This window comes from Lichenicola cladoniae (genome assembly GCF_013201075.1).
Lineage (GTDB): Bacteria > Pseudomonadota > Alphaproteobacteria > Acetobacterales > Acetobacteraceae > Lichenicola > Lichenicola cladoniae.
In genome coordinates, this window is the sequence record NZ_CP053709.1 from 286558 (window position 1) to 400644 (window position 114087).

Consider the following 114087-nt stretch of genomic DNA (forward strand, 5'->3'; position numbering starts at 1 on the left):
ACGCATAAGATCTTGAAGGCACGTGAAGTCGCTCATATAAGTTTCGGGGATATTATAGTATCGCGCGTTCGTGACCGGGTTTCAGATGGAGATACGGCTGTGGCATCACCCATTGATGACGGCTCAGATAAGCATCTGGATCAAGCGGCCAATCTTACCGATACATCTACAGCTTCTGCCTTACTAGAAACCTGTCAGCCGATTACGCACGCGGAGATTACAGAAAAGCTGAAGGACAGCGGGAAAGTCCGAAGCGTCATCCTTGAGGCACAGGATGATAGCAAGCAGCCAAAATATGCGGTTTTCCTCCTGACAAATTGGCGCAAAGGATACTGCGTACTCCACGTCTATTGGCCGGCTAGAGCACGGCTGTTTCGAGATTTGGATCGACTGCTTGTGCTGCTGAGATTCGAATATGGGTTTACTGGTACAATCGCACTCAAACGCGCGAGTGATGTTTCGGAAGGGAAGCGGCACTGGCGCGTGACCCTTTAGTTCAAATCCGAGGACCGACTTGAGACGCCTGCAATCATAACCGCCTGACCTGCCTCGCGGATGGCCTGGCGCACATGGAGTAAGACCGCGATGCGTGAGAGCACAAACCAGGACGGCCGTAAGGTGGGAAATTTGGGCGGCTACAACACGTCGCTGCTGAGCGACTGTGACGAACTTGTTGGTCTCATCGCCGCAAGCAATTCGATCGATGGCCCGTACAACAGCATTGAGGCAAAACGCGGCTCAGAGACAGACCATGATCTAGCCCAGGTGCAGCAATCCAGGCTTATTGACCGCCTTGAAGCACTGGCTTTGCAGATCACGGACAGAGTAGCCGTAAGCGAGAACGAGATCGAAGGAAAGACTCAGGCCCTTAATGCACTGGCGAGTGTGGATGCCTGGGAACGAGACTCGTTGCTCGCGTTACGTCGGTCAATCGATCGCGACAGGGTAGATGTCGTCAAGGTTCTCCACTCCCCGTTACCGACCCGCCCACAGCCTAGTTGGGTAAGTCGATGCTTCGGCTTGGGGCGTCGGCATTCTGGCTGAATATGCAACCTTAGCTGATCCCCGTTCGCACCACTGAGCCATAAGCTCTCCACGGTCTTGATGGTGGAGGGTTTATGCGTTCAGTTCTTCTAGCGACCACCTTGGTCGTCTTTCCCCTGGTGGCGATGGCGCAGTCACATTGCGCATTGCCTGGGCCAAGCTCATCGGCGCTCGAGCCTACGATACAGCTACCGCCGGCGATTACCGTTGGCGGACAGCCGGTTCCATTGATGCCGACGGCAGGCGGGGGTGGTATCATTCCCCCTGCATCGACCGTCATTCACGCCGATCTGGGGATGACCGACGCGGCCAGCCCGCTGCCCAGTGCCGCGATAGCCTCGGGCAAGACCCTACATCCGACGATGACCGCGGACGAAATCAAGCAACTTCCAGTCTTGGTGCATATTGCGACGGCCGGTGCGAGCCTGTTCGACCTGGGGTCATCGCATGGGCTGCGGACGATCTACGCCCGCAATGGCGGACAGGTCATGGTGTTCGAGGTGACGCCGGATGGCCAGGCCACAGTGGCGGGGCTGATGACGGACATCTCGGTCGAGCAGTTGCAGATGATGGGTGCGGCCGATGTTACCGAGCTGCCGAGCCTGCATGGCCTTCGAGGCTTCTTTCTGCACAACGGCGCGCATTATCAGGTGTTCTATGCCAGTCCGGATCGTCAGCGGGTGATCCCTGGCGTGATGTGGGATGCTGGTGGCAAAAACCTGACGCAGGATCAGATCGCCGCGATCCCCGGCACCGTGCCCACGGTGACGATCGGCGACACGTCAGCGGACACCACGGGCACAACTACTGCGGCGCCGATCCTCGGCGGGCCGGCGCTGCTCGCGGTTGCCCAGGGAACCACGCATGGCAGCATCGGAAACCCCTCAGCACCCGAGTTGTGGATGTTCATCGATCCGCAATGCTCCTTCTCGGTGCGCGCGATGCAACAGCTCGAGCCCGCCATCGCAGCGGGGAAGGTGCGGCTGAACCTCATCCCGCTGTCGTTCCTGGATGCCGAAGACAATGGGCTGAGCACGCGCAATGCGCTGAGCCTGGTCAGTGAGCCGACCGACCGCATGGTCACCGCTTGGGAGACAGGCCGCTCCACGGGTGCGGCAGTACCGAATGCCGGCGCCCGGTTAGGGGCGAACATGGCAGCGGCGGCATCCATTCAGCTCAAGGGAACGCCAACCTTCGTCTGGCGGAAAATGGATGGAACGGTCGGCCGCCTGGATGGCGTGCCGCCGGACGTCAACGCGCTGATCGCCTCGGTCGGGAGTTAGGGCCATGGATCTGTATCCGCCGCAAAAGCCCGCGAAGAAGGAGGGCGGCTCGAAGCCGTCCTTCTTCAGGCGGAACTGGCGCCGGGCTCGGTTCGTCGCCGGCGGCCCCATTGCCACGATCGGCCTGCAGGAGATATCCGGCGGCGCGAAGTTGATCGACACGCTCTTCGGCGTCGTGCGTGGCGGCCCGCAGGCCGATGGAAGGTTGAAGACGAACGCTGATGGCACGATCGACCTGATCGCGACTGCCTTCTGCTTCGGTGTCAGTGTCGAGGAGATGGTGCAACGGGTGCGGGCGAGGCGGGAGCAGACGGTCCGAGCAGCCTACACGATGTTCGGGTTGGGCTGCCTATCGTTGCTACTTTGGCTTTATGGGGTGCTGCAAATCAGGATGAACAGCGGCCGTATCCTGTCCGCCGTCGAGTTTTTACCGTTCTGCGTGCTGTTCTTTTTATTGGCCTTCAAGTCGGGCTGGATGAACTGGCAATTGCGGACGCTGCGCATGGGCTCGGCCATCGCTTACCTGCAGACGACCGAGCCTTTCCTGCCGCAGTAGATTCAGAAGGTGCCGGGGGGAGCCAGTGCGCTGCCCCCGGCCGCGCCGGTCGCCCATTCCGCATGTTCATAATCTGGCCGTCCCTGATCGACGGAGGGATCGACGGGCCGGACGATGGTTCCGGCCCGGTCAAACACGGGTGGCCGCCACGTGGCGTTCGCCTGACCATAGGGAGCATACGGATCATACAGGGGATGCTTAATCGGCGGCGCAGACGGAGCGTTATAGTCGCTGGCTGATTTGAGGTTTGGTGGCGTTGCACAGGCGGTGAGCCCGAGCAACAGGAGCCCGACAAGGGCAGAAGACGATCGCATGGCGCTCTCCAAAGTGAACGCGGGCACCATGCGATAGACCGGAGCGAACCGACCTGAAGTTTACGAGCGGTTCCGGTTGTTTTCTCTAAGTTCTGCTTGAGCTTGGTCAGCCCAAGCATCAAGAGCATTATAATTACGTTCGCTCACCGCCAGCTTTTTCTTCAGATGAAGAATTTCGTCTGCAAGCGCTTGATTTTGGGTAGCTAGGGCTTGGATTGCCGCTTGGTAATCAGCAAGGCTTGCTTGCGGATTACGACGGTTCGCAAACCACGCGAGTGTGTCATCAGTCGATCGCTCATGCTCGGCCCACATTCGACCAAGGGTAACTCCTGCCCAGCCGCTTAGCCCACTGTTTGGCTCGTCGTCAGTCATTTACCCCTCCGTTTCAGAAGACGGTCCTAGATCGGTAGCTGCTCTTAGGGTGGTATCCATACCACTGCTGGCCCGGTTGCTGGAAGCTTTCCCTGTTGCTGTATTTGCAATCGAGCTGTTAGCTGGGCCTGAAATTTGAGGTTGCGTGCCTGCTCCATTCTCAACCTGTGCCTGACCCGAAGCCTTCATCCCAGCTCTTAAGCCACTGTTGATAGTCGCCAGAGTTCCGCCAACCCCAACAACTGCGGCGTCTCGGCTGAACTGATCCATATCCACACGGCCAGCGCCGGTGAAGCCGAGCAGCCGAGGAACGTGATGCGGGATCAGAGAGATCATCCGGAATGACATCATGGCAGCCACCACATGGGTCATGACAAAGATCGATAGCAAGACGACAACACCGAGTACGTTGGTGACGATCCAGCCATGTTCGAGCACAAAGCCAGCGGCGATGCCGAAGGTCTGCCGGATCAGGAAGGACATCGACGAGAAAATGAAGTAGCCGAGAAACAGTCCAAAAAGCATCAGCGTTGGCCGGAAAAGCACGTTGAAGAGCAGCCCATAGCCCTCGTTCGCCTTTCCATGCAGCCCTTCACCTTGCATGGTCATGTGCGCCAGCATCCAGAGTGGTACAGCGATCACGGCTTCGCACACGAGGATCAGCCATCCCATCACGCCGGCCATCCACATAACCCAAGGAATCATTGGCAGCACGAATGCGATGGTGAGGCCCGGGATAAGCAGTGCTAGCAGTAATGCGAAGATAGGCGTGCCCAGGAAGCTCATTAGAAAGTGCGCCGCAACGGTCATGCCGGCGCCGGCGAAGTTAAAGGTGAGGAGCTGGAAGGCGGTTGTCGCGGTCGATGCCGTGCCCGAAGCGGCCAGGGCGGCCAAACCCATGGCAGCCACAGCGATGGTGATCATCGTGTTGCCGAGGCTCATGAGGCTGGAAAATGGATCGGTCCAGTTGTTGCCATTTGGCGCGATCGCGGTCTGGATCAGCTGCAGCATGTAGTCATTGAGATGCAGTCGACGGAAGACTTGCTCGATCACCCCAGAGCCGTCCTGGCCTGGGGTGGCACCTGAGAACAGATCGCCTTGGCCGCCAGGTGCGCTTAGACCGTCCTGGGTGGTGACATAGTTCGATAGCGTCGTCATGAACGCCTGCGATGATTGGATCAACGGCGCCAGGTCGCTGGATAGAGAAGGGCCAAAACCATCGTAGCTTGGAGGTGTAATCTGCGGTACGCCGCTGAGCAGCGACAAAGTTTGCCCGTTGAGGCGGGCGAATTCAAGGTAATACGCTCCCGCGCAAGTCCAGCCACAGGCGGTTAGTTGCGTCTGGTTCGCACTGCTGTTCGCCAGTGCAGCAGCGCCACCTGTCTGCAGGGATGCGCGCAGCTGCTTCGTGATATTTTCTGACGCAGTGGTCAGTTGCGTTGTGTAGTCACGGGTTGCGCTGGTCAGGATACCCATGAGGCCATTGAGCTCGGATGCCTTTCGGGTTTTGAAAAAGCTGCCCGCGATCTGTTCAACTTGAGTTTTGATGTCGTTGTTGAGGACGGTTGTCAGGGCCTGTTGCTGGATAGCGCTTTGATCGACGGCAACCCCGGCAAGGTTCACCGAACCCGTTAGCGGAGCGGCAATTGTCACTGTTCCGCAGGCTGGCGCCGAGCCAATGTTGCCGACCGATAAGGTATATCCCAAAATTGTCATGGGTCCTGTTGCACCGCCGATCTGCACTGGTGTCGGTTCTGGCACGAGTTGTGTCGGTGCAAAGGTCGTGTTCGAGGCTGCGTTGACTAATGATCGACACAGCTCGTTTTGGATCAAGCCCTGCACAATGGTCTCAGTCCCCGGCACCATGGGCTGGGCAACGACGAGGGCGTCCGGTCCGATCGCCTGCACCGCGTTGGTGTAGACGGCCTTGGCCATTCCGACGCCCCAAAGCGATACCTTCACCACGGCGGCCTGACCGACGCTGAAGCCGAGGGTCGGCACCGGGAACATCATGATCGCGGCAAAGCCCAGCCGGACAATGAACATGCCGGTCATATTATTGCCCAGGAGACGCGATGTTTCCGCGCCCCTATGGATCTGCATGATCGTCGCGTAGCAAAGGTAGGCCATGGCGATCGCGGCGACGAAGCCGGTGAGCTGGCCGATCATCTGACTGATCACGGTGGTCTGCGTGCTCGAGACGCCGTTGGTGCCTGAGATCGGGAAGACGTTTTGAATGACCTGGGCCGCCCAATCGGAGCCGGGATCGAGCGCGCTCCAACTCAGGTTGAAGCCGCTGCCGGTTGGGGTCTGGGCGAGGGCCGGCATGGCGACCGTGACGAGCAAGGCGACAAGCAGGGCAGGCCAGGAACGACGCATGACATCCTCGCAGGAAGTGGTTCCTGCGAGGATGCGTCGAGCCGGAGCGAACGGGTTACTAAGTTGGGGACGGGCCGGCGGAGGCGCGGGCGTTTCGGTCAGCTGACGGTGTGAACGCGGCTTTGACGGCGCTGACGGCGCGATCGAGGACTTCCTTCAGCTTCTCGCCAAGGTCGTCCAGGACGCTTTTGCCGTCCTGCTTGCCGGGAATGGCGGAGGTGGCCTTGCTGATCTCGGCGTCGAGCTTCTCGAAGCGGCCTTCCAGTGCCGCGGCATTGTTCTGTCGCGCACCGATAGCCGTGACCGCGGCGCGATCGGCGCCGTATTGTTGGAGCCCGCCGGCCATTCTCTCCCACGCGGCGGCGGCGCCGCGTTCCATCACCAGGTCGGCGTTGAACTGGGAGCGCAGTCCGGCATAGCGTCCGCCTTCGCGCATCTCGGACAAGACGGCTTGCATGCCGCCGGGCTCGGACTTCGCTGCATCCTGGATCTTGGTCAGGATGCTGGAGCCGGGACCATTGGCGAACGCCTGTACGGCGTCCAAAGCCGTGCGCTGGGATTTCTCCGCTCCCTGGATGGTCGCCTCGTCACGGCGTTGCTGGAAGACGTTCTCGTGGCGCTCCGACCGATCGGCAACGGAGGTCGGTTGCCGCTCCCAGTTCGGACTCTCTTGCTGCGCATGGCGCGCCAACGACGCGAGGGCCTGAGCCACGATACCGGGTCCGCGACCTGTAACCGTTGCCTGGGGCGAAGCTGGAGGGGCTGAGTTTCCTGCTGCGGGCTCCCGGGTTTCAGTCTCTCGTGAAGGCCTATTATCTGCAACCGTTTGGCTGCCTGGGGACCGTGCGGCGTGTTGTGGCCCGCCAGAAGCGCCTTCGGTCGGGTTAGGGCGCGAAGCCTGTGCAGGAGATGGGTCTGTCGCCGGAGCCGTGGTCGGACCTGCGGCGGTAAGTCGAACCCGGTTTTCCAAGGTCTCGACACGATCGCGGACCTCGGGGCTGTTTTGGTCGCCGGCACGGGTTGCGACATTGATGGCAAGCTTGCGTATGTCACCGACCAGGCGGGCATCATCCATCGAGGGTGTGGCGCGCATCATGTCCTGCAGGCGGTCGTTCTGCAGTCCGGGTGCGGTGACAGCCAGGCGTCCCATCTCTTCCCGCAAGCCCTGCGGCACGGACGAGATCGGGCCGCCAAGCTTTTCCATATCCTGCAGGGCGTAGGCAACGCGGGTGCGGAACGCCGCATCCTGCGCCCGCTCGGGCTGCTTGCCCACGGTTTCGGCCAGTTGGTTGATCGTCCGGCTCAGGTCGGGATCCTTGGCCGCCACGGTCGCGGCCACGCGGTCGAGCCGCGTCACAAGATCATGGATCGGATCGCGGCTGTTGGCTTTATCGGACCCAGGGGGTGGAACCGGGATCGTGCTTCCATCGGGCATGGTAGTCTCCTGTCAGTTTGCAGCCATGGAGGGGGAGGGCATCGGCGTGGTGGACTTGAACCGAGCTTCTTCGTTGCTTGCGAGTTGGGCGGCCGAAATGGTCGCGTTGAGCAAGGTCACTCGGTAGTTCTGCAGCGCCAGGTAGTTGCTGAGTGCCAGCTCGGTGGCGACCTCGCGCTCGACCGAGGCCGGCGGCATGGCCTGCAGGCCGGCAGCCCAGCTGACATCGCTGATGCGCCGGGTGACCTCGAGGCTGAGCGCCTGCAGCCATGAGCCGCTGGCCGGTACCGGCAGGCCCTCGTTGGTGAGCACCGCTTGCTGCTGCGCGGTCAGGGTGACGCCGGGGGTTTGCTGGCCGATCGCCATGTTGATGGCGCTGCGAGCGAGCGACATGCGGGCGTTGTACGAGCGGCGACGGGCTGCTGCATCCTGGCCGTTGATCGACGTAAGCTGATCCCCGCGCAGCGCGGCGGGAACGATGGGCTGGATCAGGTTGGTGCCGAAGTCGTTGGCGGCATTGACCCCGGCCTGGTCGGTCAGGTTGTCGGCGCCGAACAGGCTGGAGACGCGCTGATCGGCATTCTGCTGTGCGGTTACACCGCCCGAGCACAGGCCCGCCTCGTTCTCGGTGGCGGAGCAGTAGCGGCTGAGATGCATCATGCCGGACGCCTGCATGGCTTGCCCGGCGCCGTAATAGGCCGGGGTGCCGGGCAGCGCCTCCCCGCGGGGATCCATCACTGCCTCGATGGTCTGGCCGGTGCGCCACCCCTGCAAAGCGGCGGCGGTGACCACCTGTCCACTGTCGATGGTCGTGCAGTTCTGCACGTTCGGTGTCTGCTGGTCGCGGATCTCGCTGTTGCGCATGTCCCGTCCAAACCGGGCCATGGCGGTGTTGGACGCGTCGGTGATCTGCTGTTGCGCCCCGACCTGGGCCTTGGAGTAGTTGGCGTTCTGGGTGAATCCCTGCAGCAACAGGGTGTTGGTATCGCCATAGGTGGTGTTGCCGATGGCGGTGTTGATGTCCTTCATCGTGCTGGAGACGGTGTTCTGAACCGTGTTCATGGCATTGAGCACGTCGAGAATACCGGTCTCCTGCGCCAGCGATTTGATTTGCTGGGTGATCGAGGCGATATCGATCGTGGGTAAATCCGCCAGGGCTGGAACAGCGCCGAACAGTACTCCACCGAGGACGACGCCGGATGCCGTGGCAGACAGGGTTTTTCGGGTCATTCCCGGCTCCCTAGTACAGGCCGCCGGACCGGGCGACCGGGTAGCCGGTCGGCGCGGTCGGCGCACCATTCATGTAGAGGCCATAGCCCTGCTGGGTGTTGTAACCGGTGGCGACAGAGCCAAGCGGCGGACCGCCGCCGCCGAAGCTGAGCTTCGGGCACATGATGCCGCTCCCGAGCCCAAGCCCGAACCCCATGTTGAACCCGGTCACCGTCAGCCCGCACTGGGCGGTGCCGAGTGAGTTCTGCCAGGCGGTATTGACGGCCTGGCAAAGCTGACCTTCGACCGCGGTCAGCAGGTTGCTCGGATTGAGCAGGTTGGTGATGACGTTCAGGCCGACGCCGCTGAAGAAGTTCTGCAAGCAGGAGAGTTTGGTGACGCTCTGCGGCGGGTTGATGCTGGCGTCGTCGGCGGCTATGCGCGCCGTGACACCGTTGGCCGCGGCTTGGACGAGAGTGGCGCACGCCTGGCTGCCTGTGGTGCTGGTCGCAGCCTGGGCCATGGCGACGGCAGGGCAGAGGGATGCAGCGAAGACCAGGCCGGGGATGATCTTGCGCATCATGCGGCCTCCTGCGCCCGAACGGCCGGCTGGCAGGCGCCTAGCAAAAGAGCCAATCGCTCTGGGGCATAAAGCCGCTCCAGCAAAGACGGGCGCGCAACGGCGCACAGGCTCGCTTGCAGGAACTGGCCGGCGCCGGCCAGATCAGCCTCCAGCACGGCCGCCAGCACGGCATCACGATCCTGCGGCCCATCCTGCAGGATCCAGTGGATAATCCGCAGGCAGCGCGGTAGGCCGATCTGACCCATGATCGTCCGCAGCTCCTGGCGTCCTGGATCGCTGGTCAGGAGTGCCGGCAATACCTCGGACGTCTTGGCGACGGCCTGATCCAGGCTGTGTCCCAACCGGACCAGAGCCTCCTCCACACCGGGTGCTGCTTCCACCACGCTGACAAGACTGGCGGCAAGCGCCGGTTTGTCGGGTTCAGCGGCTTTTAGCCAGTCGAGCACGGATGTCATGGCCAGGTCGGGCACGGTCGGGTCCTCCATCGCACTAGGGTGGCGGGAGGGTGGCCTAAGCTGGCGCGAACGGAGGAAACCTTATTCGGTGACCCTGACCGTGTGCCCGGATTGCGCCGCGTGGATGCCGAGAGGCGAGACGGTGTTCTGCAGCACCTTCCGCCACGGCAGACCGCCAGTCCAACTGACCCGAACGTCTTGGTCGACCGCGCCACTGTACTGCACATGCAGCGTCATTGGCACGATCTGCCTGATCGCGAAGGCCAGGGGCACGTCGCGGCCAAAACCTCGAGCCAGCACCGGACGCACCACAGCCTGAGGCGGTAATGGGGCGCCGTGCAAGACCACGGGTCCTGGCGCATCCAAGGCAAGCGGTTGCCCGTTTACTGCCTGGGCCGCCGGTGCAGCGGCTGGCGCCTGAGAGGAACCGTCCATTTTGAAGTCAATTGGAACTGGTTGTAATACCAGCATCATACCACTCAACCCTAAGGCGACCCCAATTGCCATGCCATCCTCCGCTTTAAAGAGTGTATTCGCTGGTGGTGCGAACGGGATGGAGGAGTCGATTTTGGTTAAAGTGCAGAGTGACATGACCCAGTGGCACGTGTTGTTCGACGCACCAATGAAAATCAGAGTGCGACCGGACATAGTACAAAGGAACAGAGTAGTGCGCGACCTGGCAGGGCAACATGGTTAAGGTTACGAAGACTCCTCCCATGCCATTGAGTGACCGAGAGCCCAAAGCTGGTAAAACTGAGTCGCCTTTAGCGACATCCATGGCGAAGAATAAGGATAGCGGGAAGACAACATCGAATGGGGATGTAGAACCGGATCCCTTGTTACTTTATATGGCAAGGGCCGTGTTGAAACGGCGCAAGGAAATGGGTCTCACTCAACTTGAGTTGTCTCGGAAAGCGGGATGCAATTCGACTGCTATTTTTATGGTCGAGGCCGCGAAGCATAATATGACGATCAAGAGCGTCATGTTGCTTGCCGATGCGATGGACCTACAGGTCAGCGACTTTTTTCCGCGCAGTACACCGCGCAACGCTGCAAAGATGGCAGAGGTGTCGGAAGTGCTGACCGACATGGCTGGCAGGTTCGCGATCCAGGTTAGATCGCTTGAGCGCCTCGCTTCCGAATTGAGAGACGACGCCAAGCAGTAGTAGCTGGGATGCTCCGATGCAGCTGCCATCTGCGTCGGAGCAACCAATAAGAGGCCCGCACCAAGACATCGTGACGTGCCTTCCACGCCTTTTATGGCGGCGAAGTTTTTTCTCGTTCGCACCAGATCGCGCTAGACATACCGCAGTCGGCTATGGCTAAACTCGGTCTTTCATACGAAGTGGCCTACTGAAGGCAGTCGTGTTGTTGGCGGCCGAATTACAACTCTATGACTTTCGATACGCAAGCATTGGCTTCAGGCCTGCCGTTTGCCGTATCAGAGGTTTTGTAATCTCGGTGCGTTGAGCATACTTACCACCCAACTTTTTTTGAGAGGCTGTTAGTTTCCTATGGACAAACCATAGTTAAGACTGGTTATAGTCCGTCCCGCAAGCGCGGGGGTGTTCGATGCGCGATATGGAAGCAGGCGGTTCACCGCCGGTATCGCAATGCTCGTTTCAAGCAATGGGGGTCTTCCCCAAGTATAATGACCGTACATCGGCAGGTCCGTTAACAACCTCGCAATACCGGCAGCTGCTGACCGGTATGATGGGGCAGGGACACGGGATCGAGGCGATCTGCCTCTTCTTGACCTTGACGCGTGAGGTCCTGCTCGATCTCGTGGTGCTACTGGATCTGCCTCGGCCGCATGACGCGACCCTCCGGCGCGCCGGAGGGTCGCAGGCCTGGTTGGCGCAGGATTACTCCGTTTTGCTGGCCGGCTGGATGGGGAATTGGCCCACCTTATGTATTGCCGAGCAGATCGGACGAAGCCGCGGCAGCATCTGGGCCAAGACCCGACGCATGGGGCTGCCGCGGCGCGAGCGCAGATCGCTGGTCTGGCCAATCCTGATCCCGGCCATGGCGCAAGACTGGCCTATCGAACCGGTTGTCCCGGAGCGGCTTCCTGACGAATGGATGACCCGCGGCACGCAGACCCCGATTAGGATGCAATCGAAGCGTGGCGGCAGCGAGGTCGATTGGGCCGGTAGTTCTGGGGCGCTGATCGATATCGGGATGCGGTGCTGGTCTGGACAACGGCCACGCAAGATCGCCGAGGATTACGGCGTGTCGTATCGGACCATCACATCGCAACTGCACTGGCTGCAGATCCCGACGATGCCGAGGACGCAGCAGGTCGATCACTTCGATCCGGACATCGGCAATGCCCGCATGACCGAAGCCAAATACAAGATGATGACCTGCGTATCCGATGAGCGGTTTCCTTATTGGACGCACCGGATGCGCCGGGAGAAGAGCCGGCGCGACGTGAAGGCCAAGCTGTATGATGCAGCCTTTATATAATTGAGTCTGTCGTTCGCACCGGTAGCGGCAACACTTGCTCGACTGCCAAATCAGGACACGCCGATGCAGAACCAGACCGAAGCCATCAGCCGCAGATTATCCGACCCGGACTTTCAAGGCTGGGTGGTACGCAACAGCATGCTGCTGGTGCTGGTCTTGTCTAGTCTGCTGGGCGTGTTCGTCATTCATGACGGTTACGTCTGGACCCATCCGGCGCAGCCCGTATACTTCTTTGTCGATGGGCATAATCCGCCGATGCCCGCAGTGCCGCTGGACAGCCCGATCGTCGATGACACGCAGTTGCTGGATTGGTCGGTCAAGTGGGTGCTGGCGCCCTACAACGTCAACTACCACGATTTTCCGCAGCAGCTGAACACCGCCGGGCAGCACTACACCCGTAACGGCTGGAGCAGTTTCGGCTCGGCCTATATCGCCGCTGGTAACTTCCAGGCAATGCAACACGCACGTATGACCTGTTATGCGCAGGCGCAACGCAGTGCGGTCATTCGCCAAACCTCGATCATTGGCGGGCATCTCGCCTATGAGATTCAGTTTCCGATGGTGCAGACCTGCGAGAACGTCAATCAGCAAAGCACTTCGAACCTGATGATGACGGCGACGGTCATCCGCATGAACGATCAGAATCATCCGGACGGTCTGGCCATCGAACAACTCAATGCCAAGGGCTTTTGAAAGCGAGATCACCATGCGTCGGAATACCCTGTTGACGACGGTGCTGCTCGTAGCGCTGACACCCAGCGCGGTCTTGGGGCAAACCGGACCTGGCTCGACGCTCGCGTCCGATACATCTGCACAGACGCCGGGCAGCCAAGGGCTGGATGGACTTGATTCCGCCGGCCAACGGGCCGTGCGCAACGCCATCCCATTCACGCCGGAGATGATCCAGGAGTTGCAGCGTCGCTATGGCGCGGCCCAGCAAGCTCAGGAGCAGGGGACGCAGCTGGTAGCGTCGCCGGTCAGCCGCATGGTCAGCGTGGCCTTTGCACCCGGTCAGGCGACGAACATCGTCCAGACCGTGCGCGGCTATCCGACCGCGATTAGTTTCTTCGACGCGACGGGACAGCCCTGGCCGATCGGCTGGAACACCAACAGTAACGCCGCCAATGTCGCCGGCGGCACCAACTGCAACTCGTCGCAGTCCGGCTCAGGCGGCGATGGCAGTCCCTCCGTCAATGCGGTCGGCTTCTACGTCTGCGTGCCGGTCAAGGGCAGCAACACCATCGAGATCACGCCGATGTCCATGGTCCCCCGTGGCGGTCTGGTGGTGAACCTGCAGAATGCCCCCAAGCCGTTGTCGTTTCTGCTGATTTCCGGACGCGATCGCTACGACGCGGACATGAGCATCCACGTTTCGGATCGCGGGCCGAATGCCAAGGTGATGGTGGATACCCGGCCCGGTGCGCCGATCACCGGCGCCCCCTACCTGAACTCGATGCTGGCCGGGATCGCCCCGGCGGACGCGGTGCCCCTGGATGTGTCGGGGGTGTCGCCGGATGAAGTCCGAGCCTGGCGCCTCGGCGGCGAGACCTACATCCGCACCCGCTACACCTTGATGTCGCCGGCCTGGGACGCTTCGCAGAGTGGCGAAGGCGGCACCACGATCTACGCCATTCCCAGCACGCCGGTTGTGTTGCTGTCGGCCAACTCCCGCACCGTATCCGCCGAATTGAAGGAGGCCCGCTAATGTCCGGCTTTGCCAGCAAGCTGCAGATGGGCAGCATCTTCAATCGCTCCGCATACGCCGGCCCGCGGCGATTTCTCGTCATCGGCGGCTGCATCGTTAGTGTGGCCGGGGTGATCGCCTATGTCTCGATGTCGGGCTCGACCGCGCCGCTGGTATCGCAGACGGCGCGTCTGCCGACGGTCGACCCACTGCCCGGAGGGCTGAACAGCAATCCACAGCAGAACAAGCTGGCGCTGCGGACCAACCAGGAGCAGGCCGACCAGGCGGCTCGAGCCGGTCTGTCCTACACCCCGCCGATCGCAGCGAGCCACACGACGGCACCACTGCCTGTGCCGAGTGTGACACCGCCGGCAGCGTTGGCCGAGACCCCCGCTCCGGCTTTCCACCCGGTGTCCCCGGCGCCGCCAACGGCGGTATCGCAGCCGATCCGCTATACCCCGGACCCTATGGTTCGTCCGGTCGCGCAGGTGTCGCCCACGGTGCAGAACGATCCCCAGGAGCAACAAGCCTATGCCGATGCCGTCAGCCGCTTGCTGCGCGGTTGGAACGGCCGGTCACCGCGCACCGAGGTCGTGGTCGACCCGTCGATAGGGTCTGCGGAGGCGGCATCCGGGCGCGACACTGGCACCGGGCAGTCGGGAAGTGAGGGCCGTGCCACCCGAAACGCATCATACGCCACACGCCTGGACGGCGGTGGCAGCGGCACGGCGGGTCGTCTGTTGATGCCCGCCGGGCGCGGCATCTTTGCCCATACCGTGCTGGCGGTGTCGTCGGACTCCGAGGGGCCGGTCGTGCTGCAGGCGGATTCCGGGCCGCTCAACGGCGACCGGATGATCGGCACCTTCGGTAAGGCCAGCTCCAACGGCGCCGGCTCGTCCGATCGCCTGGTGATCCGGGTCAACTCGATCGAGCACCGTGGGCAGACGATTGGCGTCAATGCCATCGTCACCGCACCGGACACGATGGAGACCACGGTGGCGAGCAGCGTGGATGAGCACTATCTCGCCCGCTTCGCCCTCCCGGCCGCGGCGGCGTTCGTCTCGGGGCTCGGTCAGGCGTTGGCGACCACCTCCAACACGAACAGTGTTTTGAGCCCCCTCGGTGGTACTTCCTATGCGACACAGCTGAACTTTCCGCAACAACTCGGGGTTGGTGCCGGTGTCGCCGCCCAGCAACTCAGCAACACGCTCAACCAGCAGGCGCCGCGCTCCCCCACGATCCATGTGGATGCCAATGTGAACGTCGGCGTCATGTTCCTGGCGGCGGTCACGGAAAATAGCCGGTAGTGCAATTCTTTCGTGACCGTTCGCGCCAACTTGCCCGATCCTGGCATAAGTTTCAGCAAGCGGGATCGCCATGGACACGCACATCACGGGCCGGCCTGAACTCCAGGACGACAGGACCGAGGCCGGTTTCAGTCATGTACACGGCGATAGGATCGCGCCTGAGAATAAGATCGAAGGTGCCGACGAGGGTTCACCGGCTCAGCACGACACCACGTCGCGCCCGGAGATCGTAGTCGACGGTATCGACGAGGTCTTCGATCACGGACACGAGGGTGTGGTGCGGCATGCCCCCGGCGCGATGGGGCCGTTCGTTCCTGTAAAACGGCACCGCAACGGCTTGATGATCACCGCCTGCACGATCGCCGTGCTCGTGGTCGGCGGCGGCGTGTTCTGGATCTCACCGTATAACCATTCCAGTGTCGCCGATCTGACCCGCCGGGCGGGCGGCGCTGGAGCGGCACTCAACCCGAACCAAACCATGCTTGGGCACAATCCAGCTCCGGTCGCACCTGCAGCCCGCCTGGCTCGTGCGCCCGAGCCGTCCGGAGGCGTGGCAGCGTTGCCGAGGCCAACCCCCGTCACGGCTGCGCCGCATCCGGGTGGCGACGAGATGGCGGAGTTTCTCCGCCTCGGCGGGCAGACGCCCGCAGCGCCGCACGGTTCGGAGAAGCGGGTGGACGCCCCGGCGGTCGCAAGCGCGCCCGCCGCTGACCCGCATTTGCCACCCGCCGCCTCGGATCCGCCGAAGCCGTCGAGCCCTGTCAGCGTTGCCGTGGTCGCGCCAGAACCCGTGCAACATCCGGCTGCAACTGCCGCCGCACCAAAGGATGCGGTGGCGGCGATCGCCGCGCTGCGGCCCGCGCCGATGACCGACGCACAGCAAGTGCAGGTCCTCGACCTGGTAACGCAACTCGGCACCTTGGTGCGGGATCAGCGCGCCCAGATTGCCCAACTGCGACAGGACCAGCAGAACCTGGGGGAGCGGGTCGATGGCTCGCTTAGTGACTTCACCCGGCGGATCTCGCTGTCCGAGGCGCGTGGCGCCCTTGGCGCCGCCTCCGGAGAGGCAAGGGTCCCACCGGCTGCAGCGCCACCGCCAAGCGTCGCACCGGTCGTGGCCCGAGTGCCGGTGCCAGTCGCGGCGACGACACCGGCCGACACCGGCCCGCATCGTTATCATGTGCAGGCGGCGTCTCCGGGCCTCGCGATGTTGTCGGAACTGGATGCGTCGGGGGGCGAGGCACGGCAGCTGCCGATCTCGCCCGGTGATACCGTTCCGGGTTGGGGCAAGGTCGTCAGCATCGCCCAGCGTGGTACGGCCTGGGTGGTGAAGACCGACCGCGGCGTGATCCAGTAGGGCATGGGCGATGCAAGGTTTGGTCAACTTCGCGCAGCAGGTGGCGCTCGTCCTCGCCGTCCTGCTGCCAACCTTTCTTTATCTCAGCGCGATCGGCTTGTTCCTGTTCGCGGCCTGGGGGCTGTGGCAGCAGGCGCAGCCGCATAATCCTTTCCGTGGCAAACCCTGGATTCCCTGGGTATCGCTGATCCTCAGTGGAGCCTGCGCGTCGTTCCCGGCGATCCTCAACAAGGTCAACATCAGCGGCGGTTCAACCGTCACCATGTCAGTTGTCGCCGGCCTGACCAGCTACACCGCCGTCGATACCACCAACATCCTGGGCGCCACCCCCGGCGCCACGGTGCTCAACATCGTGCAGGCGTTCCAGGGCTTCTTTCAGGTGTTCGGTGCGATGACCTGCTTTTTTGCGATGATGGCCTGGCGGGCGGCGGTCAGTGGCCGCAGCAATCGGCAGTGGGGCGGCTGCGGCGTGCAGTTCGTCTTCGGCGCGATGCTGATGAACATCTACACCGTGTCGCAGTGGCTGGTTGGCATTTTCACGGTCTAGCTGAAATTTCCTCCATCCGTTCGCTCCGGGCCCAGTCAGTCTCAGTGCAGAGGGATCGTCCCTCGGCAAGGAGAGCATTCGAAGTGAACATCAACCACAATAACTCGATCGTGCCGGCGGGGGTCCAGCCGCGTGGCATTCGTCTTCCGTCGGCCCGCATGCGCAACTTCGCCGCAGGAGTCGTGTCGGCGGGGCTGACGTCGCTGGCTCTCGTCGGCCCGGCGCTCGCCCAGGCGGCAACACCGAGCACCGCCGGCATCGGCGCCCAGATGCAGCAGATGGCGCAGGAAGGCTCGACTACGGGCGGCTTCATCGGCTCCATGGCGATGTATGGCGCGGCCCTGATCTGCATGGTTGGCGGCGCCTGGGCGCTGTGGCAGTCGCGCCAGCCGCAGAACCGTGAGGGTGGCCGTGTCGGGATGGGCCTCGCTGGCCTGGTACTGGCGGGCCTGTTCGCGACCGGCGGCACCTGGATCAACAAGGCCGCCAACACGGCCTCGGGCGGCAACTCCACCGTCACCAGCACCGCCGGCACCGTCACCTTCGGCGCGGGCGGCTAATCGATGGCTCGCCCTCAGCTTGTCCTCTCGGCGCACCCCTCGGCCTGGACCGCCGAAGCCGTGTCGGGCGAGTGGAAGGCGGGCGCCTCCGCTTCGGCCGCCTGCCAGTTCTGCGGTCAGCCGACCGCAGGCTGGCAGGTGCCGTATCATCTCAACGACGACCATGCCGACAATCGCCCCGGCAATGTCGTGATGAGCTGTCCGCTCTGCCACTTACCGCAGCATCTCAACCGGCCGCAGATCGACCGCGAGGCGGTCCTGGTCTGGCTGCCGGAGATGGCGCAGGGCGCCGTCAACGTCCTCGCCCGCCACATCCATCTGGCTTGCACCGCAGCAGGCTACCCGCCGGTCGAGGCGCAATCCGCCCGTGCGCCGGCAACGCGGGCACTGGCCGGCTACCACGCCTATCGCGCTTTGTATGAGCGCCGCACCGCTGCCGAACTCAGGCTGGGCACCACGTCCCCGCTCCAACTCGGCGCGGCCTTGCTGGAGCTGTCGGCGGCCGACTATGCGCGCCGTGCCGCGTTGCTTGGCGGCATCCGTCTGCTGCCGATCGGCCGCCTGTATGAAGACGGCCACGATATCTACCCCGAGATGCTCCGGGACTGGACGCCGCCGCGCCCCGCGACGCCGCCCAACCCGTCGTCTGCAGCGTCCTAAACAGCCAAGAGGTCATCCATGATCGGCACCCTTGCCAAGATGCTTGCTGGGCTCTCGTTGACCCTGCGTCAGCCGCTCTACAGCTTCTGCGATGTCGAGACCACGCATGGCGATGCGTTGGTCAGCAAACATAGCGACTATATCTCGTTCGTCCGCTTAGACGGTATGCGCAAGATGGCGACCCGTCAGGATGTCGCCCGCATGGCGCTGGCCCAGCGCGTCGATCTTGCCGCGTCGCTGGAGAATAAGGGTCATGCGATCCTGGGCTGGTTTGCCTCCGATCCGGAGTTGTCGGCGGTCGAGATCGACCGGCTGAACATGGATAGCTGTCGTGCTGTGGCACGTGAGTTGAACATGGACCTGACCGACATTCTCGATGAGCGGGCGCGGCTGTGGCCGAAAATCATGCGTTGGGAGGCGGCGTACTACGTGCTGTTCACCCGCCGCTCGGTGCTGACCAAGGAAGAGCGCAAGCAGATGAAGGAGGAGCAGGACGCCATGGCGCGGGAACTCCCCCGCGTCGGCGACAGCCAGCGCTTCTATCTGCGCTCCGAGATCATGGCGGCGCGGCATGCCGCTTTCGTCGCACGTGTCATTGCCTCCCTGCGCAACGCCGACGTCGCCACGGTTGAACTCGACGCCCACGCATCGCTGACCCTGGCCCGCGAGGCGCTGTATCGCGAGACGGCGGGCTCGGCTTGGCGGCCGGTGCTGCTCGGCGACCGCGCCATGCCGCGCTGTCCGGAAGACGGTGAGAAGGCACGGCCGGAGCATCTGCTGTGGCCGTCAATCCGCAGTCAGATCTTCCATGCGGACGCCGTCACCCAGGGCGGGCAGCGGGTGCAGATCGGCGATTACGAGTATGCGCCGATCGACATGGCCGTGGGGCCGGAGGATCCGCGCCCGTTCATCGAGTTGGCCGCAGCCCTGGGCAGGGACCGCATCCCCTGGCGCGGCGCCATCCTGATCGAGGGCGGCGGCAAATCATCGATGGCGATGAAAGAGGTCGGCGCCAGCTTCCTGGCCATGTTCCCGAGCAACGGCGATCTGCGCCGCGCCTTCGCCGCCTTGCGGCAGGAGCGCATCGACAACAACCACATCTCGGTCAAGTTGCGGGCCTCGTTCGCGACCTGGGCGCCGATCGAAGACAAGCGCAAGCTGCGTCGCCGCGCCTCGACGTTGAGCCAGCGCATCGAGGGCTGGGGCAACTGCCGCGCCACCAGTGTCAGCGGTGATCCCCTGGAAGGGGCGATGAGCAGCGTGCCCGGGCTGGCGCTGGCGTCGACCGGAACGGCGTCACTGGCTCTGCTGGGTGATGCGCTGTCGATGATGCCGTGGAACCGGACCGCTTCGCCCTGGGAGCATGGCTCCGTGGTGTTTCGCCGGCCGGATGGGGCGATCTGGCCGTATGACCCGGCTGGCGGCTCCATGCGTCCGCAGGTGCTCGATATCTTCGTGGCACCTCCACGCTCGGGCAAATCAGTGCTGGCCAACTCGATTAACCTCGGGCTCTGCCTCAGCACCGCCGTCATGGGCTCCAAGGGCGCCAAGCTGCCGCTGATCGGCAAGGTCGATATCGGCCCGTCCGTGCAAGGCTTCATCCGTCTGCTGCAGGAGGCGCTCGGTCCGGAGCGCCGGCACGAGGCGATCTTCGTCACCATGCAGTTCGGCCGCGGCTACGAGGTCAACATCTTCGATCTGCAGGTCGGCTGTGAGTATCCGCTGCCGCTGGAGAAAGCCTTCCTGCAGAACTTCATGGCGCTGGCAACCTTGCCGCCGGAGACCACCACCCCGTTCGAGGGCATCAACCAGATGATTGGCTTGGTGCTCGATGAAGCCTACCGGCTGTGCACCGATGTGCCGGGCGGCTCACCCAAGCGCTACCGCGTCGGCGTCGAACCCGACGTCGATGCCATGCTGCAGAACCGCAACGTCGATCTCGAGCATGAAGAACCATGGTGGCGTGATGTGGTCAACGCCCTGATCGGCCTGGGCGAGTATCGTCTGGCCGAGGTGGCGCAGCGCTACGCAGTGCCGACGATGCAGGACCTGATTAGCGCCGCGCGCACCGACCAGGTACGCGATATGTTCAACAAGCTCAAGATCGACGCGACGCATGAGGATTCATGCTCGCTATTCGAGCGCTACATCTACGACATCATCCGCAAGTATCCGACGCTGAACAGCCCGACCAAGCTGGACTTCGGCCCGGCGCGGGTGATCGGTCTTGATCTGGCGGCTGTGGCGCCAACCGGCTCGGCCTCGGCCAACCGGCAGACCGAGATGATGTACATGCTGGCCCGGCATCTGCTGGCGCGCAATTTCTTCCTGCATCCGGACTACGCGCAATACGTGCCAGTCGCCGTGCGCGACTACCACCTGGCGCGCTTTCAGGACGTTATGGAAAGCGTCAAGCGCCTCGACTACGACGAGTGGCACCGCACCGAACGCAGCCCACAGGTGCGTGCCCAGGCTGAACTCGATGTGCGGGAAGGTCCCAAGCACAACATCCAGTTGGGCTTTGCCTCGCAGCGCCTGCAGGACATGGGCGACGGGATCACCTCGCAGGCGACCGGCCGCTTCATTCTCAAGGCTGGTGATGAGAAGGAAGCGGACGAGATCATCAACCGCTTCAACCTGACCGAGGCCAGCGCTGGGATTGTTCGATATGGTCTGAATGGTCCGGGTCCTGAAGGCGCGCCCTTCCTCGCCATCCTCACAGCGGGTGGGGAGAAATACGAGCAGATGCTGGTCAATTCGCTTGGGCCGATCGAGTTGTGGGCGCTGAGCACAACCCCGGGCGACACCGGCTTGCGCAACCGACTGTATGATCGGGTGGGCTTCAGCGAGGGGCTTCGACGGCTTTCCAAGGTGTTTCCGTACGGCTCGGCACTCAAGGAGATCGATCGGCGCAAGAAGGACCGGCTGATCCGTGGCGAACTCGACACCAAGGCTGAGCTTGGGGTTATCGACGAACTGGCTGGCGAGCTGCTCAACGGTCATGGCATCGGCATGAAGCTGCGCGACCCGGATGTCGAAGGACCGGAGCCGATACTGTTGGCTGCTGAGTAGCAGCCAATCTCCGCAAGTACCGAAAACGCGCTTGTAAAAAACTATGCCCCGTTCGCTCCACCACCACCGATCATCCATGGACCAACATGGAGGGCGTGATGAAAGTCGATAGGGCTAAGGTCTTCGAGACCACGTCACCATCATCGGGTATATCGACAGTCGGGGCATTGCTGGCGCTGGGGCTGCTTGCGGGCTGTGCGTCGACCGTCGTTCCGACTGACGTGTCGATGACCGGAATGCCAAACGCCGAACTAGCTTTGCGTCGTACCCTCGACCAGGTGAACGGCGACATGACGCAGATCGGCGGCATGCGGCCGTCCGGCTATGCCGAGGCAGCGGCCAACGCGCCGGTGCTTCCGGGCGAATTGCAGAAGCCGGTGCAGTTCGTCTGGACCGGTTCGCTCGACGCCGGCGTGCGAAAGCTCGCCACCAGCATCGGCTACACGGTTGTGGTCTCGGCACCGGACGATGCCCAGGCGATCAGCGTGGCGATTAATATCGACGGCCAGGTGATCAGTGCCTTCCGCGCACTCGGCGACCAGGCAGGCACGACCGCGACCGTGCAGGTCGATCCGCAGCACCGTCAGGTTCAGGTGATCCACCATGTTTAAGCTCCGGGCGCTGCTGTGCGCGGCCACGGTGTTGTCGTCGCTGACGATCAGCCAAGCCGGGCGGGCGGAGGGCGGGATCTACCCGAATGCAGTCCCCCCACTGCCGTCCGCCCTCCAGGTCGATCAGGCGACGCAGACTCTTGGCAATTCGACGAACCAGCCTGTGACCGGGGCCGCCGAGGCTCCGGCGATCGTTGGGGGACAGGCGCCGCCCTCGCTTGAGGCGCTGCAGGCGACCCGCCCCGGTGATCAGCATGGCGACGGTCTCAAGCCCGGCCGGGCTGAGGAGCTACGCCAATCGGCGATGGTGTATGGCGCGCAAGGCGGCTTGGCCGGTCGTGCCTTCGCGTTGAACGAGATGCTGCGCCGCTATGAGCCGGTGCTGGATACGACGTTCGACTTCCGCTCCCTGGTGTTGCCCGTTGGAAGCGGCCAGACGCTGATGCGGCCGCCGATCATCACCCAGGCGCAGCTGGCCTTTGCTTTGGGCGAGGGTGGTCAGGTCGCCCGCGAGACCGCCTGCATCTACGAGATCACCCGGGAAGCGCAGCTGACTTCAGCGCCGCCGAACTGGCGGGAGTATCTGGTCCGCAGCTGGGCCGCGCCGCAGCGGCCGGCCGACGCTGCGTTGCCGCGCACGGATGACGAAGTGGCCTACTGGAACAAATGGGTCGCGGAAGGCTGGGGCCACGGCGAGAAGCAGGCCGTGGATATTTTCCTGTCCGATCTGAGCCGGCTGCAGCGCGACATTACCGGCATGGCACGATACCGGGTGCTGTTGCGCTCGGGCCTGGTCGAGCAGCCACGTGTCGTGTTCCAGACCCGGGCGACGCAGGGCGGCCGTGACACGCTGCACGTCGGCGACAAGGTGGTGCGGATCACCGATCAGCCAGGATTGCAGGGTAGGCGGGCCGGCGCCGGGTATGGCTGCCAATGAGCCCGCTCAGCGCGCTGGGCGCATCCGACACCTACAAGGGGATGGTCATCGTCAGCGGAGCTGTTGGTGTCATGCGCTCGTATCGGCTCGATGTCGGTCTGCCCGACCTGGCTTGTTCCTGGGTCACCTTCGATCCGGCGGTCATCGAATTTCCATCGCTGCAGACGTCATCGCTCGGAAGGCGTAATCCATGAACGCCGTTACTCCGATCGAACTATCGTCCGCTCCGGCTGAATTCTGGCCGGATGAAGGCACGGTTTGGGTCAGCGATCCGCGCAAGGCCGCGCCCGGCCTGGATTCCTTGCTATCCTGGGCCTACGACCTGGGCGCCTCGCGCATCGGCTTCACGACCGGGCATCCGGTCTGGTTGCGCATCCATGGCCGCAACCGCCGCGCCACCCAGCACTCGCTGGACGAGGCGGAGATCGCGCAGATCGCCAACCATCTCTACGGCGCCGATGGCACGGCGCGCCTTCAGGGCGGGCAGGATTTCGACGTCTCGTATGAGATCGCGCGCACGCGGACCAAGCGGTTGCGTTTTCGTCTTAACGCCACGCCGATCCGCACCAGCCGGCGCGACGGCGCCAATGTGGTGCTACGGCCAATCCCTGACATGCCGCCAACCCTGGCGGCGCAACTGGTCGAGCCCGGGATCATGGCCGCGTTCCGGCCGCGAGAAGGGATGGTCATTGTCAGTGGTGCTACAGGCTCAGGCAAATCGACGCTGATCGCCGGCTTCACCATGGCCAAGCTGGAGGATCCAGCAGGCCACTACAATATTGCCGAGGGCGCAGCCCCGATCGAGTTTTTGCTCGACCGGGTGAAAAGTCCGTCGAGCACCATCAACCAGACCGAGATCCCCCGCGATCTGCCGACCTTTGAGGCGTTCATCCGTGGCTGCATGCGCCGCGAGCCGACTGACATCATCGTCGGCGAATGTCGGGATGGCGCGACAATGAGCGCGGCGGTGCAGGCTGCGATATCCGGGCATGTGCTACTCTCAACAATTCATGCACCTGATGTAGCGTTGACGATGCAGCGCATCGCTAGCCTCTGTCCGGCGGATGAACGCGACAACCTCGTCAGCGCCGTCGCGCAATCGCTGCGCCTGGTGATCAATCAGCGGCTGGCCATCTCGACCGACGGCCGCCGCACGGCGTTGCGCGAGTATCTCGTCTTCGATGCGAAACTACGCACCAAGTTCCTGCAGACCAACCCCTCCGACTGGCCGAGCCTGACCCGTAAGGCAGTCGATGAGCAGGGGCAATCCTACCCCGTGGCGATCCGTCGCGCGGTGGAAGAGGGGCGGATAACGCCACAGACAGCGGCGGTCGAACTCAAGGAGATTGGCTGATGTGGCGTTACACGGCTTTGCCGGTCAAGGTCGCGGTACTCGATGCACGAGCCTGCATTCCGGTGTTGGTGTTCGTGCTCTACTGGAGCTGGACGACGGCCTATATCGCCATCGCCGGGGTGGTGTTCTTCACGGTGATCTCGTGGTTCGGGCTGACCGTCCCGGCCGTGGTGCGGGTCATCCGGCGCGGGCTCGTCGGCAGCATCCGCCCGGCGGTCCCGGCCTGGAAACGGCGGCGGCTCGCATGAGCAACGGCGTCGACCTCGGCCTGGTCAGCCCCACCCTGCAGCGCCTACTGGAGCAAGGCGAGCGGGCTATCCTCTATGATTGCAAGGCTTCGCATCGGACCTTGATCTATGCGGCCGACAGCGCCGCTGCGCCGACTGGATTGTTGCCGGCCTTCCTGAGTGCCGCCGATGCCATCTGGCGGGAGGCGACCGGGAAGAGCCTGGGGATCGAGATCGCCACCCACCCGAATACGGTGCTTGGCTACACCGTGGTCTGCATACACGGCGGCACCTTCGCGACCGTCATGCTGGCGGTGATCGAGGCGATCGAGCAGATCGCACAACCGAAGACGCTGCTGGTCAACGATCTGAGTGGCGTCTGGCATGGGGCGGAAGATCGCATCGCCCGTTCTGCGCGCGCTCCGGTGCCCGTATGAAGGTTTGGGCGGGGCTGGCACTCGCCATCGCGTTGTCGCCAATCGCCGGGCATGCGGCAGAGCCAACGCTGCCCCCGGTCGTCCGCTGCATCGAGTCCGCCGCGGCGGTACACCGCGTTCCGCCTGCCGTGGTGGTGATCCTGCTATCCGTCGAAGGCGGCACGCTCGGCCATGTCAGCCAGAATACGAACGGTACAGTGGATATCGGCCCGATGCAGGTCAACACGATCTGGGTATCTATCGTGGCCAAACATTGGGGCGCCACCTCAGCTGAAACCTACGCGGCTTTGCGCGATAATTTCTGCGCCAACGTCGAAGCTGGAACCTGGATCCTGCGCCAAGCCATGGATCAGGCGCATGGCGACTTTTGGGAAGGGGTCGGCCTCTACCACTCCCACGACCCCGGCTACAAAGCCGACTACCTGCGCAAGGTGCTGCGGCAAGCGCTGCGCTTGCAAACCCAGGCACAACGCCAGGCCGCGCTGACACCCACCAATCGAACAGGAAGTTAACGACATGCCCGGCGGTCAAGGCAATCGGTCTGCATGGCCCTCCAACGATGACTTCACCTTTCTTAGCCTCGCGGTGGTGGTAATCGGTCTCGGCTTCTTCGGTTGGCTTGGTTGGACGAACTACCATACCGAAGTCTCGGGCGTGGTGGCCCACGTCGCGCGCTGGCAGATTCGCCTTGTCAGCATATTCACGCCGGCCCTGAATGGATTGGACCAGACTGTCGGGAACGCCAACCTCGATGCCGTGACGGTCCCCGAAATCCTCGGCGTGCTGAACCAGATCGGCCTCTACCTGCGGATCCCCGTCATCGTCTTCATCCTGGTCCTTGCCGGGCTTTGCTTCACCCGGGCGGCCCCGTCCAAGTTCACCCGCGCCCTCGATCTCAACGGCTTGATCGAGGAGCTAACCCCGACCTTCGGTTCGATCGCCGCCTTCGCCAAGCGCAATTTGCGGTTGGTGCCACTGCAGCCTGCTGCGCTGCGGCCAAGCGATCCGGCCCTGCATGCCGCGGAGTGGGTGCAGCGTTTCGCCCGCTCGACTGGAAAGCGCGGATCATCGGATGCCATTGCGCTCGACGAAGTGCGCGCCACGCAGGCTTTTACCGACCAGCTCGGACCGATGTGGCGCGGCGTCGAACAGGCGCCGGGCCATGTGCGGGTTCTTTATGCGGCGTTTGCCTTGCACCTCGAGCAGCGTCGGGAAGAGGCTCGCGATCTGCTGACGGCATTCTCGATCGCATTGCCACCCGGCGATCAGGCGGACACGACCGGACCGGCCCAATCCTATGCGGTGCCGCCCGAAGTGATCGGCGACGCCAATAAGGCTTTGCAGGCCAAGGAAATGCTGGTGCAGGCAGGGCGGATTGCCGCTGGACACGCCTACACCGCTCCGGTGCTCATGAGCCTGCTGACCGCGGCACGTCGGCGGTCCGGCGTTCTGGCGCCGGCTCAGTTCGCCTGCCTGAAGCTGGTCGATCGCAACCTCTGGTATGCGCTGCACTCCCTCGGCTTCGAGGGCGATGGCCCCGGCCAAACGACGCATCCGAACCCCAGGGTCGAGGCGGCGGGAGCGCGCGATCATTGGGCGGCGGAACGTACCGCCTGCCGTCCGCTGGTGATTCCATCGGTCGGCCGGGCGGTCAGCGCCGTTCGCGCCGCGATCGGCCAGGATGAGGTCAGCAGCAACCTCCCGGAGGCCGTATGACCCAGACACCGCTTCGCCTCGTGTTCGATGAAGCTCATTCCGCCCAGCCCCGGGCGATCGATATACCGTCCAGCACCACCACGCTGCACATCCACCTGCATCTCGGCAGCGAGGTGTCGCATCAAGGTCCCGTGCCGGTCGCAGATCGGCAACCAAGCCAAGCAAGCGGGCGATCGGGGAGGAGGCTTACGAGACCCCTCCTTCTCGGCCTGGCCGGCGTGGCGATCGTGATCGGTGCCTACGACTTTGGCGCCCGGACCGGCGAGGGACATGCCCGGGACATGTTGGCGAGGATCCAAGCTGGACCAAGCAGGCTGGCCTCGGAAGCGGCGCAATCGCCGCAAGCCCGTATGGCAGCGCCAGTCTCGAACGAGCTTCCCCCCAGCATTCGCCAGCAACTCGCCCAACCGCCGACGGTCATCGCGCCGCCTGGCATGGCTAATCCAGCCGGATCACCAGACCCGTTTGGCTTGCAGCATTGATTAAGAGAACACGAGAAAAGCATGAAAATAACCAGACCGTTCAGGATCAAGTCCGCCCTTACGGCCGCTAGCCTCGCCGTGGTGGTGACACTGGCCTCGCATCCGGCGCCGGCCCGTGCCGAGGCTCGTGATGTTCCGAAACCTGTTTCGCCATTTACGTCGAGAGTTGCCGAACCAAGTGACGTTCGCACCTCAATCACCGCGGTACGAGCGGCCTGCAGCGCCTGGCCAAGAGTAGTCAATGCCCCGCTAGCCGTCCCCCAAACGGGCGGCCCGGACATGGCTGCCATAAGCGATGGTAATCTCTGCGACTTCATCGACAATCCCGAAAGCGTTACATGGTCGGTGGGTATGTTTGCCGCCATTCTGACAACGATTGGGTTTGTTGTTGCAGCTGCGGTAATCGGTTTGCTGCGTATGATCCTTATTGCAGCGTGGTCTTGGCGGCCGCGCCGCAACATCGTCCCGTGGGCCTGATATGATCCGCCGTGAAATCACAGGCCCGCAGGCGCAATACGAGCGCGCCGGCGGCGAAGCCTTCCGAGACGTCAGGCCAACCACGGTCCGGCTCTCCGATGCACTGCGTAGCTCGGCGTCGGGACTCGTTCTGTGCGGAATGGCTGGCGCGACCTGGTTCTATCCGGCAGCACTGAACCTGACTCTGCCGATTTCTACACTGTATTCGGCCTGGGTGCTGACCCGGCGCGTCATGCTGCCGCTGCGCCTGCCGCGCAGCGCGAAAAGACGAGACTATAATTATCCCGACCCGGCGACGCGGAAGCCGCAAATGGCGGACGGCCGCTTCTTTGTCGGCACGGATGCCGTCACCGGGCAGGAACTATGGCTGACCAATGCCGACATGCGACAGCATGCCGCTATTCCCGGCACCACGGGTGCTGGTAAGACCACCTCGATACTCAGCATGCTGGCAAACGCCCTGGCCCAAGGCAGCGGCTTCGTGTTGGTCGACGGCAAGGCGGACAACACGCTCTATGGGCAAGTCCTGGCCTTGGCCCGGCGCTTCGGCCGCGAGGACGACGTGCTGGCCCTGAACTTCCTGGTCGCCTCCGGGATCAAGGAATCGAACACCTTTAATCCATTCGCAACCGGCAATGCCGATGCTATCCGCGAGATGCTGGCAAGCCAGCTCGGTGAACAGCGTCCCGATGACTCGAACGGTCTGTTCCGTGGCCGCGCCGTTGGCCTGATCGGCACCCTGGCGCCGGTTCTCGTCTGGATGCGCGACAACAAGGGCGTTACAATCAACATCGAGAAGATCCGCTTCTCGCTGGAGATGCCCTGGATCTACACGCTGGCCAAAAACCGGATTTTCCTGGTACGCGATCCGAGGACCGGCACGGTGAGCGAGATCCCTGTGCCGGACATGCCGATCGACATCGTGTATCCGTTGCTGGCCTATCTGGGTGACTTGCCAGGTTACGACATCAGCGTTCCCTACAATGAGCAACGCAGCGACAAGCCGTCCGAGCAGCATGGCTACGCGGTTCTATACTTCCTCAGCACCTTTGCGCAGATGTCGATCAGCCTCGGCCACATCTTCAAGGTTGAGAGTGGCGATGTGGAGATGCGCGACGTCGTGCTCAATCGTCGCATCCTCGTGGTCAACCTGCCGGCTCTGGAGAACTCGGACGATACCCTGGCAGCCTTGGGCAAGATTGTCGTGGCCGGATTGCGCGGGATGCTGGCGCAGTTGCTGGGCGCCCGGCTGGAAGGCAAGGCGGATGAGATATTCGCCCTGAAGCCGACCGCCGGCGATAGTCCGTTCTACATCGTGTTCGACGAGGTGGCGTATTACGCCACGAGCGGCATGGATCGCATGCTGGCGATGGGACGGGGCTTGAACGTGGTGTTCTGGCTCGCCTTTCAGGAGGTGTCCGGCATTTGGGCGCGGTTGGGCGAGAAGACGCAAAGCCTGCTCGGCAATGCCAACCTGACCATCGCCATGCGCCAGCAGGACGCGGAGCGTACCCGCGACTGGCTGCAGAAGACGGCTGGCGAGGTCTCCGTCACCCAGGCGACCAGCTACCAGGGCGGCAGCGTCGGGCAATATCGTGAGGCCCAGCACGCCGAGGTTAAGCAGGTCTCCCGCATCGACTGGCGTGACCTGCAGAGCCTGCTCGAGGGCGAGGCGATCGTCATGTTCGGCGGCCGGCGCATCTACGCCAAGGTGTTCTACGCCAAATTGGACACGTCGGGACCGACCCGGCTCAACCGCCCCATCATGCTGGCGGCACCAAAGCCCGACGACATCAGCGCCGACGTCGGCACCACACGGACGATCATCGACACCTTAACGTCTGGCTCGACCGCAGTGACAGACGGGGTGGAGGAAACGCCGATACTAGCTGCGATGCTGGATGCCCTTGCGCTGGGAATGAATGCGCGCCGTCCGATGTCGCAATGCGCCGGTGCCGCGATCCTCGCCGCGGCCGAGGCGCACATCACCCTGCTTCGGTCGGGCCACGCCAACCCCGAGGGCGGTGCAGCGGCCGAGCCGCCTGTGACCGACCTGTTGCCAATGCTCGAGGCGGCCGGGAGCACGCCCCGTCGCGAAGCCGTCGATCCAGGCATGCCCGCCAATCCGATCAGCGCCGACGCCATGCGAATCTTGATGGCGATCGAGCTGCACGCGTCCGGCAGTCCCCAGCACGCCCGTCGGGCAGCCTTGGCGGCTCTGGCCGAGCGGGATCGGGCCAGGGATGGCCATGCGGCTCCTGTCCGGCCGAAGGCCATGGCGCCGCACGAGTTGGTGGCGCTGATCGATCAATTCACCGACCGCCTGGCGGCTTGACGCCCTGCTGCCTGGATCACTGCAGATGAGCATGGAAGATCGCGACTGGTATCGGGAAGACTTCCAGCAGCGCCGCGCTCAGGCTGAGAGTCAGGCCAGGCCCGGTTGGAATAAGGCCGAAGGACGGGCTAACGGGGAGCGGGAGCCGATTCCGCTCAATCTGACACCGCTGCCAATGGCCCTGCCGCTCAAGCCGCTCGGCTTGGTTTTGGTGTTCGGGGTTTTGGCGTTGACCGTCATACGAAGCGAGCACGGCCAGATAGCATGGCCGACGGTTCATCGGGCGTCGAGGCCGCCACCCCAAGAGGAGGGCATCGTGCCCGTCGCCTTTCCGGAGAACGGCTCGACAACTCTGACCACCCCCCGTTTAGCGGCTGCGTCAGCGCCACTCACGCTGCAGACTTCAGCTGTGGATGCAGATGTCCGGTACGTTGCGACGGCGCGAGATTGGATCACGAACCGCCTCATTGCGACAATCTACCTCGAAGCAAACTCGGTCACGACCGTACCGCTTCCCGCAGGTGATTACCGGTTGATCGTCGCGTCCGGTCACGTTTGGGCCGGTGACGCGGTGCTCTTCGGGCAAACGACACAGGTGATGAGCGCCACTAAGCCGGTCAGGCTGGTCAGTTACTTGGATCATTCGGTGGGGCAGGTGATCTACCTGATGGCGACTGCGAACCCAAACTATCCAACGGAACCAGTCAGTAGCCGGGGATTTTTTGCGCGTTAATGTCGCGGGCCTGTACAATCCCGCATCGCATAAGGGTGGCGCAACTGATGGACTTGGATGGCAAAGTGGCTGTGGATAATTTACCTGAGACGCAGCGCCGTGGTGCCAGCGAGGGCAAAGGTTGGTCGACACCGGAAGAGCAACGGCTGCACGAGGCGTTTACCGGGTTGGAGGATCTGGTCGATCTTTCGGTTCGGCATGCTCGGACCCGGGGTGCCATTCGGTCGCGCCTGATCCTGCTGGGACTGCTTGATGCAGAGGGACAGGTCGTCCTGCCCAAACCGCCCTTCAGGCCCTCCAAGGCCAGCTTGACCAGGGCTGTAATACACGCCGAACGATCGAGCGCGGCTTCCCAGCCGATCACTCCGGCCACGCAGTTACTGCAGCTTTTCATGCAGCTCCCGCCTGAGCGGCAGGAAGTTGCCTTACAGGTTGTCCGTGGACTTGTAGCACTCGGTTAGTGGAAGAAACCTGTGTTTGATACCTGTCCGGTAGGGCGGATAATGGTGGAAAGCAGACTCTCGGCAGCGGCGCCGACAGCGTGCCCAGACGAACTATGTCGGCGGCAACTCGAGGCCGTTCGGCAGCGAGATCCAGATGACAGTCTGAGCTTCTGGGGAATGGCGTGACAGATGGCCCTTGCCGTGTGTGTCCTCCACTAACACGAAGGTGCCCGCCGGAACGTGGCGTACTTCTCCGTCGCTCGTCTCGTATTCAACCGAACCATCCAGTCTGATCGTAAAATTCGGGTCTGGAACCGTATGCCAAGAGACCTCACGCATGCCCGCCGGGATGTGGGTGAGACGGACGCGGGACGCCGGGTAGCTGGTCGTAACGTCAAACGGCACGGCATCGGGGTGCACCGACATCTTCGTCGTTGGCAGTTCAATTTCGTCGAAATGAGACTCGCCATCCGAGGTGGCATAGATGCGCAGACACTTCATTGAGTTTGAGTCCTTCTGGCCCGCATGCCTACCATGGAAGAAGTCGGGTAACACCACGGGTCTGGTGCGAGTGTCGTGTGTGTCGAAAGCGGTGAAGCCGGCGCACCGAGCGTCAGACAGTAGTCACTAATTCGCGGTCTCACGTCCCAGGCGAGGGCGATTGGCGGGCGACAGCTTTCTCGATTTCACGACGTGCGAGCTCTGTATCAACGCGTATACCCCGCAGATGCATCTCCCGGTCAGACATGGGCCCGGTCAAGCTGTTCTCTGAAGCGACGATCGCGCGATCCAAAGAAGCGATGAGGCTTGGGATGCTGCTCCGCACGGCTTCGGCCTGCAGCCTATCCCGCACCTCACGGCCAAGGTTGCGGCCTTCGAGATCCATAGTTTCCAGCTTGTGGCCGCTCTGCATGAAGGCGCGGACGGCCAGGTCGCGATCCTCACGCACGCCCTCGAGGAGGTCCATGCCAAGTGCCTTGTAGGGTTTGGCGGCCATATCTTCGGCAACCTTGGACCACATATCCTCGGCTTTGACCGGGGCCAGATCGCCAAGAGCCCGTTTACTGCGGACCGCATCAAACGTGGCTTCATCCGAAATCATGGTCCACGTCGTGCCACGGGCGCGGCTTTCCGCCACGTAAGCGGTAAAGCCGGTCATGCCAGCCGTGCCCCGCGGCAGAGCGTTGATGTGCTCATCGGAGGTGATGCCCTGCGCTGCGTCGACAGTCATGGCGTGCCCGAACCCGACCAGCAGCCTTCCGGTCTTCTTGTCTTCCAGCCGGTGCCATTCCACCTCGCCGGTGCGCCCATCCTTGTCACGGAGGATCAGGCCTTTGGCCATCTGGCCGACCACTTCCACGATGTCGCCGTTGTTGCCGATCGAGCCGCCCTTGCCGTCGATCTTGGCCCAGGTGCGCCGGAACAGGCGCAGCTTGTCCCCCGTGGCGATCGGCAACTGATACTGGTCGCCACGCTGGTCCACGGCGTCATGAACCCGCTCGTCGTCGCGCAGCTCTCCGCGGACTTTCATGCGGTCGCGAATGGCCCGGCTCAAGTCAGCCGTGTCGGCGTTGGTCAGAGCGGACACGGTAATGCCACGCTTGGCCCCGGCCAGCTTGAGGGCGTCGCGGCGCTCCATGTAGAAGTCCGCAATTCGGCCGATCACCTGATCCTGGTCACCGCCAACGAAACGGGCGGTGCCGTCCTGCCGTTTCAGGGCGAGGGCCTTCTGCACCTCCTGCAGGTGGTGGTTCTGGCGATCGACCGCCTCTGCGTCAGCGTTGGCGTTGGCGACCCGTGGACCGTTGATCTTCCGGCCGCGCTGCCTGCTAGGAAGGTTGGCCACTGAATCCGGATCGGGCTCGGTGCCGCGAAACAAGCCGGCGATGGTGCGGAGGTGGCGGGTCTCCGCCGCATTGCGCCCGGTCTGCCGCACGGTGCTGAGCAATTCCGCCATCGCCTCCTTGGGTAGCACCCGGCGCATGATCTCGATGGCGTCCCCAGCCTCGACCGACTGCGCCTGTTCGCGGTCGCCCAGGGCCTTGATGGTGAGGCCGGTCTGCCGCTGCAGCTGCAGCAAGGACAGCATCGCCCGGGGGGCCACCTGGCTGATCTCGTCGATGACCAGGACGGTGTTGCGACTGGCCTGGAACTCTCCGCTTTCGATGGCGCGCAGCAGCGGCTCCATGGCGAGGGTTCGATCGACGCCGGCGTCCTTCAGCGCGTCGGCTTGCTTCCAGCCGGTGGCAAGCCCGATCACCTCCCGGCCGCCCGCATCCATGCGGGTGTCCGCCTTCCAGGCGGCGACCAGGGGCTTCAGCAAGGTGGTTTTGCCGGCGCCTGCCACGCCGGTCAGCAGGGACAATGCCCCGCCTTGGCCAAGGGCGTAGATCGCCGCCTGCTGAGCGGCCCCGTGGTCGGGTTCGGAGGTAAAGTCGAGGCCGGAGGCAGCGATCGCGGCGCGGATGGCGGCGTGGGGCAAGGCACCAGACTTGTCCATTGCCGCCCGGCTGGCTTCAGCGGACAAGCTCTGCTCGATCCGAAGCTGGGCGGTGTTGGTCACGCGCACCTTGTCGGCGGACATGCCGACGACAAGAGCGACGTGCTCGCCCTTCAGCTTTAGCCCACGCTCCTCGATCAAGGCCACGACGCGATCGATGTCATAAACGCCGCCGCCAATGCCGGCGCCGATCAAGCCACGCGCTGCATAGGTTCGCAGCTTGTCGTGGTCGATCACGGCCGCCGTATGAAATTCCTGGGCAAGATGCCGGGCGGCGAACCGGTAGGCTTGGTCCAACCGATCGGTATCCGAGAGAGCCTCATGCCGGGTCTCGCCCAAGACCGTTTTGTGATTCCAGCCAATGGCGGCGGCCTGCTCGCGCCAGATTTCATGGTCGTTCTTATCGCCATGCTTTTTCAGGCGTGCGGCAAGTCCAGCCGTGGACAGGATCTTGAACTTGCCCTCGGCCGACATCTGATCCCAATCGAGACCCTGTGTTGCGGCATAGGCTTTGGCGGAGCCCAGCACCTGCCGCCTGCCCTTGCTGAAGGTGTCCACGGCAAGCTCAGGAATCGCTTCCAGCACAACTGCCTGCTGGTTTTTGTCGTAACCAATGCGCGCTCCGAGCAACCGCAACTCGTCCGCCAACCGTGCCTGGAAGAAGGCACCGAATTCGTGAACACGGTTCGAACTTAGTGCTTTTGTATCGAGTGATCCAACACGGCCCTCAGCAGTCACAACGGCATTAAAAAGGGCATGATGGATGTGGTCGTGGGGGTCACCCCCAACGGGCGAGTGCCCAATGTAAGTCGCACCGAGCGGGCCGTCCTGAACAGGGAGAGTAGGCCGGGCCGTGTGATGGCGAAAGCTGACCCATGCCACAGCTCCAGGCTCTGCTCCTTCCTCGCCGCCTTTGCCTTTGCGGGCCCAGCCCAGCTCACGCGCGACGTAGCGCATGGTAGCGTCGCTGGCGCGGTCGACGGCGTGCCGGATCATCGCGCTTTCCGCCGCCGTCTCAGCAAATTCGGCGGCTAGAGTGACCGACTTATGTGGCGCCAACGTCAGATCAAAAGCACTGATCTTCCGCTTATGTTCAGACCACGCCCGCCCTGTGTCGCCCCGTTTAGCCTCGAACAGACGATCGAGTTCCTCGTCCTTCGGTATGAGGTGAGGGTTGATACCAAGGGCCTTGGCAACTTCGGGCGCCATGTCAGATCGCCAAGCAGCCCGGCTATCCCGCCCAGTGTAATACGAGGTCAGGCGTCCGCCGCTGTCGGCTTCCTGGCCAAGGTCGGTACTGAAGTCATGGGTGGGCTGCGGCGAATTCTCGGTGAAGTAGGCGCGGATCAGCTTGCCGGCAGAGTCAGCGGCAAGCTTGCGGAAGGTCATCATGACGCGGTGCGTCCGCCCGGAGTGTGACCGTTTGAGCCATTCCCGTTCGCGCCGGGTGCCTCCTTCATGGCGCGAACGACGTCGTCCGGCAGGCTCATTGCCATGCTCTCGGTTCGGCGGTCGATACGACGAAGGAGGGCCGCATTATCTCCAACCCGCGTCACCAACTCGGCCAGCAGCTCCTGCATGGTGGGGCCTTCGCTGACCGCCGGGGTGAGCTTCTCGATGATAACACCCAGCCGCTCGGCGATCAGCCGCAGCACCTGGGCCTGGGTGTTGAGGGTCTCGATGATCTCCGTCTGGCCGGCTTGCAGGTCGGTTTGACCGGCCGCCAGTTGGGCCAATATCTCGCTGGAAGTCGTCGCCATGATGCTCTCCGTTCATCGGTCGAGCATTGCAGGGGCCGGAGCGAACCGAGCCGGTCTTTGTTTGCGACCCTCGAAAAGAGGGTGCGCGTCGCACGGCAGGTGCATTGGTGTATGGAAACCTCTTTTTGGTCGTGCAGTCCTCGTGCTTTGGTCGTGCAGTCCTCGTGCTTTGGTCGTGCTTTGGTCGTGCAGTCCTCGTGCAGTGGTCGTGCTAACGGCTCCGCCGAAAAAGTGCGCTTTAGCGAAAAAACCGGGTGTCCGTTCGCTCCGCCCTCGGCGACCCTTGCGGGCATGAGAACGAGCAAACGCGAGCTGAGAGCTATGCAACAGGAGGTCCAGCAAGGGCCTTACCGTTCGACTCTGTTCTGTTGGATGGTCGAGCATCACGCGGAGCTACTTGCACAAGGTAATGGCGGCCGGATGCCTTGGCTCAAGCTCTGCGAGCGCTTTGTAAAGCGGGGCCTGACGGACGGTGTGGGAAAGGTTCCTACGCCACTCCGCGCGAGCCGAACCTGGCGCGAGGCCTGTATCGAAGTGCAGGCGCGCTCGGACCGCAAAGCTGCGGCCACGGCTGCTCGCGAATCATCCTCTCACCGTCGACGCCCGCCGGATTGGCAGCCGCCACTGGCTCAACTGTCACATGGGGAGACGGCTCGCCGGGCGACACAGCCACCACCACGATCACGACCAAAAGCGACAGCAGCGCCTACGGCTGAAACGCAACAAGGCTCCGCACACGTGGAAGCTCAACTGGCGGCGCTTGACCGGCAGTTTGCCTACATCGACCGCCACATCGTTCAACAACCAGACGAGGAATAGAAGATGTCGAAAACTGCGAAGACCACGCCTTCGGCAGCCGAACACCGGCCGGTCCTGTTCATCACGGTCGGGCGTCAGAGGGTTGGTAAAACAACCTTTATGAATGTGCTGATCCAGGCGCTGCGTCAGCAGGGTGCCAACATTACGATCTGGAACGCCGATCAGTTGAACACCACCCACAATCTGGCGGTGTTCCATGCCGACGCGCTACAGCCGAGATCCTCAGATTTTGAAGACGGTAAGGCGTGGCTGGAGGAGCAAATCGAGGATCAGATGGAGGGACAGTATGATGTCATGCTCGATGTTGGTGGAGGTGAGACGCCACTAAGCCGTCTCGTTCGCGAGGTCCCAATCGTGAAGAGTGCGGCGCGCCAAGGCATTCGGGTGGTTCTGGCGCATGTCATCGGGCCAGACCAAGCCGACGTGGACTATCTCAAGCACTACATGAAGAACGACTTGTTTGCACCTGAAGCGACGCTGATCGTGTTGAACGGCGGACTTGTCCTGTCAGGCCGCTCGATTGCCGGGGCATTCGCGGAAGTGAGAGAACACACGGTCATCAAGGAAGCGATTGCTCGGAGAGCCCGATTGGCCGTCATGCCGGCATTGAGCTGCATGGCCAAAGTGACCGATCGTGGACTGACGTTCGACGAAGCGGCTGAAGGCGTATCAAAAGGAAAGCTCGGCAGGATGTCCTTCCTTGACCAGGAGCGTGTGGCAATCTGGTGGGAGCGAGCCATTCCTGAGTTCATTTCCACGATCCCTGCCGAGTGGCTACCAGCGACAGCGACGAGCCTCAACAGCGAAGAGGCACCGCTGGATGGCATGGAGACGGTCCGTGCCGGATAGTGCTGTCGGACATCCGGGTAGCGATCGAGAGGTCGCGAAGCGAACCGGCGCTGAGCTACAGCAGGCGATTGCCAACATGCGAGGCGAGTTTACCGCCCGGACGCAGGCCGTGGAGGCGGCTGCAAAAGAATGGGGCATTCGTCCGGATTATCCAGAAGGCGTTTTCGTCTCGGCGATGATCCGAACGCAGTCGGGTTTTTCCGAGTTGGCCTTATCTCTCGCGGACGCGCTCCAGACCGTGGTGTCGGATGCACGGGCGGCGGCGGCTGACGAATTGGGACGGCAGCGGGTTCTAACCCAGCAGACCCGGGTGGCGCTGGAGAATGCAAATGGCGCGATCATCAATATGGAGGCTGGGGCGCGCGTTGTTATCGGCAAGCTCGACCAGGAAAAGGCGCAGGTAACGGCGAGGCTGATCGAGGAAATTGTCCCGGAGATGATCCGGGGGGTGAAGGAGGCGCTGGTCATCAAGGAGCGCCGGCGCGACAAAAACATGGAGTTGACCCGCGCCCTTGGTGCAGCCGGCCTTGCTCTAGCGCTGGTGATTTCCGGCTATGTGTGGGGCACCTGGTCGGACTGGGGTTTGTCGAGCCGGATCGAGAGTGTCGGTGCGGCGATCCAGCGCTGCCAGAGTTCGTCGAGGTGGGCCGACGACAAAGGGCATCGGCTCTGCGAAATGAGCGATTTCGTGCAAAATTGAGGGTGTCGGTTCGCTCCGGAGACCTGAACGATCAGGGTTCACAAAACTGGAGGGTGAACCGTGGATGTATATCTTCGTAGACCGGAGGGTCGGCTTTCCCAGCCCTCCCGATTTGGTTGGCTCCTAAGCGCATCGGCGGTTGCTATGGGGCTCTGGGCAACCGCCGCGCTGGCTGACGTTACACCGCAGACGATGAATGGTGTGCCGCAGCAAATTGTACCGGAAGTCGCCGAAGTGGGACTACCCGCCTTCACAATGCCGACCGGGACCGTATCTTTATACGGGGGAGGCAGTGGAACCGGGGGATCGAGTGGAGGCACGGGCACGTCGACGGACAGTAGCGCCCTCGATACCATGCTTGGCACGTCATGGGGCGCATCAGCGCAGCAGAGTGCCCAGGCGCTCGGGGTCAATGGCTCAGCACTGGCGGCGACGTGCGTGATGGAGAGTGGCTGCCAGAATCTCCCCGGCACCGGCACGATCACCGGAGCCTTCCAGATGACGGCCGCGACTTACACGGCCAGTCTTGCGGCTGCTCTCGCTGAAGACCCAAACTTGGCGGCTAATATCGTACCCGGGCTTGCGGGACAGAATGACCCGGCGACGCAGGCTATCGCAGCAGCAGCCTATCTTAAGCAAGGTGCTCAATATTTGCAGGCGCAAGGAGACGCAAACCCCACGGTGTTAGATGTCCGAGGTTACTACAATTTCGGTCCACAAGGCGGGGCACAGTTGGCACAGGCGCAACCGACGGCGTTGATGTCCGACACTTTGACAGGGTACTCTGCGGCAACTTTAGCGAAGAACGGAATTACAGCCGGTGAGACAGTCGGCCAATGGCAAAGCTCAGTTGCCGCAAAGATCGGCAACGCCGCCACTGCATCGGTGTTAACCACCTAACGGAACGGAGATACGAATGTCCAAGTCTTCGGGGCTGGTTCTAGCCCTTATTCTTATGTGCGGTGTGAACCAAGCCCATGCAGAACCAGTTCATACGCTTAACACACTGTCAGGCTATCAGTGCATGGTCTTGGCTAAGCAATGGAATGGAGAAGGCCCGATGCCGCCACCAGTCCTTGTATACGCCGGGCCTCAAGCAAATGCAGCACAAGTCGGTGTGGCTGGTGGCTCAATTATCGTGCCTGATCCTGTGCATCCAACTGACGGCCGGACGCAAATGATTTTCGCTAACGGCCGAACTGTGTGGATTGCAATCGATGCGATCGCGCCCTGGCACGCCGCAAGTAATCCAAATGCGAGATGTTTGCCAGTTCTGCTATCTAACGGCCGCTATGGGTTTGAGACAAAGCACTAGGCTTTCACTATAAGAGAAGCCGGGCGGTGGATACTCCCGCCCGGCTTGACTACACGCTATGTGGTGGCAACGAGGCCGATCTTGGTGTCTGCACCGCGCGTCACGATGCCACGCTCCTGAAGCTTCAGTAATGAATGTTGTAGCTTGGATCGGGACTGGCCGGTCTTTTGAAGCAAATCGTCTAACGTCCGGGGTTTTGTCAGGTGCCTTAGCACCATCTCCTGCGCCGGGCAGTTGCGCTGGATGTTGGCAGGATCGGGAGCGTTCTGGCAGCGGTCCCGTCGCACCCAAACTCCCCAGCTTACACGGACCGCAAGCCCTTTGGCCTCCATGGCGCGTAGATGACCTGTGGCGATCGAGGTCCTCCGGTCGATATGTTCAGCGACCTGCTTGACGGTGTGAGGCTTGGTCAGCAGGTCGAGGATGGCATCGCGAATGGGTTGTGGCCGACTGGTTGCGACCGGCGGTTCTCGGCGGGTTTTAGGGGACTGTCGATCTCGTGCTGGCAGATCGAATAGTAGGTTGCCTCCGTCCATAGGCGTCACTCCTGGTCACTCGTCGTATCGAGCAGGATCGCATCGATGGGATCAGGGTAGAAAAGGACGGCGCGAACGAGCGGTGTTTGCGGGAAAGATTCTGGGCGCGCAGTCACGAACTTTGTGCGGCACCGAAGCCGACGGAAAGCATGTCCTGGATCAGCACGCGAGGAGGCCGGATCCTTTCGGACCCGGCCGCTCCGTCAGAAGGGTAGTTCGTGCTCGGGGATCTCCACCCGGGGTGTGCGTGTGTAAGGAAGGGGGGTCTCGTAGTATTCTTCGGCGAACTCTTCGTAGGACATCCATCCGGCCGTGGACGTGATCGCCAGGGTGTCGTGCGTGAGGGTCTGATCCATCGTCTTGCGTCCTGCTCTATCTGCAGCCCGATTGCTGCTGAGCGGCGGCAATGCCGGGGGTCGGACTGGGTCAACGGCGCGCCTCTTGGCGCGGGACCGGAGCCGCGCGCAGCCACGCGCAGGCGCTCTTTGCGCTGAGCATGGCGAGCACGGCGAGGACCCACCCGTTGACGCGGGCCGAGCCTCCCCCGGCATTAAACTAGAGGAGCAGCGGAGGCTTTTTCTCTCCGGCGAGCGGCCTAGGCTGGCCACCCGAACCATCGTGCCCTGGGAGCCTCAAGACTGCGCCGGGCTACGTGCGGGCCGGCTATTGTGCTCGCCGGAGATCGGTCAGCGCGGCGAGGCTTCCTGCCGCGCGACCATTAAAAATGAAACCAGTTTGCGCCGCGGCCCTGGGTTCGCCACGTGGACCGCCATCAAAACCTCGAGCCAACTGGCGACCTCCGGGTCGATGGCGCTGTCTCCCAAGAGCCAGCGGCGCACGGTGTTGCGATGTTCGCCGATGCGGCGGGCCAGCTCGCGTTCCGACCAGCCGAGGGTCAGCAAGCATAAGGACAGGCGATAAGCTGACATGAAGGTTGGCGGCGGTGGCATGTGTCCATTTTGGACACAGGGCCTGTCTTCGATCATCGCGCGGGCCAAGTGAGTATGCCGTGCCGCGGCGGGCGGGTCCAGTGTGCTGATCGGTTCCATGCAGGCAGGGTCACGCTTATTGGCGCGAACGGCGATAATGCTCTCGTAGTTCGCACCAAATAAATGGAGCCTCTCCCGCAACAGCAACTCTGTATGGGTGTGACGATGGGAGATGAAACAACTGCCCGCAGCCGCAAACGACGGACCACGTTTGTGGATGAGCGGGCGTGGAGTGCGTTCAGCGAGTTTAAGGCTGGCATCATCGGCCGCAAAGGTGAAAGTGCCGTAGTGCGCGAGGTGCGTGCGCTGGGTTTTCCGGCGCTGCACGACGCAATCCTGGCCGATCTATTCGGGCTGACGCAGATCGATCATCTGGTGAAGAGCTCGGACGCGATCATCGTCATCGAGACCAAGACCTTCGGCGGCCACATCACCGGTAGCCGGCATGGCAACGAGTGGGTGCAGCACCTCGTCGGCGGGGAAATCCGGCATCCGTTCCAGAACCCGGTGCATCAGAACCATCGGCATCGTCAGGCCGTCGAGGCGGCGGTGGCGGGATATGACGTGCCGATCATCGGTTATGTGGTGTCGGCTGGTTCGGCGACGTTCGCCGAGGATCTCATGGGGCTTGTGGTGCCGGTCGACCGGCTCGGCGAGATGTTTCGCGACAATCCGCCACGGCCTCATGATCCGCGCATGCTCGATCGCGCCTGGCAGCGCCTGGTCGATGCCGTGGCGGCGGGGGAGCCACGGCGCGAGGAGCATCAGGACTTGCTCCGAGTCCGCCGCAACATCGATTCACATTAGTTTAGAAGGATTTGCTGAAGTGTCGGCTTCATCAAAATCAGGTAAAGCGCAGCGGCATGGCTGCATCGGGAGTGAGAGTGTTACGCTGGAGACGACCTGGATGAGTGGAGCCTTGTCCACGGATTCTGCCGTGGCGGTCATGTGCTGGGATAACGGTGGCAATCATTTGCTGGGCTTGATGATCGTGCGCCGGTCCGATTCATATGCGAGCTTCGTGGATCTTCCCCCGGAGCTGGAACAGCGCCTGGCGAAGCTGGACCGGCAGTATGTAGAAGATAACGCTGAGCAATTGCTGGCCATCGCGCATGCGAAACTTCATGAATGCGAGTTCGACGAGGACCGGGTGATCTCGCCGGAGTTTCTGCTGCAGGGTCATAATCCGGCCGTAGCGGGAACGATGCGCCACATCCCGGCCGAACTGGTTGCGAGCATGGCACCCGGAATGGAGACGTGGCAGGCGGCAGGGTTCATCGTCGATGTTGGCGAGATCGACCTGGCACGCTTTGGGCGCAAACGGTTCGTTCACTAAAGAACAAATCCAGCAGTCGCACCGATACCCGGCTTCGCCGCCCGCCCTGACCTTGCTCAAACCGGCAGCCCCCCATGCTCATGGGGGGCGCAGACGGAAGGGGGGTCGTGGGGCAAGACACCGCTCTATCCGTTGAACACAACCCGTTGTGCCGGCTCTTGCTTGCTTCGATGGCCGACACGCGGATGGACGCCGCGGTGTGCGGCGCCCGTTGCAGTTCGCGGGTAGGGTGGAGGCGGGGCCGAAGCCCCGCCGGGTTTCAGCCCCCGAAGGCGCCCATTTGGGCGGTGGCGCTGGCGCGGCTGACGGTCGGGGCCTGGCTCGGAGCCTCGTAGGGCTTCCACTCGCTGCCGGTCAGGTGGGCGTAGGTGGAGACGGCACCCTCGGCGGCGGCCACCAGGGCGTGTGCCTGCAGGCCCATCTCGGCGGCGAAGATGCGGGCGCGTTCGGCCCGGCTCTCGAACCCGCTCACTCCGTCGCGGTCCTCGTCGCGATCCTCGTTGGCGAGCTTCATGGTGAGTTCGCGGGCCTGGGTGACCTTGTTGGAGTAGAACTGCCCGGCCCCGTGGGCGGAGCTGACGTAGGCGCCGACGATCCGCTGCAGGTGCATCTCGAGGGCCTTCTCGGAAAGTGGCAGGCTCTTGGCGGCGAGCGCTAGGTGCTCTTCGGTGGCCTCCCGGATGCCGGCGGTGTCGACGGGCTCGAGGCCGAAGGTGCGGGAGAGGTTGTCAGCCAGGCCGCTGTTGGGGCAGACGGCGATGGCGAGTTCCAGGGTGATGGACTGACGGACCTGAGCGGTGCGGGTGGCGGGCTTCGCGGCAGTCTGGGTGCGGGTCTTGTTGGCCATGATTCCGATCTCTCTTTTCGCCCGTGAGGTTCGCCTGCCCTGTGCTGGCTCTCCCCCTCGGGTGTGGTCGACCAGGACCGGGCAAGGCGCGACCGGAAACCCCTGAGGACGGCAGTGGTGCGGAAGTTGCGCTTGCAACTTCACGGTGCCGTCCGAACCGCAGGCGCTTTGCCGCTTGGCAAAGCGGGGGTTGAAGGGAGGGACGCCCGGTTCAGACCACGCACAACCCGAGCGGTGAGCCGGACCAGGGCTGACAGGCGGACCGTGGGTGAAAGCGATCGAGACGCATCATGGCCAGCAAGGCCCGCTTTGCCGCCAAAGCCTGCCGCCCGCACAAGACCGCTGCCTCCGCAGTCACCCGGTGGATCCGCCCCCACGACTGCCCGCGGCCCCGCGCAGCCTCGGAGCCCTCTCTCGGCCGTCCCGCCGACACAGGTATCCGGACTGGCCCGGGCTGGAGCACCTGGCGCTCGTCGCGCCGGATGACCGCTCGAAGGGCCCGGCGGCACCGCTTGATCGTTGGCCCGTTCCCGTGACGCAGGGGCTGGGCTGTCTGGGACGGGCACGCTGGCTGGGCACGTACGCTTGCTCGACGGCGTTCGCGGCGGGGACTCTAGCGGGAGAACGGGTGGTGCCAGGCAGCGGCGTTGCATGGTTGACGTGATGGGCCGGGCTGGATGACCGGCTGCCGCTGAGGGTGTTGGATCTGCCCTGCCGACACGGGTGAAGGGGATGACCGTAGGGGCGGGCCGCTGACCCGATCTGCCGCTCCTGCAGCTCCACAACAGGGCTTTCGGGTAGAGAAACGGGGCATCGGCCTGCCGCCCGCCCGCACAGGACGGAGGGGTTGTCCGCCGTGGCCTCCATTTGGAGGCCGCGTTTGAGGCGCGTCTGCGCCGACATGATTGCCTCAGAGCGCAGGCGCAGCCGGAGCGTGGATCGTTACCCACAGGGCCGAGACGCTACTTAGCGGCTCGGGGAGCGTAGCGAGTAGAGCCCGTCCCGAAGGGGACGCCCACGTCTAAAACTAGGCTGAGACTGCGTAAAAGGGTTTGTAGCATCGATTAGGACACGGTTGCCGCAATCCGGTAGCCCGTTGAGCGTTTCTTTAACCGCGTCTCAAGGAACGGCCAAAGCGACGTAATCCTTCCGCGCTGCATCCCACAGAGACGTGGTCGATGCTTCGGCCCCGAGGCTTCAACATTCTGTTTCGGTTCCGTTGTCTAAACACTTGGATGGGCTAGATACGGCGATGAATTAAGAGGGTCTGTAGTCGACCCTCTCTTCAGAGAACATGGCGACCGTTTTTGTGGTGTCGAGAAAGAGCCGGTCGTCTTCAGCGACGATTGATGCCCAGTTCTTAGACGTCATGACTCTGATCGCTGCCTCCTTGCTGTCGAACCACACTTCCGCGATGCCATCGTACGGTGCGGGGGATACAGCACTCGGTAAACCGTCAATATTATGAAGCTGAACATAGTGGCGCGTCGCCTCCATAACTTCAGGAACGGTTTGTACGATCGGCCAATGTTTGTTCATCCAGTGTTCACTAAACGCCTCCCTGGTGAGGTCCGCGCGACGCGTGAGAAAAAGGCTGACCTTAATCATGATTTAATCCTTCTTTGGCGGGTCAGACCGTCAGACGGTCTTTATAGTGAGAGGCCACAGGTCCATGATTGGCGGCTGTGTCAGCAGGCTACGCAACATTGTGAGCTCACCACGTTCCTCTCGCCACGCAAGGTATCTCTGATTAGCCTCGATGCTGTCGAACTCGTCGATGAAGAGAACCCTATTGCTCCCGTCGTCCATTCGAACCGCACGCGCAGAACGTACGCCCTCAAACCCTCGCGTTTGTTGCAACAGTTCGGGGAGCAAACTGTCACAAAAACGTTCGACTTCATCGGGCTTTAGTGTGAGCTGCACGGTAAACGTAACGCTTGGCGTCATGGACGTATTCCCAAAGCTAGATGAACGACGATCCGCCGAAATTTTCGACGCTTTTCCCTTAATCCAGTCGCCACTGTGTGAAGCGAGCGCGTACGGACCATGTAGCTCGTTCCCATAGTCTTTGATAGCGACCGCTATCTAAGCTGCTTTATTAGTAGCGAGCTCTATGATAAGGTCAAGCCGAATTCGAGGAGACTTGGCTTGAGAGTGACCAAGGAAAAGGCCGCTGAGCACCGCACTGCCTTGATCGCCGCAGCGGCGAAGCTTCTTCAGGAAGGCGGTTTTGATGGGACGGGCGTCGCAGAGATCAGTGCCAGAGCGGGCCTAACTCAAGGTGCGCTCTACGGTCAGTTTGCGTCGAAAAGTGCATTGGCAGCTGAGGCGTGCCATCGCTCCTTCGAAAACGGGCTTGATGCATGGGTTGATCGGCGCGGCCAAACCGGTAGCGACGCTGCGGCTTACATTAACCAATACCTTCAGCCCGAGCACATCGCCAATGCTGGCGACGGGTGTCCGATGGCGGCGTACGCCTCGGAGGTCAGCCGACAGGAGCCGGAGGTAAAGGAAGTCTTCAAGAATGGCTTCATAGACATGGTTCGGCTCATGCAGGACGCCCTGCCCGGGGACGACCGAAAAGTTGCCAGAAAGCGCGCCCTGCTGCTGATTTCGGCATTAGCTGGAAGCGTTGCTATGGCGCGGGCGACTGAGGAACTAGACCCCGGCTTATCTGCAGAGATCGTGGCATCTGCTCGAGAGGTGCTCGAACTCCTCACACAGCAAGACACGAAAGCTGAGCGACCAAGCAGGAAGCAGCGATAGTTAGCTGCCGAATGGCAGTGTAGCAGTGGAGTTAATAAATCGCAGAGTGTTGCAAACAGACTCGAACACAAATCGAGCCTCGGCCTTATCTATAAGACTGTTATCGTGTGCGAATGTGCGCTTATTTCTAATATCATTGAACTGGTCGAATATGGGACCAAAGCTCTTCATGATTGAGTACGACACCGGGTGATGTTCTTTAGCTTGCTGTTTTAGGGCGTTCATATATTGGCCAACTCTAGTGCTGAGTGAATCGCCCGGGGTAACGGAAGGATCGTCCTCAACTATCAGGTGAGCAAATCGCTTCATGCAGTAAGTGTGCAGTCGGTCTAAGGCAACCTGAGGCTTATCGGCCTGAATTTCTCTTTGGATCGACGCAATCAGTTCTCCTAGAGTCTCATCCTGTTTCAACTGCTTGATAGGCTCTAAATCGATCCCGTGACCATCCGGCTCTAACCCCTCGACAATCATTCTGAATTTCGCTAGTAGTTCGCCGTCTTCATTGAGTGGCTGAAAACTGATACTGGTTCGATAGTCATCGAGTGCCCGGAGCACCTTGGCGGCTTTTGAAGCGTCGGCCACCTGTAGGTAACAGCGAAGGCGATTGGCTTTCGAAGTTCCGTTTTCGGTCCAGACATTTGCATCGATATCAACGCCCATTTCAGCATCGAAAAACTCTGCAAATGTCTTGTTTGAGAAATCGAGCACATAGCCTTCACCCATGCGCAGGACGCGCTCGATAATGCGAAGCTCTCCGGGCTTCAATGTACTCATGATAGCGGGTGTCCTTAGGCTGGATGCTCGAACGTGAGCTTTAGGGTGATGAGGGTTCCCGACCCACCTAGTGTCAAGTTGTTGCCTGGTCAGAGCGCTGACTGATTCGGGCTATGCCGGCATCTAGCCGTGCGCGTTGCTCCGGAGTTCGCGCAGGGGCACGCTCTCCGCCAGCCTGCAAGCAAGGCGTTAGCCGAGCCCGCCATGAAGGCGGGCTCGGCCATGGCCGTCAGGCCACCTGGCGGGGCCGGCGATGAGCCGGCTTCGCCTTCTTCGGTTCGGTCTTGATCTCCAGCTTGACAAAAGGTGGGAAGCTGATGGCCAACGTGGCGCTGGCGACGGTAACGCGGTGGAGGGTGCGCTCGACGGTGCGACGCAGGTGAACGAGCAGGGCGCGGATGGTTTTGGATACGGTCATTTGAGTGTCTCCTGGATGGGATGTGCGAAAATCGCGCGGGCTAAAGACGGCACCGCTAAGGCGGGGTTTGCACCCGTAGGGGCGCAACAGCGTGGAGCACCCGGCTTGCCGGGTTGTTGACCCTGCCGCGGTGCCGTAGCCCTCGCAGACTAGATTTTCGTTCATCGCTTTCAGGAGACATGGCTGGCTGTTGACCGTTCGCATGGGCGGCTTCGCCTGTGTCGTGGCTTCGAGCGTTTGCAGCAGCCTCGATGGCCGGCTCGATGGCTCTACAAGTCTGACCTTCGCCAAGCTGCCGATGCTAGGAGGCGACGGCACTTGATCGTGCTCACGCGATTGGGAGGTGCTGAGAGCGTAAAATGCGGGCAGTTGCGGTTCCCGTTCGCGCCGCCGGACGCCAAGCTGTCAGCCTAAGGTGGTTTGGGAGGTAACATGAAAACGTGTTTGGCCGCTTCGGTTGGTGCCCTGCTTATGCTGGCGGGTTGTACGGTGCCGTCCACGCCTGGCCAGGCCGGCTACAGTGGCACGCATCCTGTCATCTCGAATTCCGATCCGACGCCGAACTATCGAGCCACGATGACGGACATCGGCAACGAATATGCCGCCGACCTGTCATGGCACGATCCGAGCCGGGTCAGCAGTGATGTCCAAAGCTGCTATATGACTACAGGCAACGGTTCGATACAGGGCATCTACGGTATACAAAACACGCGTATGTGCCTGGCGCTGGACTATCTGGCTTACAAAGATAACCAGATCGCAACGCACAACTATCAGCTTGCCGGTAACCCGTATTTTACCCGAGAGGCGGCGGAAAAGCGCTGGGTGATTTACGGTCCACGTGCTGGTTTCGACGATCCTGACGCAATGTTCGGCTACATGCGCGGGACGTATGCGTTCACGAAGCCAGCGCAGCTGAACACGACAAACTCGATACGGCCCATGGCGCGGCTACCTGGGCCGGGTGATCACCTACCGTCCTTCATGGGGCATTAGCGTTTCAACTCGTACTCCAGGGGCCGCTGGTGCCACGGACAGGATTGGCACGATCAGGTCGCGCCATGCTTGGCGCGACCAGGCGTTTATCGCCTTCGCTACGGTGCGCAAGGCAGGTCCAGACGTCATCGGTGCGGGTGGTAAAGCCAAAGCCGGCATCCTTACCGCACACAAAACAGGTGTGGGTTTGGTTTGGCTGGGAATCAGGTTCCATGGTCATACCGTTTTCTTGAGGGTTGGGCTGGCCTTGAAGCGGACGGTCTTGCCGGCCTTTACCTTCACCGGCCCGCCGGTGCGTGGATTAAGAGCTTTGCGGGCCTTGGTTTTGGCGACGCGAACGGTACCGAAGGACGGGAGGGTAAACCCTCCATCCTTTTTGATGGCGCCGACGATGGCGGCGATCAGGTCGCCCGCTGCTGCAGTGGCGACGACGCCGGTGCAGCCGGTCGAGTCCTGAATGATCTCGGCGATAAAGGCTTTGCTCACGGTGCAACCTCGACAGTGTGGATCAATAAGCCCAGCTCTGGGCGCAACGCACGGAATCGTACTCGTCTACCATGCCGTGGCAACGAGCATTTCCTTGAGGGACGTCGTATAGCGCGGGGACAGGCGATCATGGCGGGTCGACCAGGTGCGTTCGATGCCGGTCGCGAGCGGCCGCAGGGTGCCGCGGCCATAGCGCGCGTTGACGGCATCGAGCGCGGTCATGATCTTGGCCGATTTCACCGGATCGGTGACGGCAAACAGCATAGCCGGCTGGTCACGCGCCAGCACCAGGTCGCTGAGGATCACACCAGCCTTGAAGTAGCGATGTCCGCCGCGCCAGAGCGGGCGGAGCATACGCAGGGCTTCGCGGATCAGGGTCATGCTGTCCGATGTCGGCTCGATCCGGCCGGCGCGCTGGCCGGAATGCCAGTTCTCGTCTGGCTTGTGCGGGTTGGTCTGCAGGAACACAGCCATATGGCAGGCTTGGAGGCCCTCGGTGCGGAGCTTCTCGCCCGCCCGCGAAGCGTAGGCGGCGACGGCTTCGCGTAGCTCCTGCCACGTCGTTACCGGATGCCCGAAACTGCGAGTGACGGCGATCCCCTTGCGGGTCGGCGCCATAAGGCTGAGCGGCAGGCATGAGACACCGAGAAGTTCAGCCTGGATCCTGGCGCCGACGACGGTGAGGAGATCGCGCAAGGTTTTCGAGTCCATCGCCACGAAGTCGGCGATGGTCGTCACCCCGGCCCGCTCGAGCTTCTCGGCGGTGCGGCTGCCGATGCCCCAAACCTCGGCGGCAGGCAGGCGCGCATAATAGGCTGCGCGTACGGCAGGGTTGGTCAGATCGCACAGGCCGAGCAAGCCGGGTTCATGCTTGGCAATACTGTTGGCGAGTTTGGCGATGGTCTTGGTTGGCCCCCAGCCAAGACAGGTCGGGATTTTTGCGATGCGCAGCACATCGGCGCGGATCTGCCGGCAGCGCTCGAAGAGGTTGCCGGGCAGGGCGGTCAGGTCCAGAAACATCTCGTCGATGCTGTAAGGTTCGACACGCGGAACGCGGTCGGTCAGGACCTGATAAATCCGTCGAGAGAGATCGGCGTACAGCGGGTAATTCGAAGAGAACCAATGCACGCCACAGAGTTCGCGTTTCGAGCGAACGAGATGCCAAGGATCACCCATCTTGATCCCAAGCGCTTTGGCGCCAGCCGAGCGCGCGATGGCGCAGCCATCATTGTTAGACAGCACCACAACAGCCTGTCCAAACAAGGTGGGATCGAAGGCGGCTTCGCAGGAACAGTAAAACGAGTTGCCGTCGATAAGTCCGAATATCGGCATAGTGCCTACACGCTGGTTCGGACCAGGGCGGCGACAACGGCCCATATCTCAGCCTCGTCCGCGACAGGCTGCGGCTCTTTGTCCGCGCCACTCGGCTTGAGCCACCACTGACCGCAGCGATAAGCCAGCTGACATACCAGCACGTCGCCGTGGATCATGGCGATGACAACCTGGCCGGCGGCCGGCGAAGCCGCCGCGTCGGCGATCAGGATATCACCGTGCTGGATGCCGCGTTCGAGCAGGGCGTCGCCCTTGACCCGCACCGGGTAGCGATGGGGACGGCGCAGGTCGAGGACCTCGGACAGGTCGATCGGCCCTTCCAGGCTGTCACCGGCGGGGCTGACGAAGCCCGTGGTATTGCCGCCGTCGTACTCCCGGGCCACGTCAGGCAACCTGGGCATGACGAGACGTGTGGAACGGCTGATGCTGCTGCGGCGAAGCGGCGGCAGATCGCTGAGCAACCACGTCGAGTTGGCCGTCATGTCCTGGGGCATCCACCAACCACGTCCGCGGCAAGCCGCCACGCGCACGCTGCAGTTCCAGGCGCCAACGCGGTCGGCTCAGGCCGGGGACTTCGGGGGCACTTGGGATAGGCGGCGGTGACAGGGTTGCGACGATGCGCCAGCGCGTGAGCGCGGCGGACGGCTCGCGCAAAGCCGGGTCGTCATGGATCTGGCTGCGGCGCAGCGCGAAGGCGGTGACGCCCGCGCCCTCCGCCGCTAGCTGCAGCCGGCGTGAAGTCGTAAGACTAAAGCGGCCGGAGACCTCGCCGACTACAGCCGCCAGGCCACCATGCCGCAGGCCATCCTCCATCACGCCGAGCACAGCTTTGCCGGCCTGCGCGAAGATGATGCGGTCCGGGCAAAGCCCGCAGCCCGCCAGGCCTGCGGCAAAGGGTAGGGTTCGATCGACGATCCAGAGCACCGGCCCTGGCAGGCGCCCGGCCAAGGCTGCGATCAACTGCGCTGGAAAGGCGCCGAATTCCGTGTCGGCTCCGGCGCCGATGAACTCGTGCAGTGCCCCCACCATCAACCCATGGCCGGGAATTGCCTCGTCGATATCGGGCTGGCCGAAGGTCAGTCTCGGCTCCCGCTCGGCGCTGGCGGCAGGCCAGTGGCCTTCAAGCCGGGCGATCTGGGCGCGTAGCGCGCCGATCGACACTAATTCCGGCACGTTGATCACCCTGATGGTTGAAAGCCGGTTCAATGAGAACATAATAGGAACATCTGAAGGCCTTTGCCAACCAAGATCGTCGCGGGCGTGATCCGACCCAAAATCCTTGGTCGTTCCAGGCCGCCGCAGTTGGAAGAAAGACCTTCGTTCGCACCGCTGGACGCTACGACCAGGGCAGGCACCCTGGAGATCGTCATGTCAGCATCCGTTTCCGTCACGGCTTCATCCCCAAGCCGGGCATCGCTCGATGCGGTGCCTTGGGTCGATGTCGCCGGCAATGCCCGCGCGGCGTTGTTCGCCGGCAAGCGTTTCACGACGATGCTGCGCGAAGTCATTGCGCTGCGTCGTGGTCCCGGTCAGCTGACCATGGCGGAGTACTTCTATTACCGTCTGTGGGACCGGCCGTTATCGCTGAAAGAGAAGACTCGCTACGTCGGCAAGACGGCTCTGCATGGGATCCACTTGGCCTGTAACGACCATGCTTGGTACGCCGTGACCCAGGACAAGCTCTTGTTCCACGCGGCAGCCACAGGTGCCGGCCTGCCGGTGCCTGAGCTGCTGGCCGTGGTCCATTCTAGCCGGGAGGCTGTCGGCAAGCCGGCTCTGGCGACCGTCGAAGCGACGGCGAGCGTGCTTCGCGACCCGGCGCTGTACCCGTTCTTCGCCAAGCCGATCGCCGGCATTTATAGCCTCGGCGCGATCAGCGCCGACCGCCTGGATACGCGGGCGAGGGCCTACCTTGGCGATGGCACAGATTGCAGCATCACGGACCTTGCTGCCGACCTGACGGCCGACGACGGCGGCATGTTGATCCAGCGCCGGCTCCGGCCGGCGGTGAGCATCGCCCGAGATTTCGGCGATCGACTGTGGTCGATCCGATTGCTCGTCCTCCTGACGGACGATGGGCCGCAGGTCACCCGGGCCGTGGCCAAGATCCCGGCACCCGGCAACGTGGCGGATAACTTCTGGCGCCCCGGCAACATGATCGCTGCAGTCAACGTCGGAACGGGCACGACCGAACGCGTGGTGCGGGGAACCGGCATGGAAATGGAGGTCGACTTCGACCATCCGGAGACGGGCAAGCGGCTGGTGGGTGCCGTGCTGCCCGATTGGCCGCAACTGCTGGATGTGGTGCAACGGGCGGCCAGAACCTTCCCCGGGGTGCGAACGCAGTCCTGGGACGTGGCGTTGACGGATAACGGGCCGGTGTTGCTCGAGGTGAACTGGGGCGGCGATCTCAATCTGGCGCAGCTGGCCTATGGGTATGGCGTGCTCGACGAACGGTACGCGGCGCATTTACGCATGAACGCGTATCAGAAAAGCAAAGCGCAGCGGCGGCTCGGCCGCCTGCGCGAAGCTATACGCCGTGATTAGGCCGGACCGGTGGTGATCAAGATCCCGTCGTCGGTTTCCTCGATCAGCAGTCGCGTGCCGGGGGCCCATCGTTGCCGTTCCAGGAGCAGCTTCGGCACAGTGATGCTGCCATCGGCGCCGACGACTGCCTCGAACTGATCCACGTCCTCGAACATTGTTTATCCCCATGAGTATCTGAGCTGGTCTGACGGCACGGTTGTCGAAGGCGTAACGCGGTGCTGCTTGGTCAGTCGCACATTGACTTAACCACGCGCCTCCTTGCCGCACGCTTGCTCCACCAGATGCACTCGGAATTGCGTGACAAAGAAATGTGTTTGTTATCAACGATTTAGCTTGTTACCGTCGAGATTAGCGCGTAGCGTGCCGCGCAGAAGAGGAGAGTAAAGATGCGTATCGAATTAGTGGCTGGCACAAGCAACGTCGTCCGCTTTCCGGTCGAGCGTCGTGCTTGTCCGACGCTTGATCTTTTGCGGGACATCGCCCCGGACGTGCGCGAGGTACTGCAGCTGGTCGAGAGTTTCGATCTCGATTATCCGGGTCATGACGTTCGGGACGTGGCCGATGCCGAGATGGCCGACTATGTGGTGAACCACGTCAGGCCGGAGCCTGGCTGCGAGCGTCGGACAGAACTGGAAGGCTTGCTGGCGCCAATCGTGGTGCGTGGCGTCCAGGCGTGCCGGGTCGCCCATGACGCAGCACTCGTTGCCAGCGAAGTGCAACAGCGTTTGGTCAATGCCCAGACGGACGGCGGCTACTGGCTGGCGCCGATGGAAGAGCGGGCGGAACGCCTGACCACGGACGCGGCGCGTTTGCTGGTCAAGGCGCATGTGCGAGCCGAGGAAGCCGAAGGTGCGGCTCGGGCAATCGGGATGGCTCTACGCGGTGAGACATGGACACCCTTCGACCTGCAGGCCGCAGCCGAGGCGCTGTTCTTCCCAGATCGAAGGTCAGCCTGAAGGGTACACGGTGGTGCTGGTGAACGGGGCTTCCTGAGCGATGTGTGGCCGCTTCGCCAGCACCATCCCGCCAGAGCTGGTCGCAAAGCTCTTTGCGACCAGCAACGCGGTACCGAACCTCGGTTCGAATTGGAACACCGCGCCGACCCAACAAGCGTTGGTGGTGCGTCGTCATCCCGAAACGGCGGAACGCCACCTTGATGCGCTGAAATGGGGCCTGCTCCCGGCTTGGACCAAGGATCCCGACCACGCGAGGCGGCCGATCAACGCCCGCGCCGAGACGGTAGCCCAGCTGCCGACCTTTCGGGGCGCTTTTGCAAAGCGGCGGGCCATCGTCGTGATGGAGGCGTTCTACGAGTGGCGACGACCGGAAAAACAGCCAAAGCAGCCCTTTGCGATTGCGCGTGCCGACGGCTCGCCGCTTGCCCTGGCCGGGTTATGGGAAGGATTTAAGGAGGCGTCCGGAGAAATAATACGGACGTTCTGTCTTCTGACGACATCGAGTAACGAGCTTATGGGAACGGTGCATGACCGAATGCCGGTTGTCTTGCAACCGGCCGACTGGCCGCTGTGGCTGGGAGAAACCGAAGGCGATCCGGCGACGCTGCTGCGCTCGGCGGATGAGGATGTGCTGAAGCTATGGCCGATCAGCACAGCCGTGAATGCGGTCCGCAACAACGGTCCTGAGTTGTTGGCTCCCCTGCAAGCGCCGGATGCGCCGCCGCCAAGCGGCGCCCCCGCTGGGGCCAACCCGGCCTAGAGATCAGGGGCTTGGATCTCGGCTGGGGCGATACTCTGCCGATTTTCGTTCCGGTGCGGCTTCGGTGACTGATTTTCCAGCAGGGGCAATCGGAAGAGAAGACGTGGAAGGCGGCGGCAAATGGGTTCGATCGGCAACCGACGTATACGGCGCGGGCGCAGCAGACCCATCGATCGCGGCTTGGTGGCGTGACAGGGCAGCGAGGGCCATGCCGGCTATGCCCAATGGCTTTCCTGCCGGTGCTGCTACGGCTGATGCCTCGATCGCGGGTGTGGACTCTTGTTGCACCGGGGTGATCGGGGTCAGGCCCTCGCGGATGATGGCCTCGAGCGATGCGCCTGGTGCACGCCGGAGAGCCGGCAGCGCAAGCGAGGCTTCAAACTCCGCGCGATTGTTCGTCTCCATGCCGCGTTGTGGCGTCAGACCTGGAAAGGCGCGCTCGAGCACGGCGATATCGCGTGCTACATAAAGCCGGTTGCGTTCAGCGGCATCGACGCTGCTGGACGTCCAGTTGAGGTCATAGCCGGCTTCCTGCGCGAGCGAACGGGTCAGTTCCCGCAGCGTGCGGCTATTACCTTCATGGAACGAATGCACGTGATCGAGATCGCCATAAAGTCGTGCCATGCGAGAGGTGAAAGCATCCGGCGCTAAGCCGGTGATGGCGGCCGGACCACCAAGATCGCGCAGGATGGTTGCTGCGCGCTGCTCGATATGATCGTGGGCGTAGTGGACTTCATGCACGCTGACTTGGCCCTCCAGCGCCCGGAACTTGCTCCAGCCGGAGGTGTCGCTGCGCATCTCGCCTGGGCGATGATGCGGGAGGTCCTGGAAGATGTAGGCGTGGATCGCCTTGAGGTGGTCCACGTCGAATGCGCCGCGGATCGGGGTTTCGGCAAGTTCGCCGATGCGGTTGGCGGTAAGTGCGCCTTCGCGCCGTTCGACGGCAGGATCCGCCGCCATTCAGCCCACGGCGTGCTTGATCGCCGCGGTCAGCTCGGCGCGGGACAATTCGCCGGCCACGTAGCGTTGATTAAGGGCCTCGATGTCCGGGTCGAGGGTGAAACCCTCGAGGCGGACACTGCCGCGGGCATAGTCGATCGCCTTCTGGCGACGGCGGCGCTCGTCGTCCGAGATGAGGTGGGCGGAGGGTGTAATCTGATCCATCACTGTCTCCTGGGTTTGGGCAGTATACACCGGGTGGTGGCTACTGTGGACGGCTAGGTGCTTCAACAATGGGAATTTCCTGGATTTCGCGGCCCTGATCGTCCAGCAGCAGCAGGCTGCGTGACCGGGCGATCACGGTTTCGACTTCGATGAACTTGGTCTGACCGTCGGCAAGCATCACCATTCCACTTCCACTTTCCAGGCATCGATCGTGCGCACTGGCCACCAGGCTGGCAGCATCGGCGGCTGTTGCCGCCTGCATTCTGAAGTCGGCGGAGCCTTGCTCAGTGGTCCGTTCAACAAGCCTGATGGTGAAGATCGGCATGGGGGCGGTCTCCGGTTCAACGACGGGGGCGGGTGCGCGGGTCGCTGTGCGAGGCGAGCGGTGCTTTGTTGAGCGGCATTGTGTTGGGGAGCGGTGCATCATTTGCGCCTTGCTGCTTGGTGTGGAACAAGTATTACTTTAACGACTTGGCGCAAAAGTACAAGGCACAACTCTATGCTTGCGGTCAATTAAGGTAAGAAAAGCGTGAGCGTCATCTATTACTTATCTATGCTTCGGTGCGAACGAGTTTTACCTATTCGCACCGTTACTGCTGGCGCTGTACGAGACGGACAGCGCCGTTTCGGTTCGCTGATGCGCGGCGGTCATGCCGGAAACTCCTGGGCGTGGCAGTCCGACCACCAATCGGCCTGGCGGTCGGCCGCTTCGGCTTCCCGCATCAGGGTGGCCCGTTGGCTGGAATGAAGGTGGCCGCCGGTGGCGGCTTCGCGCAGGTTTATCGCGGCATTGCGCCACTGGCAGACGGCGTCGAGGACGCCGGCCTCGGACAGGCGTTGGATGGTCATCTCCATAAACAGCTCCGGACTCACCGCAGCCCGCACGGCGAAGCCGGCGGGCGCACAGAAAAGGGTGGGAATGAGGTTACCGGCCGCCCCCGGGGGACGGCCGGCTAGGCTATCAAGCCGCGGCTACTGCCAGCACGCCGCAAACGGTATGTCGTCATCGAGATCGCCGCCGCCCAGGCCGCCGCCTGTGGCACCCGCCGCAGCGGGTTCGCGGCGGCGCTGCGCCGGCCGGGCTTCCTCGCCGTTACCGCGTGCATCGCCCAGCAGGGTCAGTTCCCCACGGAATCGTGCCAGCACGATCTCGGTGCTGTAGCGCTCGACGCCGGCATTGTCGGTCCATTTGCGGGTCTGCAGCGCGCCCTCGAGATAGACCATGCTGCCCTTGAGCAGAAACCGTTCGGCAATGCTTGCCAGCTGCTCGTTGAAGATCACCACGCGGTGCCACTCGGTGCGCTCCTGGCGTTCGCCCGAGGCCTTGTCGGTCCACTGGTCGCTGGTCGCGAGGCTGAAGCTCACGATCTTGCTGCCTGCCTGGCTGTTACGAACCTCCGGGTCTTTGCCCAGACGGCCCAGCAAAGTCACCTTGTTCACGCTACCGGCCATTGTCGTATTCCTCATCTCTCCTCAAAAGGCGGTTCGACCCAGTGTCGGCACGTCCTTTCGGGTGCGGCCCCTGGGAACCGGGCCGGCCCGCGGCGCAATGGCGCGCTCTTGGGCGCGGGACCAAAGCCACGCACAAGCGCAGCGAGCATGGCGAGGACCCACCCGTTGCGGCGCGGGACGGTTCGGTTCAGGCCGCAGCAAACCCGAGAGGACGTGTCGACACAGGGTGCTCCGATCCATCTCTCCGATTCATTCCTCTCCATTTCAATTCCATATCTCTTCAATCTCGGTCAGGTCCTTTACCCACTGTCCTGTCATGTCATTCCCCGCAAAATCCCGGAGCGTTCGGCAGCGCATGAGCAAGGCACGAGCATGCCGAAAGGCCGGCCCTGGCGGGCCGGCGGTCGCTCAGGCGGCAAAGGCGGTGTAGGCGGCTTCCCAGGACCAGGAGGGAAGCCGGGGGCGGATGTCGTAGGCGATTTGGCTGTCGTTGAGGGCGGCGCGGTAGGCGTCGTAGAAGGCAGGGGCGTCGCGGCGGGTTGCCAGTTCGGTCAGGGTGCGGATCGCCTGGCGGCTTGTTTCGGTCATGGGATGCTCCTGCGTTGCCAGCGTCATTGCTGATGAACAGCGAGGAAATCAGGGTTCGGCCGGGTCAAAGGCGCGCTTGCGCGGCACCGGAGGCGAGCGGAGCCACGCGCAGGCGGCTTGCGGCCGAGCATGGCGAGCACGGCGAGGAGCCACCCTTTGAGGCGGCTGAACGCTCGGTTTCAAACTTGCAGACCCAGCAAAGGGTGTGGTTTGGCTCGCGGTAACGGGTGCCCCGGCCGGGATCGAGCCCAGCCGGAAAGGCACTAGATATGTTAGGGCGGTGTCATTTCATCGTGGGCATGGAGGGAAGACTTCAGATTTCCTCGTCGGCCAGATGCTGCGCGATCGCGTCGAGAGGCGCCAGCTTGGCTTCGTAATACTTGCGCCACTCGTTAGGCTCGATGACAAAGGTGACGGTTTGCTGGATCTCATCAACCCAAGTCTCGGACTTCATCATTCTATCGCGGTCCCAGCACTTGGAATAATTTCCGTGCTTGATCTACCCGGTTACGCTGCATTCATTCAACGCGCGTCGTTGCTCGGCAATTCACCTGGTTGTTTTACGCTAAGAGCCACAGCCATGGGCTGAACCCAGATCGGCAGGTTGGACAACATAAAACCGGTGCCGCTCCAGGCCATCAGTAGTGTGCGCCCCATCGTCTCGGCGATCGCTTGGGCCGCGTCGGGCGGCACGGCGTTGCCGATCCGCTCTCTCCATCCGGCATCGGATAAGCCTTCGAGCTCCAAATGCTCCTCGGGATCGACGAGCGACTGCAGCGCCGCCAGCTCCAAGGTGGTGAATGGGCGGTGCCAGGTGCCGTCCAAAGCCTGGATGACGGCGACGAGCCGATCGGATTGCCCGGGCAATCGCGGATCGGCAACGGACCAATGGCCGTTGTCGTAGCCAGCCGCGGCAGAGACGGCGCCACTCGATCCTGTCCAGGGCAGAACGCCGAAATGCCCGCCGCCATACCAGTCATCGCCCTTGCCGCGATCGAGCCCGGGCCGGGGGTCGGCAACGCACATCGCGCCATTCGTCGGCGCGTGTTGCCCGGTGATCGCCTGGGACGGGGCTTGCCACGGCACGGTGCGATAAGCGTTGTGGAACATCGCCTCGCGAGCGCGGGGATCGGCGACAGCCAGATCCTTGCCGCCGGTCACGGTCGGCCCGGTCGCGGACCATGGCACGACCTTATAAATGTTGTTGAATTTCGGTGCTCCGGCATGGCGTGGGTCGGCCACGGCGAACTGCCCCGCTCCAACCGCAGCCTTGCCGATGACGACCTGGGAGGGTTGGTCCCAGGTCTTCACGCCATACTGGCCGAACTCGGCCCGACCTTCCTCGCGGCGCGGATCGGCGACGCTGAAGGCACCCTGCCCGACCCGGCCGCCCGCGGTTACGGTGCCGGATGCCTCGTCCCACGGCGTCACCCCGAGTGCGCCGCCATGCCATGACGTCTCGGGTGCCAGGGCGTAATCCGCCAGTTTGCCGTCCTCTACCCGTAGCTGCGCGAGGCTGCGCCAGTCCGATCCTGCCTTTACAAAGGCCAGCCGCACCCAGGTCTGCCACTGCAGCGATGGCACCCGGTGCGTCGGCCCAGCGCGCAAATCGCCGGGAAGCAGCAGGCGACCGAGTACGTCGCCGACGCCGTGCAGCGCCCGCTTGGGCGGCTCGTAGAGGAAGGGCGGTACGCTCGCCATGTGCCGCGCAACGAGCAGGAAACGCTTTCGGCTCTGCGCCAGCCCGCCCAATTCGCCACAGTCGTGCGTGGTCTCGGCGACGGCGTAGCCGTACGACCGCAGCAGCGCGGTGATGCGGTCGAGCAGCGCTCTGCCGCGCGTGGCGATCCGGGGCACGTTCTCGAACAGAATCAGCGGGATCGGTGTCGTGTGCGCGTAGGCTTCCAGCGTCAGCCACACACCGCGCAACGTAAGGCGGTTCAGCGCCTGATACTTGGCGGTCTTGCTCTTGGTTTCCGACAACAGCCCGCTGAAACCTTTGCAGGGCGCCGACAGGAACACGATGTCCGGGTTCTCATGGCCGAAGGCCGCATGAATGTCGGCCGTGGTCGCTTCCCGCCAGTCGGCTGGCGGCTCGCAGCCATGGAACGCGACATATTGCTCGCGATCGAACAGATCGAGGCAAGTGCCCGGTACGCCGGCCAAGCGGGAGAAGTCACGGATGGCGGCGGCATCGACGTCGATGCCGCCAAGGCAGCGGAAATCGGCCTCTATCGAACCGACCCGGGCCGTCGCCCGGTTGAAGCCCCGGGCGCCGCCGCCCAGGCCGCAAAACAGATGGGCGTGCTTGATCGTCCGGTGATCCGGGGTGCTGATGTGCATGAGGGTGCTCCAGTTGTTTGGGGAAAGCGGTTACGAAGTTTGCGGAAGGCGTCAGGCGAAAGCGGCTTCCCAGACCCGGCTCGGGGTCAAATCGGTCCACTCGATTTCGCCGGCCTCGTAGAGGGCGCGAAGCTCTTCAGCCGTCTCGGCGAGCCGAGCCGCCAAGGCGGGAGGTAAAGGCCCCGGGTCGTCGCCCGGAGCAAAGGCGACGGGATGCAGCGGCGATCGGAACGGCATGGCAGGCCGGGCGAGGATCGCCTGCTGCTGGCGATACCAGCCGGTCATCACCCGAGCGAGGTAAGCATTGCTCTTGGAAAAACCGCCCTGGTGGGCGGCTTTGCGGGCGGCGACGCCATACGCCTGGGAGTCCACGCTGGCGATCCTGGGGTGGCCGCTCAGCTCGGCCATTCCGGTCGTCTTCAGGCCGAACAGATGAAGCCGGACGGGTGAAGATCCGAGGGCGCGATCGAGCACGTCGACCACGCGCAGGATGCCGGTATCGCCTTCGACGTGGCGGCGGCACATGCTGCCGACCCCCAGGATGGGGAATCCTGAAATGTCCGGCATCCGGTCCAGGCAGCGGAGATAGTCGTGCGGGTGCCAACCCTGCAAGACCGGGGTGAAGCGATCGGCGATGCCACGCTGCCGCGCCTCGATCAGGCACTCCCGGTTCAATCGGGCGGTGCCGGAGATGCGGTCGAACACCTCTGTGCGGTTCTGCGCCACCTCTGGTTCGACGCACATATCGGCGCTGGCGAACCACTGCCATGGTGCTGCTTCGCACAGGTCCATGTAGTGCGTGACGGTCCAGGGATAGCCACGGTACAGGACCGCGTTGACGAAGCCGCCACTGTCCAGATATACCGGGTGCTGCCAGGCCAGATGTAGCTTCCGCCGGTCGAAGCACAGCCATTGCCGCAAGCCCGGGCCATCCTGTCGCCAGAGCGACAAGGCGTTGGCGCTGATCAGGACGGGCGCGTCCAGCGCTTTTGCCGCCTGCCAGAGCGGCCCGTCCGTGAGGACGGGAAGCCCGAGCAGGAAGGTGAGGGAATGGCTCATCACCAAACCCCTCAACTGATCGCAAAGGCGAGTTGCTCCACAGGCGCGGCCTTCCGGCCGCCCCGGCTTGCAGGGGTGGCGGGCGGCGAGATCGGGACCGGCAGAAGCGCCACCATCTCGCCGGGCTCAAACCGGGCTTTCAAGCGCGTGAACTCGGCCCGCTCCGCAGCGTCGGCGATCGGCCTGACCGCGCTCGCGGTAGAGGTCGAGCAGCCTCACCTGCCGCAGCCGACGCGCGATCTCGCGCTCGACGTCGCTGAAGGTGTGTGTCGGATCGCCGTAGCAGGGGTGATGAACGGCCTGCTCGATGAACTCGATCTTGCCCGTCGTGCTGGTGAAGAACTCGGCCCAGTAGCCGGCGGCGTTATAATGCGCGATGTGCCCGAACGTATGCATCACCTGGCGATAGAACCGCAGGGTGAAGTGATGTTTCGGAAAGTCAGAGGATAAGAAACGCAGAAAGTGATTCGCGAACCAGGCTTTGGTGTCAGCCGGGGTGAACTTCATCGGGGTGAAGTCGGCGGCGGTCAGCACCGGCTCGCGCAGGGCGCGGATGGTGGCGGGCGGCAACGTGAATGGCATCTGGCGTCTCCGGGTTCCGTCCTCCATCTGCTTGGAAGACCTCTCCCGGCGACCGCGGACGGGCAGCGGATGCAAAGGCGCGGCGCTTGCCGCGGGACCGCCGCCGCCTAGCGCAGCGGCGGCTCGGACCCACCCTTTGCGTCCGATGATCCGGCCGTGGTGTTATTCCCTTTCTCTATATTCCCTGTCCTGGTCTTCAATCTGTTTCACGGGTCGTACCGTTGATCCGTGCAAGCCGTTCGAGCTGGGCGGCTTCCTGGCGCAGACCATCCAGTTCAGTGCAGTGGGCATGAGCCTGGCGCACCGCTTCGGCGAGGTAACGCGCCCAGGCGCGCTTGTCCCATGCGGCCCTGTTTAGAACAGACAGACGGCGATGGCCGCCGAGGGCGGCGATTTCGCAGGCATGGTCGATATCGTCTTCAATGGCGCGGGCGCGGGCGCGGCGTGTCGCGGCGCCATAAGCCAGGGCCTCGCGTTCGAGGCGGGCGTGATAGCGCGAACCATGACGGCTCGCGTTCAAGTCTTGTGCCGGTGACATGGCGATCATTTCGGGAATGTCCTTGATGAGGTCGATGAAGACGGTCCGGCGCACGGTGCCGGACCGCGAGCGATGTCTCAGGTTGAGTGGCTACCCGGCGTGTGCGGTCCGCTCCGCGTAAGCGGCTTCATCGAGTGTGGCGGCGGCCAGGGAGCCGTCGATCTCGCCGCCCTCATCGTTCGCATCATCCGGCCCGGCTCGCGCATCGTCCGGATCATGTTCCGCCATTTCCAGGCCCTCGGCGGTCTCACCATCCTCCAAGACGTCAGCCTCATCGTCACCCCCGATAAGGCTGGCGGGGTTGCGCCGCGCTTCCAGCTCGGCAGCCGTGGGTGCAAAGCGGGCGTCCGGATAGATGAATGTCCCGGACGCAAAGCGCGCGACCACGGCGGCGCGGGTGTCTTTCACCCGGCCCTGCGGCGCGATGTCGTTCGCGACCGCGCATTTCTCCAAAGCGCCGCGTGACAGGGCGGGCAGGAACTCCTCGGTCGCCATGTTCGGCAGGAAGACGTCGGCGTCGATCGCGGTGCCGGCGTAGCGGGCAACCATGCCGCTGGCGGAGTGGTTCTCCCGGCAGGACAGCACCTCGACCAGGGTTTCGCGGGCGGCATGGCGGATCGTGGTCAGGTCGCGGGTGAGGACGCCGCCCTCGGTGAGCGTCTCGGCCAGCACCGCCAGGTGGCTGGCACGGTGACGCCCGGTGACGCCGCTCAACACGGTGACGTTGCGGCCCGCCAGGGCCATGACCAGCATGGCGATCAGCTGGTCGTCGTCGACCGGCTGCTCACGCAGCGCCTGATGCAGCGCGTCGGTGCGCAGGTCGCCGACCATGGCCGCACCCTTGGCGGTCAGGTCGGGACGCGGCTTGCGGACGGGTTCATTGTCTGCGGCCTGACCGGACGATCCTGTCCGGCTCGCCGGCATGGTGTAGTGCGTTTCGCGGATGATGCCGCTGCGCGCCTCGATGTAGTGCGCGGTGAACACTCCGTCGCCAGCCCGCCCATAATGCTGCTGCGCGCCGCGCGGCAGCTTGGGACGGTAATACTCGTCCATCTCGATGATGCAGTCGCCTTCGCCGAGATTGGCTTCCAGCCAAGCGGTCTGCGCCGCCAGGAAGGCATCGACCTGGGTGGTGCTGCGGCTGTCCTCGTCGGCCGGTGCGAACAGGTCTTCCTCCCAGAGGATGCCGAACGCCTGCGCTTCGGCCTCGCCGAACTTGGCGTTCTTGGCCGGCAAGCGAACCTTGCTGAGCGCGTGAGTGATCTCGCCCCACGACGCCTCATGGCCGCGCTTCGGCTTGAAGCGCTTCCAGACTTCCGTCTGTTCCTCCTTGGTGGCGCTGGCGATCACGCGCAGTTCGCGCTGATCCGGCAGGTCGTTCTTGGCCATCTGGTCCAGCATCGCCGGGCAGATGTTGGCCAGCAGCCGAGCCTGGGCGATGTTGCGCGGCGACATGCCGAGCGCCTCGGCGATCGCGGCGTCGTTCCAGCCGGCCGCGGATAGGGCTTCCATACTGCGCCACCTGTCCACCTGGCCCATTTCGGCGCGCACGAGGTTCTCAGAGACGGCGCGCATCGGATCGATGGTAGTGTCGGCCTCCGGCTGCACCAGCACCTGGATCTCTGGCAGCCCGGCGGCGATGCAGCCGGCCACGCGGCGATGACCGGCGATGATGATGAGCTTCTTGCCGTCCTCCTTGACCAGTGGCGGCTGCACCAGCCCGATTGACTTGATCGAGGCGGCCATCTGGGCGTCGAGAAACTCGCCGGCGCTCGAGCGGCGCGGGTTGTTCGGGTTGGCTTTCAGCTTGCGGGGATCGACGGTCCTGAGTTCCATGCGGGTGTGCTCCTGTGGGTTGCCGTCCTCCATTTTCTGGAAGACCCCTCCCGCGCACGCGGGACGGGTTTCTCCGACACCATTGCGGGCGGGCGGCCCTGCTCCGTGCCGCGCGCGGCCCGCGTGAGCGGGTTGCGTGTCAGCGGGGCCGGGCTGCTGTAGCGGGCGATGGCGCGAAGCGTTGACGGAGAACCCGGCCTGCGAGCCCTCTCGTCATTCAATTCGCGTCTTCAGGCTGCCTCTGGATCCTCGTCTTCCAGTTCGGCGTCACAGGAGGATCCGCGCAGCCTCGGCATGATACCGTCGAGGTCATCGGCATCCGCGTCGGCCTGTTCCGCCGTGGCAGCGAGGCTGACCTCGAGTGCCGCCATGTCCGCCGACTTGCTGGCAAGCTCGGCCGCCAGAGCAAAACCGCCGCCGATGCGGGGCTCGTAATCCGCCACCCGGCGGGTGTTCTCGACGATGTTGCGGCGGTGTTCGGCCAGTTCGGCGTCGAAGTGGTCGAGCGCATGCTCCAGCCGCGAGATCAGCCCCAGGGCGGTCAGGTCGGCCGAGAACGGGATCTCGGTCTCTTCCCCGGTGCGGTCGAGTGTCACCAGCACCTGCAGCTCCTTGCTGCGCCAGGTCTTCACCACCTGTGCCGACACCCGGAACCCGCCAAGGCTGGCCACCACCCACTCGCCCTGCTTCTGCTCGACGTCGAGGTTGCGCAGCAGATTGAGAAGCGCGCCGCCGGCCTTCGACCGCTCGGTGTAGCTGGTCTTGTTCACCGTCATGGCGAACAGGTCGCCCTTGGTCGGCGTGCGGGTAGCGATATCCCGCTCGATCTCGCCGATCCGGCGTTCGGAGGTGGTCATCGCCCGCCTGGCTGCGGCCAACTGGCTACGCACCGCGTGCTGATCGTCGAAATGAGCGGATTCCTGCCGCTGCAGGCGGGCGATCTCGGCTTCCAGCCCGGCCTTTTGCATCAGGCGCGGGTCGCCAGACGCGATGGCCTTGGCCATGGCGAACTGGCTGACCTGTGAACCGGCATCCTCGATGCGGCGCACCGAGCGGTCACCGGACAGGGCGGCATTGATGAAGCGCTGCTTGCGCTCGTTGTTCTGCCACATGGTGGCGTCGGTGCTGCCGAGCGTGGCGTAGGCATAGACGCCGATCTCCTCGTTCTGATTGCCCTGGCGCTCGATGCGACCGTCGCGCTGCTCGATCTGGCTCGGCAGCCACGGCACATCGAGGTGGTGCAACGCCTTCAAGCGGAGTTGAGCGTTGACGCCGGTGCCCATGGTCTCCGACGAGCCGATCAGCACGGTGATGCGGCCGGCATTCACGTCGGCGAACAGGCGCTGCTTGGCGGCCGACTTCTTGTAATCCTGCATATAAGCGATCTGCTCGGCCGGGATGCCGCGCGCCACCAGGCTGTCGCGGATCCAGCGATAGGCGGAGAAGCCGCGGCGTGCTTCCACGTTCAGCGTGCCGAGATCGGAGAAGATCATCTGCGCCGCACCGCGGATCGGGAACGGCGTGCCGTCCGGCCGGATGTAGAGGATGTCGCGATTATCCCGCCACACCGCATGCACCTTGGCGACGAGCGCGTTCAGCTTGTTGGCTTCCTCGTCCTGGTAGCCTTCCAGCACGAACCGCAGGTCGATCGCGGCATGGCGGCCGTCAGTGATGACGGAGAGCAGGATATCGTCGCCTTTCTCGGGGCGGCGTTTACGCTCCTCGATCTGCTTGATGCGTCGCGCCAGCACACGCTGATACCATTTGAAGGTGCGGCTGGGCTCGGCGGTGATGATCTGTCGCTGCCCGCCTTCGATACGCGGCAGTTTCAGATAACCGCGCAGGTCGGTCTTCGACACTACATCGGCGAAGGAGCGGAACATTGCCATCAGGTCGGCCACGTTGACGAACTCGGCAAACCGGGTGACGGGCTTGTAGGTGCCCGACGGCTGTAACTCCAACTCGGTCTTGCTGTCGCCGAAGGTCGCGGCCCAGGCGTCGAACTCATGCAGCCCGCGCTCGCCGAGCGTGTCCGGCTGCATGAAACGCTGCAGCGTGAACATCTCCGCCAGGGTGTTGGTATTATGTCGAGCTCGACATAACACAAATTATCTGCAGCAGATATTTATGTAGAGGACGCCAAATAAGTTCGTGTCTTTTCAAATAAAAGACACGAACTTACTCCAGATAATTAAAGCCGATGAAAAACTGAAGGCACCTCGCTCCCCGAGCTACGCTCGCTTCCGAGCGTCATCGAGCATTGCAACCAAAGGATCGGTGGGTGGTTTGAACCGACCCGGCTTGACCCCCGGTGTGGAATGTACCGCCAGTATCTGTAACTTCTCTTCGGGATCAGCGCGCAAATATGCTTCGGTACTTTGCAAACTAGCGTGACCTAGCCAAAGTGCCACTTTCCGAATGTCACCGGTAGCGGCGAGCGTATGCATCGCGCAGGAGTGTCGGAGCACATGTGGTGTGACCCGTTTGGTCAATAGGCTTGGTTGCTTCTGGGCCGCGGTCGCCACGTGCTTCGCCAGCCTGAACGCGAACCCGTCCCGTGTCATCGGCTGTCCGTTGGAGTTGAGAAATATTTCGGTCGTCTGGCACGTAGGCCTTGCGGTCAACCAGCTGCGCAACGCGACCTGTGTTTCTCGCCACAACGGTAGAATTCGTTCGCGGCGGCCTTTTCCCATGATGTGTACCGTGGCAAGGGAACGCTCTGGGAAGTCCTGCAGCTGCAGCGACAGGAGTTCAGCGGCACGCAGGCCGCCAGCATATGCGAGATGCAGCATGGCCCGGTCACGGATTCCTAGACGGGATCGCGGGTCCGGCGCATCCAAGACTGCAACGATCTCATCTCTGGTCAGATAATCGATCAAGGTAAGGTCTGTACGCTTGCTCGGCAGGGAACGAACCCTAAGCGCTAGATCAAGGCAGGCTGGCACACGGTATTCGGTATAGCGGAAGAATGCGCGAATGGCGGCCAACCGGCTGTTGCGTGTACGAGCACTATTACCTCGTTCCGTTTCCGTGTGTTCGAGGAATGCCACAATCAGATCGAGGTCAAGTTCCTCGATCGTCAAGTCGCTGGGACGGTGCTTGAGCCGGGTGGCCGCAAAACGAACGAGGAGTGCGAAGGATGTCGCATAAGCTGCAATCGTATGGTGGCTGACATTGCGCTCGCGGCGGAGATGATCCCGGAGGAAGGCGGAAAGATGAGGGGCGAGAGCTGTCACACTAAGCCTCCAATAAAAAGCTTTTCTCCGACGGTAGCGATTTCTCGAAGTAGAATAGGCGTTGCCTCGAGATACCAGTAGGTGTTTGCGATGTCGGCGTGCCCGAGATAGGCACTCAAGCCCACCATGTGATGAGAAATTGCTTCCCTGTTGCAAGGACAGGACTCGAGTGATCGAACAGCAAAGGTATGACGCAAGTCGTGCAATCGTATGCCTCGCGTACCAGTTGGTCCGCGAAAGCCAAGCATGCGTGCTAGCCTGATGAACACGGAGCAGACGCGGGAGCGATCAGGCGCTCGCCCCCTAGCCCGGACAAAAAGATTCTCGCCCTCAGCACCGAGTCTGCCCTTTATCGCTAGATAGGTTATCAAAGCCTGCCGAGTAGAATCCTGAAGCGGAAGAAGGCGTTGCTTGCCGAACTTTCCGTTTCGAATGATCAAGCCATCGTCAACCAGGTCATTACGCTGAATAGCGAGCGCCTCAGAAATTCGCAGGCCTGATGCTGCCAGTAATCCGAAGAGATAATAGTATGTGTATGGCGTAATCAGCTCTTTGGAGGGGAAGTTGAGTGCTGCTTGCATTATCGCTCGCAGCTGTTCTGGTTCGATGATATGTGGGGTTGGCCGTGGTCGCCTACCTTGACCGAACATGCCGCTCGCCGGAATCTGGTGCCCTTGATCTTCGGAATGAGCGTAGAGGCTGAAGCGACGGACCATATCAAACCTATTCCTCGCCGCGTTCTGCGTAGGTGCTTTACTACACCAGTCATAGAGCCGAATGGCGACGACGTGTTGATCGCCAAAAGCTTCGGCATATTTAGCAAAAAGTTGAAGCATGCGTTCCTGGTCGGCAAATTTGCGCCCTAGGTTACGATGGAGAGCGACGTACCGTGAAATTTGATCACTCAACATGACACCTCTCCCGGCCAGGATTGTGCGATTTTCTCCAGCATGGGGACATTGACCTTGGCATAAATGGCGGTCGTCGCCGGAGAACGATGCCTTAGGATGGTCCCGATTGACTCTAAGCCAGCGCCGGATTGGAGCATTCGTGTAGCGAGGGAATGGCGAAACAGATGTGACCCGGTTGGCAAACCCGTAATACCAGCTCGATTGTATACACGAGATACAATTCCGCAAATCTCGGCGGAAGACTTGAATGGTGTGAATGGTGCCAGCGTGCGAAGGAACAGCCGATCTTCCCCAACCGTAGGGCGCGCCTGCTCCAGATACGCGAGCACCGCGTCGCCTGCATCCTGAGGAAGCGGCAAACGATCTAGTCGTTTGCTCTTGCCGCTGACTTGAATGTAACCGCGGTTCCAGTCGATATCGCTTAGCCGTAGGTGACAGATATCGCCGGCACGCAGACCTAATCTCGCTAATAGGAGGATGATGGCCCTGTCACGGATTTGTACTGGCGTCTCGGCTCCGCAGGAATCAACGATCTTCTCAATTGTCGGGGTATCCAAATAGCGAGGCAAAGTTCCCGACTGATACCGCCGGACCGGTGGGATTGCGTGAAGAAGGGCAGCCGAACACTCTCCGCGGAAAATGAGAAAGCGCAGGTAACTACGCATGATTGTGACAACCAGAGCTGCAGACCCGGGTGCCTTAGTGAGACGGTGGCTAATAGTGTTGCGGATGCTGCCAGCGTCAAAATCTGAAGGCTGACCCAGGAGAGGCAGGCAGAACTTGATCTCTGCACAGAAGCGCGTGATGGTAGTATCAGCGCTTCCACGGTAATGCTTGAGCCAGTAGCTATAAGCATGAAGATGCTTATCCTCGCAGTCCAGCCCGCGGATGTCGGGGAGGATATTCCGGTCGCGAAGAAAGCTGAGGAAACGGCGTGCGCCTCGCGCGCGGCGAAGGGGGCCGTGGTGGCCCACGAGCCGACTATGCTTGCGACGCACCGGACAACGACAATCATGGTGGGCGTAACACTCGACCTGTTCGTTACCAGTTTCCGCCCAACGCTGTCGCGTGAGACGTACCCACGCCGCGAAATGGGCTGCCTCGGATCGGTAGCTTCTGACGATTGTGGCGCAGTACCGCTGTTGCTTGAGGAACAGGTCATAGTCAGTCAGCAGGTGAGCCAAATTATCGATGTCACCAGCCAGTTCGATGGCTCCGTGGTCCTCCAAGAAACTTACAAAACGACGAACCCGCCCCACGAACTCTGGTCTGCCCGCCCCCTGCCGCGAGAAGGAGTGACAACGACATCGATGTCCCTCGAACTGCCGAACGACAGTGTCGTCGATGGCAGATGCCGCGATACCCTTTTGGTCTATCCAGTAGAGGAAGTGACGCGCGGCCGCTTTATGGTTCGCCACTGTGCGTGAAGCCTCATTCGGAAATGAAGATAGGAAGGCCGTGATAAGTGCGTCTGCAGGCCTGGGAGCCTCGCTCTTGTCATGAACGTGACACAATGAAGCGATCGTCCTTGGTGACATGGTAGTTTCTCCAGTTTCATTAGGCCGCCCGATGCCCCTAATTATCCGGAGTAAAGTTCATGTCTTATGCTTGAAACGCCACGCCTTTGTTCGGCGTCCTCTACATAAATATCTGCTGCAGATAATTGGTGATCGGCGTGCCCGATGCCATCACCAGGGCGCGGCCGGGGTTGAAGGTGTCGATGAAGCGGGTCTTCACATAGAGATCCCAGGCGCGCTGTGAGCCATCCGGTTGCACGCCCTTCAGGTTGGCCATGTTGGTGGCGAAGGACAACTTCCTGAACTCCTGCGCTTCGTCGACGATGATCTGATCCACGCCCATCTCGGCAATGGTCAGCATGTCGTCTTTATGCGAGGCCAGCCCTTCAAGCTTGGCCTCCAGCTTTTCCTTCATGTTCTCGATACGCTTGCGGGTGATGCGGTCGTCGCCGTCCACCCGCTCCAGCAACTCGGAATAGGTGGCGATCTGCGCCTGCACCATGCCGTGCTCGAACTCGGCCGGAGCGGCGATGAACTTGAAAGCAGAATGCGTGATGATAATGCAGTCCCAATTCGCCGTGGCGGCACGGGCGATGAAGCGCCCGCGCTTGTCCTTGGCGAAGTTCTGCTCGTCCGCGACCAGGATGCGGGCGGTCGGGTAAAGCTGCAGGAATTCCCGGCTGGCCTGTGCCAGGCAGTGGCCCGGGACGGTCATCATGGCCTTGGAAATTAAGCCGAGGCGGCGTTGTTCCATGATCGCGGCTGCGATCGAGAAGGTCTTGCCGGCGCCGACCGCGTGCGCGACGTAGGTCGCACCCGAGGCGATGATGCGCCAGATCACCCGCTTCTGGTGCTCATAGAACCGAATGACCGAACTGGCGCCCGGTAGCTGCAGGTGGGCGCCGTCGAAGTGACGCGGCACCAGATTGTTATAGGCGTCGTTATAGAGGCGGGCGAGCCGGTCGGTGCGCTCCGGATCGGTCCAGATCCAGGTCTCGAACGCGCCCTTGATCTTCGCCAGCTTCTCCTTGGCCGCCTCGGTCTCGGCGGCGTTGATCTCGCGGTGCTCACCGTCTGCGTCGCGCCAGATATCCCAAATGGTCGGGATCGAGGAATGCAGCGCGTCGTCCAGCAGCTCACCGGCATGCCGGCGGGCGGTGCCCCACTCCGACGTGGCAGCGGCCTGGCCGGCAAACACCCGCTTGTCCACGGTCCAGGCGGCGATCTCCACGGTATGGCGCACGGTCGTAGCGACGCCGATCACCTCGGCGCTGAACAACTCTACCACCTCGGCCGGGACCCAAGGTGCGCCTAGCCGTGCGGTGATGTCGGAGGGCGAGAGGTCCTTCGGCTGCACCCGCTGCAGGGCATCGACGTTGCGGGCGTAGCGCGGGTCGGTCAGGGCAGCGGCCTGGGCGCGCACCAGTTTGCCGCGAACGGCACCGGACAGGTAGGCGTCGGCCGTCTGCCAACCCTTGATTCCTTCCCCATCCGCGCGGTCCGGGTCGAGGAACACCGCGTCGCCCAGTTCGGCCACGGTGTCGTCGCGGCTGCGACCGAGCAACTCGGCGATGCGGTCCATATCGGCGTGGCCGACATCGGCCAGGGTCACGGCCAGGGCGTCGGCGGCGGTGACGATCACCGGCTCGGCCGGCGGGTGGATCACCCTCTCGCTGAACACCGGCCCCTTCTTGGCGGTGCCGCTCTCCGGATCGTAGTCCTCGATCGAGGCCACCAGCCAGCAATCCGGGTCGTCAGTGAACGGCGCCAGGTTCGGGCGGCGCTGCGTCTCCGTCACCGTGCCGGTCTCGGCATCGGTGTTGCGTGTCGTGCTGGTCAGGTTGATCGGCCCGAACAAGCGCACGAAGGTGCCGTAGGCGACGCGCAGGCGCAGTTGGGCGGCACCCCAGGGCTGGTTGTCCATCTGGGCGCGCAGCACGTCGCGCAAGGCGTCACGCACCGGGATCATCCCGCGGATGATGCGGGCGTGCTTGGCGAATATCCCCTCGCTGCCCCGGCCCGATTTGACCACAACGGCGACCGGGCTGCCGTCGATGATCTGCATCAGGTCGTTGCCGATGAGGACGTAGCTGCCTTCCTTGATGGTGGCGCCCTGCGCCGCGGTGCCGACCTGCAGCCGCGCCGCCTCTTTCGGTCGTGCCGCCGGCGTCTCTCCGGATGGGCGGTGGATGCCACGCGGCAGGCGGTCGATCGCCGCCACCAGAGCCGCCTGCAGATCCTCGCCGCGAGCGCGGCAGGTATAGACGGGACCGTAGGAGCTGGTTGTCCAGGCGTGCGTGCCCAACACCATTTCAGGATGTTCGGCGAAGTAGCGGTTGGCGTGCAGGGCACCCTCGCCGTCTGTCGCCGGCAAAACCTCGGCCAAGGCGTCCCAGGCAGCGCCGCCCGGCTGCTGGCCCGGCGCACGGCGCTGGAAGAACAGCAGGTCCACGACAACCTCGGTGCCGCTCGCCGCCAGCATCGCCGCCTGCGGCATGCGGATCGCGCCCACCAGGTCGGCCATGCCGGCGATATGCGCTCGGCTCTTCGGCTCGAGGCGGTCCATGGCGTAGCGCGAGCACACAAACGCCGCCAAGCCGCCCGGCTTCAGGCGCTCGATCGAGCGTGCCATGAAATACTCATGCAGCGACAAACTCAGCTTGCCGGACGCGTCCTCGCTGCGCACCGTACGATCGCTGAACGGCGGATTGCCGATCGCCAGATCGAACGTCTCGGCCAGCCTCGCCTTGGTGAAATCCTCCTGCCGCACCCAGGCTTCCGGGTAGAGCAGCTTGGCGATGCGCGCCGTCGATGGATCCATCTCGATCGCGGTGATCGCCGCCTTGGCGCCGATCGGCTCCGGCATCAGCGCCAGGAACAGGCCGGTGCCGCACCCGGGCTCCAGCACCGTGCCGCCGGCGAACCCCATGGCCTGCACTGCACGCCAGATCGCCCGGACCATGAACTCCGGGGTGTAATGCGCATACTGCACCGAGCGCGCCAGCGCCGACAATTCCTCGGCCGAGACCAGCTGCTCCAGTTCGTGGCCCAGATCCTCCCACCCTGGACGGAACGCTTCGCCTGCACGGCGGAAGAAGCTGTTCGCCAGGTCGCTGGCGCCGAAGCCTGTGAACTTTGCCAGCCGCTCCTGCTCACCTGCCGTGGCGGGCCGGGCGGCGTCTTCGATCTCCCGCGCCAGGCGGATGGCGGCGATGGTATCGGCGGCGCGCGCCTTCCACCCCGTAGCCAGGGCACGATCGCCGGTCAGGCGATAGGTCAGGGCCGGGACGTGCGGTGCCGCCGGCGCAGCGGTGCTGCCTGCACGATCGTCTTCATCCGTGCTCTCGCGAAACCGGCTGGTGCCGGTCGAGCCGCCTTGCCCGAGGTCGAACCCCCAGCCAAGGCTGGTGCTGTCGAACAGGCCGAGTTGCGAAGGGCTGGTTTTGCTCATGGTGGGGATTCCTTTGCTGAAGGCACAAAAAAGCCCGCGCCCTGCTGGCGGCAGGGGCGGGCTCACGGGGAGAAAAGGCGTTCGGGGAAAGGCGATCAGGCGGTCGGTGTCAGGCTCTCGAGTGTCAGCCGCCGCGTCATCGGCGCTTTGGCTTATGCACTGGCACTGTCTTCAGGTTTGGCCTGCGGATCGGATCTTCCTCTGCAGGATTTTTCTCAAGACCCTTCCCCCGAAGCTGCGCGGCGGCGCGCCGGGCAAGGGCGCATTTTGCGCCCGGCCCGACCCTTGCGCGGTGTGACGCCGGGCTGCAGCCCTTCATGTCCTCCTATCGTTTCTCAGGTCTTCATCCGGCGCTTGTTCCGGTCTCCTGCGATGGCTCAGCGCGCCGCACGTACGCCTTGCATGCATGCTCCAGGCAGTAAGGCGTTCGAGATTCGACCGCAGCATCGCAGAAGCGGAATGTCTTCGTTCCTGGCTCGCCAATGGGCCAGCAGCACGTTCGACTTGCACGCCGAGTGACCGAACGGAACACGTCCTCCGGCTGCGGCAGGACGACGCTCACGGGCGGTTTGGGGGGAACCGTATTCGTGGCAGCTACAGTGACGTGAACCGGTGATGGCGTGGGACGAGGAGGCAGCGGCTCGGTGACACTGACTGGAACGATGTCTATCAGCCGCGGCACAGTCGCAGGCTTCGAGGGACGCTTTGGTTGCTCGGTGTCCTGGGCGATCGGGGACGGACGGCCAGGAAGGTTAAGGCGATGGGCCTTGCCGACGACGGCGTTCTTCGAGGCTCCGATCCGGCGCCCTATCTCGGCCGTCGAGTGTCCGTCAGCCCAAAGCTCGCGGAGGCTGTGTACAACTTCGTCGCTCCACTCGAAATTATTGCCGCTCATGATTCTCTCCTTCCTGCCTGGGTTTGTAAGGTCCGGGGTGTCCATGTGATGGAATTTGCGCCCGTGGCGTTGTGGATTTGCTGGCGCGGCGGCCGAACCAGTCACCGGAAACTGGTTTCGGTTTCCCAAAGGCGGCGATGGCTTCACTGACCGGGATGACGACACGGTGCGCGACGATCACCCCGTTCAGCAGCACGAGACGGCCGTGATCGAAGCCATGCAGCACGTCGAGCAGGTAGCTGGGATCACCGGGCAACCATCGGTGCCCGTTCCAGTACGTCAGCAATGCGTGTCGAACACCCGGATCGCGGGCAGCGATATCGCGACGGGCCGTGCGCCATTGCACAGCGCGACGGTCACGGTTGGCTTGCTCGGTGACGATCCAGCTTTGCACGCGCTTATCCATCACGTCGTCGATGCTGGGTTGCGTCTCCGCGATCAGCGATCCCAGGAGCGGAAGGGACTCCCGCTGTCGTCGCTGCCAACGCGTGGCTGCCAGCCGTTTACGGTTGGTGACGATGTACTCGCACCGGGGCCGACGAGAGAACCTCATGATCCCGGATCCTGCAGGACAGCGGCAACCCTTCGTGCCTCTTCCCAACACTCCGCGTCCGGTTCGCCAGACTGGGCAGCCCAGTCGAGCAATTCCGTCAGCACCGCGCGCAATCGAGGCGCCGTCGCAAACAGCCTGGCATTACGAAAGTCCTGCTCGTCCAGGTGACGGACGAACTCATGCTCCTCAGTGCAGTACAGTAGCTTGCCCGGAACCAGGCAGACCGTGCGGCCTTCGGCACCGTCCTCGCGATCCACGATCAGGATTTGGCCATCGTCACCAGGGAGGCGGTTCGCAGGAATGATCTCCCAGAATGTTTTGGAAGCGCCGGCCATCACGCCGCCTCCGCATCTGCTGCAGAGGCGGACTTATCGTCGGCATCATCCTGGCGGTCGTGCAGCGTTTCCGCGTAGGCCGGGTGAAACGCGAGCAGGTAATCGGCAATGCGCTGAGCGTCGGCAGCGGCGCGGAATATCTCGCGTTTGTCCTCTTTCAGCTTTGCGGCCCAGGACGCGATGTAGTTGACGTGATTCGGAATGTCGCAGGGCAGGTCAAGGACACCGCCGATGAAGACCGATGCCAGTTCTGCCCGAAGTTCCTCCTGCGCGTAGCCAGCCGAGCCGAAGCGGTTGGTGAGGTCCCGGTCGAGGCGGCTTTTCGCACCTGTCCAGTGCGATGCCTCGTGCAACGCCGTAGCCGCAAAGGCTTCGGGCGAGTGGAACGATTTTGGCTCTGGCAACTGGATGAAGTCGAGCGACGGACTATAGAACGCGCGATCGCCGCCAACCCGGATCACCGCCCTGCTGTTCGTCAGGATGACGTCGGCGGCTTCCGGCCGCTGCCACGGGGCTTCGGTCGTGTCCGGGGCGATGTAGTCGGGGATGCCCTCGATCTGGGATCCGTTGAACACGGTATAGGCGCGCAACATGGGGATCGCCCTGGTGCGGTCCTCGGCATCCGGGGCAGCACCGCGATCTTCGACCAGCATACGCTTGAAAAAGAAGATGGTAGTGCCGCGCTCGCCTTTGCGTACCTGCCAGCCACGATCCGACGCTTGTTTATACGAGCAGAACCGTGGATCGCCGCCGAGTGCGAACGATGTCATCGCCAACAGCAGCACGTTGATGCCGTGGTAGCGGCGCCCGGTCGTGGCATTGATCGGCATACCCGGAGCGCCATTCTTCCATGGTTGCTGCCAGGGCTTGCTGCCGGTCTCCAGGGCCGCGACAATCCGATCCGTCACCTCCTGGTAATGGTCGCGCCGGTCGGTGAACGGCTTGCCGCTGCGGTGCTTCATCATCGGGGATTTATCCTCTCAGGGTTCTCTCAACCCCATCCCCGCCCCGCCTGGAGGCTGCCGGTGCAAAGGCGCGCTTGCGCGGGACCGCAGGCGCTTGCGCCGAGGCCTACCCTTTGTCGCCGGCGGACGCCATGCGGTAGCTCGTCCCTCTTCCTCTGTTCAGTTCATCGATTGGATCTTCAACTTCTGCATTGTCATCTCAGCAGTTGCTCAAAGCGCAATGCCGCCGAGTGACGATCGAGGTGCAGCGAGCCAGCTATGATCTGTCCCGAGGTGCGATTTCAGCCGGGCACCAACCGCGGGCTTTGGCCGCAAGGCGCGTGACCATCGTTCCTTGGCGATCCACGCATTCCGGTTCGACCGGGCACGGCGCCGGCTATGCCAGCCTCGCCCGCCGGCGGGACCGTCGCAGACCCATCCACTTGCACGCAGGCTAGTGCCTGCTTCATCAGCACGGATGTAGGTGATGATGCGCTTGAAACCGCGGCGCTCGGCTTCGGCGGCAGCGTGCGCGTACAGCTTGGAGCAACATTCCAGCGCAGCATCGGGTCGAGGTCGCCACGGATGCAGAGGCGGTTCACCTCGACGATTCCACGTCCGTTGAAAGCGGGCGCTACGGGGTTGCCGACGGTGACGACGCCCATCAGCGAGGAACCGTTCATCACGCCGCTGCCAAACCGCCACGCATGCGGTGGTCCGCAGTGTCGATGGTGGCGAGCGATGAAGGCGCGGGCGGCGGGGAAAGAAATCGGTGTCAGACGAAGCTTGAAGTCGAGCACCGGGGCGTTGCCCTGCCCGTCACTGACGCGGCGCAGACTATGGCCGGTCAGTTCCTCAGCGCCAAGATGGCGCAGCAGGGCCCGGCCCCAGGCCGGGTCGGCGTCGATCTCGGACGCAATCTGCTCCAGCAGACCGGTGCAGCAGGTCACAAGCTGGAAATTGCCGTCCGTCCAGATGTCGTGGATCGATAATTCTTCAGGTTCGCCGCACAGAAGGCAGGTTGAACTGTCATCGGTCATGGTCAGCCTCCAGAAACGCGAAAGGCCCGCGCGATGGCGGGCCCTTCGGGTCGGCGGATAAAGCGGTTAAGCTACGCGACGGCAGGGTAGCCGGGCCGGCTCGGGTCGGCCTTGTCGATCGTCCTCATCCAGGTCTCCTGGCCAAGCCCGTTGCGGCTGTTTGCGAGATCGAAGCCATTCGGCTTGCGCGACCCTTTGACCACGCTCACGGACACCATGAACGAGACGTCCGGGTGCTGCTTTGCCACGTCGTCGCCGAAGGTCTTAATCAACGGGATGATATCGACGATGCTCTTCGCCTCGATGCGGCTGCGTCCGAGGCAACTGCCGAGGAGTTCAATGACCATGCTTTCGTAAGGACGGCCAGGTGTCTGTTCGTGATGACCAGGCAGTGCCGTCAGGGTGAAAGTTGCCAAGGGACGTCTCCGGGTATGCGACATCCGTCCCCGGCATCCCATGATGCCGGGCGAGATGGATGCGGGTGAACTGAGCAAGCGTCTGAACCTCAGACGGGGGTGTCGGCATCCTGAAAGCCGGGATGCACGACAGGCAGACGGGCTGCCTGGGTGGCTGTGACGAGAGCCGCGGCGTGCGTTTCGCAAATGGCAGCCATCTGGTCGTGCCGGGCGGCCTGGACCTCCCATCCTGGGCCGCGCAGCCGCACCTCAGCTGCACGGCTGTGATGGGATGCCGCGATGTTCAAAGCCTCGTTCGGGTCATGGACTCTCCAGCGCAACGCCTTGCAGAACGCGGTGTCGGCGATCTCAGGATGCGTGGGGTCGGTGCAAATGGTCATGACACTCTCCAGAAATGCGAAAGGCCCGCACGGTGGCGGCCCTCTCGATGGTGGACGGGATTGGGTGGGACGGATCAGGCGGCGAGCCGTCCCATCCTCTGCACACAGGCACGGTGCAGGTCGCCCACAAGGGCATCGATCGACCGGATGGCCTCGCCATAGTGGCTGGGCTCGATCGACCGCGTGACCTCCAGGTCATCACAGAAACTGCCTGTCTGGCTGGTTTCCAGCAGGACGATGGCGTCTAGCTTCAGCACCCTGGCGAGCCGAACCACGAAGCGGCCGACCCCTTCCGCAGCCCCATCCTCGCGGTAGGACCGGTCGAGGCCGCGATTGATCGCCGCGATCGACGGACCGTAGAGCTCCATGTCGCGCGGCCCGAAGATGCTGCCGTTCGCCGGCTGGTAGCCCCACTGCCAGGCGTATGATTCTTCACGCCGCCCGTCGATCTGGCACTGGAAGCGAAACCGGTCGAGCCGGAGGGTCTTGCGGCCGTCATCGCCTTGTCCGAGCACCCGGTAGTCTCCATACCGGATGGATCGCCGCTCCGCGTCCTGCATGACGAGCGTGTCGAAGTGCGCGTAGACGTCGCCGCCGCTGACAGTGCTGACCCATGGCCGCAGCACGAGGGCGTAGCGAGGGGGGAGCTGTTGAACCATTGGCCTGAGTCCTCTCGATGAACCGGAGCATCCGGCGGGTGCTGGGAAAGAGGTGTTATGGGTTCGCGCCGTCATGGGACGCCCGCAGCGTCGAGGGCCTTGCGGGCGCGCAAGCGCCATTGTGCAAACCAGTCCACCAGGTCGGCGCCGGAGACCGACAGGTCCTGGTCGTCGGGTCCGTTGAATTGCTCGATCCACGCCTTGGTGGCTTCGTCCAGCACGTCGGCCATCAGCTTGCTGGCGGCAAACAGGCCAGCATTGGCGTGCGCCTCGGCACAATGCGCTGTGCCCTCACCGATCGGGTGAACCTTGCCGATCCACTGCGACGTGGCTGCGACCTGAACGCCCCAGGTGGCAATGACCGATCCGTCATGCATGATCTGCTGTGTCGCCACCCATCTCCAATCCCCTGGCGTGGGATCGGCGAGGCGGGTTCCCGGCCGGCTCAACGCCGCACCGTCGCGAACTGGCTGTGCAGGCTGACCGTTGAAGCTTCATCCGCGAGCAAACCGGGTGCTGCCAAAACCGCATAGCATGCGATTCCGAACAGCAAGCTTCCTGTCACGAGTATCACGTATTTCATCATCGTCATCCGCCTGTCCTCCTGATGTCGTCTTCTTGTCGAAGACCTCATCCGGCAGGCGCGGCGGCGAAGGCGGGGCAAGGGCGCGAAGCGGGCCAAGGGCCGAACCCTTGCGGCGTCAAGGCCGACCGCGGCAGCCCTCTCCCCCCCCTCTCAACATCCTAATTGATCTCAGGACGCAGCAGTGGTGTTCCTAAATCGAAATAGTAAGTGTCCGAGCCTGACACGCTGACACCCGCCGATTGATATGCTGGTTGTTCCGAGCAAGGTTGGAGCGATTGTGGCGTGCGATATGAGCGTGAGTCTTCGCGTCGCCATGTGCTGGCGCATCGGCAGTCGGGTTCAACCCAGGTGTCATACTGCCTGCGCCATGGCCCAAACCGATCAGGCGTCGAACATTTGCACAGTGCAAAGATCACATTTATATGGCCTGACTAACATATGCACTTGACGGCATATGTCTTCTATAAGATAATAATGGCATGAAGGCGGCGCTAATCCAGTCGGAAAAACAGCTATTTGAGGACGGGGCAATTCGTCAGGTTAGGATTTGGCTGGTATCCGAGCCGGTTCCCCCTTCAACACATCGCCTCAAATACAGCCTAGTCTACGTGGTGCACGGCGTTCGAGTGATCGGCTTCGACAATGAGCGGGGTAAAGGTGATCACTACCACTTGCATGGGACCGAGACGCCTTACGACTTCCAGGGTATCGGCAAGCTACTAGCAGACTTCAGAACGCTTATCGGTCAGGAGAGGGGGGAATGAACATGGCGAGCAAGTTAATTTTCCGAGTGGGCGTGAGCCTTGAGGAGATCGACCGCGAGATCGCTGCAAATGTCGATGCTGCCGTTGCCGCCGCCGAACGGGGCAAAAACATCGAGACAAAGCGCACGATCAGCTTTGAGAATTGGGCTACGTTCTTTCGTTCTATGACGCCGAACCGCATTGCAATCCTTGAGCACGTCTCCGCGCATGACATGATTGCGAGCACGCGCGCCCTGTCGGTTGCGTTAGGCCGGGACTATTCCGGCGTTCATGCTGACGTTGCAGAACTGGTGAAACTCGGACTTCTCGAACGCGATGGTAACGCGCTCCGCTGTGAGATCGGGCCAGACGTTGCGGAGCTGGTAGCGGCGTGATGAACGAATACTCTGCCCATCTGGGGGACGTATGAAGCCTTATACCCGCTCAATAATTGAGCTATTTGATGGCAAGAAGCGATTTCTGATTCCTCTGTATCAGCGTCAATATGCTTGGAAAGTCAAACCACAGCTCAACCTTCTTTGGGAAGATGTCGAGCGGGCTATAAGCCGCTTAACTACCGACAGAGCATCACTATCGCCACACTTCATGGGTGCGATAGTTATAGCTCAAATAAAGACATTCGGTAAACAGGTACAAGCATTTGAGATTATCGATGGACAGCAACGTTTAACAACGTTTCAGTTACTCCTGTCGGCCTTACGAGACGTGGCAATCTCTGTGGGCTCCAAGTATGCTGACGAAACGCAAAAATACCTTTTGAACGATGGAGTGATGGAGAACCCTTTAACCGAGAGGTTCAAGCTCTGGCCTTCCCTGACGGATCGCCGCTCGTTTGTAGAGATAATTGATCGCAATACTGATCTCGATGCGATTGCTCTTCGTCCGGTTGATGAGGATGGATTGGTCCGACAGTCGGTGGCAGCTCATGCCTACTTCAAAGACGTTATTACCAAGCACGTCATGCATGGGGGTGAGTTTGACGAGTATCGTCTCGAAATCCTTTTCGAGGCCTTGAAGGATGGCTTGGCGGTGGTGTCCATCGAGCTTGAAGGTGGCGACGATCCACAGACGATCTTCGAGACACTCAATAGCCGAGGGGTTGATCTTACCCCAGGCGACCTAATGAGGAATTTCATCTTCCAAAGGGCGAAAGGGCTTGGCCAAACTGATGATGGTTCCCTGATTGTCGACAAGCTCTATGAAAAGCACTGGCTTCCGTTAGACCGCCTGTTCTGGAACCATATAGAACCCCGTGGGCGTCAGTCGCGCAGGCGGCTCGATTGGATGTTGACAGATCACCTTGCTATGCAGATCGGCAACCTGGTCTCAGTCGAAACTCTGTTCGAGGACTACCGGCGCTGGATCCTGGATACCAAGCCATACACCACGATTGAGGCAGAACTAGAGTCGATCACAGCGACGGCCCTTGTCGAAAAACGTTTATTCGACAAGCAGAGGGGTGACCCACTGGGTGATTTCGGGCGGTTCGCGGATGACTTCGACGTTTCCACGGCCATGCCCCTGGTTATCTATCTCGCAACCGAGGCACAGGTAGGTGCCAAGCTTAAGCTGGCGCTGGCTGTGTTGGAGAGTTTCATTCTAAGGCGCGACATATGCGCGCTCGATATCAAAAACTATAATAAGCTATTTGTAGGTCTCATTGCTCGGCTTCGAGCTGCGGAAGGCTGCAAAGTAGATGCCTTGATAGCTGATCTTTCAAGCCGTGTGCTCGAAATCGATCGCTGGCCAGACAATCATGAATGGCGGCAGGGGTGGATTGGCCGAGATCAATACAAGCCAAGACGACAGCCCCGCCTCCGGTATCTTTTCGAAGCCATCGAGCAACAAAAACGTACAGCCTTGAATGAGAACATTGAAATAAAATCTGCTCTGACCATCGAGCACATCATGCCACAGGGATGGACAGATTACTGGCCGATACCAGGATTTGATCATCTTGAAGATGATGACCTAGACCCTGAGCATGTTGCCCGGCAGACTGAACGTCACGGCACAATCAACAAGCTGGGCAATCTAACCCTGTTGACGCAGAACTTGAACGCCACCGTCTCGAACGGGCCATTCTCAGTGAAGATGCCAGCCGTTCGCGCTCATTCGAGTCTTGCGCTCAATCGCGAGCTGAATGCCTATGATCATTGGGACGAGGAGACTATCGCTGAAAGAGCCGCCGGACTTTTTCAAGTTGCGTGTGCAATTTGGGTTGCGCCCTCAAGAGATAAGCCTCTTGTGATATCGACCGACTTAGGTGACGTGGCTGCCCTACAGCGGGCAAGCCTTCCACCTCATGGGACGGTCTGTCACTTCACCTATGGTGGCACCAAATACACGGGCCGGATTGATGGCGAAACGCTCCTGGTGAATAATATACCCGGCGCTTTTAGTTCTTTCTCTGCCGCGTCCAAGGCCATCAGTCAGACTAGTCGTAACGGTTGGAATGACTGGCACTTAGAAGATGGGCAAGGGCACCTCGTCCTTGCCGATGATTGGCGGAAGCAGCAAACAAAGTAGTGGGTTCGGGCCTAACGAGAGCTTCCACCTGATTCGGCTGGCTTAGTGTCAGGACCTTGCTCACCAGGCAGCTCGCCATATCGTCCTCCAGGAAAATAGCCGTATAGCGTAGAGGGAGCGACACCGACGCGCCGAGCGATTTCGACAAACGGTGTGCTTCCTTCGCCCAAAAGCACCGTGGCATGTGCCAGATCCTTTTTCCCGAACGTGCGTGGTCTGCCTCCCCTTCTCCCCCTCGCCCAAGCTGCTGCTAGTCAAATCCCCGTACGATCGCGGATCACATCACGCTCTAACTCTGCCAATGCTGCGAACAGGTGGAAGGCAAGCCAATCGGTCCGACAATCAATCTGTCCGTCTTCTCATTTGCCTACATCGATTCCTGACAAATGGCACATGACCGCTCAATGATCGTTTGACGGATAGGAGTGCCAAACTAAGCGGGGCGCCGTGTTGGCGCGTTTTGAGCCGTAAGCTGCCCTTCCACTTTGGAGAAGGAAGCCGAGGTAAGCTGACGTGGATCGACGGAGGTTATGTTCAGCTGCTGTCGATCGATCTCCTCGGTCAGACCCCGGGTTGCTTGGCATCCAGCAAGAGACCCCAACGCTGATGAGGGGTCCTGGACCACGCCGACTGCCATCAGGAGTAAAGAACTTCAGCCTATAGTCATTTGGATCGTAGTCCGAGATTAGTCTGATGATTGTCGGGAGCGGCCAACGTCATCCCGCGCCTCGGTCGTCGCGGACGCGCGGCCGAGATATCGGTATAGGGTAGTACGACCCACGCCCAGCTCCCTAGCCACGGACGCCCGGCTCGCGCCTGGACGTCCGAGCATGGCCATTATCTGGTCGGGCGAGGAGTTCGCCAATTTTGGCTGGACCCCGGGGCGGATTCGACGTTCGGCCATGGTGTCGCCTCGGTGCTGGGCCCGAAGCCCCTCCCAGCGGTCCATGCAGCTTGACAACGCGTCCACGACCCGCGCCTGCGCGCGGCCCTCCGGCGTCGTATCGATGTCGATGCCTTCTTCGAGGCAACGGATATGCACGCCTGCCGCTCGGAAACGTGACAGGGACCGCAACACCCGGCCCAGTGGCCGGCCGAGCCTGTTGAGCGCCACGATCACGAGGACGATATCCCCTCCCGTCATCTTGACGATCCCGCGCAGGACCGGGCGGCGTGTCACGTCAGTCTCATGGTGTATTCTTACCGCGCCGGCCTGCCTGAGGCGTGCCGCGTCAATACAGCCCGCTTCGGTTTCCGCCGGTTGGTCCACGTAACCCTCGACTGAGTTCCCTGTAGTTGTGATCACCATCCCTCCGACATCGCGTCGATCACGTCCTGTCGGGCGAGCACGGCCGAACAGCTCTCCCAATCGAGATCGTCGATGCTGGACTGATATCGCAGCCTGAACCTGTCCGCCTGGTCCGGTAGGCGGCGCAGAAAGGTTCTGGCCTCGTCGCGCCCCTGCAGGATCGCCCTAGTCCATTCATCGTCCAACGCGTCGGGAAACTGGCGGAACATCGTCCATATGTTCTGGAATCGCTCTGACAGCACAGCGAAGACGTCATCCTCCACGCTGTCGCCATAGCGAAGGTTCAGGACGTCGATGGTGTCCCTGGACTGCCCAATGCGCTGGACCCGTCCTTTCCGCTGTTCGAGCTTTGCGGGATTCCAGGGCAGGTCAAGGTTGGCCAGCGTACCCAGGGCTTGGAGGTTGAGGCCCTCGCACGCGGCGTCGGTCGCGATTAGCAACTTGATCCGCCGCTTGGCGACCTCGCCCTTAATGAGTTCGCGATCAGCCTTGATGCTCGTACCTTCCTGGAAGATCATCGACTTGCCCAACCCGCCGTAGAGACCGATCCGCTCCTGTGGGAACACGGCTGCCAGTGTCCGCGCCAGCCAGTACGCCGAATCGTAGTACTGACTGAATACGATGCAGCCGTGCTCCAGCCACCCGGATCGCAAATAATCAGCCACAATGCCGCCCTTGGGATCGGCGCCTTGATCCCTTGTGAGGGCATCCAGGCGGCCGATAACCCTGGTCAGCGCATTGCGCTCGTCCGCCGTCAGGTTCCGGATGCTCTCCTTCTCCTCCGCCGTGGCGGGAACGTCGGATTCCTCCCCATCGTCCGGCGCCGGGTCGCCCCTCAGCAGCTTCTTGGCGGTGCTCAGCCCGGCCTCGACGGTGGAGCCGATACGGCGCAGCAGGATAGTCTTGAGGAAACCCGAACCGCGGACCCGCTGGCCTACAAGGTCGCAAAACTCGCGCGCGTCGTCGTACGCCTGGCGGAGGAGGAGCGGCATCAGGATCGCGCCCTCCACGAATCCCGGCGCGTCCGGCCGCGGATGGGTCGCAACTTCCACGCGCCGGATGTAGGGCTCCCCCGTCCTTGGATCGATGACTCGTTCGATCATCTCCCGCTTCCGCAGCACCACGTGACGGACGATGGGGTTGGATGACCAGAATGCTTCCTCGAACCCGTTCGCCAGGCGACGCTTCGAGGGACCGGTGAGATGCCGGAACTTGCCCTTGGCGGACGACACATCGTCCGGGAGGTCCAGTTCGGTGCGGATCGCCTTGAACAGGGAGGCCGGCGGTTCCCCGGACGGCGCCAGCGGGTTCGCGATCAATTCGAACCGTTCGACCGGATCCTCTGGCAGCGCGTTCCTCGAGAGCAGCAGGTCAAGGACGCGAGCGGGGTCGCCCTTCCACGGACTATTGCCATCGCCCAGAACGTGCGGCGCTTCACGGCCCAGCACGTCCACCAGGTCCCATAGCTCTATCGGATCGAGCTGTATGGGCGTGGCCGTCCCGAGCAGGACGTGGCGGCTGCGGGACGCCACCACGCGCATGAATTCCAGGAGGTTGTTCCCTTCGGCCGACCTCGATCGATCCTTCAGGTCCTGGCGCCGCGCCTTGTGCGCTTCATCCAGCACCACGCAGGCGAACCTAGCCTTCTCCAAAGCGGCCCGTTCGACCGAGGGCTGTACGATCAGCCCCGTGGAGACGATTCCGATCCGGTAGGGGCAGCGCGTCACGTCCTGTGCGTCCCTGCCGGGGATCAGGTGGCCCATGTGGTCCAGCCAGCAGTCCCGCTGCGTCCAGACCGCCGACGGGATACTCAGCCTGTCCCACAGTTCGATTTGCCATTGCATGGTCAGTGTCGCCGGCACCAACAGGAGGACAGGCCCGGGATCGAGCAGGGCCAGTACGAGCGCGGACATGCCTAACGACATCGTCTTGCCGAGGCCGACTTCGTCGGCCAGCAGCAAGCGAGCCTTCCCGTGGCGATGCCGGTGCTGCTGCACAAGGGCGACGAAGTTCTTCTGCCAGGGATACAGGCGCTCACCGTCCCGGTAGACAGGCGCCTCGACGGCGACGGCGGCGGCCGCGTTCTCGACCTCACCCGCCCCCACCTTCGTGCGCCACTCGGCCACATCCCTATACTCGGACCGCTCCGCGACCCGGCCGATCTCGGTGATGACGGCATCGGGCAGCTCGTCGCCCCTGGCCCATAGGTCGTCGAACTCGGCTTGGACCCAGTCGACGCCCTCCGCGCTGTGGTCCTCCCAGACGATCTCGTAGTTCAGGCTCCATCCCGAAGCGGTCTCGTTGACGGAACCCATGAAAGCCATGGCAGTCCCATCTACCTTGCGGATCACGCCCGCCTTGCCGTGCACGAACGGGGCACTGTCACGCGCCAGGACCCTGACCTGCAGCTTTCCGCTTCTCAGCAGGTCGAACAGGCGGCGATAGCGAGGGCGATTTAGGAGGCCGTCCAGTTCCGGCGGGACGTCCATCCACTCCTTGACGATTGCCGCCGCCCGCGCCGCCCGGATGTCTTCAGGATTCAGTTCGGCGTTGCACACGACCCGCACAGTGCCAGCGACGGCTTCGATCTCCTCGCCCGCCACCTCAAGGACAGAGGAGCGGAAGTAGCCGGCGATGCGGTCGTAGGCCGACGCTCCACGCAGTTGGTCACGCAGGACCGAATGGCCGAGATTTTCCCGGCGGGATGAGAACCGCCGCAGCCATGTCCTGTCATCGGAGGGAGCGGCGGGTATGTCCATCGGTGGTCAGGCCATGATGCGGTCGATTGCCACGGCCCCCGCGAGGACCTCCGCCGCCGTGCATTCTGCCTCCTTGCCCGGCGCCTTCCTGGCGGCCAGAAAGCGGGCGATCTCGATGATCGTCTGCCGCCGCTTCCAGTAGTCGGGTACCTCCTGCTGGAGGTAGCCGATCGCCTTGCGGGCGTTGTCTTCCCCCATAACGGTGTAGATTCCAAAAAGGACGTGGCGCACCAGCGTGGAGCCGAAGTCGCCCTCGCCGAGATCCTGGCCCCTGAAGTCGGCCGCCCATTTCAGGCGGGCATCGTTTGCATCGCCTCGTGCCAGCAATCGACGATGGTCGTCGAGGCCGAATGCACGGGCGAACTCCGCGTATGAGCTGAGTTCCTTGCCGCCGCCCGCCTCCACTTCGATCATCTTGAGGTAGAACCGGGCTTCGCGGGGCATGGCGTCCCAAGTGGCCTTCGATAGCCCGTCGGGCACGAGGTAGTTGTTAGCAATACCGACGGCGCGCTCGATGAATGACTGAATCTCGGTCTTCTCGCCCTTCTTCCTCTCGCGCAGGACCTCGGCGCCCACGTCCTTGCCCTCGATGGTCCCGTAGCCGGTGACAACGCGGAGCGCGGCTGCGTACGCCGCTAACTGCAGGTCCGCATCGGTGAAGTGCCTGGTTCCACCTTCGCCAACCGCGTCATCCAAGGCGTGCATGCCGCGGATCTGTGCCACGACTTCGTCCTCGACCTCCGCGAGGACATCCTCGGCCCACCCGTTGCGCGCGTCGAGCCGCTTGCGCAGGACGAGGATCACCGTTCCCTGCACATAACTTCCCGCTGTAACGAACTTTTCCGTCTCGGTGACGACGCACCAAGCGGCTGTAACTCGTAGGCCGGCCGCCCAGAGGATCATTGCCAAGTCGGCCCATACCGAAGCATCTTGATGGGTAAACATAACGATCTGCTGACCGTCATCAGCCATCATCTTCGTCATGGCGCGATATGCGCTGATCATCGAACGACGGAACTCAGTACTCTTGCCTTGGATTGCCAATGCGCGGCGGCTGTCCCATGGCCATCTTGCGAACGCACGCGGAGGATCGCGACGAAGCCATGCAATGAAGAACTCTGTTATCTCGTGGTAATGGATTGCATCCGCGTAGGGTGGATCAGTAATGTATAAGTCGCTGATAGTATGAACGTCATGTGCTGGCTCGACCCCTACAGATTTCCCAGTCTCGATGAATGATGGCCTTCGATAGCCCTCAGCCATGATATCTTGCAGGTAGCTGAATGTACGGCAGCCATAGTTGTAGAATGTTGTGAATGCCATGTTGTCGAACAACTGGGTGGGCTTGGCCCTGCCGGGATCCATCCTGCTCAGCCGCGTGCTGTGGTCCGCCATCTTGCAGAATACGACTGCCAACCCGGCCTGTACATCCTGCTCTGCCTCCTTGATCACCTCCTGCCGGTATAGGGCGAGCAGCAGTAGTTGCCTTGGATGGAACAAGTGATGCCAATGTGTCCAGCCCCGGCCGCGTATTACTTCAGTGGTCTTCGCGCCGGGCATGATCTCCATATCCGGAACAAATCCTTCGGCCTGCCAAGCCATCAGGTTTGTCCGGACGTAGTCCGCAACTTGTCGCTCCCGCTGCCAGTCAGAATTGTCCGGTGCGGTGTAGAGATCGGAGCCGTCCCTCGCACCGATCCAACGGATGCAGGCAAGCCGTTCTTGATAGATGTCTCCAAGCTGCGGCTCAATATCTTCAAGGGTCCATTGACGAAGCCCGTTAGTTCGCTCGCGTCCCACGCGGACGTCTCCGCGGACAGATTTTAGCGAACGCCGGTAGGTGACACCTGCGATGGTGTAAACTAGGTCATCGCCCTGACACGTGCCTGTTGCCGCCGATGCCATCTGCTCGTCGGTTGCTCCTACAATGCAGCACAAGTCGAAGCGCTTTTCGGCGTTGTCCTCAACTAGCTGGAGAACGACCTTCTTCCACTTGTGCACGATCCAGGTCGGTGACATCGGCACCATCCACCCGGTCGTGGGGCAGCGCGTCTCCAGGCAGTAAAGGAACGCCTTGGCGCGGTTGCGGTCGGCGTCGTGCTCAACCTCCATCTCGGTCAGGCGCCTGTCCACGGCCTTGCTCACGCGGTCCTGCGCCGCCGCCAGGCGTGACCTGTATTCGTCGGTTCCGCCCACGACATTCAGCGCCGCCCAGGTCAACATCGCGGCGATCGGGTTCAGGTCGGTTGCCTCGACCTCGCAGCCCATGCGGGCGGCCTCGAACGGGATGCTCCCGCCGCCGGAGAACCGGTCGCTGACCCGGGGACGGTGCCCAAACCTCTTGATGCCTAGCTGTTCAACAAACTCGGGGGTCGAAGCCGCGGTCGTATCATAGTAAATGTTGATTTCAGCCCAAGCGGCGGGGTCGACCCACTCGTCCAGTTCCTCGGGTCGGAGGCAAAAGTCTAACTTCTGCCTGTAGGTCATTCGCCTGAACGCGAGCGCGTCGCCCTGCTTCCGCAGCGCCCGCCGGGCCGCGACCATTGGCGACCATCGGCGCGTGCCGCCGTCCGCGTCTTCATCCTCCTCGCAGACATCACCTACCACAGCTCTAAGAACCTCGATCGGCACTGAGCGCCAAGTTGGCTTCCCGTCCAGATCCTCGATCAGGGTATCGGAGATGGGCCCTGGTAGGTGCCTTAGAGCGTAGTCGGCCGTGATAGATGACCGCCATTTCGCCTTAAGCCCATCCTCGAAGTGAACGGTCTTCTCATCGGCGCTGAGGAAGGGGGCGGCCTCGTCGGCTTTCATCGTCGTGGTATGGCGGCGCCATAGGCTGGCGTCGTCCATGGCCATCAGGCGGAGGAACATCGCCATGTCGCGCGCGCGGCTGGCATCGTCGTCACCCGTGGCGGGCAGCAAGGAGGCCAGGACGCAGGCGTGGACCAAGATCAGCGGCTTGCGGCCTTTCCAGTAAGAACTGGTGGCGGTCAGCGTCTGATTGCCCTTGGAATCGCGTTCCACAAAGCTCTCGCTTGACAGCCGCGAAACGGGGAACACCGTCTCGATCAGCGACGGTGCCAGCGCGGACCATCCGGTCATGCCGGCGAGTGCCGAGGACAGGTCATGGGGCATGGCTCCCTCCCGCATTGGCGGCTAGGTCGATCCGCCCGGCTTTCGCTTGACTGCGAAACAGCCCCTGCGACTCGCGGTCACCCTCCCGGTCCTTGTCGCGGACGCGCCGTCCGGCCTTCGTCACTTGGCCCACTGGTCCCGAGACCGGGTTCTCCGTCATCGCTATCATTAGAGCCCGGCGCCACCCCATGTCCCTGTGGAGGAGTGCATCACCGGTCGCAGCCGCGGCGAGGCTATATAGCGACCATCGTTGTTCCTGCGAGAGGCCGAGCCAGTTCGCTAGCGCTACAGGGATCTTCTCGACGGGTGCATTCTCGATCGACCACGCCAGGAGGACCAGTTCTTTGCCCAGCAGCCGGTCGATCGGGATGTCCCCCGATGTCCATCTTCCCGTCCGCATCCCCCGTGGCTTCAGGCGCCGGTTAAACTCCGCCCGGACGGCGTCGGACACCTCGTTCCACCGGGAGCGCTCGACGATCGCGCGTACCACCCGGTCTCCCTCGGACTCGGATGTGCCCTGCGCGCCGTAATCCTCGATGATCGTGACCGGGTCTCTGACAGCCCGCGAGATGCTCACTACGAACCGGTGCTCCTCGGCCGATCCAGAACCGCCGAAGCCGGCGCCGGACCCGCTCACTGGACCACGTCCTTAACGTCGTACGCCTGGCCGATCGCGTTCGAGAACCCGTTCAGGTCAGTGCCGGTTTCGAAACTGACGACGGGCGCGGCTAGCGTCACCTCCCCACCTGGGACCCTGGCCTGGAGGTCTGCAAGCACGCCCTCCATGTCCGACGCGGGCAGGCCCAAGCCTTCACCCATGACCAGGCTCGCGAATGCTTCCGAATCCTCCCTGCTGGTCACGTTGATCTCAAGTCCCATGATTGTCGCCTGGGCGTCCTTCGCCGCCTTGACAGCGTTGTAGGTGTCTTCAGTCGTCCGGAACTTGAGCCGCGCCTTCCATTTGGCGGGCCGGTTCGGATCGATTTCTGGCGCTTCGGCACCTCCACCTGTCCCGCTCCTTGGGGGGAAGCGGTAGGTTACCTTCTCCGACCTGACGCCCTCTCTCTCGGCAATCGCAGCGAAAGTGCATCCGCCGTCGCCGATTTCGATAGGCCCCGTGTACGGCGTGCCCGAGGAGGCCGGCTCGCTGTCATCCATCGTGAAGCGGATTGCGGCGCCTGGCGGTATTGAGGAGAGCGCCATCCGGCGGGTCGTGGCCCCGGATTGGGGGTCGATCTTCACCTCGATCTTGCCGGTCCAGTGCACGGGGTCCCCGGTCTCGTGATGGCCTTCCGTGCCGACGGTGTGCTTAGTGTCCACGCATAGGAACCACAGGGACACCTTGTCGCTGTCCAGGACCTCCCCCGTCACGATGGGCGAGGCCGCCGAGACGCTGGAGGTCGGTGCCCAATGCACCCGGTCGCCATGGACGGCCTTGACCTCCAAGCTCGTCTTTCCTGTCGTCTCATCCCGTGTCCGTGTCCTGCAGATGACCCCGGTCCGATCGGGCGGGAACGGGGGCTTCTCCACGTAGCCGCCGGGGTGGACGCGCCAAAGCTTTCGCACCTCGACGCACTGGTCGCGGATATGATCCAGGCCACGCGGCGGCAGCATCACGAAGCCCTGCTGCATCGCGGCGGCGCGCTTCACGTCGACCCAGGGCACGCGCTTGGCCGAGAACAGGTCGGATTCAATGCGCGTCCGCAGGCCGTCGAACTCGTCATCCACCTTAGGTCGGAACTTCCGGGCGTCGGTGAGGACCTTCTTGATCTGCTCTTCGCCATCGTAGTGGTTGGCGGCAAACGTCATCCGAACCGCGGCCGCGCGCAGGCCCCTGGCCTGGGGGTAGTAGACGGCCTTGAAGGTCTCGATGACATGCGTGCTGAAGGCGGCACTCTTGTCCTCCAGCAGGCGGCGCGCTTCCACAGCCTGCGGTGAACCCTCCGCCAGGCGTTGGCGGTCGATGATGTCCTTCACGACGTCCTCGGCCGCCTTCAACTCGCGGGCCGCCATGTTAAGGTCCGTCATTCCTCCCGCGTCGCCAGTCAGAAACAACAGTCGGTTCTTATATTCCGCCTCTTCCCAAACCTTCTGCGCGACTGGGTTCAGGCCGTCCTGGTGCGGCTCGATGATGACGAGCAGCACCGCGTCCTGTTCGAGGACGATGCGGTCGGGGCTGGGAAGGGGGAGGACCCGCTGGTAAAGGTCGCGTTCAGTCGGCCCGAACATCGCCTCCAACTTATCGCGCAACGTTCTCGTGACGACGTCGATGGTGTATCCGCCGGCCAGCGCGTTCAGCTTTGCCTGCACGTTCTCCGTTGGCGAGAAGTACCACCGGCCATCGCGGTCTCGGTGGAGATGGTTCGCCTTGGAGCGCAGCGCGTCCAGAGCTTCGCGGACGCCTTCCACCTTAGATCCCGGCGTGACCAGGCATTCCGTCAATTCCGGCTCAGTGAGTCCCACGACCGGGTTCGCAGCTGTAGACAAGGACGACATCAGCAGCAGGGTGGCCGCGGGTACCACGACATGGTGTCCGGAGGCGCCGTCCAGCGCCTCCGCCTTCGCGCCGCCGTTCGAGGCCACGTCGGTGGCAATCGCATTGCTGAGAGCGTCGTTAATCCGGCGCACCGCATTGACAGTCTGCGGATCGTTCAGGTCCGCGTGCTGGAAGCCGATGAGGAACGGGGCATCCTTCCGCCCGGGCTTTAGCACGGCGCGGGTGATCAGCCGCATCAGCGTGATCAGGTCGCGGGTCTGCTGGTAGCCCGGGTTCTCCCTGAATCTCGCTGCGATGTCCCGCAGCGATGGATGGAACGGATAGGAGGCGTGTATCCGTTCCTTGATGCTCTCCGGAGTGCCGACCACGACATCCATCGCCTTGGCCCGCTTCAGGGATTCGACGTACGCCTCGGCGACGTCCTCGACCTCCTGGCTCTGTGGTTGCGGGCATGATGCGAATATCCGCTTGCGGAGGATTTGGTAGATCTCGTCAGTGTTGAGGCGCACTGGGGAGACATCGACAGCCTGTCGGTTGGCCTCGCCTTCCATGTTCACCAGTGCCTCGGAGAGAAGTGCGGAGCCGCGCTGGTAGGTGTTCGTGAGGTCGGTGATAATCACCATCGCCCTGGGAAGCCCCGCCACGGCCACCATCAAGTTCGCGATCGCGCGCACCGTGACGCGAGCGAGATTGCTACTCCCGATGGAGGTCGACTCGGCGTTATCCAGATAGGTCGGCAATTCGTCGAAGGCGATCACGACTGGGGCGTCGCCGATGAGCCTCTGCCAGTCGTTCGGCGATGGGGCGCTGGCGACCGGTCTATAGAATGGTTCGAAGATAGCGGCCTTCCTGAGACGCTCCGCGATATACCCCCAGAGGTACGTAGGGTAGTTCTCCCGGCCATCGACCGCGACGACGTCGGCATCGCCAAACCCGTCGGCAAACGGGCTATCGGGGACTATGCTGAGCCGCGTCTCCGCCGAAGCCGCTAGGAGTCCAAACGCGATGACGGTGTGGGTCTTGCCTCCGCCCATGCCCTGGGTGAGCTTGAAGACGCACTTGCCGGACTTCCCGGCCAGGCGTTCGAATCCTTGGTCGAACAGCCCCTGCATTCCGCCGGTGGTATGGTTGTTCGCGAAGAAGTCGGCCGGGGCGATGTTGTTGCTGATGAAGTCCTGGAGGTTCTCCACGCGGTCCAGCAGACTGTCGTCGTCGACGGTCTCGTTCGCCTTGCAGAGGTCCTTGACCGTCCCGACCATACCCGTCTCCCGGCGCGGCCGCCTCGATGACGGTGTTCCACTATCCTACATTAATGATAAATGTGGAACAGTGACTTGACAAGTCCAGCCGCGCGGTCGGATTCACCGACGGAGGCAGTGGGCGCTCTGGGTCAGGCGGCTGCGCCGATGCGCCAGCACGTGCTGCTGCCAGTATTTACGATCATGTTGCACGTGCGGGCTGCTCCACCCAAAGTCGGAACCATCACCACAGCAGCCAGCTACGTCAGCGTGTCAGCCCCGAACGCATACTCGAAATATGCAAAAACTTACATTTACCATTCCAAAGACCTGAGGTCTCCGGTCAGGCAAACGGGTTGGCAACCACCTTCGGCGTTTCAGGAGGCGGTATGGCCTGTGGTAGATCTTTCTGAGCCTCGAGGGTCTGCACCACCCGATCGAGCACAGCCTTCAGGGCCTTGGCGTGTGCCAGGCCCTGCTGATCCCTGCTGAGATCCAGACTGCCGTAGAGCGCAATCCGATCACTGCCGTTCTCAATCGTCAGCTTGCCGACGGAGATAGACACGGCATCGTCGGCATAAGGCGTGAGCTGGGTCATAACGGATCCTATGGATTCAGTAATTGCTGGAGAAAGCTGCGTTCCTGGCGGCGGTAACGCGTGCGACCTTTGGGGGCATACGGGCTGTCCTCAGGCGGCGGCAGCGTCATGGTCACCTGCTTGACGCTGTCAGAGAGAGCCGGAAATGGGTCGACGTGGACCGCCTGGATCAAGACCGCAACTGAAACCGCGTCGCAGGTCGGGGTTTTGGTGTTCTTGCATACATAAACGCCTGCTTCTCCAATCCGCGGATCGTAGATCGCCTTCCACGTCGAACTGGGCACGAGGACGCCCCCAGGGCCGATCGATTGAAGTTGCTCGCCATAGAAGGCCGGGCCTGTCACCACGTAGAGTTCACCGTCCCTGCCGGCGAGATCACGAACGGCGGTCTCCACGCCCTCCCACACGCCACGATTAAGCTCGGCCGTCTGCGGCACGACATTGGCGAGGGAGAAAGTTTGCTGCTGCGCCATCTCATCCGGCGCATCCCCAGATGGTGTCATATGCCCGCGGTCGAATCCGCTTCGACGATAATCGGCAAGTTGCGCCTGGTCGCCCGGGGGCAGCCGGTCTTCCGTATGAAACTCACCCCGACGACGCATCTGGCGGGCCTGTTCGAGCGAAGCTCGGGTCAGGTGCTCCGCCGACCAGAGTGGGCCGTGAGTAACGCCCGACGCCAGCACGGCATAAGCATCGTTGCACAGCATCGTCGTCCGCTGCTCAAGTTTTGAGTTGGTAAGCGCCGGAGCTTGCCCGCCTAGAAACGAAAGCGCGCAGCTGGCGTCCTGGGCCATAGCGGCAACCGGGTTCAGGTAAGCCAGAAGGGCGAACGGCAAGAAAATAAGGGTTTTCATGCGCAAACGGTCCCGCGCAGATGTAACGATGGTCTGGTATGGGTTATTTCCAAGATTGATCTGCTCACAATTCATGATTGACGGTCACTCGACTTAGAAACGGCGCAACAGTTCCAGAGTGTCCAGTTCAGCGAACGCCCTGGATGAAATGCCAACCGGACGGGGCGACTTCATGCTTTGGCTATGCAGCCAGCCCATGACCCGGTTTGCCGCCGGAATGTCGTCGATGAAGCATGACGGCCTGGTGAAGCCGCGGCGATATTCGACATGCGTGATGCTGACGCGCTGCATGCCCCGCGTCAGTGCCACGTACGCAAGCCGTCTTTCCTCGTCATGGTCGCCGTACGTGCTGGGAAACGTCGAGGCGTCCCATCCCGGCAGGAACACGTGCGGAAACTCCAACCCCTTGCCTTTGTGCAGCGTCATGAGTTGCACACGGCCCTCGGTCGCCTCGCCGGGTGCAGCGCTTGCCAGGGCGGCATGATCCAGCAGGTCGGCCGCATTGTGAAAGCTTCCTGCCAGGGTGACCAGTTCCTGCAGGTTTTCCATGCGATCTTCGGTCTCTTCGGCCCGGCTGGCACGGAGCATCTCGCGATATCCAGTGCGGTCGAGCAGCAGAGAGATTTGGTCTGCCAATGTGCCGGTGTCGTTGCGGCCGACCGAACGGATCGCATCGACAAAGCTCAGGATGGCCACTCTTGCTTTGGGCGGTAGTTTGGCGGTCTCGACTGACTGCAGCAGGGACACCCCGCGGAACGCGGCTTCCAGATGGATTTCCTCAAGCGCCTTCGGGCCGATCCCGCGCGGCGGTGTGTTGCAGACGCGTCGGAATGCCTCGTCCGATTGAAAATCATCGGGGCGGGCGGCAAGGCGTAGCAAGGCCAAGGCGTCCTTGATTTCGGCACGTTGATAAAAGCCGACATCGCCGACAATGACGTAGGGCACCCGGCTACGCATGAGGGCCTCTTCGATACCGCGCGACATATGGTTGGAGCGATACAGCACGGCGATCTGATCCCAGGAGACCCCAGCACTCCCACGGCGTCGGATCTCGGCCGCGATGCCGGCCGCCTCGCCTTCGGCGTTGTGGAAACCAACCACCTCGATCGGTTCGCCAACAGCTTTGGTCGTGCGCAAGGTCTTGCCGAGCCGTTTCTTGTCCTGCGCAATCACGGCATTGGCGGCAGCAAGGATATGGCCGGTAGAGCGGAAGTTGTCTTCCAAGCGCACCTGACGCGATGATGGAAAATCATGTTCGAAGCGCCGGATGAACGTGATGTCCGCGCCGCGGAAGGAATAAACGCTCTGGTCATCGTCGCCGACAACGAAGATCTCTCCATGATCGGCGGCCAGCAGCCGCAACCAGGCGTACTGAACATAGCAAACGTCCTGATATTCGTCGGCCAGGATGCAATCGAACCGGTCGGCCCACCGGCGTCGATAAGCCTCGTCGCGCTGCATGGTTTTGGTCGGCCATAGCAGGAGATCGCCGAAGTCGGCGGCGTTGGCCTCGCGCAAGCGGCGCTGATACTCGATGTAGATGCGCGCTGCCAAACGCATACCGATCGGGTCGATCGTACCGTGGGTCGCCTTGGCCTGAGCGATCATCGCCTCGACGCGCGCAGGCGCCTCATCTGGCGTGATGAGATTGTCCTTGAACTTACCGATCCGATTGCAAAGCTGCTTCAACGGATCACTGCCGTCGCCTGCATCTTCGGGCGACACGTTCATCGCCTTCAAGGTGCGCTTGACCAGGCGCTTGCTGTCGTCGGCGTCGAGGATATCGAAGCCTGGCCGCAATGCGGCCACCTCGGGCTCGATGCGCAGCTGACGGGCGCCAAGGCCATGGAATGTTCCAACCCATGACGGGACGCTTTCTCCCACCAGCATGCCGCGGATCCGGTCAGCCATCTCCTTGGCGGCCTTGTTGGTGAACGTCACCGCCAGGATGCGCGCCGGCGGTACTCCGCGCAGGGCGATGCGCGACGCCACACCCGCGGTCAGGGTTCGTGTCTTCCCCGTGCCTGCGCCAGCCAGCACCAGCACCGCACCCTGCAGCATCGCCGCTTCTGCCTGGGTGGGCGTGAGCCCGTCCAGGATCGCCGCCATCCGCTCGGCTCGAGCCGATGGGTCGGCAGTGTGCACGGTCAAACCGTTCATCTCATTGAATTTCGACATGACACCCCCAGCCCGATACGCGGATCAATTCCTCATCGGTCGTGAAAACAGTGAACTGGCCGTCGAGCACCCACTGGCCGTCGTCATCACGGTCACCGCCGACGATCACGCCTTCGATGTGCTGCTGCGAGATATCCTCGGTCTCGACAGAGACGAATGTGTCGGTCAGGCCATTACCGGTTACCGGACACGCACAGCGGCGCTGCTTGGCTGGCGGCAGCCGGGAGAAGGCTGCTCCAAGGCGGGCCAAAGTCGCCTCGCGCTCGATCGCCGCCGTCAGGTCAGCGGGAGCTTCCAGGCTGTCGGCTCCGACAAGCTCCCGCAGTTTGGCCAGGAACACGGCGGCCGCGCGGCGCGGCGCCCATGGCTGCCACGGCAGGCACCCCTCGAGGCACGGCATCGGATCCGTCATCACCGGGCTCATGTGAATGCCGAGCATTTCGTGCACGGCGTCGCGTGCCCAGCCGGCCACGTGCAAAGCCTCGGAGGCGGCGGCCAGATGATCGGCGCGCTTATGCAGGAGGTAGTCCTCATGCGACCAGTCGGGCAGCCGGTAGCGAACCGCGATGGCGTGCTGCAGGCGCTGGGTCAGGGCGGCAAAGTCATCGCCCAGGTGCGGCTTGAGCGGTGAGATTGGGTCGAAGCCGAGCAGCCCTTCATCCGCATCGTGCAGCAGCTCGCGCAGTGCCTCGCCCGGTGTCAGCGGCTGATGCGGCTGCATCTGCTGGCGTAGCACCAACACCAGCAAGCTGTGCTGGGCCACGGACAGCGGCAGGTCCCAGTGTGAGTGACCACCCCAGCGGTAGGTGCGGGACAGGCCGACCGCCAGGTCCATGTCCTGCCAGTCGTCCGGCTGTGGGTCGACAAGATTCAAACGGCGGCCGGAGCCCAACAGCACCCAGGCGCGATCGGGCCTCATGAAGACCTCCCCTGCTTGAGCACGTCGTTCCAGTCCTTCAGTCCGTGCAGTGGCAGCAAGCGTTCAGAGCCAACCCCCGCCGCTTGCGCCATCTCGATCAGCCGGGCGGCGTAGCCGTCCCCGGCCCGGTCATTGTCGGTCGCGGCGACCAGGACACCTCCCGGTCGTTCTGAAAGCTCTCGAAGCTGCAGCTCGAGGGCTGTCAGCGTTGCCGGACCCATGCCACCTGCCGTCGCAAGATAGAGCGTGTCAGCACGCAAGCGCTCGACGGTCGCGATGCTCATGGCGTCGATCGGCGCCTCGGCCACCACCAGACGGCGCATCGGAACGCTGCTGTTGGGGAGTTTCCCTGGCAACCGGAACAAGGTCTTCTCGCCGCCCGGGCTGAAGCCACGGTACTCAGGGCCGCGCATTTCGATCCCGGTCAGTCCGCCGTCGTGGTCATGGTGAGCAAACCAGGCGCTGGCGTAGGGGCCCTCGCGGAGAACCCCGGCATAAACAGCGGCAAGAATCGTGGGCGTCGGCAAGCGACGCTGCTCCGTCAAGTAGCGCCAGGTCGGCGATCCCCGCGCGGGCCGGCGTCGGCTGTTCCACTTCACATCAAACGGCACGACCGGTCGTGGTGGTGCCGAACGAGCTTCGTGCACTGGGTAGGATGGACTCAAACCAACAAACGGGCGCAGCAGCTTGCGCACCTCGCCGAAGTTCAGGCCGGGATTGAGATACTGCACCAGGCCGAAGACATCGCCCTTCGCGGTGCTGCCTGGGTCCCACCAGCCCCGTCCCTCATGGGTGACCAGCAGGATCTCGCCGGCCGCCCTGCGGTATTTCAGGCAGTGGCGGGTGCTCTCCTTCTTGTCCAATTGCCAGGGTGGCGGATGCCGTTCCAGCAACACGGCACAACTGACCCCTGCCCTCATCTGCTCCAGCTCGCCATCATGACCGTTCATCATCCGCACTCCTGTCCTTTGAATACGATCCGACGATCGCGTGCCGCGGACGGGACAAGGGCGCCTGCGCAGCAGGCGGGAGCACTGGCGACGCACCCTTGTGGCGGCCAAGGCGCAAGCGATAGCGGCATTCTCATCCCCATATTTGCCGATCCTGGCTCTAGCCTCAGGTGGCTTGGGGCGAACGGCACCTCTAAATCCGTGCCTTCGGCTGCTATTTTCGTTCGCGCCGAACCAAGCAAGGCTTCAGCAAAGCAATGGGAGACGACTGTGCTGAAGATGAGCCGACGCGGTACTGTGGAGGTTGTGCGGGAGCTATCGGTGCCGGAGGACCAGGCGCTACGTCGCGCATTTGGGCGCCACGCAGAGCCCGAGGATCGGGCGGCCGGAGCTGCCGTGATCCGGCGCCATCAGCGTGCTGGCACAGGATGCTGGTTCCTGTGCGATTGTCTGGGCCCCGACGTACTCCCCCCGCCTTGGTTCCGGTCTCGGAGGCCCATATCCGCCGCCACTATGAACATCCCTGGCCGGCGCACGACGCCGATTGCGTGTTTCACCGGGATGCGGCTCAGCAACGTGCCATCACGCGCAGTTACATTCGATTGCCCGAGGGCAAGGCCGTTTCACTCCTAGCCAGCTTGGGTGGAGATGATGGTGAGCGCGCGCCATGCCTACAGCCGCGCAGCTACGGGCGCCGGCGAGGAGCACTGGCAACCTTGCTGATGCAGTTGATCGAGACCGCAGGCTTAAATCGAGTAGCAGCCTCCGGCGTGGTCGCTCCGATCAGTGACCAGTACAAAGCTCTACGGGCTGCGACGGGGGGGATCGAGCTTGATGAAGGCGTGCCGCTATCGAAATGCGTCTGCACGTATCTTCCCGCGCTGCCTGAGTTCATGCTTCGTATCGGCCAGATCCCACCCGGTCGTTTCCCTAAAACAGGGCGTCCGCATGGGATTTTGATTGCAGTGGTGGGAGATGCCTCAGCCGGATTACTGCAGCCGTCGCGGGGAGATCCCGTCGCAGTGCGTGGTGAGATTGCCATCTTCGGCGAACGTGAGGGACACAGCCGCCAAAGCGTCGAAGATCGCCGCGCCCGGTCGCCCTATCTGGCGATTTGCGTGATTGGTTGTCCGGCTCGGGGAAGCTCGGTCGAGGTGCTGAAGGCCTATCTCCACCCTTGTATCTCGGCAGGGCATTTGATGCCGGTGGATAGCAACCTGGAACGTCAAACGTTCCAGGTGTTGGTTCAGCTGCGAACTTGGCTGTTCCATAAGAAGAGAATTGGGCTTTCTATCGTAAAGCCCTTGTTTGATATGTCAGCCAGAACCGGCGTCATGGAACCAGATAGCAACAGCGATACTCCGCACGAGCCCTGCATTCCTGACTTTCTGCTGGAAGCCGACCGCGTTCCAAAGGATGGCAAATCGCTATTGGTTATCGAGACTATGGGTTATGCCGATACACAGTACCGGAACAGAAAAGAAATCACTCATACCAAAATGAGTCTTGTGACGGGGCAATCGCCGGTAATCAGGCACGACTTCCATTATCCACTTAATCAAAACCAAACCGAGCGCGACAGGCACTTTTGGCTAGATTGTCGGTGGCAAATTACCGGGCGAGGATAAGTGGATGCTGCAATGCAGGACGGTCTTGTCAAACTCAGCACGCTCGGGCCAGGTTCCCAGATATGACGAGCGCTCGAGGCTGCGCTGGTCCGTCCAACCGATGTTGAACTCAAATTTCCCAGTCCTCAATTTTTAACCCATCTACGCGAGCGAACTCAGACGTGTTGTGCGTGATCAAAATCAGGCCGCGTGCTCTGGTCTGCCCTGCAATCAGTACGTCACACGGGCCGATCGACTTCCCCGCCGATGTCAGGACCGCCCGGATTGCTCCCGCCTGCCTGGCATCTTCCTTGTCGAATTCTAAAACTTCAAACTGAAGTGCCTCGACCACAGCGAGGTTCGCTGCCCGTTTCTGGCTCTTGTACGCCCCGTAGAACAATTCATGAGCCACGACTGCCGGAAGGCCGAAATCGGCCGGGGCATGTTTTCGTATGCGCCCCGATAACATCGGCTGAGCCTTCAGCAGGCTGATCACAGCATTGGTGTCAAGCAGATACTTCATTCAAAAAATCCGAGCTCCGGCCGCTCCTGTTCAGGTATCTTTTCACCAGCCGCGTGCTCGAAGTCTGGATCAACAGAGCCTGCGATTGCATCGAGCCAAGCCCAATTCGTTGGGATTGGCTCCAGGATGACGGCGGAGCCATGACGGCGGATACGTACTTCGTCCTGCTCCAGCCGGAAGGCTTTTGGCAGGCGCACTGCCTGGGATCGACCGGACCAGAAGACCTTTGCTGTTTCCACGGCCACCTCCAAAAGACATTCCAAAGGTATATATCATTCGGGCGTATTTGGAAAGCATTTCCTCGGGAAGCGCCATCTCAATGAGCTATAGCTCCCAAATTGGAGTCCAGCTCTGGCAGCCCTTTAGCTTGCTAGGAAGCTCCAAGATCCGCTGCATCGGGTTCTTTAGCGGCCTGCGCCACGGTCCAGCCACGCATTACGTGCCAGCTTCGAGTGAGGTGGTCCCACGTCGTCAGGCCGCCATCTTCTCAGCAGGACCGTGAGTTCGCTCACTTGCTTCCAAAGATCACAACGGATCGTCAATGTAAGCCACGGTCGGTAGATGCGATCCCCGGGAGTAACCGATGGTGCGGTGTGATCTTTAGAAGCGCGAACAATATTTCGAAGTCTAGGGTACCGCTTCTCACCTCAGCGCGTAGGCTGCCTAATGGTGTGCACTTTAGGAGCGTTCAAACAGGGACTGAGCTGCTGCCGGTTCTGTGGACACCTATTTTAAGCTGACGCTTTGATACGCTCAAACTCCATAGGGCTCAGATATCCGATGGTCGAGTGGCGTCGGCGCGGGTTGTAGAACCGCTCGATGTAATCGAACACGTCAGCCCGGGCCTGGTCCCGGGTGCGATACACTTTGCGAGCTGTCCGCTCGGTTTTCAGCGAGGAGAAGAAGCTTTCCATCGCTGCATTGTCCCAGACGTTACCCGACCGGCTCATGCTGCATGTGACGCCGTGATCCGCTAGCAGCTTCTGAAACTGCTCACTGCTATATTGGCTTCCCTGATCCGAGTGGTGGAGCAGCGCGTTTGGTTTGCCGCGGCGCCAGATCGCCATCATCAGCGCATCCGCGACGAGCTGGGCGGTCATGGTCGCGCTCATCGACCAGCCCACCACGCGGCGTGAAAACAGGTCGATGACGGCCGCTACGTAGAGCCAGCCCTCGGCTGTCCAGAGATAGGTGAAGTCGGCGATCCACTTCTGGTTCGACGCCCTGGCCTCGAACTGACGATCCAGCACGTTGTCTGCCGCTTCGTGCCGGGCGCCCTTGTCCAAAGGTAGACCCCGGCGGCGTGGCCTTGCCCGCAAGGCGTGCTCACGCATCAACCGCTCGACACGGTGCAGCCCGCATGCAGCTCCCTCGGCCAGCACGTCGTGCCAGACCCGCCGGGCGCCATAGGTCCGGTCACTGCCGACGAAGCTGGCCTTGATCTGGACGCCGAGCACCTCGTCACCGCGCGCCCGGGCACTGGGCGATCGGGAGAGCCAGGCATGAAACCCACTGCGCGAGACATCGAGCGCCTCGCAAAGCCACCGCACCGGCCAGATCCCTCGATGTTTCGCGATGAAGCCGAACTTCACAACAACTCCCTCGCAAAGTAGGCCGCGGCTTCCTAAGAAACACTCAACTGGGCACCGGTGCCTCCTGCAGGACATAGCCGAGCGACTTGGCTCGTCGCTCGAGATTAGTCAGGACCCGCCGCTTATAACGATCCTCATAATAGGAGGCGCCCGGATCGGCATACGCCATGCCATGACGCAGAGTATTGTAGAACAGAACGGCAATTTTCCGGGCAGTCGCAGTGACAGCCTTAGCCTTGCCCACTCGGGCCGACAAACGGCGGTAGAACGCACCCAATGCTGTCTCTGTTCGGCCGACGGTCGTGGCCGCGAGCCGGAGAAGTGCAGCGGCCCGGCTACCGGAGCGCCTGGTTCGGCTGGACAGGATCCGACCACCGGAGATCTTGTTGCTGGGCGCCAGACAAAGCCAAGAGGTGAAGTGCTTGGCATCCGGCCACGCCGAAAGATCCGTCCCACATTCGCCGACCAGCTTGAGAGACAGGGAAGGACCAAGCCCATGGATCTGTGTCAGATCGCAGCCAAGCAATCCGTGCAGCAACGGCCGGACATCGAAAGCCAACGAATTGGGTTGCTTGGTCTTGTGTCGTGCTGGAGGCAGCGGTGCCGCCGGAGCAGGGGCAGCTTCGCGAAGTCGCTCCAGCACAGCCTGGATGCGCACATCACAGTCGCCAACTTTTGTCTGGTAGAAGTCATACAACTCGACAGCCTGTGTCAGGGCAAAGATGTGCTCCTCCCGGTCGTTGCCGATCAACGCCTGACGGATGGTCTCGACGGTGGAGTGGCAGCGTGGATCACGCAGGGCTGCCAGCGTCGCAGGATCACGCTCGCCATCGATAATCGCCCGAATGATGGCCATGCCCGTCACACCGGTGATGTCCGTCACCACGTGATGAAGCTGCAGGTTCATCTGGGTCAGTGCTTTTTGCATGTGCTGAATGTGAGAAGCGGTATTGTCGAGCAGTCGCTCGCGCAGTCGCAGGTAGGCGCGTAGGGTCGCGATTTCGCCTCGGGGTCGAAAGCTTGCTCTGAGCAGACCATAGGCATGCAACCGCTGCAGCCATTGAGCGTCGCTGATGTCAGTCTTGCGGCCTGGCACATGCTTGGCATCTCGAGCATTGACCAGAACGACGTCAAAGCCGCGCTGGTCCAGTAGTTCGAAAGCCGGGATCCAGTAGACGCCGGTGGACTCCATGGCCACCGTGCGAACGCCGCACTGCTTGAACCAATCGGCCAATCGCTGCAGATCGCCGGTAAAGGTCCCAAAGCTCCGCACAGGTTCGGAGTCATCGTTTGGGTCTACAGCCGCCACGTGCATCGTCGCGCCGATGTCGATTGCCGCCGCCCCCGGATGAGTAAGGTTGATATCCCGTTTGGATCGGGAAGGTTTTGCTCGGGCCAAGGCGCATCCTCCTATGGTGATGGAGAGGCTGGATTGTGCCTGAAGATCAATTTCCTAATCGGGATCACCATGACGGTGTCACCACTCTCAAGTGCGCAGCAGTCCATGGACCACGTTTTTTTACGGGGTAAAGTGCCACCAAAAAGCCTACGGCCGCTCCCCTCCGCCGCGGATCATAGCACCATCAGTTTCTACCCCCGCAGGCGGATCGCCGGTCCGCGATAGTTTTTTAAAATGTCGCGTTCCATCTGAGCGTGCTCGAGCTCACGGCGAAGGCGACGGATCTCCAGCTGATCGGCAGATGGCACCATCTTCGAAGCTGGCAGACTGGATTCGCTCGATGGCCTCGCCACACCGTCCGCTGGACCCCGCCAGCTCCGCAGCATCGATGGCTGGATGCCCAAGCCGGCCGCAACCTGGATGAGCGGCCGTCCGCTCGATACCAGTAACGACACCGCCTCCCGTTTGAAGTCGTCCGTGAACGAACGGCGCGTCTTGTTTGTCATCATCACACCTCGCCCCCTTAGGAGCTTATACGAGGTGTCCGCCAAACCGGGGGAGGGTCACAATGCATCCAACCGACGAGAGGCACCCTGGCTTGACGGAGCGGCGGCGATCGCCAGTCGGCGTTCCCGCGGCACTGGCACGAAGCTCTCAAGCACCCGTGCGTAGTCAGCTTCGGTGAACAAGAGCTTGCGGCCATTGCGACGGTGCGTTGGGCCGCCACCGCAGGTCGGGTGCTGGACGATGTGGGCAAGCAGTCTGGTCCGTCCAACCTTGCCGCGAAAGCGTTTCAGCACCTCGGAGAGGAGCAGGAGGTCTTGTGGAGCGCCTGACGTCACCTTCAGCGCCTTGTCACTCACTCGCCATATCTTCGTGCTGCGCCCTCACAGCGATCAGGCTGCCTCCCTCGGTTCGGGCCTTAGACATGTCGCAGTTCAATTGCAGGTTGAGCCAGAACCCCGGAACTTTGACCACTGTCGCGATGAGTGGCCTGCTTTAGTCAGATGGATCACGTTGCAGCTCCTCGCAAAGCGCAGAAATTACCGCCAGTGCCTGGTCCATTCCTACTTGATCACCATGCATTGCCGCATCTGCGAATTGATCATGAGCGGCTTGATAGCGGCCTTCGAGTGTCGTCTCTAATGCGGTATTATAATCGATCATCACGTTATGCTTTCTTGAGCTAAAGCAACACAAACGAAAGTCTCTTATCGATCACAGCATCCACGTTATTACGTAAAATAACGCGGTCATGATCAAATGGAAACGCACGCGATCACGCAACTGTGCTAATTTAAGAACTGAAACATTCCGGTGCCCAACCCACGCCAGACGCCGGCGAATTTGCAGCTCCTGATCGGAGTTGAAGGGATTCCGGCTTGAGCCGCGACAATCAATCGATTGCTGATTATCTTTATAAGTCTGAGACGGCTGTCGAGAAGTCTATGGAACGATTGAGGGACCAGTATTCCAAGTTACCGAGAGAGTTGATACTTCTTGCAGAAATCCAGCGAGGAATTCGCGCCGCTCAGATGCGTTTGACCCGGTGTGGACCGAAAAGCTCCAGTTCTAAGACAGGCCCGAACGATCTTTAGCAAGTTGTTAATTTGCGCCCCGGCGTGGGGGATGCTGACCTCCGCTGACCCTATTTACCGGAGGTCTACCAAGGACTTTGAGATCATCCTCCGAAGCTAGCTTTGCCTGGATATTGCCGCCTCTGCCCCAGGTGAGATAAGCCATGTCCGTGCCCGCGATCAGCCCGCCGAACGTCATCGCACGCTTCCCGCGTTTGAAGCAGACCTGTTCGCCCAGTCGAAATTGCGCCAAAGATAGATCCGAATCGTTACACCGTTCTATAATTGTAAAATTTTCTGCGTCAGGGGAAGCCCTAGCTGTCTGGTTGTGAGACCTCCTTGGCGGCTTCTACGATCAGTCGAGCCTTGGTGAGGTCGCATGGACCTGCTCTGGTGTTTGCCTCGCGATGATCGGTTGAACAGATAGAAGCCAGTCGTTCCTGCACGACCTGGTTTGGTGTTCTGGCAGCGAGGACCCGCTGGCGGCGCGCGTTGTAGGCGACGTTGAAGCCGCGGAGAACCTGCTCGAGAGCACGATGCGAGTAGATGTTGATGCCCAATACCTCGCTGCTAATGCGGCCGTTGAAGCGCTCCACCATGCCATTGGTTTGTGGGGTTCGCGGCTTGGTATGGCGATAGTGCGCGCCCAGGCTTGCGCATACCTTTGCGAAGGCCGGCGTGAAGCAGCTGCCGTTATCGGTCAGCACGTGGGTGAGCGGGAATGGAAAGGCAGCGGCCGCCTCGCGGAGGAAGGCAATGGCGCTCTTTTCGGTTTCGTCGTCCTTGACGGCAAGGTGGACCGAGCGTGAGCATCGATCGATAGCCACGTAGAGATACCGCTTGCGTCTTTCGGCATTAGCTGTCTGCAGCTTTGGCAGATGCTTGATGTCGATATGCACGAAGCCAAGGTCGTATTCACGGAACGTTCCCTGGCCTTTGGTGGGCTGTTCGGAGGAGGGCTTAGGTCTGCGATTGAGACCGGCTGCCTTGAGGATACGCCAGATACTGTCGCGATTGAGGTGTGGCAGGAAGTGGCAGACGGCGAAAGTCAGGTCATCCAGAGGAAAGTTGGTTTCACGTCGCAGGGTGCAGACGATTGCACGCTCTTCATCAGTCGCCTTCCAGGGAAGTCGGTGCGGGCGCGCTGAGTGATCAAGGCAGTCAGCGGCACCTCGCTTGCGCCACTTGCGTACCGTTTCGGCGCTGATGCCGTAGCGCCTGGCTACAGTGCTACTCGGCTCCGTGGATCGGGCGATCTCGATACGGGTGGCGGGTGTGGTACGGGCTTGCGGATGGATCTGCGGCATGCGTCACCTGTGTCCGGCTACAGCGGCAAGGCGGTTAAACCTGTAGGCATAGTCCTGGATCGCCAACCCTACCGGATCCCAACAATGTTCCGCAACCAAACACGTAAGCGTCGCGACGTTGACAGGTAGGTTTTGGGTTGACGCTTGAGGCGTCTACGCTGCGAGCGGCCTAGTTTCTAGGCTGGCGTTCGCTTCGGCCCAGGTCCACGGCAGCAACGTGTGCATCTCATGCGCCTTGGTGCGGCCGGAGACGATGCGCTCGAGCACGTCGGTGAGCCACGCCATTGGATCGTAACCGATGCGAGGACCCCACCTCGCGGTATGACATTGAGATGAGTGACACTGTCCTGGCATGAGGGCGGGCAGTTCGTTGGATAGTGACAGGCATCAAGGCAGTGATCAGAGCAGGCATCAGGGAGATGTCTATCGTCGGATCGAGGTCATTACCGGCACTGTTCGCCGTCGGCGTTGAACGGCGGCGGAGAAAGCTCAGATCCTGATGGAGAGCCTGACGCCTGGTGCGCAGGTCTCGGAGGTTGCACGACGTCACGATCTGAACCGAGGACTGCTGCAGACGTGGCGGCGGCAAGCCATGCGCCAATCGCCTGGGCAGGTTGGGACGACGTTCGTTCCTGTTCGCTGCGACGACCCCACGGCACCTGTATCGCCTGTATCAGCGATCAGGTCGGTGGCCTCGGCGCCGTCCGATCCGCCAGGATGGATCGAGGTCGAGATCGGTCGAGCACGTGTGCGGGTCCGCGGCGCCGTCGATCTCGAGGCGTTACGCCAGGTCCTGACCATCATCGGCCACATCCGTTGATCCTGGGCATTCCAACCCGTCCGGGGTTGCGGATCGTGGTTGCTGCCAAACCGGTAGATTTCCGCAAGGGCATGGACGGCCTGGCGGTGCTGGTGACCCAGGCGCTGGCAATGGATCCGTTTGCGGGCGATATTTTCGTGTTCCGGGCCAAGCGTGCGGACCGGATCAAGCTGCTGATCCGGGATGGCTCGGGCCTGTGTCTGGTGACCAAGCCCCTCGAGGCCAAAAACTTCACCTGGCCTCCGGTTCGTGACGGATCCATCACCTTGAGCACGGGTCAGCTCAGCATGCTGTTCGCCGGGTTGGACTGGACAGCAACTGCCATGCGCCCAGCGGCGACGATGGAAAATCTGCAAGCTGGTGCATGATCGTTCTCGCGAAATGGCGTATAAGTTTGGTACGCTGCAGGCGTGCCCGCTGCTGAAACCTCGACACGAGAACCTGATGCGCTGATCGCGCTGGTGATGGGACTGCGTGAGGAGAATACCAGCCTGCGCGCGCTGGTCGAGACGCTCAAGCGTGCGCTGTATGGTGCGCGGTCAGAGAAGCTGGAACCGGTATCTGATCAGCTATTGCTGGGCCTGGGTGATCTCTCCACGGCCCTGGTCGAGCTGCCAAAGCTGATCCAGCCGCGGCGTCTGGATCAGTCGACACGACCCAGGTCCACACGCAATATCGGCCACCTGCCTGCTCATCTGCCCCGCGACGAGATCGTCATCGAGCCGACGGTCACGGCGTGTCCATGTTGTCAGGGCAAGCTGCACCTGATCGGCGAGGATATCAGCGAGATGCTCGATATCGTCCCGGCGCTGATCCGCGTCCGCAGGATCCGCAGGCCACGTTACGGCTGCCGGGCTTGCGCCGGAGCCATCGTGCAAGCCAGCGCACCGCCACGGCCACTTGATGGCGGACTGCCGACCACGGCCCTGCTGGCGCACATCGTGGTCTCCAAGTTTGCCTGGCATTTGCCACTGTATCGGCAGACCCAGATGCTGGCCGGGCATGGCATCAAATTGGATCGCTCGACGCTGGTGCATTGGGTGAGCCGCGCGGCCTGGTGGCTCAAGCCGCTGCACGAGCTGCTGGTAGCCACCGTGCTCGCTGCGCCGAAGGTGTTCTGCGACGATACGCCGCTGCCGGTGCTGGATCGCAACCGGACCCGGACACGGATCGCCCGGCTCTGGTCATATGCCACGGACGATCGACCCTGGCAGGGCCCGGCGCCGCCTGCCGTGGTCTATCTGTTTGCCGAGGATCGCAAAGGCCGCCATGTCGCCGAGCATCTGCTCGGGTTCAACGGGGTGCTGCAGGTTGACGCCTATGGCGGCTATGCCGCGCTGGCACGGCCTGAGCGTAGCGGTGGCGCCATCACGCTGGCGTTCTGCCTGGCGCACGCGCGCCGACGGTTTTTCGAGGTGCACAAGGCAACGGGGTCGCCGGTGGCGGCGGCAGCACTCGCGCGGTTTGCAGCCATCTATGCGATCGAGGCACGCATCCGCGGCACCAGCGCCCGCGAACGAGTGGCGATCCGACAGGCGGAGACCAGGCTATTGTTCGACATCCTCAAGCCTTGGCTGATGGACCGTCTGGCGGAGATCTCCGTGAAGGCGCCGCTGGCGCGGGCCATCCGCTACACGCTTGGCCATTGGGACGGGCTGACGATGTTCCTGAGAGATGGCCGGGTTGAAGTGGATAACAACACCGTCGAGAGGACGATCAGGCCGATCGCCCTGGGGCGGAAAAACGCCTTGTTTGCTGGAGCGGCCAGCGGCGGCCAAAGCTGGGCGGTGCTGGCGTCGTTGATCAACACCGCCAAGCTGCACGATCTGGATCCACACGCCTACCTGGCCGACGTGCTGGACCGGATGGTCTCCGGCCAGACGAAGAACAACGCCGTGCGTGAATTGTTGCCGTGGGTCTGGAAGGCGACGCAGGCCACCCGAACGGCCGCCGCGTGAAGCAGAAGCGCGAACCAGCCGCGCCGAAGGCCATGCGCCTGGAGGCACTCGATATCTGGCTGCGGCAGCTCGAGCCGTCACCGAAAGTCGACGGCGTTTCCATGCTCGATGGATACCTCACGGCAATCGCTATCGGCCCGTGCTCGATCCAGCCTGACGTGTGGTTCGTCGACCTGCTCGGGATCAACGGAATTGTTGGCTCTGCGTCGGGCCAGAGTCTCGCCGCCATGATGGCCATAGCCGACAGGTTCAACACGATCGGTGAAACACTGTCCCAGGCTCCGGACAGGAATGCGCCGATCTTTAAGAAAAAGGATGACGGCACTGTCCTCGCCGCCCCGTGGTGCATGGGGTTTCTCTCGGCGATGCGTCTGCGACCCAACGCGTGGCAAACCCTATGCGATTTGGAACGCACAGAGCACGGCCTCCTGCTCCCGATCCTGCTCCACTGCATCGATGAACATGGCAGTCCCATGCTGGGTCCGGCTCGCGCAGGATCAGAGACCAAGGACTTCCTACGAGATGCCTACCACGACATTCCGCTGGTGATCCCACAAATCCGGAACTACTGGATGCCAAAGCGACTCAAGGACCGCTGATCCGGTATCCTGCTTTGTGGTGTTCTCGCAGCGGTTACGATGGGAATGGTCAGCCACCGACGCCGAAGCGAATGGCGAGGGCTTGGCATGAGATCCAGCGGACGACCAAGGCGGCGGTCGCGCGGCAGCCGAAGCAGCAGCCTGTTGTGAGGCACCGGGCTGCGCCTGTCGGGTGGACGCCTCTCTTGGCCGCTTCCAAACCCCTGCCGCTGCCGGCGCGTGATGCTGCAGAAGAGGCAGACTGCGGAATCCCAGGTCAGCCGAGAACAGAGGCCCAATCCCGGGCCGAGATCGATAGGGTGCTGCGCCGATTCCAAAACCAGGAGCGTCGTTGGTAGCGGTTAAGCAGACCGTCCCGCTATGGTTGCAGAACGATGGCACTGCACGCACCGTCGGATGCTAAGCTCTATGCATGACCGACTTGAACGATACAGCTTTGGCCCAGATCGACGCGGCCGTCCCTGGAACGGTTTGGGAGATCCTACCAGGCCTAGGCGCACCGAGACATCCGGTCTGCGGCCGGTATCCAAGCGTCACCAAGAGCGTGGCAGCACTAAGAGGTGCCGGCTTCCGTTTCAGCGCGCACCCGGTCGTGCCGGCTCAGCATCTAAGTTCAAGATACGATAGCCGTACGGTCCTGCCATGGACCTTCAGGAGCGCGCTCGGTGTCGAGATTGGGCTGATCTTGGTCGCGCGGGTTAAGGGTCGGTAAAAGGCCTAGGCTGCCGTCAAACGCGCTACTGCACGTGCTGCCATCGCCGCGAATTCACTCACGTTCCTGTGATAGTGTGCTAATGTTCCGTTATCGCAACATATTGTTCCAAAATCCGAACGGAGGCTAGCAGAAAAGCGGGTCTGATTCTGCTGCGGGATCAAAAAGAAGACAGGAATGGGACATTACTCTATCTACCTTTTAGATCAGGCGAGGCGCCTGCACGGTATCGTTGCTATCAAGTGTGCCGCTGATCCTGAAGCTCTGGATTATGCTCAGCAGTTAGTTGGCCATGATGGTCAAGTCGTGCTTTGGATCCGAGGTAAGTGCCCCGACATCTCTGCCTCAGATTTGCGGATTCCGGGGTCATGTCGCCCAGCATTCCGGGAAATGCTCGCCCACCATTCCGGGCTGATGTCGCCCGCAATTCCGATTTGATGTCGCCCACCGTTCCGATTTAAAGTCGCTCGGCTTGGCGGTCTTCGTCGGCGAGGTCCTGGGGCTCTGCTGGCCTGTTTAGGGTTGCTCTTTTGGGGAGCGGCCAATGCCGGCGGAGAGAACGACGATGCGCCAGGTGCGCGAGATTGTGAGGCTGAACGAGGCTGGGGTTTCGACCCGCCAGATCGGGATTCGGGTGGGAGTGGCGGCCTCGACTGTGCCGCTGACGCTACGACGTGTGGCGGCGGCACGCCGATCCGGACTGGGCGGCGGTGCATCGCGAGCTCAAGTGCAGGCATGTGACGCTGACGCTCCTGTGGGACGAGTATATCGCGCATCATCCGGATGGATATAGATACTCGCGTTTCTGCGAACTCTACCGGGGCCGGGAGGGATGGTTGTCGGTGACGATGCGCCAGACGCTTCGGGCCGGGGATAATATATAACACCAGCGGTTGGACTTAGCTTGCGCCGCTATGACACGCTTAGCCATTATATCAACAGTGCTAATCTACTGGGTCGCAGTGGAAATAATGTGTTCGGCGACCGCCATTCCGTGTTGATTAGCCGCTGGATGGTATGGTGCGACACGCTGAGTATTGCGGTGGCTAACGCCGAGGGATAGCCTATCCTATGGCTGGCCTGTTATCCGCGCGATCCGTCTTACCTCCATCCACTTGGCGGGACCTATTTTCTGAGCCGCTTGGGACAAGGGCTTGCGCGACGAAAGCCCGATCCAATCGGTGGTTTCAAGGTTGGAACCACCTTCTTCCACCAACCATAGCCATGCGATTAGCCGATTGCGGTCCGGGCGCCCCCTGCGGCCGCGCCCATAACTTAAGGGCGGCGCGCGCGAAGGCAGCATGAATAGCGCCTTTATCCTGCACCATCTCGATCTTCTGACCGCAGAGACTTTGCCCTGGCTGCGGAGCTACGTGCTGGCATGGGATGTGCTGCTGCAGACCGTGGTGGCGCTCCTGGGCGCCGCGATGGTACGTCTCGCGGCGCCGCGCGTGGCCGGGACTACGACACAGCTGACCGCCCGAATGCGGGTGCTGTCGCTGCGCCCCATGGTCGACGCGTTGGGACGGGCGCTACCATGGATGCTATTCCTGCTGCTGCTCTGGTTCGCGCAGCTTGTGCTGGCGAACCTGGGGATGCCGACGCACCTGCTGCGGCTGGTATCCAGCCTGGTGATGGCCTGGATCGTGATCCGCCTGAGCACCACGCTGGTGCGCAACGCGTCGATGGCGCGGCTGTTCGCCGCCGCGGCTTGGGTAGTCGCGGCGCTGAACATTGCGGGCCTGATTGCGCCGACCGGGCGTCTCCTGGGCGAGATGGCGTTCCCGATCGGCACACTGCATCTCAGCGTGCTTCTGCTGCTCAAGGGTGCGGCGCTGTTGGTGGCGCTGATCTGGCTGGCAAACCTGATCTCGACCCTGGTCGAGCACCGGCTGAACAATGCGCGGGACATTACCCCGGCAATGCAGGTGCTGGCCTCGAAGCTGCTGCGGGCTGGGCTGTTGACCCTCGCGGTGGTGGCGGCCCTCGGCGCCGTCGGCATCGATCTGACCGCGTTCGCCGTGTTCTCCGGCGCAATCGGCGTTGGGCTCGGCTTCGGCCTGCAGAAGGTAGTGTCGAACTTGGTTAGCGGCGTGATCCTGCTGCTGGACCGGTCAATCAAGCCGGGCGACGTGATCCAGCTTGATGACACCTATGGCTGGATCACCCGGCTGAACGCGCGCTTCGTCTCGGTCGTAACCCGGGACGGCACCGAGCATTTGATTCCTAACGAGGACCTGATCACCCAGCGGGTGGTAAATTGGACCTATTCCAACGACTTGGTGCGGCTGAAAGTGGCATTCGGTATCTCCTACAGCGCCGACGTACATCTCGCGCGCCGCTTGGCGACTGAGGCGCTAAGCAAGGTCGAGCGCGTGCTCGAAGCGCCTGCGCCGATCTGTTTGCTGGTCGGCCTGGGGGACAGTTCGGTGGATCTGGAGCTGCGCTTCTGGATCGCCGACCCACGCGCTGGAACGGCGAACGTACGCAGCGACGTGCTGCTTGGGGTGTGGGATGCGTTCCACGCCGCTAACATCGAGTTCCCGTTCCCGCAGCGCGACCTGAACGTACGAGACCCGGAAGCGCTGGCTAAGGCATTCGCCCAGGCATCTGCGGCGGCATTGGCAAAAGCATCTCTCTAGGAATTGTCAAGTAAACTGTTGAAGTTTGGAAGTAGGCTTGGATCAATTGGGTTGGCACGATCACCCGGTGCTTTGGGCACATGTTTCCTGTGTCGTAACCATCCGCTGAGCACCGCGGCATCATGTCTGATCAGGCAGCGTGGCCGATCGCGGCGGTATTTGATTTAAGCCAGTGCCATGGCAGCAGATCATCGAGGCGTTGCACCGGATGTTCCGCGATGCGGGCCAGCACGTCAGCCAGCCAAGCCTGCGGGTCAACGTCGTTCATCTTGGCCGTGACGATCAAGCTGTACATGATTGCGGCACGCTGCCCGCCGCGATCCGAACCACAGAACAGCCAGGATTTTCGCCCAAGTGCGATGCCTCTCAGGGCGCGTTCGGCCGCGTTGTTGCTGAGGCAGATCCGTCCATCATCCGCAAACCGGGTAAACGCCGTCCAGCGTTTCAGCATGTAGTCGATGGCTTTGGCGATGTCGTTGCCACGCGCGAGCTTAGCCCGCTGCTGACCCAACCAGTCCTGCAGGTCCATCACCAGGGGAAGTGACGAGGCCTGCCGGATCGCCCGGCGCTCCTCGGCACTGTGGCCGTTGATGTCGCGTTCGATGTCGAACAGGGCGTCGATGCGTTGCACGGCTTCCAGGCAGATTGGCGACAGAACCGCTGGGGCCTTGCCGTGCGCCGCACGGCGCGCGCTGCCCGCAAGGTCGGCCAGCACGAAAAACTTCCGGCGCGCATGCGCCCAGCAGGCAGCTTCCACGATCGGCCCGGGTTTGCGTCCCGGTTCATAGAGCTTGCCATAGCCGCCATAAGCATCTGCCTGCAGGATGCCGGTGTAGGCTGCCAGATGGCCTTGCGGGTGTTCGCCGCCGCGATCGCGCGAGTAGTGGAACACAGCACCCGGCGGAGCGAGACCACCGAACGGCCGATCGTCGCGCACGTAGACCCACAGACGGGCGATGTCGGTCTTGCCGCGGGCCAGCACCGGCACCGTGGTGTCATCGCCATGCAGCCGTTCTGCCGCCATGACATGAGCAGCCAAGCGCCCAAACAGCGGCATCAGCACGGTTGTGCAGGCACCGACCTGGTCGGCCAGCGTCGACAGGCTGACCTCCACACCCTCGCGGGCATAGCGTTCTGCCTGACGGTTGAGCGGCTGATGCTGGCCGAACTTCTCGAACAGAATCATGGCCAGCAGGTTCGGTCCGGCCCAGCCGCGGGGCGTCACGTGGAATGGCGCCGGGGGCTGACTGATGCGCTCGCAATCGCGGCAGGAGAATTTCTCACGCACATGCTGGATGACTTTCCAGCTGCGCGGGACGACCTCCAGGGTCTCCGTGACGTCCTCCCCCAGCCTGGACAGGCGTGTGCCGCCGCAGCAGGCGCAGGCCGACGGACCTGCGATGACGACGCGC

The 114087-nt window shown here is 62.3% G+C and carries 114 protein-coding genes and 6 pseudogenes (1 of these 120 only partly in view); 47 read left to right on the forward strand and 73 right to left on the reverse strand.

What is annotated here, in order from left to right; translation table 11 throughout:
• Positions 1-99 precede the first annotated feature (99 nt).
• From HN018_RS23245 to HN018_RS23260, 4 genes are all read left to right on the forward strand, one after another.
• Positions 100-495 carry a hypothetical protein gene (locus HN018_RS23245; protein ID WP_171833918.1) on the forward strand — a complete coding sequence of 132 codons (396 nt, stop codon included), beginning with the start codon at positions 100-102 and terminating at the stop codon, positions 493-495.
• A gap of 90 nt (positions 496-585) precedes the next feature.
• On the forward strand, positions 586-1044 hold the full coding sequence (locus tag HN018_RS23250; RefSeq protein ID WP_171833917.1) for a hypothetical protein: 459 nt from the start codon (positions 586-588) through the stop codon (positions 1042-1044).
• A 296-nt stretch (positions 1045-1340) separates the two neighbouring features.
• Positions 1341-2327, forward strand: coding sequence for a hypothetical protein (locus tag HN018_RS23255; RefSeq protein ID WP_171833916.1), 987 nt, complete (start codon positions 1341-1343; stop codon positions 2325-2327).
• A 4-nt stretch (positions 2328-2331) separates the two neighbouring features.
• Positions 2332-2883 carry a hypothetical protein gene (locus HN018_RS23260; RefSeq protein WP_171833915.1) on the forward strand — a complete coding sequence of 184 codons (552 nt, stop codon included), beginning with the start codon at positions 2332-2334 and terminating at the stop codon, positions 2881-2883.
• Between the two features lie 2 nt (positions 2884-2885).
• On the opposite strand, the gene HN018_RS23265 is transcribed toward HN018_RS23260, so the two are convergent.
• The 8 genes from HN018_RS23265 to HN018_RS28820 form a co-directional block, all read right to left on the reverse strand.
• On the reverse strand, positions 2886-3197 hold the full coding sequence (locus HN018_RS23265; RefSeq protein WP_171833914.1) for a hypothetical protein: 312 nt from the start codon (positions 3195-3197) through the stop codon (positions 2886-2888).
• 60 nt (positions 3198-3257) lie between these two features.
• Positions 3258-3569: a hypothetical protein gene (locus HN018_RS23270; RefSeq protein WP_171833913.1), complete on the reverse strand. Its 312-nt coding sequence runs from the start codon at positions 3567-3569 to the stop codon at positions 3258-3260.
• Entirely contained in the window at positions 3570-5915 is a 2346-nt protein-coding gene (locus tag HN018_RS23275) for a DotA/TraY family protein (RefSeq protein WP_171833912.1), read from the reverse strand.
• A gap of 91 nt (positions 5916-6006) precedes the next feature.
• On the reverse strand, positions 6007-7383 hold the full coding sequence (locus HN018_RS23280; RefSeq protein WP_171833911.1) for a hypothetical protein: 1377 nt from the start codon (positions 7381-7383) through the stop codon (positions 6007-6009).
• A 12-nt stretch (positions 7384-7395) separates the two neighbouring features.
• Positions 7396-8613 carry a hypothetical protein gene (locus HN018_RS23285; RefSeq protein ID WP_171833910.1) on the reverse strand — a complete coding sequence of 406 codons (1218 nt, stop codon included), beginning with the start codon at positions 8611-8613 and terminating at the stop codon, positions 7396-7398.
• A gap of 10 nt (positions 8614-8623) precedes the next feature.
• Positions 8624-9175: a hypothetical protein gene (locus tag HN018_RS23290; protein ID WP_239479378.1), complete on the reverse strand. Its 552-nt coding sequence runs from the start codon at positions 9173-9175 to the stop codon at positions 8624-8626.
• Complete coding sequence (locus HN018_RS23295; protein WP_171833909.1) at positions 9172-9645, reverse strand: type IVB secretion system protein IcmW; 474 nt, start codon at positions 9643-9645, stop codon at positions 9172-9174. Before HN018_RS23295 ends, HN018_RS23290 begins: the two co-directional genes overlap by 4 nt.
• A gap of 66 nt (positions 9646-9711) precedes the next feature.
• Entirely contained in the window at positions 9712-10137 is a 426-nt protein-coding gene (locus HN018_RS28820; RefSeq protein ID WP_239479379.1) for a hypothetical protein, read from the reverse strand.
• Between the two features lie 209 nt (positions 10138-10346).
• Here HN018_RS28820 and HN018_RS23305 point away from each other — a divergent pair, with 209 nt between their 5' ends.
• The 22 genes from HN018_RS23305 to HN018_RS23410 all read left to right on the forward strand — a co-directional run bounded on the left by HN018_RS23305 (position 10347) and on the right by HN018_RS23410 (position 31056).
• Positions 10347-10796 carry a helix-turn-helix transcriptional regulator gene (locus HN018_RS23305; protein WP_171833908.1) on the forward strand — a complete coding sequence of 150 codons (450 nt, stop codon included), beginning with the start codon at positions 10347-10349 and terminating at the stop codon, positions 10794-10796.
• A gap of 586 nt (positions 10797-11382) precedes the next feature.
• Positions 11383-12099, forward strand: coding sequence for a hypothetical protein (locus HN018_RS23310; RefSeq protein WP_171833907.1), 717 nt, complete (start codon positions 11383-11385; stop codon positions 12097-12099).
• Between the two features lie 63 nt (positions 12100-12162).
• Positions 12163-12792: a DotI/IcmL/TraM family protein gene (locus tag HN018_RS23315; RefSeq protein ID WP_171833906.1), complete on the forward strand. Its 630-nt coding sequence runs from the start codon at positions 12163-12165 to the stop codon at positions 12790-12792.
• 13 nt (positions 12793-12805) lie between these two features.
• Positions 12806-13804 carry a DotH/IcmK family type IV secretion protein gene (locus HN018_RS23320; protein WP_171833905.1) on the forward strand — a complete coding sequence of 333 codons (999 nt, stop codon included), beginning with the start codon at positions 12806-12808 and terminating at the stop codon, positions 13802-13804.
• A complete protein-coding gene (locus HN018_RS23325; RefSeq protein WP_171833904.1) occupies positions 13804-15090 on the forward strand; it encodes a DotG/IcmE/VirB10 family protein in 1287 nt (428 codons plus the stop codon). The genes HN018_RS23320 and HN018_RS23325 overlap by 1 nt, the downstream gene beginning before the upstream one ends.
• A gap of 70 nt (positions 15091-15160) precedes the next feature.
• Complete coding sequence (locus HN018_RS23330; RefSeq protein WP_171833903.1) at positions 15161-16447, forward strand: hypothetical protein; 1287 nt, start codon at positions 15161-15163, stop codon at positions 16445-16447.
• Between the two features lie 10 nt (positions 16448-16457).
• Positions 16458-16994, forward strand: a complete 537-nt coding sequence (locus HN018_RS23335) for a hypothetical protein (RefSeq protein WP_171833902.1) — start codon at positions 16458-16460, stop codon at positions 16992-16994.
• Positions 16995-17077: 83 nt separating this feature from the next.
• Positions 17078-17554 (forward strand): hypothetical protein, encoded by a 477-nt coding sequence (locus tag HN018_RS23340; RefSeq protein WP_239479380.1) that lies wholly within the window; start codon positions 17078-17080, stop codon positions 17552-17554.
• A gap of 3 nt (positions 17555-17557) precedes the next feature.
• Positions 17558-18214: a hypothetical protein gene (locus HN018_RS23345; RefSeq protein WP_171833901.1), complete on the forward strand. Its 657-nt coding sequence runs from the start codon at positions 17558-17560 to the stop codon at positions 18212-18214.
• A gap of 18 nt (positions 18215-18232) precedes the next feature.
• Positions 18233-21286, forward strand: coding sequence for an ATP-binding protein (locus HN018_RS23350; protein WP_171833900.1), 3054 nt, complete (start codon positions 18233-18235; stop codon positions 21284-21286).
• A gap of 98 nt (positions 21287-21384) precedes the next feature.
• Positions 21385-21897, forward strand: coding sequence for a DotD/TraH family lipoprotein (locus tag HN018_RS23355; RefSeq protein WP_171833899.1), 513 nt, complete (start codon positions 21385-21387; stop codon positions 21895-21897).
• Positions 21890-22834 carry a type IV secretory system conjugative DNA transfer family protein gene (locus HN018_RS23360; RefSeq protein WP_171833898.1) on the forward strand — a complete coding sequence of 315 codons (945 nt, stop codon included), beginning with the start codon at positions 21890-21892 and terminating at the stop codon, positions 22832-22834. Before HN018_RS23355 ends, HN018_RS23360 begins: the two co-directional genes overlap by 8 nt.
• Positions 22831-23028, forward strand: coding sequence for a hypothetical protein (locus HN018_RS23365; protein WP_171833897.1), 198 nt, complete (start codon positions 22831-22833; stop codon positions 23026-23028). The genes HN018_RS23360 and HN018_RS23365 overlap by 4 nt, the downstream gene beginning before the upstream one ends.
• On the forward strand, positions 23025-24188 hold the full coding sequence (locus tag HN018_RS23370; RefSeq protein ID WP_171833896.1) for a type IV pilus twitching motility protein PilT: 1164 nt from the start codon (positions 23025-23027) through the stop codon (positions 24186-24188). The genes HN018_RS23365 and HN018_RS23370 overlap by 4 nt, the downstream gene beginning before the upstream one ends.
• Positions 24188-24436 carry an IcmT/TraK family protein gene (gene icmT, locus HN018_RS23375; RefSeq protein WP_171833895.1) on the forward strand — a complete coding sequence of 83 codons (249 nt, stop codon included), beginning with the start codon at positions 24188-24190 and terminating at the stop codon, positions 24434-24436. The genes HN018_RS23370 and icmT overlap by 1 nt, the downstream gene beginning before the upstream one ends.
• Positions 24433-24852 carry a hypothetical protein gene (locus HN018_RS23380; protein WP_171833894.1) on the forward strand — a complete coding sequence of 140 codons (420 nt, stop codon included), beginning with the start codon at positions 24433-24435 and terminating at the stop codon, positions 24850-24852. The genes icmT and HN018_RS23380 overlap by 4 nt, the downstream gene beginning before the upstream one ends.
• Positions 24849-25364, forward strand: a complete 516-nt coding sequence (locus HN018_RS23385; RefSeq protein WP_171833893.1) for a lytic transglycosylase domain-containing protein — start codon at positions 24849-24851, stop codon at positions 25362-25364. The genes HN018_RS23380 and HN018_RS23385 overlap by 4 nt, the downstream gene beginning before the upstream one ends.
• 4 nt (positions 25365-25368) lie before the next feature.
• Entirely contained in the window at positions 25369-26568 is a 1200-nt protein-coding gene (locus tag HN018_RS23390; protein ID WP_171833892.1) for a secretion/conjugation apparatus DotM-related subunit, read from the forward strand.
• A 503-nt stretch (positions 26569-27071) separates the two neighbouring features.
• Positions 27072-27527: a hypothetical protein gene (locus tag HN018_RS23395; RefSeq protein WP_171833891.1), complete on the forward strand. Its 456-nt coding sequence runs from the start codon at positions 27072-27074 to the stop codon at positions 27525-27527.
• Position 27528: 1 nt separating this feature from the next.
• Positions 27529-29862 carry a type IV secretory system conjugative DNA transfer family protein gene (locus tag HN018_RS23400; protein WP_171833890.1) on the forward strand — a complete coding sequence of 778 codons (2334 nt, stop codon included), beginning with the start codon at positions 27529-27531 and terminating at the stop codon, positions 29860-29862.
• Between the two features lie 25 nt (positions 29863-29887).
• On the forward strand, positions 29888-30595 hold the full coding sequence (locus tag HN018_RS23405; protein WP_171833889.1) for a hypothetical protein: 708 nt from the start codon (positions 29888-29890) through the stop codon (positions 30593-30595).
• A 47-nt stretch (positions 30596-30642) separates the two neighbouring features.
• A complete protein-coding gene (locus tag HN018_RS23410) occupies positions 30643-31056 on the forward strand; it encodes a hypothetical protein (protein WP_171833888.1) in 414 nt (137 codons plus the stop codon).
• 93 nt (positions 31057-31149) lie between these two features.
• Here the strand turns inward: HN018_RS23410 and HN018_RS23415 are convergent, their stop codons facing one another.
• The 3 genes from HN018_RS23415 to HN018_RS23425 form a co-directional block, all read right to left on the reverse strand.
• A complete protein-coding gene (locus tag HN018_RS23415; RefSeq protein ID WP_171833887.1) occupies positions 31150-31539 on the reverse strand; it encodes a cupin domain-containing protein in 390 nt (129 codons plus the stop codon).
• Between the two features lie 139 nt (positions 31540-31678).
• Positions 31679-34930: a MobF family relaxase gene (gene mobF / locus HN018_RS23420; protein ID WP_171833886.1), complete on the reverse strand. Its 3252-nt coding sequence runs from the start codon at positions 34928-34930 to the stop codon at positions 31679-31681.
• On the reverse strand, positions 34927-35298 hold the full coding sequence (locus tag HN018_RS23425) for a hypothetical protein (protein ID WP_171833885.1): 372 nt from the start codon (positions 35296-35298) through the stop codon (positions 34927-34929). The genes mobF and HN018_RS23425 overlap by 4 nt, the downstream gene beginning before the upstream one ends.
• 822 nt (positions 35299-36120) lie before the next feature.
• Here HN018_RS23425 and HN018_RS23430 point away from each other — a divergent pair.
• The 3 genes from HN018_RS23430 to HN018_RS23440 all read left to right on the forward strand — a co-directional run bounded on the left by HN018_RS23430 (position 36121) and on the right by HN018_RS23440 (position 38566).
• Entirely contained in the window at positions 36121-36966 is an 846-nt protein-coding gene (locus HN018_RS23430; protein ID WP_171833884.1) for a P-loop NTPase family protein, read from the forward strand.
• Positions 36956-37666, forward strand: coding sequence for a hypothetical protein (locus HN018_RS23435; protein WP_171833883.1), 711 nt, complete (start codon positions 36956-36958; stop codon positions 37664-37666). Before HN018_RS23430 ends, HN018_RS23435 begins: the two co-directional genes overlap by 11 nt.
• A gap of 438 nt (positions 37667-38104) precedes the next feature.
• Entirely contained in the window at positions 38105-38566 is a 462-nt protein-coding gene (locus HN018_RS23440) for a hypothetical protein (protein WP_171833882.1), read from the forward strand.
• Between the two features lie 471 nt (positions 38567-39037).
• Here HN018_RS23440 and HN018_RS23445 read toward each other — a convergent pair whose 3' ends face one another.
• From HN018_RS23445 to HN018_RS23455, 3 genes are all read right to left on the reverse strand, one after another.
• A complete protein-coding gene (locus tag HN018_RS23445) occupies positions 39038-39517 on the reverse strand; it encodes a helix-turn-helix domain-containing protein (protein WP_171833881.1) in 480 nt (159 codons plus the stop codon).
• Between the two features lie 203 nt (positions 39518-39720).
• Positions 39721-39873 carry a hypothetical protein gene (locus HN018_RS23450; protein ID WP_171833880.1) on the reverse strand — a complete coding sequence of 51 codons (153 nt, stop codon included), beginning with the start codon at positions 39871-39873 and terminating at the stop codon, positions 39721-39723.
• Between the two features lie 330 nt (positions 39874-40203).
• On the reverse strand, positions 40204-40833 hold the full coding sequence (locus HN018_RS23455) for a helix-turn-helix domain-containing protein (protein WP_171833879.1): 630 nt from the start codon (positions 40831-40833) through the stop codon (positions 40204-40206).
• Here HN018_RS23455 and HN018_RS23460 point away from each other — a divergent pair.
• A complete protein-coding gene (locus HN018_RS23460) occupies positions 40795-41313 on the forward strand; it encodes a nuclease-related domain-containing protein (RefSeq protein ID WP_171833878.1) in 519 nt (172 codons plus the stop codon). The two genes, HN018_RS23455 and HN018_RS23460, sit on opposite strands and share 39 nt — an antisense overlap.
• Positions 41314-41332: 19 nt before the next feature.
• On the forward strand, positions 41333-41842 hold the full coding sequence (locus tag HN018_RS23465) for a hypothetical protein (protein ID WP_171833877.1): 510 nt from the start codon (positions 41333-41335) through the stop codon (positions 41840-41842).
• A 259-nt stretch (positions 41843-42101) separates the two neighbouring features.
• Here the strand turns inward: HN018_RS23465 and HN018_RS23470 are convergent, their stop codons facing one another.
• The 3 genes from HN018_RS23470 to HN018_RS23480 all read right to left on the reverse strand — a co-directional run bounded on the left by HN018_RS23470 (position 42102) and on the right by HN018_RS23480 (position 44636).
• The gene (locus HN018_RS23470) at positions 42102-42689 is read right to left on the reverse strand and encodes a hypothetical protein (protein WP_171833876.1); all 588 of its coding nucleotides are present in this window, start codon (positions 42687-42689) and stop codon (positions 42102-42104) included.
• Positions 42690-43946: 1257 nt separating this feature from the next.
• Positions 43947-44297, reverse strand: coding sequence for an EthD domain-containing protein (locus HN018_RS23475; RefSeq protein ID WP_171833875.1), 351 nt, complete (start codon positions 44295-44297; stop codon positions 43947-43949).
• A gap of 30 nt (positions 44298-44327) precedes the next feature.
• The gene (locus HN018_RS23480) at positions 44328-44636 is read right to left on the reverse strand and encodes a putative quinol monooxygenase (RefSeq protein WP_171833874.1); all 309 of its coding nucleotides are present in this window, start codon (positions 44634-44636) and stop codon (positions 44328-44330) included.
• A gap of 207 nt (positions 44637-44843) precedes the next feature.
• Here HN018_RS23480 and HN018_RS23485 point away from each other — a divergent pair, with 207 nt between their 5' ends.
• Positions 44844-45455 (forward strand): TetR/AcrR family transcriptional regulator, encoded by a 612-nt coding sequence (locus tag HN018_RS23485; protein ID WP_239479381.1) that lies wholly within the window; start codon positions 44844-44846, stop codon positions 45453-45455.
• Here HN018_RS23485 and HN018_RS23490 read toward each other — a convergent pair whose 3' ends face one another.
• Positions 45456-46229 carry an abortive infection family protein gene (locus HN018_RS23490; RefSeq protein ID WP_171833872.1) on the reverse strand — a complete coding sequence of 258 codons (774 nt, stop codon included), beginning with the start codon at positions 46227-46229 and terminating at the stop codon, positions 45456-45458.
• 229 nt (positions 46230-46458) lie between these two features.
• On the reverse strand, positions 46459-46647 hold the full coding sequence (locus HN018_RS23495; protein ID WP_171833871.1) for a hypothetical protein: 189 nt from the start codon (positions 46645-46647) through the stop codon (positions 46459-46461).
• Between the two features lie 432 nt (positions 46648-47079).
• Here HN018_RS23495 and HN018_RS23500 point away from each other — a divergent pair, with 432 nt between their 5' ends.
• A complete protein-coding gene (locus tag HN018_RS23500; protein WP_171833870.1) occupies positions 47080-47643 on the forward strand; it encodes a hypothetical protein in 564 nt (187 codons plus the stop codon).
• 216 nt (positions 47644-47859) lie between these two features.
• Here HN018_RS23500 and HN018_RS23505 read toward each other — a convergent pair whose 3' ends face one another.
• The 4 genes from HN018_RS23505 to HN018_RS23520 form a co-directional block, all read right to left on the reverse strand.
• Positions 47860-48129, reverse strand: coding sequence for an HU family DNA-binding protein (locus tag HN018_RS23505; protein ID WP_171833869.1), 270 nt, complete (start codon positions 48127-48129; stop codon positions 47860-47862).
• A 66-nt stretch (positions 48130-48195) separates the two neighbouring features.
• A complete protein-coding gene (locus HN018_RS23510; protein WP_338034029.1) occupies positions 48196-49506 on the reverse strand; it encodes a Y-family DNA polymerase in 1311 nt (436 codons plus the stop codon).
• The gene (locus HN018_RS23515; RefSeq protein WP_239479382.1) at positions 49467-49943 is read right to left on the reverse strand and encodes a LexA family protein; all 477 of its coding nucleotides are present in this window, start codon (positions 49941-49943) and stop codon (positions 49467-49469) included. The genes HN018_RS23510 and HN018_RS23515 overlap by 40 nt, the downstream gene beginning before the upstream one ends.
• A complete protein-coding gene (locus HN018_RS23520; RefSeq protein WP_171833866.1) occupies positions 49846-50676 on the reverse strand; it encodes an ImuA family protein in 831 nt (276 codons plus the stop codon). The genes HN018_RS23515 and HN018_RS23520 overlap by 98 nt, the downstream gene beginning before the upstream one ends.
• Positions 50677-50697: 21 nt before the next feature.
• On the opposite strand from HN018_RS23520, the gene HN018_RS23525 reads away from it, so the two are divergent.
• Positions 50698-52008 carry a sugar-transfer associated ATP-grasp domain-containing protein gene (locus tag HN018_RS23525; protein ID WP_171833865.1) on the forward strand — a complete coding sequence of 437 codons (1311 nt, stop codon included), beginning with the start codon at positions 50698-50700 and terminating at the stop codon, positions 52006-52008.
• Here HN018_RS23525 and HN018_RS23530 read toward each other — a convergent pair.
• Complete coding sequence (locus tag HN018_RS23530; RefSeq protein WP_171833864.1) at positions 52005-52163, reverse strand: AbrB/MazE/SpoVT family DNA-binding domain-containing protein; 159 nt, start codon at positions 52161-52163, stop codon at positions 52005-52007. The genes HN018_RS23525 and HN018_RS23530 overlap by 4 nt on opposite strands.
• Before the next feature lie 231 nt (positions 52164-52394).
• Here HN018_RS23530 and HN018_RS23535 point away from each other — a divergent pair, with 231 nt between their 5' ends.
• Together HN018_RS23535 and HN018_RS23540 are read left to right on the forward strand one after the other, a co-directional pair.
• The gene (locus HN018_RS23535; protein ID WP_171833863.1) at positions 52395-52964 is read left to right on the forward strand and encodes a hypothetical protein; all 570 of its coding nucleotides are present in this window, start codon (positions 52395-52397) and stop codon (positions 52962-52964) included.
• 40 nt (positions 52965-53004) lie between these two features.
• Positions 53005-53724: an SOS response-associated peptidase gene (locus HN018_RS23540; protein WP_171833862.1), complete on the forward strand. Its 720-nt coding sequence runs from the start codon at positions 53005-53007 to the stop codon at positions 53722-53724.
• 3 nt (positions 53725-53727) lie between these two features.
• Here the strand turns inward: HN018_RS23540 and HN018_RS23545 are convergent, their stop codons facing one another.
• The 16 genes and pseudogenes from HN018_RS23545 to HN018_RS28825 all read right to left on the reverse strand — a co-directional run bounded on the left by HN018_RS23545 (position 53728) and on the right by HN018_RS28825 (position 68098).
• The gene (locus HN018_RS23545; RefSeq protein ID WP_171833861.1) at positions 53728-54684 is read right to left on the reverse strand and encodes a Fic family protein; all 957 of its coding nucleotides are present in this window, start codon (positions 54682-54684) and stop codon (positions 53728-53730) included.
• Entirely contained in the window at positions 54685-54888 is a 204-nt protein-coding gene (locus HN018_RS23550) for an antitoxin VbhA family protein (RefSeq protein ID WP_171833860.1), read from the reverse strand. It abuts the gene before it with no gap.
• 40 nt (positions 54889-54928) lie between these two features.
• On the reverse strand, positions 54929-55213 hold the full coding sequence (locus HN018_RS23555; RefSeq protein WP_171833859.1) for a hypothetical protein: 285 nt from the start codon (positions 55211-55213) through the stop codon (positions 54929-54931).
• A gap of 323 nt (positions 55214-55536) precedes the next feature.
• Complete coding sequence (locus tag HN018_RS23560; RefSeq protein ID WP_171833858.1) at positions 55537-55743, reverse strand: hypothetical protein; 207 nt, start codon at positions 55741-55743, stop codon at positions 55537-55539.
• A 117-nt stretch (positions 55744-55860) separates the two neighbouring features.
• Entirely contained in the window at positions 55861-56340 is a 480-nt protein-coding gene (ssb, locus tag HN018_RS23565) for a single-stranded DNA-binding protein (protein WP_171833857.1), read from the reverse strand.
• Between the two features lie 408 nt (positions 56341-56748).
• Complete coding sequence (locus HN018_RS23570) at positions 56749-56928, reverse strand: hypothetical protein (protein ID WP_171833856.1); 180 nt, start codon at positions 56926-56928, stop codon at positions 56749-56751.
• A gap of 313 nt (positions 56929-57241) precedes the next feature.
• A complete protein-coding gene (locus tag HN018_RS23575) occupies positions 57242-57385 on the reverse strand; it encodes a hypothetical protein (protein WP_171833855.1) in 144 nt (47 codons plus the stop codon).
• A gap of 65 nt (positions 57386-57450) precedes the next feature.
• Positions 57451-59271: a DNA cytosine methyltransferase gene (locus HN018_RS23580; RefSeq protein WP_171833854.1), complete on the reverse strand. Its 1821-nt coding sequence runs from the start codon at positions 59269-59271 to the stop codon at positions 57451-57453.
• Between the two features lie 51 nt (positions 59272-59322).
• Positions 59323-60330 (reverse strand): deazapurine DNA modification protein DpdA family protein, encoded by a 1008-nt coding sequence (locus HN018_RS23585; RefSeq protein ID WP_171833853.1) that lies wholly within the window; start codon positions 60328-60330, stop codon positions 59323-59325.
• Positions 60331-60456: 126 nt separating this feature from the next.
• Positions 60457-60900 (reverse strand): VOC family protein, encoded by a 444-nt coding sequence (locus HN018_RS23590; protein ID WP_172443553.1) that lies wholly within the window; start codon positions 60898-60900, stop codon positions 60457-60459.
• A 208-nt stretch (positions 60901-61108) separates the two neighbouring features.
• Entirely contained in the window at positions 61109-61504 is a 396-nt protein-coding gene (locus HN018_RS23595) for a hypothetical protein (RefSeq protein ID WP_171833851.1), read from the reverse strand.
• Positions 61505-61540: 36 nt separating this feature from the next.
• Positions 61541-63286, reverse strand: coding sequence for a ParB/RepB/Spo0J family partition protein (locus tag HN018_RS23600; protein WP_171833850.1), 1746 nt, complete (start codon positions 63284-63286; stop codon positions 61541-61543).
• Positions 63287-63516: 230 nt separating this feature from the next.
• Positions 63517-65391, reverse strand: a pseudogene (locus tag HN018_RS23605) (lactate dehydrogenase); the annotation flags it as partial.
• A gap of 126 nt (positions 65392-65517) precedes the next feature.
• Positions 65518-66522 (reverse strand): tyrosine-type recombinase/integrase, encoded by a 1005-nt coding sequence (locus HN018_RS23610; protein WP_171833848.1) that lies wholly within the window; start codon positions 66520-66522, stop codon positions 65518-65520.
• Entirely contained in the window at positions 66519-67433 is a 915-nt protein-coding gene (locus HN018_RS23615; RefSeq protein ID WP_171833847.1) for a tyrosine-type recombinase/integrase, read from the reverse strand. Before HN018_RS23615 ends, HN018_RS23610 begins: the two co-directional genes overlap by 4 nt.
• Complete coding sequence (locus tag HN018_RS28825) at positions 67427-68098, reverse strand: tyrosine-type recombinase/integrase (protein WP_239479383.1); 672 nt, start codon at positions 68096-68098, stop codon at positions 67427-67429. The genes HN018_RS23615 and HN018_RS28825 overlap by 7 nt, the downstream gene beginning before the upstream one ends.
• A 189-nt stretch (positions 68099-68287) precedes the next feature.
• Between HN018_RS28825 and HN018_RS28830 the strand changes: the two genes are divergently transcribed.
• The gene (locus HN018_RS28830; RefSeq protein WP_239479384.1) at positions 68288-68860 is read left to right on the forward strand and encodes a hypothetical protein; all 573 of its coding nucleotides are present in this window, start codon (positions 68288-68290) and stop codon (positions 68858-68860) included.
• A 217-nt stretch (positions 68861-69077) separates the two neighbouring features.
• Here the strand turns inward: HN018_RS28830 and HN018_RS23625 are convergent.
• The 12 genes and pseudogenes from HN018_RS23625 to HN018_RS23675 form a co-directional block, all read right to left on the reverse strand.
• A pseudogene (locus HN018_RS23625) lies at positions 69078-72401 on the reverse strand (lactate dehydrogenase); the annotation flags it as partial.
• A 343-nt stretch (positions 72402-72744) separates the two neighbouring features.
• The gene (locus tag HN018_RS23630; RefSeq protein ID WP_338034030.1) at positions 72745-73341 is read right to left on the reverse strand and encodes a GcrA family cell cycle regulator; all 597 of its coding nucleotides are present in this window, start codon (positions 73339-73341) and stop codon (positions 72745-72747) included.
• Positions 73283-73705 (reverse strand): hypothetical protein, encoded by a 423-nt coding sequence (locus HN018_RS23635; protein ID WP_171833843.1) that lies wholly within the window; start codon positions 73703-73705, stop codon positions 73283-73285. The genes HN018_RS23630 and HN018_RS23635 overlap by 59 nt, the downstream gene beginning before the upstream one ends.
• A 140-nt stretch (positions 73706-73845) precedes the next feature.
• Complete coding sequence (locus HN018_RS23640) at positions 73846-74184, reverse strand: hypothetical protein (protein WP_171833842.1); 339 nt, start codon at positions 74182-74184, stop codon at positions 73846-73848.
• Positions 74184-75149: an ArdC family protein gene (locus HN018_RS23645; protein ID WP_171833841.1), complete on the reverse strand. Its 966-nt coding sequence runs from the start codon at positions 75147-75149 to the stop codon at positions 74184-74186. The genes HN018_RS23640 and HN018_RS23645 overlap by 1 nt, the downstream gene beginning before the upstream one ends.
• A gap of 210 nt (positions 75150-75359) precedes the next feature.
• On the reverse strand, positions 75360-75833 hold the full coding sequence (locus tag HN018_RS29540) for an XF1762 family protein (protein ID WP_408886833.1): 474 nt from the start codon (positions 75831-75833) through the stop codon (positions 75360-75362).
• A pseudogene (locus HN018_RS29545) lies at positions 75764-76168 on the reverse strand (hypothetical protein); the annotation flags it as partial. The pseudogene HN018_RS29545 and the gene HN018_RS29540, both read right to left, overlap by 70 nt.
• Before the next feature lie 71 nt (positions 76169-76239).
• A complete protein-coding gene (locus HN018_RS23655) occupies positions 76240-76584 on the reverse strand; it encodes a hypothetical protein (RefSeq protein WP_171833839.1) in 345 nt (114 codons plus the stop codon).
• A gap of 89 nt (positions 76585-76673) precedes the next feature.
• Entirely contained in the window at positions 76674-76964 is a 291-nt protein-coding gene (locus HN018_RS23660; protein ID WP_171833838.1) for a hypothetical protein, read from the reverse strand.
• A gap of 74 nt (positions 76965-77038) precedes the next feature.
• The gene (locus tag HN018_RS23665) at positions 77039-77623 is read right to left on the reverse strand and encodes a hypothetical protein (protein WP_171833837.1); all 585 of its coding nucleotides are present in this window, start codon (positions 77621-77623) and stop codon (positions 77039-77041) included.
• 71 nt (positions 77624-77694) lie between these two features.
• Entirely contained in the window at positions 77695-78018 is a 324-nt protein-coding gene (locus tag HN018_RS23670) for a hypothetical protein (protein WP_171833836.1), read from the reverse strand.
• A 50-nt stretch (positions 78019-78068) separates the two neighbouring features.
• The gene (locus HN018_RS23675; protein ID WP_171833835.1) at positions 78069-78215 is read right to left on the reverse strand and encodes a hypothetical protein; all 147 of its coding nucleotides are present in this window, start codon (positions 78213-78215) and stop codon (positions 78069-78071) included.
• A 473-nt stretch (positions 78216-78688) separates the two neighbouring features.
• On the opposite strand from HN018_RS23675, the gene HN018_RS23680 reads away from it, so the two are divergent.
• The 3 genes from HN018_RS23680 to HN018_RS23690 are packed head-to-tail and all read left to right on the forward strand — an operon-like array spanning position 78689 to position 81502.
• Entirely contained in the window at positions 78689-78973 is a 285-nt protein-coding gene (locus HN018_RS23680; protein ID WP_171833834.1) for a toxin-antitoxin system TumE family protein, read from the forward strand.
• Positions 78970-79347: an HVO_A0114 family putative DNA-binding protein gene (locus tag HN018_RS23685; protein ID WP_171833833.1), complete on the forward strand. Its 378-nt coding sequence runs from the start codon at positions 78970-78972 to the stop codon at positions 79345-79347. The genes HN018_RS23680 and HN018_RS23685 overlap by 4 nt, the downstream gene beginning before the upstream one ends.
• Positions 79348-79378: 31 nt before the next feature.
• On the forward strand, positions 79379-81502 hold the full coding sequence (locus tag HN018_RS23690; RefSeq protein ID WP_171833832.1) for a GmrSD restriction endonuclease domain-containing protein: 2124 nt from the start codon (positions 79379-79381) through the stop codon (positions 81500-81502).
• A gap of 11 nt (positions 81503-81513) precedes the next feature.
• Here HN018_RS23690 and HN018_RS29550 read toward each other — a convergent pair whose 3' ends face one another.
• The 11 genes from HN018_RS29550 to HN018_RS23745 form a co-directional block, all read right to left on the reverse strand.
• Positions 81514-81678, reverse strand: a complete 165-nt coding sequence (locus HN018_RS29550; RefSeq protein WP_408886816.1) for a helix-turn-helix domain-containing protein — start codon at positions 81676-81678, stop codon at positions 81514-81516.
• Between the two features lie 509 nt (positions 81679-82187).
• A complete protein-coding gene (locus tag HN018_RS23700) occupies positions 82188-82682 on the reverse strand; it encodes a recombinase family protein (RefSeq protein WP_171833831.1) in 495 nt (164 codons plus the stop codon).
• Positions 82683-82804: 122 nt separating this feature from the next.
• Positions 82805-85570 carry a phospholipase D-like domain-containing anti-phage protein gene (locus HN018_RS23705; protein ID WP_171833830.1) on the reverse strand — a complete coding sequence of 922 codons (2766 nt, stop codon included), beginning with the start codon at positions 85568-85570 and terminating at the stop codon, positions 82805-82807.
• A 6-nt stretch (positions 85571-85576) separates the two neighbouring features.
• The gene (locus HN018_RS23710; RefSeq protein WP_171833829.1) at positions 85577-88705 is read right to left on the reverse strand and encodes an anti-phage-associated DUF1156 domain-containing protein; all 3129 of its coding nucleotides are present in this window, start codon (positions 88703-88705) and stop codon (positions 85577-85579) included.
• A complete protein-coding gene (locus tag HN018_RS23715; protein WP_171833828.1) occupies positions 88695-89342 on the reverse strand; it encodes a DUF3780 domain-containing protein in 648 nt (215 codons plus the stop codon). The genes HN018_RS23710 and HN018_RS23715 overlap by 11 nt, the downstream gene beginning before the upstream one ends.
• A complete protein-coding gene (locus tag HN018_RS23720) occupies positions 89339-92461 on the reverse strand; it encodes a DUF499 domain-containing protein (RefSeq protein ID WP_171833827.1) in 3123 nt (1040 codons plus the stop codon). The genes HN018_RS23715 and HN018_RS23720 overlap by 4 nt, the downstream gene beginning before the upstream one ends.
• Before the next feature lie 322 nt (positions 92462-92783).
• Complete coding sequence (locus HN018_RS23725) at positions 92784-93038, reverse strand: hypothetical protein (protein WP_171833826.1); 255 nt, start codon at positions 93036-93038, stop codon at positions 92784-92786.
• A gap of 8 nt (positions 93039-93046) precedes the next feature.
• A complete protein-coding gene (locus HN018_RS23730; RefSeq protein WP_239479385.1) occupies positions 93047-93967 on the reverse strand; it encodes a DNA/RNA non-specific endonuclease in 921 nt (306 codons plus the stop codon).
• Positions 93968-93985: 18 nt separating this feature from the next.
• Complete coding sequence (locus HN018_RS23735; protein WP_171833824.1) at positions 93986-96070, reverse strand: ATP-dependent helicase; 2085 nt, start codon at positions 96068-96070, stop codon at positions 93986-93988.
• Positions 96054-96989, reverse strand: coding sequence for a hypothetical protein (locus tag HN018_RS29265; protein WP_338034033.1), 936 nt, complete (start codon positions 96987-96989; stop codon positions 96054-96056). The genes HN018_RS23735 and HN018_RS29265 overlap by 17 nt, the downstream gene beginning before the upstream one ends.
• Complete coding sequence (locus tag HN018_RS23745) at positions 96986-97942, reverse strand: DUF3991 and toprim domain-containing protein (RefSeq protein WP_239479413.1); 957 nt, start codon at positions 97940-97942, stop codon at positions 96986-96988. The genes HN018_RS29265 and HN018_RS23745 overlap by 4 nt, the downstream gene beginning before the upstream one ends.
• Before the next feature lie 713 nt (positions 97943-98655).
• Between HN018_RS23745 and HN018_RS23750 the strand changes: the two genes are divergently transcribed.
• Positions 98656-99567: a hypothetical protein gene (locus HN018_RS23750; RefSeq protein ID WP_171833823.1), complete on the forward strand. Its 912-nt coding sequence runs from the start codon at positions 98656-98658 to the stop codon at positions 99565-99567.
• Between the two features lie 109 nt (positions 99568-99676).
• Here HN018_RS23750 and HN018_RS23755 read toward each other — a convergent pair whose 3' ends face one another.
• The 9 genes and pseudogenes from HN018_RS23755 to HN018_RS23795 all read right to left on the reverse strand — a co-directional run.
• A complete protein-coding gene (locus HN018_RS23755) occupies positions 99677-100069 on the reverse strand; it encodes a type II toxin-antitoxin system VapC family toxin (RefSeq protein WP_171833822.1) in 393 nt (130 codons plus the stop codon).
• On the reverse strand, positions 100066-100308 hold the full coding sequence (locus tag HN018_RS23760) for an antitoxin (protein WP_171833821.1): 243 nt from the start codon (positions 100306-100308) through the stop codon (positions 100066-100068). The genes HN018_RS23755 and HN018_RS23760 overlap by 4 nt, the downstream gene beginning before the upstream one ends.
• Positions 100309-100800: 492 nt before the next feature.
• Positions 100801-101688, reverse strand: a pseudogene (locus HN018_RS23765) (IS3 family transposase); the annotation flags it as partial.
• Positions 101689-101704: 16 nt separating this feature from the next.
• Positions 101705-103060 carry an IS110 family RNA-guided transposase gene (locus HN018_RS23770; protein WP_171837741.1) on the reverse strand — a complete coding sequence of 452 codons (1356 nt, stop codon included), beginning with the start codon at positions 103058-103060 and terminating at the stop codon, positions 101705-101707.
• A 191-nt stretch (positions 103061-103251) separates the two neighbouring features.
• A complete protein-coding gene (locus HN018_RS29555; RefSeq protein WP_408886834.1) occupies positions 103252-103566 on the reverse strand; it encodes a transposase in 315 nt (104 codons plus the stop codon).
• 57 nt (positions 103567-103623) lie between these two features.
• On the reverse strand, positions 103624-103923 hold the full coding sequence (locus HN018_RS23780; RefSeq protein ID WP_171837739.1) for a hypothetical protein: 300 nt from the start codon (positions 103921-103923) through the stop codon (positions 103624-103626).
• Positions 103924-104059: 136 nt separating this feature from the next.
• A complete protein-coding gene (locus HN018_RS23785) occupies positions 104060-104227 on the reverse strand; it encodes a hypothetical protein (RefSeq protein WP_171837738.1) in 168 nt (55 codons plus the stop codon).
• Between the two features lie 724 nt (positions 104228-104951).
• The gene (locus HN018_RS23790; RefSeq protein ID WP_172443544.1) at positions 104952-105944 is read right to left on the reverse strand and encodes an IS481 family transposase; all 993 of its coding nucleotides are present in this window, start codon (positions 105942-105944) and stop codon (positions 104952-104954) included.
• Positions 105945-106097: 153 nt separating this feature from the next.
• Positions 106098-106241 (reverse strand): annotated as a pseudogene (locus HN018_RS23795) (transposase domain-containing protein); the annotation flags it as partial.
• Positions 106242-106443: 202 nt separating this feature from the next.
• On the opposite strand from HN018_RS23795, the gene tnpA reads away from it, so the two are divergent.
• The 6 genes and pseudogenes from tnpA (at position 106444) to HN018_RS23825 (ending at position 112675) form a co-directional block, all read left to right on the forward strand.
• Positions 106444-106764, forward strand: a complete 321-nt coding sequence (gene tnpA, locus HN018_RS29560; protein WP_408886818.1) for an IS66-like element accessory protein TnpA — start codon at positions 106444-106446, stop codon at positions 106762-106764.
• A 2-nt stretch (positions 106765-106766) separates the two neighbouring features.
• Positions 106767-107132: an IS66 family insertion sequence element accessory protein TnpB gene (gene tnpB / locus HN018_RS23805; protein ID WP_239479414.1), complete on the forward strand. Its 366-nt coding sequence runs from the start codon at positions 106767-106769 to the stop codon at positions 107130-107132.
• A gap of 96 nt (positions 107133-107228) precedes the next feature.
• The gene (gene tnpC / locus HN018_RS23810; protein ID WP_172443562.1) at positions 107229-108722 is read left to right on the forward strand and encodes an IS66 family transposase; all 1494 of its coding nucleotides are present in this window, start codon (positions 107229-107231) and stop codon (positions 108720-108722) included.
• A complete protein-coding gene (locus HN018_RS23815) occupies positions 108719-109321 on the forward strand; it encodes a UPF0149 family protein (protein WP_172443555.1) in 603 nt (200 codons plus the stop codon). The genes tnpC (HN018_RS23810) and HN018_RS23815 overlap by 4 nt, the downstream gene beginning before the upstream one ends.
• A 1277-nt stretch (positions 109322-110598) precedes the next feature.
• Positions 110599-110914: pseudogene (locus HN018_RS29565) on the forward strand (IS21 family transposase); the annotation flags it as partial.
• Positions 110915-111334: 420 nt separating this feature from the next.
• The gene (locus HN018_RS23825; RefSeq protein ID WP_171837833.1) at positions 111335-112675 is read left to right on the forward strand and encodes a mechanosensitive ion channel family protein; all 1341 of its coding nucleotides are present in this window, start codon (positions 111335-111337) and stop codon (positions 112673-112675) included.
• 130 nt (positions 112676-112805) lie between these two features.
• On the opposite strand, the gene tnpC (HN018_RS23830) is transcribed toward HN018_RS23825, so the two are convergent.
• A protein-coding gene (gene tnpC, locus HN018_RS23830; protein ID WP_171837086.1) for an IS66 family transposase crosses the window boundary here: on the reverse strand, positions 112806-114087 show its 3' portion. The gene runs 362 nt beyond the window's last position; the window shows 1282 of its 1644 coding nt (coding positions 363-1644); its start codon lies beyond the right edge, outside the window; it ends in the stop codon at positions 112806-112808.

Coding starts and splice junctions, on each gene's coding strand:
- HN018_RS23250 (WP_171833917.1), top strand. CDS start 586: ATGCGTGAGAGCACAAACCAGGACGGCCGTAAGGTGGGAAATTTGGGC.
- HN018_RS23255 (WP_171833916.1), top strand. CDS start 1,341: ATGACCGACGCGGCCAGCCCGCTGCCCAGTGCCGCGATAGCCTCGGGC.
- HN018_RS23260 (WP_171833915.1), top strand. CDS start 2,332: ATGGATCTGTATCCGCCGCAAAAGCCCGCGAAGAAGGAGGGCGGCTCG.
- HN018_RS23265 (WP_171833914.1), bottom strand. CDS start 3,197: ATGCGATCGTCTTCTGCCCTTGTCGGGCTCCTGTTGCTCGGGCTCACC.
- HN018_RS23270 (WP_171833913.1), bottom strand. CDS start 3,569: ATGACTGACGACGAGCCAAACAGTGGGCTAAGCGGCTGGGCAGGAGTT.
- HN018_RS23280 (WP_171833911.1), bottom strand. CDS start 7,383: ATGCCCGATGGAAGCACGATCCCGGTTCCACCCCCTGGGTCCGATAAA.
- HN018_RS23285 (WP_171833910.1), bottom strand. CDS start 8,613: ATGACCCGAAAAACCCTGTCTGCCACGGCATCCGGCGTCGTCCTCGGT.
- HN018_RS23290 (WP_239479378.1), bottom strand. CDS start 9,175: ATGATGCGCAAGATCATCCCCGGCCTGGTCTTCGCTGCATCCCTCTGC.
- HN018_RS28820 (WP_239479379.1), bottom strand. CDS start 10,137: ATGGCAATTGGGGTCGCCTTAGGGTTGAGTGGTATGATGCTGGTATTA.
- HN018_RS23305 (WP_171833908.1), top strand. CDS start 10,347: ATGCCATTGAGTGACCGAGAGCCCAAAGCTGGTAAAACTGAGTCGCCT.
- HN018_RS23315 (WP_171833906.1), top strand. CDS start 12,163: ATGCAGAACCAGACCGAAGCCATCAGCCGCAGATTATCCGACCCGGAC.
- HN018_RS23320 (WP_171833905.1), top strand. CDS start 12,806: ATGCGTCGGAATACCCTGTTGACGACGGTGCTGCTCGTAGCGCTGACA.
- HN018_RS23325 (WP_171833904.1), top strand. CDS start 13,804: ATGTCCGGCTTTGCCAGCAAGCTGCAGATGGGCAGCATCTTCAATCGC.
- HN018_RS23330 (WP_171833903.1), top strand. CDS start 15,161: ATGGACACGCACATCACGGGCCGGCCTGAACTCCAGGACGACAGGACC.
- HN018_RS23335 (WP_171833902.1), top strand. CDS start 16,458: ATGCAAGGTTTGGTCAACTTCGCGCAGCAGGTGGCGCTCGTCCTCGCC.
- HN018_RS23345 (WP_171833901.1), top strand. CDS start 17,558: ATGGCTCGCCCTCAGCTTGTCCTCTCGGCGCACCCCTCGGCCTGGACC.
- HN018_RS23350 (WP_171833900.1), top strand. CDS start 18,233: ATGATCGGCACCCTTGCCAAGATGCTTGCTGGGCTCTCGTTGACCCTG.
- HN018_RS23355 (WP_171833899.1), top strand. CDS start 21,385: ATGAAAGTCGATAGGGCTAAGGTCTTCGAGACCACGTCACCATCATCG.
- HN018_RS23360 (WP_171833898.1), top strand. CDS start 21,890: ATGTTTAAGCTCCGGGCGCTGCTGTGCGCGGCCACGGTGTTGTCGTCG.
- HN018_RS23365 (WP_171833897.1), top strand. CDS start 22,831: ATGAGCCCGCTCAGCGCGCTGGGCGCATCCGACACCTACAAGGGGATG.
- HN018_RS23370 (WP_171833896.1), top strand. CDS start 23,025: ATGAACGCCGTTACTCCGATCGAACTATCGTCCGCTCCGGCTGAATTC.
- icmT (WP_171833895.1), top strand. CDS start 24,188: ATGTGGCGTTACACGGCTTTGCCGGTCAAGGTCGCGGTACTCGATGCA.
- HN018_RS23380 (WP_171833894.1), top strand. CDS start 24,433: ATGAGCAACGGCGTCGACCTCGGCCTGGTCAGCCCCACCCTGCAGCGC.
- HN018_RS23385 (WP_171833893.1), top strand. CDS start 24,849: ATGAAGGTTTGGGCGGGGCTGGCACTCGCCATCGCGTTGTCGCCAATC.
- HN018_RS23390 (WP_171833892.1), top strand. CDS start 25,369: ATGCCCGGCGGTCAAGGCAATCGGTCTGCATGGCCCTCCAACGATGAC.
- HN018_RS23395 (WP_171833891.1), top strand. CDS start 27,072: ATGAAAATAACCAGACCGTTCAGGATCAAGTCCGCCCTTACGGCCGCT.
- HN018_RS23400 (WP_171833890.1), top strand. CDS start 27,529: ATGATCCGCCGTGAAATCACAGGCCCGCAGGCGCAATACGAGCGCGCC.
- HN018_RS23405 (WP_171833889.1), top strand. CDS start 29,888: ATGAGCATGGAAGATCGCGACTGGTATCGGGAAGACTTCCAGCAGCGC.
- HN018_RS23410 (WP_171833888.1), top strand. CDS start 30,643: ATGGACTTGGATGGCAAAGTGGCTGTGGATAATTTACCTGAGACGCAG.
- HN018_RS23415 (WP_171833887.1), bottom strand. CDS start 31,539: ATGAAGTGTCTGCGCATCTATGCCACCTCGGATGGCGAGTCTCATTTC.
- mobF (WP_171833886.1), bottom strand. CDS start 34,930: ATGATGACCTTCCGCAAGCTTGCCGCTGACTCTGCCGGCAAGCTGATC.
- HN018_RS23425 (WP_171833885.1), bottom strand. CDS start 35,298: ATGGCGACGACTTCCAGCGAGATATTGGCCCAACTGGCGGCCGGTCAA.
- HN018_RS23430 (WP_171833884.1), top strand. CDS start 36,121: ATGTCGAAAACTGCGAAGACCACGCCTTCGGCAGCCGAACACCGGCCG.
- HN018_RS23445 (WP_171833881.1), bottom strand. CDS start 39,517: ATGGACGGAGGCAACCTACTATTCGATCTGCCAGCACGAGATCGACAG.
- HN018_RS23450 (WP_171833880.1), bottom strand. CDS start 39,873: ATGGATCAGACCCTCACGCACGACACCCTGGCGATCACGTCCACGGCC.
- HN018_RS23470 (WP_171833876.1), bottom strand. CDS start 42,689: ATGGCCAACAAGACCCGCACCCAGACTGCCGCGAAGCCCGCCACCCGC.
- HN018_RS23475 (WP_171833875.1), bottom strand. CDS start 44,297: ATGATTAAGGTCAGCCTTTTTCTCACGCGTCGCGCGGACCTCACCAGG.
- HN018_RS23480 (WP_171833874.1), bottom strand. CDS start 44,636: ATGACGCCAAGCGTTACGTTTACCGTGCAGCTCACACTAAAGCCCGAT.
- HN018_RS23490 (WP_171833872.1), bottom strand. CDS start 46,229: ATGAGTACATTGAAGCCCGGAGAGCTTCGCATTATCGAGCGCGTCCTG.
- HN018_RS23495 (WP_171833871.1), bottom strand. CDS start 46,647: ATGACCGTATCCAAAACCATCCGCGCCCTGCTCGTTCACCTGCGTCGC.
- HN018_RS23500 (WP_171833870.1), top strand. CDS start 47,080: ATGAAAACGTGTTTGGCCGCTTCGGTTGGTGCCCTGCTTATGCTGGCG.
- HN018_RS23510 (WP_338034029.1), bottom strand. CDS start 49,506: ATGGGCCGTTGTCGCCGCCCTGGTCCGAACCAGCGTGTAGGCACTATG.
- HN018_RS23515 (WP_239479382.1), bottom strand. CDS start 49,943: ATGACGGCCAACTCGACGTGGTTGCTCAGCGATCTGCCGCCGCTTCGC.
- HN018_RS23520 (WP_171833866.1), bottom strand. CDS start 50,676: ATGTTCTCATTGAACCGGCTTTCAACCATCAGGGTGATCAACGTGCCG.
- HN018_RS23530 (WP_171833864.1), bottom strand. CDS start 52,163: ATGTTCGAGGACGTGGATCAGTTCGAGGCAGTCGTCGGCGCCGATGGC.
- HN018_RS23535 (WP_171833863.1), top strand. CDS start 52,395: ATGCGTATCGAATTAGTGGCTGGCACAAGCAACGTCGTCCGCTTTCCG.
- HN018_RS23540 (WP_171833862.1), top strand. CDS start 53,005: ATGTGTGGCCGCTTCGCCAGCACCATCCCGCCAGAGCTGGTCGCAAAG.
- HN018_RS23545 (WP_171833861.1), bottom strand. CDS start 54,684: ATGGCGGCGGATCCTGCCGTCGAACGGCGCGAAGGCGCACTTACCGCC.
- HN018_RS23550 (WP_171833860.1), bottom strand. CDS start 54,888: ATGGATCAGATTACACCCTCCGCCCACCTCATCTCGGACGACGAGCGC.
- HN018_RS23555 (WP_171833859.1), bottom strand. CDS start 55,213: ATGCCGATCTTCACCATCAGGCTTGTTGAACGGACCACTGAGCAAGGC.
- HN018_RS23560 (WP_171833858.1), bottom strand. CDS start 55,743: ATGGAGATGACCATCCAACGCCTGTCCGAGGCCGGCGTCCTCGACGCC.
- ssb (WP_171833857.1), bottom strand. CDS start 56,340: ATGGCCGGTAGCGTGAACAAGGTGACTTTGCTGGGCCGTCTGGGCAAA.
- HN018_RS23570 (WP_171833856.1), bottom strand. CDS start 56,928: ATGACCGAAACAAGCCGCCAGGCGATCCGCACCCTGACCGAACTGGCA.
- HN018_RS23575 (WP_171833855.1), bottom strand. CDS start 57,385: ATGATGAAGTCCGAGACTTGGGTTGATGAGATCCAGCAAACCGTCACC.
- HN018_RS23580 (WP_171833854.1), bottom strand. CDS start 59,271: ATGCACATCAGCACCCCGGATCACCGGACGATCAAGCACGCCCATCTG.
- HN018_RS23585 (WP_171833853.1), bottom strand. CDS start 60,330: ATGAGCCATTCCCTCACCTTCCTGCTCGGGCTTCCCGTCCTCACGGAC.
- HN018_RS23600 (WP_171833850.1), bottom strand. CDS start 63,286: ATGGAACTCAGGACCGTCGATCCCCGCAAGCTGAAAGCCAACCCGAAC.
- HN018_RS23615 (WP_171833847.1), bottom strand. CDS start 67,433: ATGTTGAGTGATCAAATTTCACGGTACGTCGCTCTCCATCGTAACCTA.
- HN018_RS28825 (WP_239479383.1), bottom strand. CDS start 68,098: ATGCGTAGTTACCTGCGCTTTCTCATTTTCCGCGGAGAGTGTTCGGCT.
- HN018_RS28830 (WP_239479384.1), top strand. CDS start 68,288: ATGAAGATGCTTATCCTCGCAGTCCAGCCCGCGGATGTCGGGGAGGAT.
- HN018_RS23630 (WP_338034030.1), bottom strand. CDS start 73,341: ATGGACACCCCGGACCTTACAAACCCAGGCAGGAAGGAGAGAATCATG.
- HN018_RS23640 (WP_171833842.1), bottom strand. CDS start 74,184: ATGGCCGGCGCTTCCAAAACATTCTGGGAGATCATTCCTGCGAACCGC.
- HN018_RS23645 (WP_171833841.1), bottom strand. CDS start 75,149: ATGATGAAGCACCGCAGCGGCAAGCCGTTCACCGACCGGCGCGACCAT.
- HN018_RS23660 (WP_171833838.1), bottom strand. CDS start 76,964: ATGACCATTTGCACCGACCCCACGCATCCTGAGATCGCCGACACCGCG.
- HN018_RS23665 (WP_171833837.1), bottom strand. CDS start 77,623: ATGGTTCAACAGCTCCCCCCTCGCTACGCCCTCGTGCTGCGGCCATGG.
- HN018_RS23675 (WP_171833835.1), bottom strand. CDS start 78,215: ATGACGATGATGAAATACGTGATACTCGTGACAGGAAGCTTGCTGTTC.
- HN018_RS23680 (WP_171833834.1), top strand. CDS start 78,689: ATGAAGGCGGCGCTAATCCAGTCGGAAAAACAGCTATTTGAGGACGGG.
- HN018_RS23685 (WP_171833833.1), top strand. CDS start 78,970: ATGAACATGGCGAGCAAGTTAATTTTCCGAGTGGGCGTGAGCCTTGAG.
- HN018_RS23690 (WP_171833832.1), top strand. CDS start 79,379: ATGAAGCCTTATACCCGCTCAATAATTGAGCTATTTGATGGCAAGAAG.
- HN018_RS23705 (WP_171833830.1), bottom strand. CDS start 85,570: ATGGACATACCCGCCGCTCCCTCCGATGACAGGACATGGCTGCGGCGG.
- HN018_RS23710 (WP_171833829.1), bottom strand. CDS start 88,705: ATGCCCCATGACCTGTCCTCGGCACTCGCCGGCATGACCGGATGGTCC.
- HN018_RS23720 (WP_171833827.1), bottom strand. CDS start 92,461: ATGGTCGGGACGGTCAAGGACCTCTGCAAGGCGAACGAGACCGTCGAC.
- HN018_RS23725 (WP_171833826.1), bottom strand. CDS start 93,038: ATGACCCAGCTCACGCCTTATGCCGACGATGCCGTGTCTATCTCCGTC.
- HN018_RS23730 (WP_239479385.1), bottom strand. CDS start 93,967: ATGAATTGTGAGCAGATCAATCTTGGAAATAACCCATACCAGACCATC.
- HN018_RS23735 (WP_171833824.1), bottom strand. CDS start 96,070: ATGTCGAAATTCAATGAGATGAACGGTTTGACCGTGCACACTGCCGAC.
- HN018_RS29265 (WP_338034033.1), bottom strand. CDS start 96,989: ATGAGGCCCGATCGCGCCTGGGTGCTGTTGGGCTCCGGCCGCCGTTTG.
- HN018_RS23745 (WP_239479413.1), bottom strand. CDS start 97,942: ATGATGAACGGTCATGATGGCGAGCTGGAGCAGATGAGGGCAGGGGTC.
- HN018_RS23755 (WP_171833822.1), bottom strand. CDS start 100,069: ATGAAGTATCTGCTTGACACCAATGCTGTGATCAGCCTGCTGAAGGCT.
- HN018_RS29555 (WP_408886834.1), bottom strand. CDS start 103,566: ATGACAAACAAGACGCGCCGTTCGTTCACGGACGACTTCAAACGGGAG.
- HN018_RS23785 (WP_171837738.1), bottom strand. CDS start 104,227: ATGATCGATTATAATACCGCATTAGAGACGACACTCGAAGGCCGCTAT.
- HN018_RS23790 (WP_172443544.1), bottom strand. CDS start 105,944: ATGCCGCAGATCCATCCGCAAGCCCGTACCACACCCGCCACCCGTATC.
- tnpA (WP_408886818.1), top strand. CDS start 106,444: ATGGAGAGCCTGACGCCTGGTGCGCAGGTCTCGGAGGTTGCACGACGT.
- tnpC (WP_172443562.1), top strand. CDS start 107,229: ATGGGACTGCGTGAGGAGAATACCAGCCTGCGCGCGCTGGTCGAGACG.
- HN018_RS23825 (WP_171837833.1), top strand. CDS start 111,335: ATGAATAGCGCCTTTATCCTGCACCATCTCGATCTTCTGACCGCAGAG.